Here is an 82,544-nt window from a genome sequence, read left to right as displayed (position 1 = left end):
CGTGGTCACTCAACCGCTCCGGACCCTCCGGGGTCACCCATCCACTACGCGCCATGCCGAAACATTAACACACCCGTGCTAAGTAAACTGCATTGAGTCTAGATGGTCACATTGAGCCCGGCGGTGTAGCCGGCCGAAGCCGATCCGGTCATGGTGGCCAGCTGGTAGATACCGCCGTCATTCCTGAAGACATTGTCCGACTGCAGGGTGGTCCGCTTCATGTTCGCGATGCTGGCCTCGTAGCCGGGAGTGGCGTAGACGTCGTCGCAGGCGGCCTTGGTCAGGGCGATCTGCGATACCGACAGCACCTGTCCGGCGGCGGTGGCGTTGCTCATGGACTCGAATACCTCGAAGTGGATGTGCGGCCAGCGGCCGGGATAGGCTCCGGGGAAAATGGACGTGAAGGTGACCTGGCCGCTGGCGTCCGCTTCCTGGACGCCGCGGAGGTAGTTTTCGTTTGCCAGTCCGGAATCGTACATGGAGTACCTGCCGTCCCGGTCGCAGTGCCAAGCGTAAACGGCCACGCCGGCCAGGGGCACACAGCCGTTGGCGTTGTCCAGCAGGGTCAGGGTGAACGTCAGCGGCACGCCTTCAGCCGAAGCAGACCCGGTTCCGAAGCTTGAGGTGATGTCCTGCCGCACCACCCCGGAGGCTGCCAGGACGTTGGGGCCATTGGAGCCGTCACCGGGGTAAGGACCTGCAGTTTCCTGCGGAATCTCCACGCCGCACTCCGCGATCGCCCGGGTAAGCGTGGGGCTGGCGGTGGGTGTCGCCGCCGTACTGGCGGCGCTTGCGGTGGCTGTGGCAGTGGCGGCCGACGTCGACGTCCCGGCTGTGGTGCCTGACCCGCCGGGCGTGCAAGCTGCCAAAGCGGCTGCCGCACCGCCGGCGCCGAGCAACATTCCGAGGGAACGGCGGCTGATCATGGTGGACAGATCAAAATTCAAGGCCGCGGTCGTGGTTGGGGTGGGGAAGGTGGTTGCTCATGGCTCCATCCAACGCGTCCCGCCTATCCCCTGCATAGGCCCTTCCTGTGCGGAACCTGTGCGTCAGCAGGCCGCGCCAGCGTCAGTAATCCGGATTGCTCGGGACCACCAGGCCGGTCTCGTAGGCGTACACCACTGCCTGGACCCGGTCGCGCAGGTGGAGCTTGGTCAGGATCCGGCGGACATGGGTCTTCACTGTTGCTTCGGACAGGAAATACCGGTGCGCGATTTCGGCGTTGGAGAGGCCCTCCGCCATGGCTTCGAGCATTTCGGTTTCGCGCGGGGTGAGGTCTTCGAGCAGGGGGTCCCTCGGTGCGGCGGAGGGGGCCGGCATGGCAGCGCCGCGGACATAGGTCTCCAGCAGCCGTTGCGTGACACGCGGGGCCACCACGGCATCCCCGCTGGCCACCACCCGGACGGCGCTGACCAGGTCCGACGGCGCCACGTCCTTGAGGAGGAAAGCGGACGCGCCTGCCTGGAGCCCGGCGAATGCGTATTCGTCCACATCGAACGTGGTGAGGATGATGATCCGGGCGCAGGATCCGGAGGCCGTGATGGCGCGGGTTGCCTCGATACCGTCCAGCACGGGCATCCGGACGTCCATCAGCACCACGTCGGGGTTGAGGTCCCGGACCAGCCGGACCGCCTCGGCACCGTCGGAGGCCTCGCCCACAATATGCAGGTCTTCCTCGCCCTCGAGGATGAGGCGGAACCCCATTCTCAGCAGCGGCTGGTCATCAACCAGCAGGACGGTTATCAGTTGGGTATCAGTCACGTGTGCCTTGAAGTTGAGATGGACGGGTGTGGGGTTCCGCGGGCTCGTCGGCCGGCCACCTCAGGACGGCACACACGCGCCAGCCGCGGCCGCGCCGCCCGGCCACCACGGTGCCCGCGTAGATGCGCGCCCGTTCGGCCATCCCCGCCAGCCCCTGGCCGGAACCGGGCCCGACGCCGGAGCCTGGGAGTCCTGAACCCGGCCCGCCGCCGTCGGAGGTGCCTGGGCCCGGGACTCCCGCGCCGTCGTCGAGCACTTCAATGGTGACCGTGGATCCGGCCCGGACGATGCCCACGTCCACGCGTCCCAGCGACCGGCCGTAGCGGAGTACATTGGTCAGCGACTCCTGAACTATCCGGTAAACCGTCAGCTGGAAGGCCGCGTCGTCGGGCAGCGCGGGGCCGGTGTGCGAGTAGTGCAGCGGCAGGCCCGCGGTGCGGAAGCCTTCCAGGAGCTTGGCCAGGCTGTCGCCGGAAGCGAGGGGCTGCCGTGGCGCCGTCCTGCCGGCGTCGTCCCGAAGGACGCCCAGGACACGCCGCATGTCGGCCAGCGCGGTCCGGCCGGTCCGCGACAGTTCACCAAGCACCTCGCCGGCGCGGTCGGGGCTTTTCCGGACCACGACGGCGGCGCCATCGGAGAGGCTGACCATCACCGTCAGTGAGTGCGCCACGACGTCGTGCATTTCGCGGGCGATCCGGTTGCGTTCGTTGACGGACGCCAGGCTGGCCGTCCGCGCCACCCACGCGGCGATCTCCTGCTCGTGCTCCCGCCGCTGCCGCACGGAGATGCCGATCCCGGTGGCGATGACGTTGGACAGGGCGATGGTGGCGCCGGTGGCGATGCTGGTCAGGAGGTGGAAGTCGCCGGGATTGCCGCCGGCATCATGGACGAAGGAATTCTCCATGGGACCAACGGCGGCCAGCAGGTACAGCAGGGCCAGCGGCGCCGTGGCGGCGGCCATGGCCACCAGCGCGAACCGGCGCGTGTGCACCACGGCCACGGCGTACAGCGAGAACCACAGGCCCGCCGAGACATTGGAGCCCCACGGGTGCAGCAGCGTGACGGCCACTTCCATCACCGCGACGAAGGCAGCCAACGCCACGGGGTGGGAGCGCCGGAAGAACAGGGCCCCGGCGACCACGAAGAGGAGCGCCGCCGCCAGCCAGGCGCCGGACATGATCGCGTCCACCACGGTCGGCGCCACCAGAAGCGCGTAGCTGAACACCACCACACCGTCCATCATCCGGGGACGCTGGTAAAGGTAGCGCCGGAGCCTGCCGCGGCGCTTGGCCGTGATCTCGGCAAGGGACGCGTCGGCCTGTCCGGCCGGCGCGTCCCTCACGAGTGCCGCTTCATTCATGCTCTGAGCCCAGTGTCCGCCTAGACGTCGCGTTTCTTGAGCACGATCATGGCCGGGACCAGGAACAGCAGAACGTAGCCCAGGAATATCAGGCCGCCCTGCCAGGGATCGATGACCCCGTCGGTGTGGCCAATGGACAGGAACCGTCCGCCGGCGTCGCTGGGGAGGTACTGGGGCACGTACTTCCAGAAGTCACCGGGGATGAAGGTCATAAAGCTCGCCGCAATGGACAGGACGAAGAACAGGCCCACCAGCACGGTGATGCCGCCCGCGGAGTTGCGCAGCAGTGCTCCGAGCGACAGGCCGATCAGGGCCACCCCGGCAACGTAGAGGCCGCCCGTGAAGACGCTGTACAGCACGCCCTCCGTGGACCAGTCCAGGTCCAAGCCCAGTCCCTGGAAGACCGGCATGGCGATCAGGAACGTGGCCACGGCGGCGATGGTGGTGATGACGTAGGAGATCACGGCGAGCAGGATCGCCTTGGCCACGAAGGCCGGTGTGCGGCGCGGGACGGCGTTCATGGTGGAACGGATCATTCCCGTGGCGTACTCGGAGGAAATGAACAGGACAGCCAGCGAGCCCAGCACCAGGATGCCGATCTGCAGGCCTGCATTGGGCAGGTTGTACAGGTCAAAGCCTGATCCTGGCGGGAAGGTCTCGGACATCATTTCCGGCGTCAGGGCCTGGCCCTGGTCCCTGGCCTGCCGGGCCATTTCGTCCAGGAAGGAGAACCGGATCAGGACGGCAAGGGCCCCGACGCCGATAATCGCCGCAAGGGTCAGGAGCAGCAGGATGCGGGTGGACATCAGGGAGAACAGCTTGATCCATTCGGACCGCAGCACACCGGCGAACGTCACGCCCTTGGTACCAGCGGTGGAACGGACCCGGGAAGTTTGGGTATCAGTCATGGTGGTCATCGTCCTTACTTTCCTGCCGTTGCCGGGGCGATTTCCGGGGCGAACTCGCCGGCGGGTCCACCGGTCAGGTGTGAGTGGTATTCCACTTCGTCCTTGGTGAGGTCGAAGTAGGCGTCTTCCAGAGACGATTGCTGCGGGGTGAGTTCGTAGACGAGCACCCGGTTGTCCAGTGCCACCTGGGCGATCTGGCGTGCGTCCAGGCCTGTCACTTCCAGGGTTTCGGTCTGGCCCTGGTCCACGGTCACGCCATCGCCGGACAGCAGGGCTGACAGCTGGGTGGCTGCGGACGTGCGGACCAGGGTCTTGACCTGACGGGTGCCCGCAATGATGTCCTGCACGGGGGCGTCCGCGATGATTTTGCCGCGGCCGATCACGATCAGGTGGTCTGCCGTCTGGGCCATTTCGCTCATGAGGTGTGAGGACAGGAAGACGGTCTTGCCCTGCCCGGCGAGGTAGCGGACCAGGTTACGGACCCACAACACACCTTCCGGATCGAGGCCGTTGACCGGCTCGTCCAGGATCAGCGTCTGCGGGTCGCCAAGGAGCGCGTTGGCAATGCCCAGGCGCTGCCCCATGCCCAGCGAGAAGCCGCCTGCCTTCTTCCGCGCCACTGCCTCCAGGCCGGTCATCTCGATGACTTCATGTACCCGGGACGTGGGAATGTTGTGCGTCGCCGCCATGGCCCGCAGGTGGTTGTAGGCGCTGCGGCTGGTGTGGACTGCCTTGGCGTCCAGCAGCGCACCCACCTGGTGCAGGGGGGCCTTGTGATCGGCGTAGTGCAGGCCGTTGACGGTGACCGTGCCCGACGTCGGCCGGTCCAGTCCCATGATCATGCGCATGGTGGTGGATTTGCCGGCACCGTTCGGGCCCAGGAAGCCCGTTACCTGCCCTGCTTTGACGGTGAAGCTGACGCCGTCAACCGCCGTTTTGCTGCCGTAGACCTTTGACAGGCCTGTTGCCTCAATCATGGAAAGGTTCCTTAGAACAGCAGCCTGGTGGCTGCGGGATGCGGGGAAGTTTTCGTGTGTACGCCCCACGGTACCGACGGCTCGGCGGGATTTAGCCTGTCTCAGGGATGATTCAGGGTCGAATCAGGGTAGTCCGCACGGATGATCAGGGGTCCCCTCAGGGGGCGCAGGCGCCTTAGGCGCGGGGCGAGTAGTAGGTCAAGGCACGCGGTTCCACCCGGATCCGGACGCTGCGCACGCCCGCCAGCGCCTCGCCGTCGACCGCCAGTGCCAGGGGGGAGCCCTCCGACTCAATCCGGACCTCGGTAGCCTCCCGCAGATGCGTGATCCGGGACGTCGCCACCGTGCCGGTCAGCACCGACCACAGGAGCCGGAGCCGGGCAAAGGATTCGTCGGCGGTGATCATGCGGACATCCAGGACACCATCGTCCAGCACGGGCCGCGACAGGGGCGCGTGGTCCCGGGGGTAGTAGCGCCCGCGTCCGATGTACGCGATCCAGAGTTTGTGCCGGACGCCGTCCACGGTCAGGGTGGTGGGTGTTCCCGCGGCGAAGGTCCGGAACATTGCCACCACGCCGGCCAGCGGTTTGCCGAGAGCCGGCTGGAGTTGCTCCCTCCGCCGGACCAGGTTGGGGTACAGACCGATGCTTGCCGTGTTCAGCATGACCAGGTCAGCTGTTTCCGGGTTGCCCGCCAGCCCGCGCTCCACGGTCACAACACCGACGTCGGCCCGCGCGGCTTCACCCGCGGCCGCGGCTGCCACAGCGTCCTTGAGGTTGGCAGTCCCCGTGTCCCGGGCGAAGTGGTTGAGTGTTCCGCCGGGGAGCACCAGCAGGGGAAGGGAAAGTTCGACGGCGGCCGCAGCCGCGGTGCCAACGGTTCCGTCGCCGCCCCACACGCCCAGGGCACGGGTGTCCGGGCGGGAGGCGGTGGCCTGGACGGCCTCCTCCAGGCTCTCTCCCAGCGCTACCGTTTTTATATGCGCCTTCGGGAATACTTCCTGGAGTGCGCCTGCCGTTTGTTCCGTGAAGGAGCCGCCGAGGGTATTCACCACGATGCTGAGACCTTCACCGCCCGGCAGCTCCGGGGCCTGGGTTGCGGTGCGCGATACTCCGGGAAATGGTGGGCGGACGGGCCACCACTTACGGGTCACCAGCGCCGCCCCTGCGCCGATCGCCGAACCGAAGAACACATCCGATGGCCAGTGGGCCCCCGTGTGGACGCGGGAGTAGGCCACCCCCAGTGCCGCCGGCGCAAGTGCCGCACCGACAACCGGCTTGACCAGCCCGGCGCCGAGCGCGAAGGCGATGGCGGAGGCCGAATGCCCCGATGGCATGGATGAGCTGGTGGGTTGCGGATGGACGAACCGGAAAACCGGCAGGTGTTCAGGGAGCGGGCGTGCCCGCGGCAACAGGGTCTTGAACACCACGTTGGTCACCGCCGATGCCACCGCTTGGGCGATCAGCCCGTGCAGGGCGGCCCGGCGGGGCTTGCCGGGGAAGGCGGCCATGATCGCCGCTGCCCCGATCCACAGTTTGCCGTGGGTGGCGGAGGCCGAAATGCGGCGGAAGAACTCATCGTGGTTTCCACCCGGGAACGACGACACGCCGCGGACCAGGTGCCGGTCCATGCGGCTGATCCAGCCCGGTCCATTGCGCCACACTCTGTACATCTCCCCACCCTATAACCGGTGGGGTTCCCCTACTTGGAGGACTGGGGCGCGGAGGACTGGGGCGCGGAGGACTGTGGCTTGGAGGGCAGGGGCCTCGCGGCGCCGGCGAGGAGCAGGGCCACCAGGATCGGGGCGAGGATCGCGAGGAGTGCCAGATGGATTCCCGTGAGGTCGCCCAGGTAGCCCAGCAACGGCGGGCCGGCGAGGAAGGAAACATACCCCAGGGTGGATACAACCGAAACCCTGGAGGCCGCATGCTTCGGGTCGTCGGCGGCCGCTGACATTCCCATGGGGAAGGCCAGCGCGGAGCCAACGCCCCACAGCGCAGCACCAACCCCGGCCAGCCAGATGTTCCCCGCGAGCACAAACAGGCACAGACCCGCCGTGGCCGCGGCCATGCTGGCCCGGAGCACTACGACGCGGCCGTAGGTGTCGATCACGCGGCCGCCGAAGAGCCGCATCGCCGTCATTGCCAGGACAAACAAGGCGAACATCAGGGCACCGGTGGATTCCGAACTGCCCAGGCCGTCAACAGTGGCCTTGGCGATCCAGTCGTTTCCGGCGCCTTCGGTGAGGGTTGCACCCAGGACCACAACGCCGATCAGCAGGGTGCGGCCGTCACGCCAGGCCGATGGCCCCTTCACAGCCGTCGGTTCACCCTCGACCGGAGCGGCCTGGGCCGCGTGGGGGAGGAAATAGCGGGGCGCCACGAGGGCTACCACCACTACTACACCGGCGATGACCAGCAGGTGCAACGGCAGGCCAATACCGAGTGTTGAGAGGCCCGCACCGATCAGTGCCCCCACAAAGGCCCCGCCGCTGAAGGCCGCATGGAACTGCGGCATGATGGTGCGCCGAAGCTTGTGCTCGACGTCGGCTCCTTCAATATTTTGGGAAACGTCCCACAACCCGACGCCAATGCCGAAGAAGAACAGCGAAACGGCAGTGCCCGGGATCGATTCCGCCGACAGGGAAAAAGCGATGCCCACCCCGGCCAGCGCTGACAGCAGACCGCCTGCGCGCACGGCATTGGCGGTGCCGATCTTCCCCACCACAAGTCCCGCCGTCGGAAGGGCGAGCAGGGAGCCGACGGCGATGCACAGCAGAAGCGTGCCCATCTGGCCGGAGGTCAGGTGCAGCGTCTCAGTGACGGCGGGGATCCTGGCGGCCCAGCTGGCAAAAACGAAGCCGTTGATTCCAAAGACCACAAAGGTGGCGGCTGCTGCTGCCCTGAGGGACGGTCCGGCCGTCGTGCTGGTGTTGATGCTCATGCTTTGACTACTTCCACCGAGAGCTTGTTGAGGTGTGCGAGTTCGTCCGCACTCAGGTCTTTGTCCGTAACTATCACGTTCACCGCGTCCAAGGGGGCAACCAGGGCCATCGCGGTGGCATTCCATTTGGCACCGGCGCAGGCAACAATCACCCGCGCCGCCGATTCGAGTCCGGCCCGCTTCACCGCGGCATCTTCCAAATCATGGGCCAGGAGACCGTCCCTGAGGTTCAGGGCGCAGGGGGTGACCACCGCCGTGTCGAAGCGCAGGGACCGGATGTTGGCTTCCGCGAGCGGGCCGCGGAAGGATAGCTCGCCGGGAATCAGGCTTCCGCCCGGGAGCAGCAGGGCAGGACGTTGGCCGGCGTGCGGGTCGTCGTCGGTCACCGTCGTCAGGGCGCGCATGGACATGGGCATCAGCGTCAGTTCGCGCCCGCGGAGGACGCGGGCAATTTCGGTGGCTGTGGTGCCGCTGTCCAGCCACACGTGTTCGCGATCTCCCAGCAGGCCTGCCACGGCGACGGCGATCCTGGCCTTCACGGCCTGGTCTTCGAGTTCGCGCTGGCCGTAGCCCGGGTTTTCGCCGCCGGCAATGAGGCTCCTGGCACCGCCGTGGACCCTGCGCAGCACACCATGCGATGCGAGCAGCTCAAGGTCCCGCCGGATGGTGGCGCCCGATGCGTCGCACGCCTGGGTCAGCTCTTCCACCGAGACCTCGGCCTGGTGGCGAAGCAGCTCCCCGATCAGGCGGTGCCGCTCTTCAGTCTTCATGCTCATATGATAGCAATTTTTGATCATATGCGCGGAGCACCACCCAACGCTCTCTCACTTACAGCATAAAAAAGGCAGACGCTCTCTCACTCGGTGAGAGAGCGTCTGCCTTAAACCTGCAGGAAGTGAGAGAGCGTCAGCGGGCGCGCTCAACCCGCTTTTCGTCCCACACGGGCTCGGCGGATTCGTAGACGCGGCCGTCGGAACCGAACACCAGGAACCGGTCGAAGGTGCGGGCGAACCAGCGGTCGTGGGTGACTGCCAGGACGGTTCCCTCGAAGTGGTCGATGGCCTTTTCCAGGGCCTCGGCCGAATGCAGGTCCAGGTTGTCGGTGGGCTCATCCAGCAGGAGGAGCGTGGCGCCGGAGAGCTGCAGCAGCAGGATCTGGAACCGTGCCTGCTGGCCGCCGGAGAGGGACTCGTACTTCTGCTCCGACTGCGACGCCAGGCCGTAGCCGTCCAATGCGCCGGCGGCTGCCTCGCGGCCCAGGCCGGACCGGTGCTCGTCGCCGCGGTGCAGGATCTCCAGCAGGGTCTTGCCTAGGAGGTCGGGCCGGACGTGGGTCTGGGCGAAGAAGCCGGGCCGGATACGGGCGCCGAGTTTCACGGTCCCCTCGTGCGGCACTTCAGCAATATCGACGTCGGACACGGGGAGGTGCTCCCGTTCCGGGTCCGTCCCGCCCGTGGCGAGCAGGCGCAGGAAGTGGCTCTTGCCGGAGCCGTTGGAGCCGAGCACACCCACGCGGTCACCGAACCACACCTCGGTGGAGAACGGCTTCATCAGCCCGGTCAGTTCCAGTTTCTCTGCCACAACGGCCCGCTTGGCGGTCCGGCCGCCCTTCAGGCGCATGCGCACGTTCTGCTCGATCGGCAATGCTTCCGGCGGGCCGGCCTCGAGGAACTTGGCCAGGCGCGTCTGGGCGGCCTGGTAGCGGTTGGCCATATCGGAGCGGAATGCCGCCTTGTTCTTGTACATGTTGACGAGTTCCTTGAGCTTCACGTGCTCCTCGTCCCAGCGCTTGCGGAGCTCTTCGAAGCGGGCGTTTCGGTCGGCGCGGGCGTCGACGTAGGAGCCGAAGCCGCCGCCGTGCACCCAGGCACCTGCGCCGTTGATGCCCGGTTCGAGGGTCACGATGCGTCCGGCGGCATTGTTGAGCAGCTCGCGGTCGTGGCTGATGAAGAAGACAGTCTTTTTGGACTCGTTGAGCTTGTCCTCAAGCCAGCGCTTGCCGGGCACATCGAGGTAGTTGTCCGGTTCGTCCAGGAGCAGGAGTTGGTCAGGTCCCGCGAACAGGGCCTCCAGCACCAGCCGCTTCTGCTCGCCGCCGGAAAGGCTCGACGCCGGGCGGTGCTGTGCGCGGTCAAAGGGCAGTCCCAGGGCGGCCATGCAGACCTCGTCCCAGACAGTCTCCACGTCATAACCGCCGGCATCTCCCCAGTCCACGATGGCCTGCGCGTACCGCATCTGGCTGGGCTCGTCGTCGTGCTCCACCATCGCGAGCTCGGCCTCGTCCACCTCCCTGGCCGCGGCGGCCAGGGCCGGCGGAGCGGCGGATACCAGCAGATCTCGGACGGTGGAATCGTCCCGGACCTGGCCCACGAACTGGCGCATGATGCCCATGTTTCCGGAGCGCCCGATCACACCTTCGTCCGGTACGAGGTCGCCGGAAATGATCCGGAAGAGGGTGGTCTTGCCCGTGCCGTTGGGGCCGATCAGGGCGGTTTTGGTACCGTCCGGGACCTTGAAAGTCACGCCGTTGAGCAGCTGGGTGCCGTCGGAGAGGAAGTAGTCAATACCGGAAATGTCTATGTGGGCCACGCCAACAATCTTCCCACGACCGCCCTACCCGGGTTTTTGTCCGGATAATATGCCTTCGAGGCATCTGGACAAAAAACTCGGGGGCGCTAGCCGGCGGCGGTCAGGAACTGCTTGAGCAGCGGCCCGGACGTGGTGGCTCCGAGTCCGCCGTCCTCGACAAACACGGCCACGGCCAGGTCACCGTGGACGGCCACAATCCAGGCGTGCGTCTTGGGCGGGTTCTCCTTGCCGAACTCCGCCGTGCCGGTCTTGGCGCCCACCGGCGCGCCGGGAACGGTCGTCAGAAAGCCCGCGTGGCCGGACGTGACTACCGCCCGCATCATGTCGGACAGCGCCGCGGCCTCGGCGGCAGTGATGGGCTGGCCGGACGCCTTGGCCGGCGCTTCCGGCGCAACGGTCGGCGACGGCGACGCGCCCTCCGCGGTCGTCCCGCCGGAGGTGTCTGCCGCGGCAGCGCCGGCGTCGGGGTTCAGGACCAGCTGCGGTGAGACGGGGGATCCCTTGCCCACGGAACCGGCCATGATGGCCGCTGCCAGCGGGGACAGGAGCACCTTGCCCTGGCCGATCATCGAGGCGGCATGTTCGGTGCCCGCAGCCTCGCCCGGAATGGACCCGAGGAACGCCGCGGCGCCCAGCGCGGGGGCCTCCACCGCCACGCCCATGGCGACGGCGGCAGCCTCGAGCTGGGCCTGAGTGACTGTGTCGCGCGCAGCGATGAACGCCGTGTTGCACGAGTGGGCAAAGGCATCGCGGAGTGCCACAGACCCCAGCGACGTTTCCGGGTAACCTTCCGCGTTCTTGAAGGTCCGGCCGTCCACGGTAAGGGTGGGTGTGCATTCCACCTTCGAATCGGGCGTCAGGCCGTTGCGGAGCATGGCAAGCGAATCGACGATCTTGAACGTTGACCCGGGCGCGTACTGGCCCAGCATGGCGGTGTTGTAGCCGTTGCTTCCCGGGCCTGAGGCCGCGGCGAGAACGGCCCCCGTAGAGGGGCGGAGCGCCACGATGGCCGACGCCGGGCCTACACCGGCAAGGGTGCTCTCGGCGAGTGACTGGAGGTTCGGATCAAGGGTGGTTTTCAGTGGCGTGCCCGGGCTCGGGGCCATCTCGAAGACCACCCTGCGGGGATCCGTTCCCGCGGCCTGGATCTGTTCGCGGGTCAGGTCGGCCCGCTGCGCACGGATCACCACGGCGTCGGTGCCGCGGAGCTGCGCGTCGTACTGCTGCTGGAGCCCGCCGATGCCGGTCACGTCGCCGGCGGTCAGGACGCCGTCGGACGCCTCGATCTGCTCGGCCGTGGCCTCGCCGACGGTGCCGAGGACTGCCCTTGCGAACGTGCGGCTGGGCGCCAGCGGCTGGGCTTCCGGGATGGCGCGGGCACCGGGAATGGCCGTGATCTGCGCGTCCGTGACGGTGCGGCCCTCATCACGGAGGGTGATGGCCCGGACGAACGCCTCGGCACCGGAGGCCGCAACCTGTTGGGCGTAGGCGGCCGGATCCACACCCACCAGTTCGGCCAGTTTGGTGGCTGACGCGGCCGCGTCCGCGGATCCCAGAAGCAGTCTGTCGATCCCCACGTTGACCACGGGACGGTACGTGACCAGCTTCGCGTCACCCGCGCCCAGGATGTCGGCGCGTTGCGGCGACTGGGTGCCCTTGCTCAGGATTTCGTTGTCGGCGAGTCCGGGGACCAGGGCTGCCGGGTTCCAGACGGCCAGCCATTTGTCCCCTGACTTCGTGAACTCTGCGGAAACCGTGTATTTCCACTCGCCGGTGCCGATTTTCCAGGTGTAGTTCAGCGGAACGGTTGCAGTGTCGCCGTCCAGGGTGAGCTCGCCGGCCGCCACAGTGGGTCTGTCCGGCTCCAGGGCCTTGAAAACGTCCTGGACCTGTTGCTTGGCCACCCCGGAGTCTTTGCCATCAAAGGCGACCGAGCCGACGTCGAGCGTGGAAAGAGCGGACGCAAACTGTTTAGCCGCGCTTTCGGCACCCCCTCTGCCGTCGTCGCAGGCAACCAGGGAGGCGCCGAGGATGAGTCCAGCTATGGCAAGCGATAGTTTCTTTGAGTTCCCCACGGCGCTATTATGCCCCGATTTGGAACGCGCTTGCTGTCACCCGTTCCGCGCGAACGGACAGCTGACGCCCAATGACTTGCGCGAAAGGTCACTTGAGGACCGCTGCCAGGGGCTTAAGTGTCCGTTCGCGCCGGCTTAGAGGCGGGGTTCAGAGGCCGAGCGAAGGGACCCCAAGACCAAACATGTCCTTCAGGGCATGTTTCGCGGCGAAGAACCCTGGCATGCCCGTTACGCCGGGGCCGGGCGGCGTAGAGGAGGAACAGAGATACACGCCGGGCACGGGCGTCCGCCATGGAACGCGGGAGACCACAGGGCGCTGGATAAGTCCGCGCACATCCATGATGCCGGCACTGAAGTCCCCGCCCACGTAGTTCCGGTTGTAGCTGGCCAGTTCCGCCGCAGTGGTCACCCTCGTCTGCATCACCACATCCCGGAACCCGGGCGCGAAGCGCTCCAGCTGCGCGGTGACGGCCTCGCCCATGTCGCGGGTTGATCCGGCAGGCACATGGCAGTAGGCCCACAGGATCTGCCGCCCGGCCGGCGCCCGGCCCGTGTCGAACCGTGATGGCTGGGCCACCAGGACGTAAGGGCGTTCCGGGTGTTTCCCGGCGGATACTTCGTTCTCGGCACGGGCCAGTTCAGTACGCGTGCCGCCGACGTGCACCGTTCCGGCGTCCCCCAGTTCCTTTGCTGCCCACGGAACGGGTCCGGACAGGATGAAGTCCACTTTGCAGGAACCATTCCCATAGCGGAACGCCTCCAGGGCTTGCCGGTACCTGGCCGGGAGGCTGTCGCCTGCAATATTCAGCAGACCCCGGGGGGCCACGTCCAGCAGAGTGGCCCGCGCGCCGCGGAGTTCGTGGAGACTCTCGATCGTCGCCCCCGTATGGATCACCCCGCCGTGGGCACGGATGTCGGCCTCCAGCGCGGCCGCAATGGAGGCCGATCCGCCCAGCGGAATCGGCCAGCCTTGGGCGTGAGCCAGTGCGGTGAGCATGAGCCCGGCGCCTGCAGAGGCCAGCGAGGGCAGCTGCGAGACCGCATGGGCGGCCACGCCGCTGAGCAGTGCAGGCGCAAGGTCCTCGTGGAACCGCGCGTTCCACAGCCGCGATCCCTGCTCCAGTGTCCGCAGCCCGAAGAGCGCCGCTGCCAGGGGATCCCGGGGGATCCTGAGCAGCTGGTGCTGCGTCAGATCCATCACGCCGTCAATGCGGTTAACGAGCGGGCCAAGAAGCCTGCGGTAGGCGTCACCGTCCCGGCCCAGGCCTTGGACCGTCCGTTCGAGGCTGTGGTATCCGAGGGCTGCCCGTCCGCCGTCGAGTGGCGATCCGAACGAAAGCTCCGGGACCACCAGGTCTATCCGGCGTGCCAGCTCGAAGTCGCGGAAGAAGGGTGATGCCAGCGCCATGGGGTGTACGGCCGAGCAGATGTCATGGAGGTGCCCCGGCTGCATCAGTTCGGCGGTGCGGGTACCGCCTCCGATGGTGTCCGCCGCCTCGTGGACTTCGACGGAGAGGCCGGCGCGGGCCATCACGGCGGCGGCAGCCAGCCCGTTGGGTCCGGACCCGACGACGGCGACGTCAGGCATGGTGTTTCGCCCGCCAGGGGAGCACCGCGTGTGAGGGATGGCGGGGGCTGAACCGCAACCAGTCCGGGAGCCCGTCGAACGGCCCTCCCTGTGGATCATCGAGGTGATGGCGGCGGACGGGATCGTAGTCCGGATCGTAGATGTCCCATACAACCCGGAACATCAAATATGCCGTTGCAAGCATATGTGCTGCCACGGCCAGGACGTAGTAGGGCATGTCAATATTGTGCTGGGTCGGGCCCTGGCTGGCCACCTGGCCCAGGTACATCCAGACGGCTGCCCAGTGCAGGCCTTCAACGCCCTGCCAAATGAGAAAATCCCGCCACCGCGGCCGGGCCAGCGCCAACAGCGGGATGAGCCACAGGACATGCTGCGGCGAATAGACCTTGCTGGTCAGGACAAAGGCACCCACGATGAGGAACGCCAGCTGGGCCAGCCGCGGCCGGCGTGCTGCTGTCAGCGCCACCGCGGCAATCATGGTGCAGGCCAGCAGGAACACGGCCAGCGCCAGCCAGTTGATGGTTGCAGGATCCAGCACCGGCCAGCGCAGCCGCCGGGCCACCAGGTTGTAGGCGAACCATAGGGACCCGTAGCCGGTTTCCCTCGTCTCGGTGAACCTGAAGAAGTACCCCCAGCCGGACGGGTTGGCCACCGCAACAGGCATGTTAATGGCCAGCCAGGCGGCTGCGCTGGCCCCGGCCGTGACCAGGAACCCGCGGATCCGCCCGGTCCGCAGGGCCAGCAGGAGGACGGCTCCGAGAACCAGGGCGGCATAGGGCTTGGTCGCTGCGGCGAGTCCGACCAGGGTGCCCGCCAGGACCAACCTTTCCCGCGAAAAACACAGCATGCCCAGCGCCAACAGCGCCACGGCCCACATGTCCCAGTTGATGGTTCCGGCCAGCACGATGCCGGGTGCCAGCGCCACCATGGCCGCATCCCAGGGGCGCCGCTGTGACATCCGGGCCGTAGCCAGCACGGTGACAATCCATACGGCTGCAACCAGAGTGGCATTAAGGTCGAAATACCCCAGGATCCTCGCGTCGCTGATGCCCTGGCCCGGGACCATCCAGGCAGTCACCCCGGCAACGAGTCCCATCAGGACGGGGTCTTCAAAGAGAGATCCCGGGCTCAGGACCGGGAACGTGCCGTCCCCCAGGCCGCGGTTGCGGAAGAATTCCGGGAAGTCGGAATAGCACGTGGAGTAGAACTGGCCGGGGCTCGACCAGCCGTTGGCCCGGCAGTAGCCCTTGATGGCGAGGCCGGCCAGCGCCGCCACTACGGTCATGATGATCAGGACACGTTCCACGGTAAAATCGCCGGGGGAGACGAGGCCGGGCGCCGACCGGGCACCCATCGGCCCTCCGATCAGTTCCGTGAAATTCTTCAGCAGCAGGTCGCTGCGGCTCGGAACAACCAGGCGGGCGCGCCGTGGGTGCACCGGTGGCTTCGTCTCCTGCATGTCTGAGAGCTTACCCGGCACGTGCGCTGCCGGACCCTGGACTTCAATCCCGTACTCGCCTCAGTTCATGCCTCCCATCTGCTGGTGCAACAGGACGAAAACGTCTTCGCGTTGCCGCTCCAGCATCTGCCCGTTGAATTCCCGGCGGTCATCCCGGACAGGCCGGTCATCCCGGACAGGCTTCCGCAGGAAGAATAGTGCGTTCTTGATTCGTTTGATCATGGTGGTCACCTCCTTTCGGCATGTAATTGGCCATGACAAATAAAGCCATTTAATGTCGGAGCAATAACGGCATAACTAGGCAGGGAAATGCCCGGTGGTTATGAATTGTTCGCGAATGCGAAGAAGGACCCTGTTGCAGCGGCGGTGCAGACCCCAACAAAGAAGCTTGAGTTCCGAACTATGGGGATGCTGCGGCGCCGCGCGGACCAGCCGTGACGCTGCGCCGACAGGAGACTTCCAGCAGGCGTCGCCTAGGGCGAGCCACTAGCGCGAGCCATCCGCGAAGGAAGTGGCCTGGATATACCTCATTGCACGTGACGCCGCCGCGGGGACGGGATCCGTTGCAGGAAGGTTAGGAGGCAGACACTCCATTAAGACGGCGCGCAAAAGCAGCAGAGGCCGGGTTCGCGGTGATGGTCATCTTCCATCCGCTAGTCAAAGTAATCATTTTTCCCAACCTCCTTTTCCGTTATGCCGCTGCCTCGGCTGACTGGCCTGGCAACGCGCGCCGCGACCCCGGCAAAGACGCTCTGGGGTCAGGAATAAAATTACCCTACGAATGCGGCAATGCGCCACTTAATTCGCAAAGTTTTTCAAGAAAGTTTATGAATGTGCCATTAGAGTCCCCAGCGGACAATGGCCGGGGTCCGCTTATCCCAGCCAAGCGTGCAGACTTTCGCGGTTCCCAGGATGAAATGGCGGCCCTCGGCAGGTGCCAGTTCCAGCCAGCGCGCGGTGAGGATCCGGGAGAAGTGCCCATGCGCCACGATCAGCACGTTGTCCAGCCCGGATTCCAGCACGCTGGCCACAATCTTGTCAGCGCGGGCTGCCACTTCGTCCAAGGTCTCGCCGTTGGGCACACCATGCGTCCAGATCAGGTAATCCGGGTTGTCCTTGCGGATCAGGTCCGAACTGATGCCCTCATAGTCGCCGTAGTTCCATTCCACCGCCAGCGGCTCATGCTGCGCGTCAGGGTAACCAGCCAGCTCGGCTGTCCGCCGGGCTCGGCGCAGCGGGGATGTCAGGACCAGGTCGAAGTCCACCTGGTCCAGCACCTTCCGGGCCTCCACGGCCTGCTGCTCGCCTTCCACGGTCAGGGGCAGGTCGGTGAGCCCGGTGTATTGCCCGCTCTTGGACCACTCGGTCTCGCCGTGGCGCAGGATCCAGAGCTGGGGGCGGGGCGCGGTCATCGGGTTAATCATTTGGACTCCTCGTTCGGGGAAAGTTCGACGGCGGCGGGAGGTTCTTCTGTTGCCGGAACCGGAGGTGCAGCCTCGGGCTGCTCCGCCCACCAGGCGAGCAGCCTCGTTTCGGCGTCGTCCGGTTGCAGCGGTCCGTGTTCCATCCGTTCCTCGAGCAGGTACTTGTAGGCACGGCCCACCACGGGTCCGGGTTTGAGGTTCAGGAGGGCCATGATTTTGGCGCCGTCCAGGTCGGGACGGACCGCGTCCAGGGACTCCTGCTCGCGCAGTACGGCGATCCGGTCTTCCAGGTCGTCGTAGGCGAAGGCGAGCCGTTCAGCCTTCCGCTGGTTGCGGGTGGTGACGTCCGAGCGGGTCAGCCGGTGCAGCCGTTCCAGGAGCGGGCCTGCGTCCGTGACGTAGCGGCGGACGGCCGAGTCGCTCCAGCCGGCATCGCCGTAGCCATAGAAACGCATGTGCAGCTCCACCAGCCGGGCCACGGCCTTGATGGTGTCGTTGTCGAACCGCAGGGTCTTCATCCGCTTGGCCGTGAGCTTGGACCCCACCATGTCGTGGTGGCGGAAGCTGACCGCGCCGCCCGGTTCGAAACGCCGCGTAGCCGGCTTGCCGACGTCGTGCATCAGTGCTGCGAACCGCAGCACAAAATCGGGGGCCGGCACGGCGCCGTCGGCATCCGTTTCCAGGGCGGCGGCCTGTTCCAAAACCTGAAGGGAGTGCTGGTAGACGTCCTTGTGGCGGTGGTGCTCGTCGGATTCCAGCCGGAGGGCGGACACCTCAGGCAGCACAAACTCGGCGAGGCCGGTGTCCACCAGCAGGTCCACACCGGCCCGGGGGTTCGCACCGCAGATGAGCTTGACCAACTCATCACGGACCCGTTCAGCCGAGATGATCTTGATCCGCTCGGCCATCTGGGTCATGGCCAGCCGCACGTCGTCATGCACGGAAATACCCAGCTGCGATGCGAACCGGGCAGCGCGCATCATGCGGAGGGGGTCATCGGAGAAGGAGGCCTCGGGTGAACCGGGCGTCGCCAGGACAGAGGCGCTGAGGTCCCGGACGCCGCCGAACGGATCAATAAGTTCAAGGGAGGGCAGCCGCAGCGCCATGGCGTTGATGGTGAAGTCGCGGCGCAGGAGATCGTCGGTGAGTGACATGCCGAATGCCACCACGGGTTTGCGCGACTCCGGATCGTAAGCCTCGGCGCGGTAAGTGGTGATCTCGATCTGGAAGCCGGCTTTCCGCATGCCGATCGTCCCGAACGCGCGGCCGATCTCCCAGAAGTTGTCAGCCCACTTCTTGATCAGGGCAACCGTCTGGTCCGGGGTGGCGTCCGTGGTGAAGTCCAGGTCGGGCGAGGTGCGTCCCAGGAAGAGATCCCGTACCGGACCGCCCACCAGGGACAGCTCGTGGCCGGCGTCGACAAAGCGCTGCCCGAGCTCCAGGACCACCGGGTCCACCTGGAAATCGACGGTGTTGGAATCAATCTTGTGATGTGCGTGCGCCATAGTTACTTAAGCTTGTCAGAAACCAGCGGCTTGGCAGGCCAAAATCTCCTCAAGATCGCGCCTATTCGCCTACAGCCCCTCAAAGTGCGTCATACGCAGTCCACTTTGATGTCATGTTCAGGTCATCATGATCGGACAAGAGTCGTTAGAGTGGACTCCATGGCCCATCCCGTACCGAGCGCTCCCGGCAGGAGGACAAACGCACCGTTGCCGTCGGCAATTGGTGCCCACGTCGCGCCTGTCTTGCACTCGGCCCCGGCCTCGCTGCCTACGGTGGAGGAAATTTCCGCCGGCGGCGTTGTGGTGGACACGTCCGACGGCGAACTAAGGGTTGCGATCATTGCCCGCCTTAACAGGGGCGGACGGCTGGAGTGGTGCCTGCCCAAGGGCCATCCGGAAGGCAAAGAAGACAACGAGCAGGCCGCCGTGCGGGAGATTGCCGAGGAAACTGGCATCGAGGGCGACATCCTGGCGCCGCTGGGCAGCATCGACTACTGGTTCACTGTCAGCGGGCACCGCGTGCACAAGACCGTGCACCACTATCTGCTGCGGGCCACCGGCGGCGAGCTCACTATCGAAAACGATCCGGACCACGAAGCCGTGGACGTCGCCTGGGTCCCCATCAAGGAACTCGCACGGAAGCTTTCGTTCCCCAATGAGCGCCGCATCGCGGATCTGGCCCGGGACGTCCTGCCCGAACACCTCTAAGGCTGCGTCCGCCGGAGCCGCATGTATGCCTGCTCCGGCATACAGCCTGTCCGTTGCGGTACAAACAGCGTCCGGGTGAGACGATGAACTCGATGTCAGCTACCAATCCCTCCTCCGATAAGGCCGGCCGCGCCGCCTCGAGCGAAACCGCGAGTGAAACCCGGTCCAGCGCCATCATGGCTGCAGGCACCCTGGTATCCCGGTTCCTGGGCTTCGGCAAGACCTGGATGCTGGGTGCCGCGCTGGGCCTCGGCTCCACGGTTAACGACACGTTCATCAACGCCAACAACCTGCCCAACCTGATCTTCCTGCTGGTGGCCGGTGGTGTGTTCAATGCCGTGCTGGTGCCGCAGATCATCAAGGCGAGCAAGGCCCCGGACAGGGGAGCGGACTACATCAGCCGGCTGCTTACGCTGGCCGTGCTCCTGCTGCTGGGCCTCACCGCGCTCGTCACGCTTGCTGCTCCGTGGGTCATTGAGCTGACCACACAGGGATATTCGCCGCAGCAGAAGGCCCTGGCAGTTGCGTTCGCCTTCTGGTGCCTGCCCCAGATCTTCTTCTACGGCCTCTACGCCCTGCTGACGCAGGTCCTTAACGCCAACGGCGCGTTCGGGCCGGCCATGTGGGCCCCCATCATGAACAACCTGGTGGCCATTGGTGGCCTGGGCATGTTCATCTGGATCTTCGGCGAGAACGCCATGAATCCGCACACGCTGGACAACTGGGGCCCCTCCCAGACTCTCCTTGTGGCCGGCTTCTCGACAATAGGCGTGGTGGCCCAGACGGCCATCCTGCTTATCCCGGTGATCCGCCTGAGGCTGGGTCTCCGGCCCCGGTTTGGCTGGCGCGGAGTGGGGCTGGGCCAGGCCGCGAAGCTGAGCGTGTGGACGCTCATGACGGCCGCCGTCGGGCAGTTGGCGTTCCTGTACGTCATGCGCATCGCCACCATTCCCGGTGCCGAGCGTCTCCGGCTGACGGAGGCGGGGGATCCGGCGGCAGATATGCTGCCCGGCAACGCCGTCCTGGAGGTGGCCAGCCAGCTGTACCTGCTGCCGCACTCCATCATTGCACTCTCGCTCGCCACTGTCCTGTTTAACCGGATGACCCGCGCTTCGCAGGATGGCAACCGCGCGGAACTCCGCGACGCCCTCTCGCACGGCCTCCGCACGATGGCGGTGGCCACCGTCTTTGGCGCGCTGGCACTCTTCGCGCTGGCGGGCCCGCTTGGCATGTTCTTTTCCGGTGGTCCGCGCCAGGACGGCGTCATGCTGGCCCAGACGCTCACCATCCTCGCTCTGAGCACCCCGTTCATGAGCGCCAACTTCATGATGTCGCGGGTCTTCTACGCCAATGAGGACGCCCGCACGCCGTTCCACATCCAGCTGCTGCTTGCCGTGGTCTACGTGGCCGGTGCCTTCGGGATCCAGTTCCTGCCGGTGGGCCAGATCATCTACGCGATCGCCCTCCTGTACATGGTGGGCAATATTCTCTCGGTCGTCATCAGCGCCTATTTCCTGCGCCGGCTCCTGGGCCACCTCGACGGCCCGCGGATCGCCAGCTCCTACATCCGGATGGGTTATGCGGCGCTCGGTTCTGCGATCGCGGGCGCCGGGGCCCTGTGGCTGATGGGCAGCTACAGCGCCGACGGCTTCGCCTGGAAGGACCGGCTCGCCGCGCTGGTGACCGTTATCGTCGTCGGGCCCATCATGCTGGTTGCCTATGTTTTCCTGCTGAAGGTCTTCCACGTCGCCGAACTCCGGGACCTCATGCGCCCCCTGTTGGGACGGCTGGGACGCGGCACCGGACCGTCCGGCGGCGGGGGAACGCCGTCGTCGGCTGCGGGTGCCGACGTTTCCGGAACGGAACGTCCGACGCCGGAACGCGCCACGGTCGCGGTGGACACCGGCCTGATTCCCCGGATTTCAGGCGAATTCGACGCCGCCTCCTTCCGCGCAGGACCCGTACCGGAACGCCAGGCAGCGCCTACGGCGCCAGCTGACAGCGCACAAGGGGAAACTGAAGCAGTGGCTAACGGGGGCACTCAAACCGCCGCGGGATACCTTCCCGCAGAGGACGTGCCCGGCTCAGCGCGGGGCGGGCTGCTGCGCGACGAGATTCCCCTTCCCGGCCGGCGCACGTTCCAGGGCCAGGCCGGACAGAACCCCCATTTCAGGCCACGCCGGCCTCGAAAAAAGTGATCTTCGCGCGGTTTTTGGTTGCCTGTCGACCACGGCGGCCATAGCCGATCGGCTAGGATCGACAGTGAACAGGGGTAGTTGCAGGCAAGCGCAGACCGGCTCGCCGGCCGGCTTTTGGCCGGTTTCTGACCGGCGGTGGCATCATCTACGCCGGCATTCCCGGACAGTCTAGGAGGAACACGTGTCCCACCCGATCGACGTTGGATCAGTACTCGGCGGCCGCTACAAGGTCACAGCCACGGTATTGACCTCACACGACCAGGATCTGGTGCTGGACGGGGTGGACCAGGTTCTCAACCGACCGGTCAGCATTCTGGTCGCCGGCCCGGACAACACCGAACAGGTGGCCCAGAGCGCCCGCGAGGTGGCTACCGGTGAGCGCCCGGGCAACGTCCAGGTCCTGGATCTTGGGGTCACTGAGGCCACCACGTACCTCATCACCAACCATACGTCCGCGGCAGACCTGTTGGACCTCGTGGTCGCCTCCGACGCGCCTTACGTCGAGCCGTTCTTCACGGATACCCTGGGCAGCGAAATTTTCGGCCAGGTGCGTTCACACGAACCGGAACCGTACGACGACGAAGAGAACGTCGACGCCGGATATATCAACTATTCGGACAATCACCCCAGCCAGGTTGACACATTCCGGTCTGCCGCACCGGTTGCTCCGCCGCTTGTACCCCCGGTTGTTCCGGCCCGTCCGCCGCTCCGCCCGGCGGTCCGTCCGGCGTCGGGGCCTGCCAAGGCCGGGGCCGTTGGAACAGGGGCCGCCGCTGCTGGCGCCACTGCCGCACATCAGCACGTCACTGCGCCGCAACCGGTGCAGGCTGCGGAGAACCGGCCAGTTTCCGGACCGGCCGAGCCCAAGGCAGGCGCCGGATCCGATTCGCCCAAGGTCTCCCTGTGGTCTGAGGACGACTATTCCAACGGCTCCCAGGACGCAGCCTACGACGAACCCGTGGTCTCCCGAGCGCCGGAACGCTCCGATCGCGCAGCGGGCGCCTTCCCGTCGCTTGCCCGGAAGGTGTCTCCGGCGGCCGCAGTACCGCCTTCCGGCGGGACGGATGACTATTACGATGACGACGAGCCCGAGCGTGAGCCCCGCTCGATGCGCTGGCTGGTGGGCGGGCTGCTCGCCGTGGTGTTGATTGCCGGGCTGGTCTTTGCGGTCACCAATCTGGGCAGTCTATTCAAAACGGGCCCTCAGGCCGCCCCATCCTCCACGTCGACGGGCTCCACCCAGCCAAACACCGGGTCGCCTTCACCCAACCCGAGCTCCGCAGCCCCGGCGGCACCGCCTGCCATTGACAACATAACCCGCCAGGGGGATTTTGACTTCGCAGGCACCTACGACGTGGATCTTGTGAAAGCGTTTGACGGCAACGCGGCCAGCTACTGGTCAGACATGGAATTTGCCACCGAGGGCTGGGGCGGCCTCGCAACCGATGGTGTGCCATTGTTCGTCAAGCTGAAGAATCCGGCGAAGGTTTCATCCATCACCCTGACTCAGCTCGGAGCCTCGGGCGGCAATCTCAGTGTCTTCACCAATGACCGTCCGTCACTGGACGGAGCCAAACTGGTGGGGACCAACAGCTTTACGTCAACAGATCTGACCATGCCACTGGCCGAGCCCGTGGAGGCACAGTACGTGATCGTGTCCATCAAGACGCTTCCCAAGCTGGCTGCCCCGAAGACCCGCTATGGCTTTGGCATCCGCCTGGCGGAGATCAAGATCCAGTAGGACCACACCTGCGTCGTTCCCGTTGAGCCGCGGCTGTTCTGCCCGGAGCATTGCTCCGCAGTAACAGACGCGGCTCAGCTGTTTTCAGACGGTAATCTGGTAGGGCGTCCCGTCCAGGCGACGGGGTTATGGCCGCTGATGGTTCCTCCGTTCGCGCGGCGCCCGGAATATTCACCACCTAGATTCAGTTGTGCCATGTGGCCGGCCGCAAAAGCCGGCGCATCGACTAAGGAAGAGGTTCACCGTTCAGTGAGCAACGCAGAAAACACCGCGTCCGAAGTACGTGATGTCATCATCGTCGGCTCGGGCCCGGCCGGGTACACGGCCGCTGTCTACACGGCGCGCGCCAACCTGAAGCCCTTGCTTCTGGCCGGATCAGTTACCGCCGGCGGCGAACTGATGAACACCACCGACGTCGAAAACTACCCTGGCTTCCCCGAAGGCATCATGGGGCCGGACCTCATGGAGAACTTCGAGAAGCAGGCAGCCCGGTTCGGAACGGAAATCCAGTTCGAGGACGTCACAGCACTGGACCTCGACGGCGACATCAAGACTGTCACCATCGGTACCGGCGAGACCTTCAGTGCGCGGGCGATCATCCTGTCCACCGGATCCGCATACCGTGAGCTGGGCCTCCCGAACGAAAAGCGCCTCTCCGGCCACGGCGTCAGCTGGTGTGCAACCTGCGATGGTTTCTTTTTCAAGGACCAGGACATTGCGGTCATCGGCGGAGGAGACTCGGCTATGGAAGAAGCCCTCTTCCTAACCAAGTTCGCCAAGTCCGTCACCGTTGTGCACCGCCGCGACACACTCAAAGCTTCCAAGATCATGGCAGACCGTGCCCTGGCCCACGACAAGATTTCGTTCATCTGGAACAGCTCCGTTGACGACGTCATCGGAACGGACAAAGTCACCGGGCTCAAGATCAAGAACCTGAAGGACGGCACCGTGTCCGACCTCGCCGTCACCGGCGTCTTCGTCGCCATCGGAAACGACCCCCGCACCGACCTGGTCAAGGACTCCCTGGAGATCACGGCGGCCGGTACCATCGCCGTCGAGGGCCGGAGTTCCAAGACCAGCATCCCTGGCGTCTTCGCCGCCGGCGATGTTGTTGATCCCACCTACCGTCAGGCCATCACGGCCTCCGGTTCCGGATGTGTTGCCGCGATCGACGTGGAACACTACCTCGCAGACCTTCACGCGTAATTCCGCGTACCGCCGTTCGAAGAGAGAGACAAGGTTATGAGCAACGCTAAAGACGTAACAGATGCAAGTTTTGCTGCGGACGTACTGTCCGCCGACAAGCCAGTAATTGTGGACTTCTGGGCTGAATGGTGCGGCCCCTGCCGCAAGCTGGGACCCATCCTCGACGAGATCTCGGTCGAATACAGCGAAAAGGTTAATGTCGTCAAGCTCAACGTCGACGACAACCCCGCCATCGCCGCCGAGTACGGAATCACGTCCATCCCCGCCGTTTACCTCTTCCAGGACGGACAGGTGAAGAGCACTGTTATCGGTGCGAGGCCGAAGCAGTTCTTCGAAAAGGAATTTGCGGACGTCCTGTCCTAATCAGGTAGGGGACTCCTGTCCCTTATGACCAGTGACACCGGCCTGTGGCCACTGCTTCCATGAAGCGGTGGCCACGGGCCTTTAAGACCGAGCCCGTCGAAGCACAACCACATTGCATCAACCTTCATTCGTTTCTTAACTTCAGTGATTGCTCAGAGTCGCTCCTGAGACCCAGTGCAGGGATGAGGGTCATACCCATGAGGCGAGCGGGCTGCAAATTCCGGTCAGACGTCCCCGCCGCCATCCTGGAGTTCGCCTTTCCTGATTCGGATTCTTGTTTCACGTGAAACATTGGCGATCGAGATGCAGAGCCTCGTACGTCTGGCCTCGCGCACGTGAGGGAAAGCGTACGACAATGCGGGACACTTCGCAGGACGTGCGGGTCTTCGGTAGCTTCGGCCGCCGGGCCGCGGCAGGAAGGCATAGGTTCGCCGACAGTAGGCAGAGTGTTTCCAGATTCCAGCTCGCTACGGGACTTCTAATGCCCGCCGACGCGAGCCCAAGTGCTCTGTTTCACGTGAAACATTGGCGATCGCGAAACATGGACTCATGTGAAACATCGACGATTCGCCAAGCCAAGCCGCGTACGGCGTGTCCACGCTCGCCGGACAGGCGCAATTTCTTCGGCGTCAGTCCATGCTGATCCCTACAACCGAGTGCACTTGCCGCACGACAATGCCGCAGCGATTCAGTTCGACATACTTGAATTCAGTTGAGTTCAGTTCGGCTCACGACGGTAAATCAATAAACCCAGGCTTCCACTTTCGTGACGATCATACTCTGCGCTGATGCGTACCCCGCGCTATGTTTCACGTGAAACACTGCCGAAGCCTGTGTGAGTCTGCTCCCTCCAGCTCCTACTGGCCTGCCCGACGGCACTTCGAGCCAGTCCTCAAGGATCGGGTTCACGCGATGTAGCACGTATTGCGTCCCGTCCATTCGCTGAGGAGAATAGCCGCGGCGCACTCAGACATTAGATCGAACTCTGAGCAGCGAATGCCAATTGGATTAGGTGGCCTAGGGGTCTTCACGCCCCGTTTCACCTCGCGGGGGACAATATGGAACCGGAACAACGGACTACCGTAGGCTCCCTGACCAGGCCGGCGTTCCAGTCTCGCTGGCCGTCCATGGTCTGAATCAAACGCCGATTCTCGCAGTTGACGCCTAGAAGATCGGGGTTCCAAGGGTTGGTCAGACTCAACGCCGGTGCTCGGGGGAGTCGGCGCTGAACGGAGGAAACCAAGGAACGCCGGGGACGCCAGGTGACTGCTGTAACGCAAGGATCCGAGCAATTGGAATAGATCCCGACATCAAATGGCACTGGCCCCTCACAAATGACTGCCAGCTCAGAAATGCGCACAAGCCTCATCGCCAAACCGCAGCACGTCGGTAACCTGCCGCGACGGTATCCAGTTCCGTGGCAGCCTGACCAGCTGCAACAGTCCAGTCTTGTCCACAGCATGTCGACGACACAGCAGCGGGCAACTCAAGATTCAGCGACCCCGGGTGCACACTCACGCAACGTTGGGAACGCGCCCGCACAGACAACTTGCCAGCGGACGAATCCGGGACCGTGGGCCTGGAGACTCACAAAGCCCATCCTCCGACACCTGCAGCCTCGGATGGTGATTCGGGAGCCGAACGGAGAGGGCACGCGTCGCGCATTCGGCCTGTGCTCGCCGCGCTGGTGGGTCCATTCGGGATCATCGTCCTATTGTGCGAGGTGTCCATTGATGCCGCTGGCTGAAGAGGCAGCACATGCGGAGATTGTCCAACCCCGATATTGCCCTCGGCCGCACCCAACGAGGGCCTCGATACACACCTGTTGCGGCCTCATCCCTTGACAACGCCGTGCTCGTCTCAACGGGCCATACCAGGAGACCTCCTGCGCGCCACGGGTGCGGGCCGGCAAAGACGGCATGAGGACACGGATGGTCTTCCACACCGGACTGTTTCACGTGAAACAGTCCGGCCCCGGCGACGGCATCGTGGATGGCAAGACCTCGAGCGTACTGTTTCACCTGAAACGAACTGAACGACAACGCAGTCCATGCCTTCCCGAGATGGGATGCTAGGGATACTTCGCATGTGCTGGGTGCCAACTTCTGAGGCCAACTGCCAGATGGCCGCAACCCCACATCAAGCTCGTTGCGCCACGATCGACAATTCGTACACACCCAGGCACATTATCCTCACCGCAGGCATTCTCTACACTGCCAGGCCCCCAATCTTGCCACGGGGCGCTATGCACGCTTGTGTGACGGCTGAGCCCCCGCCCAAGCCCTGCTGTCTACTGCGCCAGTGGGGGACCGTCAGCCTGACCCTGGACTGGAAGAAGGTGATCGCCGTATACCTGCCCGTGGCCCAAATAGGCGCTGTGGCTTCGCCGCCACGCACATCTCTGTTCGCAAGATCGCTACGGCTGCCGTCCAGTCAGCGAAGGACGATACCAGAGCAGCCTTGCTCGGTCATCAACGAAGGACGGTATCGGAGCCGCCTGCTCGGTCGTTAACATGTCAGTTCCGCACTGCAGCTCCCGACCGGAGCGAAACCCATCGGCATGTGCCGATAGGATGCGCGTCTAAGCAAGGTACCGGGCACCCAGCTGCGAAAGCATGTTGGGGCAGGTCATGAAAACAGCTGGCCTAAGCCGGCCTTCCTGGTCGAACGGCGGAGCCCTAGATGCCCGACCAACTCCATCTGCAAAGACCTCGAGCAGGTGATATATGTCAGCGGATGACGGAATCGTATCCATCCGAAGTGTGACTGTTCGGTTCGACTGGAGGGTTCCATCGCGTTTGTGTCCACCGAATTCGAAGTTATCCCCAAATGTTATCCACACCGATATCCACAGGCTTATCCACCGGCCTGCAAGTCGTGGATGCAGTACCCCTAGTGCCGTTCTTTAGATCAGCCGACACCCTCAAGCCGGCGTTGCTCCCAGGACAACTACCACGGACGAACCGCATGCTCAAATAGGACTGGAAATATCGCCGGAAATCCAACTATTGAAGTCGCTTTCCGTCCCGAAAGGGAGTCTGGATCGGCCTTGGTAATGTTTCACGTGAAACGGGACTGCAGACGCTATCCAATGCTCGTGCGGACCGCTCGTTGCAGGATCCGCTGGTGTGGGCCAAATCTCTTCGTGATGCCTGCCACCAAGCAATCTATCCACAAAGTTATCCACAGCGATATCCACCGCGATATCCACCGCGCAGTTCACACCTACGGGCCCAAGGCTGTCTTGGCTCCATCTGTTGTTGTGGCAAGTTTGCCGCACACGATGTGATGAAGAGCGGGCAGAGGAATCATAATCTTTCGGGCATTCACTTTTCCTTAAACCAGGCTGCTGTCCGCCCGGCTAAAGCTGATTCTTCTTCGGCCGGGCCATGATCTGACGTGGTTGCAATTGTGGTCGCTACCCGTCGGGTCCGAACCTTTCCGAACAGTCCTGTCTGTCCCAAACTGCTGCATGGAAAAGACGACTCGGCTTCCACCAATCCTTCGTCTCCCGGACACTCCGAGACTTGGCCTGTTCTGTGCACCCCGCGGTCACGTCCTAGAGGGGCGAAGCCAAGTCGCGGAGCTGGTCCAGAGACGCACTATGGCGAGCTACTCAGCGTCATGCTGTGACGTTTTGGAGTGTCGCAGCCCTGCCCAGGGTGGTGGTTCCGGATGAGGCAGCAGGCGACCCTATTGGCCAAGCCAGGGGATCGAGGCGCCCTGCAGATTCGATTCCGTCGACTTCGCATCTCCACAGACTATTTGACGAAAGGCCCCGTTGGGGGCCGAGGCCGTACCTGCCTGCCTGCCTGCCTGCCTCAGCCGATGCTACCTATGCGCCGGCGTGAGGCCAGCAGCCCGGCCCTAGCCCGAACATTCTGAGGTGCCTCAACCTCAGGCATCGACACTGGCTTGCCAGCTCAAAAGTCCTCGGATGCGCCAGGAAGCTATCTGTTCAGTCTAACTGCCCGGCGGGTGGAACTCAGGCGTCAGGGTTCGGGCCACACGGACGGGACATGCTGGACCCCGGCCATGGTTCTCCGCTGGATACTAACCCTCTGGACGGCTTCCCAAGGTCCCAGAGCTCTGGGCGGGCATGCGCTGGGTCAGCAGGATGTAGCCAGTCGCGGGTCGTCACTGTCGGCCGGGGGATTGGGGGCAGCATCATCCTCGAGGCGTGAAGAGGCCATCCTAGGCTATAAGCCGTCAACTCCAAGGTCTGTGAATTGTCTCTGTTCCCGCGGCGATCGAGATGTGAGGGCGCCTGGGCTGCATGTCTACAATCCGAGTCGCAGCCCGCTTGCCGGCGCCGTGAGGGCGTCGGGGTGTCGGGGTGTCTGGGCCATGGAGTGATACCAGGCACAGTGCGCTGGACTCGTCACGATGTTTCACGTGAAACCATTTGGAAGACGACTGGGCGCAGGCCGAGCCTGCTCAGTAGTCTCGGCTACCCTCACGAAGCTTAGTGCACTGCTCCTGTAGGAGTGTTTCTGCCCCGGCTTTGGCTGCGGGCGCAGCCCCTCGGATGCTGCAAAGCCGAATTCACTTCACCGCAGCCGCAGCCGTAGATCAGGTGGCGCGCTGGCGACATCACGCGCCGAGAGCTTTAGACCATACCAACTTCATGTTTGTTCTCGATGGCGCCACCGCCTAGATCCGGCACTTACCCTGTTGATGTTCCACGTGAAACATCACCCGGGAGGCGCCTTCCCATCTGAACCTGACGTTGCCGAACCCGGATGTTGCCGAAACCAGATTGAAGGTCAGAATACTATCTGGCAACAGGTCCGGGGGAGACGTCCACCCAGACGCATCCCCGTAGTCAACGAGCCAGCCGGAAGCTGAGGCCAGCACCTGCACGCGTACGTGCGCTGCACACCAGCTCCCTGGGACAGAACGGAGCAAGAGCAACGAACACGGTGTTCCCGGCGCTTGGCAGGATGAGCACCGCACTGACTGATTGGAATTGTGCGAATCGACGCATTCTTCACTGCTTCGGAGCAACGGAATCCATTGCGTGTTCAGCATCACGAGTCGCATCGGAGTGTCCAGCGATCCGTCGAATCCTCCACTCCTGCCTGATCGCCGTCCCGAGAGTTCGCGGCTCCGCCATCTCCATCGCCCTCAGTGCCCACCTCTTGTGCGTCAGCAAACCCGAAGCCACAGAAGTCCACCGCTGCCGTGGGAACACAAGCAGAGACGCCAGTCGTTGGAAGAGTCCAGTCTTTAGAGGAGTCCAAAGCAGCAGACAGTGCCAAACTCGCGTCCCACAACGGAACTATTTCATCGGGCCCAGAGTGGTACGCCATGCGAACCGCTGGCTCGATCCCGGGGCGCGTCACAACCACGATGGCCACGCCAGTATCAGCTCCGGAGTGCAAAGATGGCGTCGACACAGACGAAAGAAGGGCCTGTTTCACGTGAAACAGGCCCTTCTTTGAACAGAGAACGCTAGTTTTCAGATCCTGGCGCAAGAACTTCCATGATGCGGTTCAGGTCTTCAACACTGGCGAATTCAATGCTGACACGCCCCTTGCGGACACCCAGGGAAATCTTGACGTTGGTGTCCAAGCGGTCTGACAGCGAGGATGCCAGATAGTCCAGGCGCTCATGGCGGGCTCCCGGACGAGGGATGTTGTTCTTGGCAGGCTTCGCAGGATCCTGATATAGAGTGACGGCCTCTTCGGTTGCCCGAACAGACATGCCTTCAGCCACGATCTTCTGGGCGAGGCGTTCCATGGCTGCTGCATCCGGCAGGGCGAGCAGCGCGCGCGCGTGGCCAGCGGAAATAACACTGGCCGCCACACGACGCTGAACCAGGGGCGGAAGTTTGAGGAGACGCAGCGTGTTGGAAACCTGGGGACGTGAACGGCCAATGCGGTCCGCAAGCTGCTCGTGAGTGGTTCCGAAGTCTTCAAGCAACTGCTGGTAGGCCGCTGCCTCTTCAAGCGGGTTCAACTGGCTGCGATGCAGGTTCTCCAGCAATGCATCCCTGAGAAGGTCATCATCAGTGGTGTCCCGGACAATGGCAGGGATGGTCGCCATCCCGGCCGCCTGTACTGCCCTCCAGCGACGCTCACCCATCACCAGCTCGTACGGTTCTCCACCTTCTTCGGTTGAAGTACGAACCACAATTGGCTGGAGGACGCCAATTTCGCGCACGGAGTGGATGAGCTCCGCCATGTCATCGTCATCGAAGACTGAGCGGGGCTGTTTACGGTTCGGATGGATGTCGGTGACCGGAATCTCGGCAAAACGCACGCCCGGGACTTCCACGAGGTCAACACCGTTATCCGGCGTACTGCTCTGGGATTCAGGCGCCTTGGCGGGAGCTTCTGCGGCCGGCAGCTTCTCTGCTGCCTTGGCCGGCGGATTCGCGGGGGAGTCCGCGGCTGCTTTCTTCGTTACCGATGCGTCGTTGGCCTGAGCCGGCGCAACCGACTCGGAAGCAACCGACTCGGAAGATGAAGCATCTGAAGCTGCCCCACCATTCCCCGAAGCGTCGTCAGGGGACGCGACTTTCTTACGGCCTTCAGGGAAGAAGAGATCCACAGGCCGCGACACAGCGCCGCCGTTGCCCGACGCACTACCGGCGGAACTTGGAATGAGTGCGCCAAGACCGCGGCCTAGGCCACGTCGCTTTTCGCTCATGGATAAATCCCTCCGATGGAAGAGTCAGACCTTGCCGGACTCCGGTTGTTGCAGTTCTTGAAGATTCTAGCGTTCAGCGATTTCGGCTGCGGCTTCCAGGTAAGACAGGGCTCCACTGGAGGAAGGATCGTACGTCATGACGGTTTGCTGGTAGCTCGGAGCTTCTGAAATCCGCACGGAGCGGGGGACTACAGCACCAAGGACCTGCTCGGGGAAGTGCAGGCGAACTTCAGCTGCCACCTGGGCTGCAAGGTTGGTCCGTCCGTCATACATCGTGAGGAGAATAGTGGAGACCACCAGATCCGCATTCAGGTGCTTCTGGATCATCTCAATGTTCTTGAGGAGCTGACTGAGGCCCTCCAGTGCGTAGTACTCACACTGGATGGGGATAAGGACCTCACCGGCAGCACAGAAGGCATTAACCGTGAGCAACCCGAGGCTGGGCGGGCAGTCAATGAAGATATAATCGAGTCGTTCTTCGCCGTTCTTTGCCCGGGTCTTGGCATAGACATCGATCGCCCGGCGGAGCCGCTGTTCACGGGCCACAAGCGAAACAAGCTCAATCTCCGCGCCGGCCAAGTGAATGGTGGCAGGAGCACAGATAAGGTTGCTGATGTCCGGGCAGGGGGCCACGACGTCAGCAAGAGGGAAATCGTTGATGAGGACGTCGTAGATGCTGTCCACATCGGCATGGTGCTCGACGCCGAGGGCGGTGGAGGCGTTGCCCTGGGGATCGATGTCAATGACCAGGACGTTCAGGCCGGCTGCGGCCAGGGCAGCAGCGATGTTCACGGTGGTGGTGGTCTTGCCCACGCCGCCTTTTTGGTTGGACACCGTGAAGATACGGGTCTTCTCCGGCTTGGGAAGTTTCCGGCCAACCAGCCGTTCGCGGCGCCTGGTCTCGTGCGCGAGTTCCCGGGCGATAGGACTGGAATCGTCCATGGTGTCCATGACGTTGATCCTGCCACCCGTTGTTGTTTCACGTGAAACAGAGGCAAGAATTGCCATTTCCGCAACCGGATTAGGGTGACTTTCCCCTCGTCCGGGCGCGGAACCCATGCCCATGCCAGCAACTGATCGTGCTGACCCCAAAGACACAAACGGGGGTATCCGTTGTGTGGAGGCTTCGCTACTGGTCACTGGGACACACTCACTCTCGTTCGGCTTTTGCTGCCGTTGTCTAGCCTAACCGCTTCGCCCTGCAGACCAAGGCTACCGGGCCAGGACTAGGAGATCTTTCGGGACTTGTTAACGACGATCCGTACCACCGTGGTGGGTTCCTCCAGGAGGTTTTCACCGACAGTCACTACAGAGGTCTGGACGCCACCGAGTTTCCGGATGACCTTCGCTGCTTTTTCGATTTCCTCGCCTGCGCTGCGTCCCTTAATGGCCACAACTTCACCCTTGCCGGCGAGCAAGGGGATGGTCAGGCCGGCGAGGTTGCTCAGCGCGGAAACAGCCCGGGCAGTCACAACATCAGCGTCCACCATGCCAACTGCAAGCTCCGCGCGGGTCCGCATCACCGTGACGTTTGTCAGGCCGAGATCGTCCACCACTTCCTGGAGCCAGATCACCCGGCGTTCCAGCGGTTCGATCAGTGTCAGTTGAAGGTCCGGCCGCGCGATGGCGAGGCAGAGTCCGGGAAGACCGGCCCCGCTTCCGACGTCGGCAACATGGCTGCCGTGCGCGATCTCGCTTTCGATGACGGCACAGTTAAGGACGTGCCGGCCCCACAACCGTGGGATCTCGCGCGGCCCGATCAGCCCGCGTTCCGTTCCGGACGTGGCCAGGTGCTCTACGTAGCGTTTGGCCAGATCCAGGCGGTCACCGAAAATCTTCTCGGCCGCCAGCAGTTCTGCTGCCGTGATATCAACCATGATTAGCGGTTCAGCATTCTCTAGTCTGCGGATACAACGATGTGACGCCCGGCGCCTTCGCCCTCGGACTCGCTAACGAGGCCAAGGTCAGCGACGGCGTCGTGCACGATTTTGCGTTCGTAGGCACTCATCGGCTCCAGTGCCACGGCTTTGCCGGACTCCTTGACTGAAGCTACCGCCTCCTCGGCAATCTTCTGGAGGTGGCCGGCGCGCTGCTGACGGTAGCCGTTGATGTCCAGCACCAGGCGTGAGCGGTTCTCCGTTGCGGAGAGGACAGAAAGCCGGGTCAGTTCCTGAAGGGCTTCCAGGACTTCGCCGTCTTCGCCGACGAGGCTGTCGAGACCATCGGTTTCGTCCTCGGCAACGATGGAAATGTACGTGCGGCCGTTCCGGACTTCGATGTCAATGTCGCCGTCGATGTCAGCGATATCAAGGAGTTCCTCCAGGTAATCGGCAGCAACGTCGCCTTCCTCCTCGAGGCGGCTGGCAGCGGATCCCTTGGGGGAAGCATCGGCGTCAGTCGCTGATTCGTCCTGATCGTCGATGATCTCGTCGGAAAGGGCGCGTTCGGTGCTTTCGGCTGACATTACTTTTTCTTCCTGTTCTTACGCTGGGGCTGGACGCGCTGTGCCTTGTGCTCGATGACCGCAGCTGCGGCCGCTGCCTCCGCTTCGGCGTCGACCTTCTTCCCGCCCAGAATGGGCAGGGCCGGCAGGCCCTTGGCAGCCCTGCGCTCGGCGAGGGCCTTGGCGGCGGGGGATCCCGGAGTCGGCATGCGGCGGATGACAAAGAACTGCTGCGCCATGGTCCAAAGGTTGGTGGTGGTCCAGTAGATCAGGACGCCGATGGGGAAGTTGATGCCGCCCACACCGAAGACGACCGGCAGGATGTACAGCATCATCTTCTGCTGGCGCATGAACGGGCTGGCCATGGCCTCTTCAGACATGTTCTTGGCCATGATCTGCTTCTGCGTGATGAACTGCGAGGCCGTCATGGCCAGGATCATCAGAATCGAGAGGACATACACGGCAACCGCATTGCCCTCAGGGTTATGCAGCAGCGTTGCAGACAGCGGCGCCCCGAAGATGGTGGACTCATCGAACTGCACCACCTGGTCGTGGCTCATCGCCCCGATCCCAAGGCCCTTGTCACGGGCCGTGCTGATGCCGGACAGAACCTGGAAGAGCGCGAAGAAGAACGGCATCTGGATCAGCATGGGCAAGCAGGCAGAGAACGGGTTGGTTCCGTGCTTCTTGTACATGGCCATCTGTTCCTGCGCCATTGCCTGGCGGGAGAGCTGGTCAGTCTTGCCCTTGTACTTGTCCTGGAGTTTCTTCAGGTCCGGCTGGAGCAGCTGCATGCCACGCTGCGCCTTGATCTGCTTGACGAATACGGGGATCAGGGCGGCACGGATCACCAGCACCAGCCCGATGATGGACAGCGTCCACGTCCAGCCTGAAGCCTCAGGCAGCCCGATGCTGCTCAGGCCCTCGTGGAAGCCCACCATGATGATGGAAACCAGCCACTTGAACGGAAACATGATTGTTTCAAAGAAGTCCATACGATATCCCTATTCGTCAGGCCGCAAGGCGGCCTTCTCCATCAGTCTGAGCAGCCAGGTACTTGTCCGGGTTGTTCAGCACAACAATTGTGGGGGTCCGGTGATCGGGCCAGTGGCGGTGGCCGGCGGGGACATGGTCCACACCACCGGCATTCCACGGATGGCAGCGCACGAGGCGACGGGCCGCAAGCCAGCTGCCCTTCATTGCCCCATGGACAGTGATCGCCTCAAGGGCGTACGCCGAGCAGGAAGGAAAGAAACGGCAGACCTGGCCATACAAGGGAGAAATCACCTTGCGGTAGGCCATCAGCAGCAGAATAAGAATGTTTCTGGGCAGGTTCCAGAGGAAGGTACCCACGGCGGCAGCAACAGGATGAAGGTAGTGGACGACGGCGGCAGTTACCTTACGCACGCTGTGTCCCTTCCTGTGTTGTACCGGTTGAACCGTTTACAGCAGCCCGCGGAAGGCGGCTGCCCAACCGGCTCATTGTTGATTCCAGTGCGGCATTGTAGTCCGCCAGCAGTTGATCCCAGCTGGCGGCAGCGGACGCAGGCAGCGCCCGGACCACTATGGCGAACCCGGTACCGTACTCGCGCAGCGAGGCAGCACCGGCTTCTCTCAGTCTCCTCTTAACGAGGTTCCTGACCACAGCGTTCCCGACACCTTTGGAAACGATGAACCCGATCCGGCTGGGTTCGTCGGCAGCAATAGCTGCCGCATATAACACTACGTTCCGGCGTCCATTGCGGACACCGGAGCGTACAGTTGTTGAAAAATCGGTTGCAGTCCTCAAACGGTTACGGGTGGCCAGCACCTTAAACTCGCAAAGAAAAGTTAACCGACGAGTCAGTTATCTAGGCCGACAGTTCGGTGCGGCCCTTGCCACGACGGGCTGCCAGGATGGCACGGCCGGCACGGGTACGCATACGAAGGCGGAAGCCGTGCTTCTTGGCTCGACGGCGGTTATTCGGCTGAAAAGTCCGCTTGCTCACGTTAGTTACTCCAGTGGATCAAAGGTGCGCCCACCCGATCAATAAAAGGGGAAGAACTGGCCGACGCTAAGTTTTGTAAATGCACGCTTCCCCCGGCTGCTCAAACGCGGTGCGTCAGAGAGATTCAGAAGGGGCCAAAAAGCGTACACAAAGGACTTCACAACGTTAGGGCAAAACGCCTGCCAGAGTCAAACCGAGGTACCCCTGGTCGCTGTCCCCGGCTGTGGTTAACCTGGCCCCACAGCCTGTGGATGAAGTGGCTCACAAGGCCTGTTTTCGAACCACAACGGTGTAATTATCCACAAGCTACTTCCCAGCTATCTTCTGGCCTTTTGTTCCCCTAGAGTGGCTCAGTAGCCGATTATCCACGGACTGTGCATAACCCTGTGGATGAAGCTGAACCAGCATCCTGGTTCGGGACTTGGGGCTGCACGTAATGCAGGCACGCAAGTTTTGAGGAACTGATTGATGACAGTAGACGAAGCCAACCACGCCAATACTGTCGGAAGTTCCTGGCGTCGAGTTGTTAGCCTGCTCGAGCAGGACGACCGCGTTTCACCACGGCAGCGGGGCTTTGTCATCCTGGCGCAGGCCCAGGGCCTGATCGGATCCACCCTCCTGGTGGCCGTTCCCAACGAACTGACCCGTGAAGTCCTTCAGACGCAGGTCAAGGACGCCCTGGATGACGCCCTGCATAACGTTTTCTCCGAGGACATCCGCTGCGCGATCGACGTGGACACCGATCTGGTGCCGCTCCACACGGAGCCGGAACCCGTCGTCGAACCTTCCTACTCGCCGGACCAGCTGATCGAACAGAAGCCGCAGCCGATGCTGCCGAGCACTTCCCACGAGTTCGGCCGGCTGAACCCCAAGTACGTCTTCGATACTTTTGTGATCGGTTCGTCCAACCGATTTGCCCACGCAGCTGCCGTGGCGGTGGCCGAAGCGCCCGCCAAGGCCTACAACCCGCTGTTCATCTACGGCGATTCCGGACTGGGCAAGACCCACCTCCTGCACGCCATCGGCCACTATGCCCGCCGCCTGTACAGCGGAATCCGGGTCCGGTACGTGAACTCCGAAGAGTTCACCAACGACTTCATCAACTCCATCCGCGACGACGAAGGCGCCAGCTTCAAGACCACGTACCGCAACGTGGACGTGCTGCTGATCGATGACATCCAGTTCCTGGCCGGCAAGGACCGGACGCTGGAGGAGTTCTTCCACACGTTCAACTCCCTGCACAACAACAACAAACAGGTGGTCATCACCTCGGATCTGCCGCCCAAGCAGCTCGCAGGATTCGAGGACCGGATGAAGTCCCGCTTCGAGTGGGGCCTCCTCACCGACATCCAGCCGCCCGAGCTCGAGACCCGCATCGCCATCCTGCGGAAGAAGGCCCTCAGCGAAGGCCTCTCCGCCCCGGACGATGCCCTGGAATACATCGCTTCCAAGATCTCCAGCAATATCCGCGAACTCGAAGGCGCACTGATCCGGGTCACGGCGTTCGCCAGCCTGAACCGCCAGCCGGTCGATGTTGCATTGGCTGAGATGGTCCTGAAGGACCTCATCACGGACGACGGCGCCCAGGAAATCACGTCGAGCCAGATCCTGATCCAGACGGCGGAGTACTTCAAGCTCAGCATGGAGGAACTCTGCAGCAAGTCCCGGACCCGCACGCTGGTGACCGCCCGGCAGATCGCCATGTACCTCTGCCGCGAGCTCACGGACATGTCCCTGCCGAAGATCGGCCAGGAACTCGGCGGCCGCGACCACACCACGGTGATCCACGCAGACCGCAAAATCCGTGAGCTGATGGCTGAGCGTCGTGTGATCTACAACCAGGTCACCGAACTCACCAACAGGATCAAGCAGCAGCAGCGCAACTCCTAAGCCGTCGCCTCTATACCTTATTAACAGGTGCATGTGGATAACCCTGTGGATACTTAAGGGGACAACCGGGCTTAATGGGCTTAAAACCCTTAAGCCGCCTGTGGATCAGCGAAAACCCAAAAATTGTTATCCCCATCCACAGCCTGTTTAAAACCTGCGTCACCCACAATCCATGAACAGGGCTTAACCGCTGGATCCTGCGGCCGGATCGAGTTATCCACAGTATCCACAGCAGTTATTAACACTACTAATCCCAAGAAATTGATTTCCCTCAAATAACAATCTCGATCCGCACCCCGAACCGGCCCAGGCCCAAGGGCCTCCGGACCCCAGGCGTCCTGACCGGGGATGGGTTAATCAGCGGTCTTCCGGCTAAGCTGTCAGCAGCGCTCCCATCCTCGGGTTTCTTTGTGGTTCAGCAATCGAAGAACCATGCAGGTTCCGTTGTTGGGGCGCCACTACTTTTGGGCTCCTGTGGGAGTTTCCGGTTCAGACAAGGCAGCAGCAATGAAAGGCGGCACCCTTCCGTGAAGTTCAGAGTCGAACGGGACGTCCTGGCAGAAGCCGTTACCTGGACAGCCCGGTCGTTGTCTCCGCGGCCGCCGGTTCCAGTGCTGTCGGGCCTGCTCCTGAAGGCTGAAGCCGGCACGGTCAGCCTCTCGAGCTTTGACTACGAGACCTCCGCACGGCTGGAAATCCCTGCGGACATCACCGCCGAGGGAACCATCCTCGTTTCCGGCCGCCTCCTCGCAGACATTTGTCGAAGCCTTCCTTCCGCTCCCGTGGTCGTGGAGACCGATGGCAACAAAGTGACACTGACCTGCCGCCGCAGCAGCTTCCACCTGGCCACCATGCCCGAGGCCGAATACCCGCCGCTGCCTGCGTTGCCCGCCATCAGCGGCACCGTCCCGGGTGACGCATTCGCCCAGGCTGTGTCCCAGGTGATCATTGCGGCCAGCAAGGATGACACGCTCCCCATCCTGACCGGCGTCCGGATGGAGATCGAGGACGACCTCATCACGCTTCTGGCCACCGACCGCTACCGTCTGGCCATGCGCGAAGTGCCGTGGAAGCCCACCACGCCGGGAATTTCCACCAGTGCGCTGGTCAAGGCAAAAACCCTCAACGAAGTGGCTAAGACCCTTGGCAACAGCGGCGACATCAACCTCGCCCTTGCTGACGATGACAGCCGCCTGATCGGTTTCGAAAGCGGCGGCCGCACCACCACGTCGCTGCTCGTCGATGGCGATTACCCCAAGATCCGCTCGCTGTTCCCGGATTCCACTCCCATCCACGCAACTGTCCAGACGCAGGAACTTGTGGAAGCCGTCCGCCGTGTGTCGCTGGTGGCCGAACGCAACACCCCGGTTCGCCTCGCCTTCACCGAAGGACTGCTTCACCTGGACGCCGGCACCGGCGAAGATGCCCAGGCCTCCGAAGAGCTCGAAGCGCAGCTCTCCGGTGACGACATCACCGTCGCCTTCAACCCTCACTACCTGGTGGAAGGCCTGAGCGTCATCGAAACGAAGTACGTCAGGTTCTCCTTCACCACTGCGCCGAAGCCCGCCATGATCACGGCCCAAGCAGATGCCGACGGTGAGGACCAGGACGACTACCGCTACCTGGTCATGCCCGTCCGCCTCCCCAACTAGGTAGCAGAAAACGTCGTTATGGGCGCTCATAACGACACTTAGTGCGACCTAGTTGGGCTGACCCGTTCAGCAACAGCCAACCCCGCGCAGAAAAGAGACCCACGTGCATATTGGACTGATCGGCCTTGGCAAGATGGGTTTCAACATGCGCGAACGCCTGCGCAAGGGCGGCATTGAGGTCACCGGCTTTGACCGCAACCCCGAGGTCACCGATGTTGCCTCCGTGGATGAGCTCATTGCGGCGGTTCCGGCCCCGCGGCTGATCTGGGTTATGGTCCCGTCAGGCGACATCACCGATGCCGTCGTCACCGAACTCGGGGACAAACTCGACCCCGGCGACCTGGTCATCGACGGCGGCAACTCCCGCTTCACCGAGGACCAAAAACATGGTGCCGCGCTGGCTGAGAAGGGGATCCGTTTCGCCGACTGCGGTGTTTCCGGCGGAGTGTGGGGCCTCCAGAACGGGTACGGGCTCATGGCTGGCGGCGACGCTGCCGATATTGAGCGGGCACTGCCGGTTTTTGATGTACTCCGTCCCGAAGGCGAGCGGGTGGACAGCTTTGTCCACGTCGGCGGAATCGGTGCCGGACACTACGCCAAGATGGTCCACAACGGCATCGAATACGGCCTGATGCAGGCGTACGCCGAAGGCTACGAACTGCTGGCCGCCAAGGACATTGTTGACGACCTGCCCGGTACGTTCCGCGCCTGGCAAAAGGGCACCGTGGTCCGGTCCTGGCTGCTGGACCTGATGGTCAAGGCACTGGACGAAGACCCGGGACTGGAATCCATCGATGACTATGTCGAAGACTCGGGTGAGGGACGCTGGACCGTTGAGGAAGCTATCGCCAACGCTGTGCCGGCACCGGCCATTACGGCGGCTCTCTTCGCGCGATTCTCCTCCCGCGAGGAGAATTCGCCCGCCATGAAGATGGTTTCCGCGCTGCGCCACCAGTTCGGCGGGCATGCCACCCGTCCCGCCAAGTAACATCCACCCCGGGACCCGCAGGTTCCGAGAATTGTCGAACACCGCGTGTACCTAGAACACCTTTCGCTCACTGACTTCCGCAGCTACGCCCAGGTTGACCTTCCCCTCGAACCGGGGGTCACCGTACTCGTCGGGGCAAACGGCATCGGCAAAACCAACCTCATGGAGGCCATCGGGTACCTGGCCACCCTCAGCTCGCACAGGGTCAGCTCCGACGCCCCGCTGCTGCGGTTCGGCACGGACCGCGCGCTGGTCCGGGCCCGCCTGGTCCGCGGCGGCCAGACCACGGTCTTGGAACTTGAGATCAACGCCAGCCGCGCCAACAGGGGGCGGATCAACCGCAGCAATCCGGTCCGTGCCAGGGATCTCCTGGGGATCTGCCAGACAGTGCTTTTCGCCCCCGAGGACCTGGCGCTCGTCAAGGGAGATCCGTCCAACCGCCGCCGGTTCCTCGACGAGCTGCTGGTCAGCCTCATGCCCCGGCACTCGGCGACCCGCACGGACTATGACCGGGTCCTGAAGCAGCGCAACGCCCTACTCAAATCCGCCCGGGCCGGAAAATTCACTGCCGGGCACGAGGCCACCCTCGATGTCTGGGACCAGCATATGGCCCGGGCGGGCGCCGAGCTGCTGCACGCGCGGCTGGAACTGGTGGAACTGTTGAGCCCGCACCTGGCCAAGGCGTATGCCCAGCTCACGGATGGGTCCAAGGACGCCAACGCCGTCTACCGGTCCACCCTCCAAAACCTGATGGACGACGACGGCGGCGCGGCACCGGGTGCCGGCGGCGGGTTTTTGGCGGATGGGTCCGCCGCTGCCGAAGACCTCCGGGACCTCACCGTTGAGGATCTCACCGGCCGCTATGTCCAGGCCTTTGCAGCCTCCCGCCGCAAGGAACTTGAGCGCGGAATTTCCCTGATGGGGCCGCACCGGGATGAGCTCGAACTGATCCTCGGCGAAGCGCCCGCCAAGGGGTACGCCTCGCACGGTGAAACCTGGTCGATGTGCCTCTCCCTCCGGCTTGCTTCCTACTACGTCATGCTCGATGATGCGAGGACCGGCGGGTCTGCCCCGATCCTCATCCTCGACGACGTTTTCGCCGAGCTGGATGTGCAGCGGCGGCGTAAACTGGCGGCAATAGTCTCCGGCGCGGAGCAGGTCCTGGTGACCGCCGCCGTCGACGCCGATATCCCGGAGGAACTCTCCGGCCGGCGGGTGAAGGTCATCCCGGGAGGAATCGATGAATAAGGATGAAAAGGGCGGGCTGCAGCCTGGCCGGGATCCTGACAACATCGACGCGCCGCAGGCTGCGCTGAACCGCATGCGTGAGGCCGCGGCCTCACGCGGCGAAATCCGCCGGAAGGCACCCCCCAAGGCCGGCGCCGCCAAGACAAAGGGTGGAATCCGGGATACCCGGGGTTTCAGCCAGTTCCATTCCACCGGCCGTGATCCGCTGGGGCTCGGCAAAGTGGTGGGACGCCTCGTGGCCGAACGTGGCTGGAGCTCGCCGGTAGCGGTGGGTTCGGTCATGGCAGAGTGGGCCACGCTGGTTGGCCCGGAGATTTCAGCGCACTGCACCCCGGAGAGCTTCACCGATACCACCCTTCACGTGCGCTGCGACTCGACGGCCTGGTCCACGCAGCTGCGGCTGCTGAGCAACAGCCTGCTGGAGAAGTTCCGCACGGAACTGGGCGATGGCGTGGTCACCAGCATCCAGGTGCTCGGCCCGTCAGCACCCAGTTGGCGCAAGGGCGGACGTACCGTCAACGGCCGCGGGCCGCGCGATACCTACGGTTAGCCGCCGCCGTCGACTCTTGAATATTCGTCCGGCGGCGTGTAGGGCGGGCTAACGCCCTTGGGGCGTATAGGAACCCGGAGACGGGACCTCGAGGGCGCCCTAGGCGGGGTCAATGGCCTCGCATCGGCACATCAACGTCCCGCGACGCCCGCCGGAATGCGGGTTTGCAGCCCATTTCACGATAGAATCACAGCAGATAACTGGGCGCCGGTGAAACGTTGACTGAGTCCGTTTTCCGCACGCTCTCCGCAGGCGGACTTCGGTCCTGCACGTCGACGTATCCGTCAGCGCCATCAGCTTGTGCCTGTTGGCGGATGCTTTCCCCTGGAAGGCCGCCGCCGGCCATCATCGAAAAAGAGGAGTCGACAGCACCTGTGGCTAACGACAATACAGATACCCAGGCAGTGGAACGCGCAACGGAGGACGTCCCTACCCCCGATACGCCGGCGGAGGCCGTGACACCCCGGGAATACGGCGCAAGCGACATCACCGTACTTGAGGGCCTCGAAGCCGTCCGCAAACGCCCGGGCATGTATATCGGCTCCACCGGGCCGCGCGGCCTGCACCACCTGGTCTATGAAGTCGTGGACAACTCTGTTGACGAGGCGCTGGCCGGGTACTGCACGCACATCGAAATAGTCCTGCAGGCCGACGGCGGCGTCAAAGTTGTAGATGATGGCCGCGGCATCCCCGTGGACATGCATCCCACCGAGCACAAACCCACCGTGGAAGTGGTTATGACCATCCTGCACGCCGGCGGCAAGTTCGGCGGCGGCGGTTACGCAGTCTCGGGCGGCCTCCATGGCGTGGGTATCTCCGTGGTGAACGCGCTCTCCAGCAGGGTGGACACTGAAGTGCGGCGGCAGGGCAACGTCTGGCGGATGTCCTTCGCCGACGGCGGCAAGCCCCAGGGCGGGCTGGTCAAGGGCGAAGAGAGCGCCACCACCGGCACCACCCAGACCTTCTACCCGGACGCGGGAATCTTCGAATCCACGGAATTTGATTTCGAGACGCTCCGCGCCCGCTTCCAGCAGATGGCCTTCCTGAACAAGGGCCTGCGGATCACGCTCACGGACGAGCGCACCGCAGCGTCGAACGCGGACGCCAATGAGGACCTTAACCTTGACGTCGTGGTCACCGAAGGTGAAGTCACCGCTGAGCACCGCACCGTGGTGTACCAGTACGACGACGGACTGCTGGACTATGTGAAGCACCTGAACTCGGGCAAGAAGGTTGATGTTGTCCACGAGGACGTCATTTCCTTCGAAACCGAGGACACGGAACGGCACATCGCGCTGGAGATGGCGATGCAGTGGACCAACGCGTATTCCGAGAGCGTCCACACCTACGCCAACACCATCAACACCCACGAGGGCGGCACCCACGAAGAGGGTTTCCGCGCCGCGATGACCTCCCTCATCAACCGCTACGCGCGGGAGAAGAGCATCATCAAGGAAAAGGACGACAACCTCACCGGTGACGATATCCGTGAAGGCCTCACGGCGGTCATCTCCGTGAAGCTGGCCGAGCCGCAGTTCGAGGGCCAGACCAAGACCAAGCTCGGCAACTCCGAGGTCAAGGGCTTCGTCCAGCGCGTTGTCACCGACGGCCTGGGCGACTGGCTGGAACGCAACCCCGGCCCCGCCCGCGATGTCATCCGCAAGGCTATTTCCGCGGCCCAGGCCCGGATGGCCGCCCGGAAGGCCCGTGACAATGCGCGCCGCAAGAGCCCGCTGGAATCCTTCGGGATGCCCGGCAAGCTGTCCGACTGTTCTTCGAAGGATCCCGCCCGCTGCGAGGTGTACATCGTGGAGGGCGACTCCGCCGGCGGTTCCGCCAAGCGCGGCCGCAACCCTGAAACCCAGGCCATCCTGCCGCTGCGCGGCAAGATCCTGAACGTGGAGCGGGCCCGGCTGGACAAGGCCCTGGGCAACACCGAGGTCCAGTCCATGATCACCGCGTTCGGCACCGGCATCGGCGAGGACTTCGACCTCAGCAAGCTCCGGTACCACAAGATCGTGCTGATGGCCGATGCCGACGTTGACGGCCAGCACATCACCACGCTGCTCATGACGCTGCTGTTCCGCTACATGCGCCCGCTGATCGAAAACGGCTACGTGTACCTGGCGCAGCCCCCGCTGTACCGGATCAAGTGGTCCAACGCGCCGCACGACTACGTCTTCAGTGACAAGCAGCGCGATGCCAAGCTCCTGTCCGGGCAGGCCGCCGGCCGCCGTATTCCGAAGGACAACGGCATCCAGCGCTACAAGGGCCTGGGCGAGATGGACTACACCGAGCTGTGGGACACCACCATGGACCCGGACCACCGGACCCTCCTGCAGGTCACCATGGACGATGCCTTGGCAGCGGACCAGACCTTCTCCACACTGATGGGCGAAGACGTGGAGTCCCGCCGAAACTTCATCCAGCAGAACGCCAAGGACGTCAGGTTCCTGGATATCTAAACGGTTCACCGAGTAGATATTCCAAGCCCGACATATACCTGAAACGGAAAGTATAAACGATGAGTGACGAGACACCCGAGAACCCGGCGGAATCCGCCGATCTTCCGGAAGCCGTTCTTGAAGGCGACGTGCTGGTTGACCGTGTGGAGCAGGTGGACCTGCAAACGGAAATGCAGCGATCGTACCTGGACTACGCCATGGCCGTTATTGTGGGCCGTGCCCTTCCCGATGTGCGCGATGGCCTCAAGCCCGTGCACCGCCGTGTGCTGTACGCGATGTTCGACGGCGGTTACCGGCCGGAACGGTCGTTCAACAAGTGCGCCCGTGTGGTGGGCGAGGTCATGGGCCAGTACCACCCCCACGGCGACACCGCGATCTACGATGCGCTGGTCCGCCTGATCCAGGACTGGACCATGCGCTACCCGCTGGCCCTGGGCCAGGGAAACTTCGGTTCGCCGGGCAATGACGGTGCCGCCGCCCCGCGGTACACCGAAACGAAAATGTCCCAGCTGGCCATGGAGATGGTCCGCGACATCGACGAGGAAACCGTCGACTTCCAGGACAACTACGACGGCAAGAACCAGGAACCCACCATCCTGCCGGCGCGTTTCCCCAACCTGTTGGTCAACGGTTCCTCCGGCATTGCCGTGGGCATGGCCACCAACATTCCGCCGCACAACCTCCGCGAAGTAGCTGACGGCGTCCAGTGGTACCTGGCCAATCCGACGGCCAGCCGTGAGGAACTGCTCGAAGAGCTGCTGCTCCGTATCAAGGGACCCGATTTCCCCACCGGCGCGACCATTCTCGGCCACAAGGGCATTGAGGACGCGTACCGGACGGGCCGCGGCTCCGTGACCATGCGCGCCGTGGTCAACGTCGAGGAACTCCAGGGCCGCACGTGCCTGGTTGTCACCGAACTGCCCTACCAGGCCAACCCGGACAACCTGGCCATCAAGATCGCCGAACTGGTCAAGGACGGGAAGATCTCCGGCATCGCAGACCTCCGCGACGAGACCTCCGGCCGCACCGGCCAGCGGCTGGTCATTGTCCTCAAGCGCGACGCCGTGGCCAAGGTAGTGCTGAACAACCTCTACAAGCACACCGAGCTGCAGAGCAACTTCTCCGCCAACATGCTGGCCATCGTGGACGGGGTTCCGCGCACGCTGAGCCTGGACGCCTTCATCCGCCACTGGGTAACGCACCAGCTTGACGTCATTGCGCGCCGTACCCGCTACCGCCTGCGCAAGGCCGAAGAAGAGGCGCACATCCTGCGTGCCCTCCTGAAGGCACTGGACGCGCTGGATGAAGTCATTGCGCTCATCCGTGCGTCCAACACCACCGAAGCCGCGCGCGACGGACTGATGCAGCTGCTGGACATCGACGAACTGCAGGCCCGGGCCATCCTGGACATGCAGCTGCGCCGCCTGGCAGCCCTGGAACGCCAGAAGATCCAGGACCGCCATTCCGAACTTGAGGCCCTGATCGCCGAGTACAACTCGATCCTTGCCTCCGAGGAACGCCAGCGCGAAATTATCAGCACCGAGCTGGGCGAAATCGTGGCCAAGCACGGTGATGACCGCCGCACCAAGATCCTGATGGGCTTCGACGGCGACATGTCCATGGAGGACCTGATCCCCGAAGAGGAAATGGTTGTCACCATTACCCGCGGCGGTTACGTCAAGCGCACGCGCAGCGACAACTACCGGTCGCAGCAGCGCGGCGGCAAGGGCATCAAGGGCGCCCAGCTCCGCGGCGACGACGTAGTGGAGCACTTCTTCGTGACAACCACCCACCACTGGCTGCTTTTCTTCACCAACCTCGGCCGGGTCTACCGGGCGAAGGCGTACGAACTGGTGGAGGCCGGCCGTGATGCGAAGGGCCAGCACGTCGCCAACCTGATGGCCTTCCAGCCGGACGAGCACATCGCCCAGGTCCTGGACATCAGGGACTACGAGCAGGCCCCTTACCTGGTGCTGGCCACCAAGCGCGGCCTGGTCAAGAAGACCCGGCTGGAGGATTACGACACCAACCGCTCCGCCGGCGTTATCGCGATCAACCTGCGTGACGAGGACGAGCTGGTTTCGGCGCAGCTGGTCTCCGAAACGGATGACCTCATGCTGGTGTCCCGCATGGGCCAGTCCATCCGCTTCACCGCCACCGACGATGCCCTGCGTCCCATGGGCCGGGCCACGTCCGGTGTCACGGGCATGAAGTTCCGCGAGGACGATGAACTGCTGGCGGCTGACGTCGTCACGGACGGTTCGTTTGTCTTTGTCGTCACCGAGGGCGGGTACGCCAAACGCACCGCGGTGGAGGAATACCGCCTGCAGGGCCGCGGCGGCCTGGGCATCAAGGTGGGCAAGTACCAGGAGGAACGGGGCCACCTCGTGGGCGCCCTGATTGTCCAGGAAGAGGATGAGGTCCTGGTGGTCATGGAAGGCGGCAAGGTTGTCCGTTCATCAGTGGCCGGCGTACCTGCCAAGGGCCGCGACACCATGGGCGTTATCTTTGCGAAGCCGGACAAGAATGACCGCATCATTGAAGTGGCCAGGAATAGCGAACGCGGCCTCGAGGGCGAAGAATCCGCGGACGATGACGTAACGTTGGCTGAAGAGGCCGGGTCCCCCGAGGGATCCGCAGGGTCAGTATCAACGGCAGAAACATCACCGGCTGTTGAGTCAGAGGACGCCTCCGGCGACGCTGAGCCGAACGAAGACTACACCGGAGGTAACGAGTGAGTAATCCCGACTCATATCCCAAACCGAGCAGCAATGTCCCCGGCGGAACGCCGCCGCCCGCGGCAGCACCCCGGATAAACGCCCCCGCCCGTCCGCAGCAGCGCCCACCGGCCCCTACCGGTGCGCCGGGGCAGCGTCCGGCCGTTCCCGGCCAGCGCCCTGCGGAGGATCGCGTTCCGGCAGGCCAGGCAGGCCAGCGTGCCGGGCAGGGCAGGCCTCCGGCAGGCCAGACCAGCCAGCGCCCAGTGCAGGGCCGGTCGCCGCAGGGCCAGCCCGGCCTGGTCAAGCCTGCACCCAAGGCCAAGGTCAGGCGTGCACGGCTGCTTGTCAGCAAGGTGGATCCCTGGTCAGTCCTGAAGATGGCGTTCCTCCTGTCCGTGGCGCTGGGAATCGTCACCGTCGTGGCCGCCATCGTCCTCTGGACGGTCCTGGACCTCACCGGAATCTTTGACCAGGTGGACAGCCTCCTGGGCACCCTGGCAGGCTCCGAAGGCGGCGGGTTCGAACTGAAGAAGGTCGCATCCCTGGGCCAGGTGGCTTCCTTTGCCACAATCATCGCCGTGGTGAACGTTGTCCTGCTGACGGCGCTGTCCATGCTGTCAGCGGTGCTTTACAACATCTCCGCAACGCTTGTTGGCGGCATCGGCGTTACCCTCACGGACGACTGAAAACCCATGATTTCACCGGAATTTCTCCGGCGAAATGCCTCGATTTGAGATCGGGCCGGGATGTGCTGTAAAGTCATGTCTCGGCCCGATGAGGCATCGGGGCGTATAGCTCAGGCGGTTAGAGCGCTTCGCTGATAACGAAGAGGTCCCAGGTTCAAGTCCTGGTACGCCCACGGAACCTGTGCAGGTTCGAAGGAAGGTTTGGTTTGCTTCACGGCAGGCGGGACCGGAACGGGGAGCATGTGAAGAAGTTGCTGGTACTTGCAGCTGCGATCGCAGGCGTCCTGCTCTACAGGAAAGCACAGGAATCCGAGGCCCGGAAAACAGTCTGGAGCCAGTCGACCGACAAGGTCGAATAGGCCGGATTCCCGGACCGGGAGCTTGCAAAAGGCTCCATGGTTCTAGGGTATGATTGACGGGTTGCTTCTTATGGGGGCATGGCGCAATTGGTAGCGCACCTGCTTTGCAAGCAGGGGGTTCGGGGTTCGAGTCCCCGTGCCTCCACCATAAGGAAGTCCCGGACAGCCGAAACGCTGTCCGGGACTTTTTCGTTAATGCAGAACAGTAGGGTTGAACGGTGAACCTCCTTCTTGCGGCCCTTGGGGTCCTGGGCGTAGCTTCGTCCGGGCCGTTGATCGCCGCGACCCTCGGGGCCACCACCGTCAGCGCCCTCGCCATCGCCTTCTGGCGCAATGCCATCGGGGCCGCAGTGATGGCCACCCCCACCCTGGTCAGCGAACCCCGGCAGTTCGGCCGGATCACCGGTCCTGAGTTCCGCTGGGCGCTGCTGGCCGCCGTCGCCCTGGCCCTGCACTTTGCCTGCTTCGTCACCTCCCTCCAGCTCACCTCCGTGGCGGCCGCCACCGCCCTGGTCTGCCTGCAGTCGGCGTGGATCGCGGTCTTCCAGCTGTTCCGCGGTACCAGGCACCGCTGGCAGGTGCTGGCAGGGCTCGGGATCGCCTTTGGTGGCGTTGTCACCATCACCGGGTTCGACATGGGGTCCTCGCCTGACGCGCTCCTGGGTGACCTCCTGGCCGTCGCTGGCGGAGCCCTGGCCGGCCTCTACACGCTCGCCGGCGGCAGGGCCCGGCAGACCATGACCACGGGAACCTACACCACGCTCTGCTATGGGATGTGCGCGGCCATTGTGGCGGTCCTGGCGCTCTTCAGCGGCCAGCCACTGGTGGGGTTCGACGCCGTTGGCTGGGTGGGGATCCTGGCGATCACCGTGTGTGCCCAACTGGTGGGCCACACAGCCTTCAATCACCTGCTGGCCACCATGAGCCCGCTGCTGGTATCGATGATCATCCTGCTGGAGATCCCCGGCGCAGCCGTGCTGGCCGCGGTCTTCCTGCACGAGACCCTGCCCGCAGGCACCTACGGCGGGCTGGGGCTCATCCTCGTGGGCCTCGCCGTCGTGGTTCTGGGACAGCGGTCAGGCTTCAGGAAACGGCGTGAAGGTTCCGCCGCGCGTGGGGATGAACCGCCGTCGGACCGTCTGGCTGAACTCGGAACGGACTGAGGCCCGGCCGGAAGGCGGGCTTATTGGCCGCCGCGGCGGACGGGCTGGGCGGTGTTGACCGTGTGGATGGCCCGCAGGAGTTTCGCCGGGAAGTAGACCGAGAAGAACACCACCATGGGTGCCTTGAGGGCCATTTTCTTGACGTTGTGCGCTTTGTACGTGCGGTCGAAGCGGGTCACGTAATACCGGTAGTCCCGCGGTGAATCCTCGAGCCGGCGGGCGGACATCCCGGACACCATCTGGGGCCAGTACTGGACTTTGAGTTCGTGGTCGGCGAGGTGCAGGGAGAGGTCGATGTCCTCGTGCATCTCGTCCTTCTCGTCACGGCAGGTTTCGTCCCGGATGGTTTCCCATGCCGTGGCGCGCAGGGCCATGTTGGAGCCGAACAGGAAGTGGTACTGGTGCTTGGCGAGCTTGAGCATCAGCTGGCGCATCTTGTCGTCTGCCTTGAGCCCGAACCGCCTCATCGGCATGTCGTAGTAGACCACCGGTCCGGTGGCTGCTTGGACTGACGGGTCAAAAAAGGCCTTCTGGACCTGTTCCACCCAGTCCGGCTCGACAACCGAATCGGCGTCAATGCGTCCCAGGATGTCGCCGGTGGCGTGGTTGAGGCCAAAATTTCGGGTGGGAATCAGGCCCTGGTCCCGGTCCTGGCTGAGCAGGATGATGGGACTTTCCGGATACTCCAGCTGCATCTGCGCCACGATGGCGGCGGTGCGGTCAGTGGAGAGGTTGTCCACCACGATGATCTCGTGGGCCGGCACCGACTGGTACACCGCAGCGATGAGACACTGCCGGATGACACTTTCCTCGTTGTAGGCCGGGATGACAATGGACACGCGCGGCAGCTGAGCTGCGTCGTTCAAGGCATCCCCAGAGGATTTATCGGCTGACATCAGTTCAAATTTAGCACCGATCGGGATTTGTCCTGCCAGCGACTGGGTCCGGCCCGGACAAACACTGGGAAAACACTGAAGGGGCCCCGCACCAGGCGGAGCCCCTTCAATGGACGGTGCGGCGGCGCCGGAAGTGCTAGTTGCTGCTCTTGTCCGCGGAACCGTTCATGTTGGCCGCAATGTTCTTGATGGCGGTCTTGGCATCGGTGGACGCCTTGGACGCCGCGTCTGCCGATTCGTCGGCGACGTGCTTGGCCTTCTCGGCCGCGTCCTCCGTGGTGTCCTTGGCGTCCGCGGCAACATCCTCTGCCTGGCCGGCCACGGCGTCAGCGGCCGAAGCCGTGGCGGCTGCAGCCTTGTTGGCTGCGTCCTCGGCCGTGTCCTTGGCATCGTTCACTGTGGTGGCAGGAACCGGCGCCGGAGTGACAGGAGAAGGGGTCTTCCACGGATCTTCCACGGGCTTGGAGGCCTTCCAGGCCGCGACGCCGGCGGCGACGGCTGCGGCGATGATGCCGAACACCAGCCAGCCGCGCTTCTTGGGCTTCTGCGGCTGGGCGATCTGGACGCCTACAGCCTTACCGGCTTCGTGCGCGGCGGCCTTCAGCTGGGTGCCGGCCGTCTGCGCCTGTTCCTGGAGGGAATGCACTACGCCGGAATCGGCAAGCCGCTGGGCAACCGCGTCCACGTGGGACGGCGCGCTTTCCAAGGTGCGGTGCACGGCGTCGGACGCGTGGCCGATCTGGTCCGAAAGGCGCGGCAGGTATTCCACCACCACGCGGTCCCGTGCGTTCTGGATAACGGGAGTGGCCTTGTCCAGGGCTTCGTACAGGCGCGGAGTGGCGACCTCAACGGCGTCGTGGATTTTCGGGGCGAGCTGGGCAAGCCCCTCCTGGATGCGCGGTGTCACTGTTGCGACGCCGTCGGCAAGGTTGTGGGCCGCGGTCTTGAGCCCTTCCTGGATTTTGGGAGACGCGGTGTCCAGGCCATGCTGCAGGCGGGGAACTGCCCAATCCACTGCTGCTTCCACGCGGGGGGATGCCCAGTCCTTGGCGTTCTCAACTGCGCTGTTGACTGACTGTTCAAGGTCACGGGCAATACGATCCGATTTCTTCACAACTACCTCCCGATTAATGTGACGGTTCTGTTGTTAGCCTACGTGCCTTGACCTGCACGGGCTATTCTTCCAGCGGATTTCCGGCTGATTTCACCCAGCGCGGAACTGCCGGTCCAGCCCCTTCCGCGTTGACCTGCCGTGAAAGAATGGGCGGTATGACTGCAATCGCAACTGCAAAAGCAACCATCCACACGAGCCTCGGCGACATCGTCGTTAATCTCTTCGGCAACCATGCGCCGAAGACGGTCAAGAACTTCGTTGGCCTGGCCACCGGGGAGCAGGCCTGGACCCACCCCGAGACCGGTGAGGACAAGACTGGCACGCCGCTGTATGACGGCACCATCTTCCACCGCATCATCAAGGACTTCATGGTCCAGGCCGGCGATCCGCTGGGCCGCGGCGTGGGCGGACCTGGCTACAAGTTTGACGACGAAATCCACCCCGAACTCAGCTTCAACGCCCCCTACAAGCTGGCCATGGCCAACGCCGGCATCCAGGCGGGCAAGGGCACCAACGGTTCGCAGTTCTTCATCACCACCATCCCCACCGACTGGCTGCAGGGCAAGCACAGCATCTTCGGCGAGGTTGCTGACGAGGACTCCAAGAAGGTCGTCGACGCCATCGAGGGCGTCCGCACCGGAATGGGCGACCGCCCGGTTGAGGACGTCACCATCAACAGCATCGACATCGAGCAGCTCTAACCCATCACATGAGCTACGGAATTCCGGCGGCTGAGCCGTCCGCGCAGGTTCCGGTGTGCCCCAGGCACCCGGACCGGCCCTCCTATGTGCGCTGCCAGCGCTGTGGCCGCCCAGCGTGCCCGGACTGCCAGCGGGCGGCCGCCGTCGGATTCCAGTGTGTTGACTGCGTCAACGAAACAAAGCGCACGACGCCGGCGGTCAAGACTGTCTACGGCGGCGCCGTGGCAACCGGCAAACCAATAGTGACGTTTGGAATTATCGCCCTGTGCGCGGTGATGTACGTTCTGCAATGGGTGGTCCCCGGCGAGTGGATCTACCAGAACCTGGCGTTCGCCAATGTTTTTGCCACTCCCGAATTCGGTGAGTTCGAACCGTGGCGGATGCTGACGGCGGCGTTCCTGCACTCCCAGGGATTCATCCTCCACATTGTGCTGAACATGTACATGCTGTGGATTTTCGGCCAGGCACTCGAACCGCTTCTGGGCCGGGTCCGCTTCCTGGCGTTGTATCTCATCTCTGCCATCGGAGGGTCTGTCGGCTATCTCTTGCTGACCCCCGGCTACGTGCCTGGCGTGCCTCTTGCCGGAGTGGTGGGAGCCTCAGGGGCGATCTTTGGACTCTTCGGGGCGATGCTGCTGGTACAGCGGCACCGCGGCGGGGATACGCGGCAACTGTGGGTCCTGATCGCCATCAACGGCGTGATCGGATTTGTGGTCCCCCAGATCGCCTGGCAGGCGCACCTGGGCGGGCTCGTCACAGGCGCCCTTTGCGCTGCCGTGATTGCATACACGCCCCGGGGCCCACGGCAGGGCCTGCTGCACGCGGCCGGACTGGTCGCCGTCGTTCTCCTGCTGGCCCTGGCGAGCTGGCTCCGCGTCACGGCCGGTTGACCGTCCGGGTCCTTGGGCCCAGCTCCAACAGACCGCTTAGACCCCGGTGTCCCAACGGACACCGGGGTCTTTTCTGTGCCTCGTGAGGCCTCGCACCGCGCTGCCGTTCACTTGCTGGGTGCGTCCCGGCGTGCGAGCAGCCCGTGGTCCGCGTCAGGACCATGACGACGGCGCAGAAGTTATCCACAGGGGTTATCCACACTGTTGGTAACTTACACGGGTGTAGTTCAGGATTTCGATGTGCCCCTGCTCCCGAGTGTCCGCCCTTTTGCCGGATTTGATCATCCGGTTGTCCACAATTGTGGACAACACCCGGGGATGCGCCTGTGGTTAAGTGGAAAAACGCGCCATTTGAGCCCGACCTGTGGATATCCTGGCAATTTCCCGCGCCGGGGGCCCATAGGAGGGGATCCGGCCTGCCCGTATCAACAGGGTTATTCACAGTGTTAACAACTTACAGACATGTAGTTAACCTTCGGTGTTTCCCCGACTGGGGCACCTGAGGGGTCCGCGCGGGCCGTCCTGTGCATTGTTATCCACAACTGTGGATAACTTGTGGGTAGTCCAGTGTTAGTAAGTGGATAACACGCGTGTGTGCGAGGGTGTTCCTACGCAGCATCGGACCCAACAAGCTTCCAGCCAGGAGGACCGCCTTGAGCGCCACCGCAACAACCCAGCACATCTACCTCGACAAGCAGCACCCCGCGGTATGGCGCGCTCTCAACGGTCTGGGGCTGAAAGTGCGCGAAGCCGCCGACGCGGCCGGGATTGAGCGCAAGACCATAGAGCTGCTCAACGTGCGGATCTCCCAGATCAACGGCTGCGCCTTTTGTCTCGACATGCATGTGCGGGACGCCGTGGAGGCCGGGGAGAGCCACCAGCGGCTAGCTGTCCTGCCGGCCTGGCGCGAGACGGCCCTGTTCATGGACAAGGAGCGGGCGGCCCTGGCCCTGGCCGAATGCATCACCGAACTGCCGGACCACCGGGCCCGCGAGCTTGAGGAAGGATATGCCCGTCAGCACCTCAGTGCGGATGAATTTTCTGCGGTCAGCTGGCTGGTGATCACGCTGAACGCCTTTAACCGGGTGTCCATCACCAGCCACCATCCGGTCCGCCGGGACCGCTGAGCAGGCCACTCCGTTCCGGGCAGTGTGAATTATCCACAGCCAATCCACATTGTTAATAACTGTCCGTCCGAGCGCTTTGGATCCGGTCCCGTGCGCCATGGCCTGCACAGGCGGCAGTCGCTTCCGGCGCCGGGAAAGTTATGCACATTGTGGATAACTTTCCCAACAGCTGTGGACAACAGGCGCCGGCGGAGCGTCCGGTCAGCTCCCCGCGGAGCGGCAGGTCAGCCGGTCCAGACGCCTGAGGATCCGCGCCGGTGGCTGTCCAGAAGATGGGTGTCCACCATGCCGATGGCTTCCATCAGCGCGAACATGGTGGTGGGGCCAACGAACGAGAATCCGTGCGTCCGCAGCGCCTTGGACAGCGCCAACGATTCCGGTGACTGCGTGGGGATCTCCGCGTGCGTGACCGGCTGGGGAGTGGCCCGGGGCTGGAACTGCCACACGAAGTCAACCAGGCCTTCCCGCTCGCGCAGCGCGATGGTGGCCCGGGCGTTGGTGATGGCGGCACGGATCTTGAGCCGGTTGCGGACGATGCCGGGATCCTGGAGCAGGCGCTGAACGTCCGCTTCCGTAAAAGCGGCAACAGCGTCCGGCTGGAAGTCGAGGAAAGCCTGACGGAAGGCAGGGCGCTTCCGGAGGATCGTTGCCCACGAGAGACCTGCCTGGAAGCCCTCAAGGCAGATGCGCTCGTACAGGCCTTGTTCGTCCCGGACGGGCAGGCCCCATTCGGAGTCGTAGTACTCGCGCAACAGCGGATCCATGGCGGCCCACGGCGGACGGGCGAGGCCGTCGTCGCCCAGGACAGTTCCGTCCACACCCTCGTTTAGGGGCTGGGCGGCGGCCGCGGGAGTCATGGGGGTCCTGCGGTCAGGTTCAGGAACGCCAGCGCGTGGTCATCAGGAAGCCGATGATGGCAATGCCGAAGCCGGCCACGATGTTCCACGACTCCCAGGCCTGGACAGGGAACCGGCCCTCGCTGATGTAGAACGTGATGATCCAGAAGAGCCCGATGATCATCAGGCCGAACATCACCGGCTTGAACCAGACAGCGTTGGGCTTATACGTCTGCGCCCCGGAAGCGGGCTGCGCGGCGTTGGAAGTCTTCTTGCGTGGCTTTGACTCGGGCACGTGCTCTCCTTGGCGGACTGGAGCAAGCTCGGCGTCGCGGGCTTGATATCCTGCAAGAAGGAAGTTGCCAGCGGTCTGCGCGATCTTGGTCAAATCTGGATTCTTACTAGCAGTCAATTCTAGCCGTAGTTCAGGGCACTCAAACGCCCATCGCGGCCACCCCGGAGGAGAACGCGTGGTATTGCAGGAGAGGGCGAGGCGCGCCGCTAGGAGGCCCGCCCGTGCGGCGCCCGCCCGCGCTTCCATTCTGCGGGGGACCGTGCAGGTGCTCGGCGAACTGCTCATCACGGCCGGCATTATCCTCCTGCTTTTTGTGGGCTGGCAGCTGTGGTGGACCAACATCGAATCCGACGCCAAGCAGAGCGCGGTTATCAAGGAATTCGCCCAGGGGCTGGGCGGTGCGGTGCCGGCAGGCTCCGAACCGGACCCAGCGGCAGCGCCCGTGGATTACGGCACCCCGCCCGTTTCCGCGGCGCCAGGCCATGCCGGCACCATCGGCATCATGTACATCCCGCGGTTTGGCCCGAACTACACCCGGCCCATCGTGCAGGGAACCACCGGGGATGTCCTGGATACGCTGGGGCTTGGCCATTACGCCAACACGGCCATGCCCGGCGCGGTCGGCAACTTCGCTGTGGCCGGTCACCGGCAGACGCACGGTGCCGTCCTGGACAATATCCACACCCTTGTCCCGGGGGACAAAATCTACGTCCAGACCAAGGACGGCTACTACATCTACGTCTTCCGCAACAACCAGATTGTGATGCCTTCCCGGACCGATGTCCTGGAACCGGTCCCCACCCGCCCCGGCGTCACTCCCACCGAAAGCTTCCTCACCATGACCAGTTGCAATCCGCGCTTCGGCGCCGAGGAACGCATTATCGCCTATGCGCTGCTGGACAGCTGGCGGCCTGCCTCGGCGGGCCCGCCGGCCGAGATCGCCGCCCAGGTGGCCGCAGCAGTGGGAGGAAACTGAGTATGTACGGTTGGATTTTCCGCCACCTGCCGGGTGCCCTCTGGCTGCGGATCCTCACGTCGCTGGTGCTCATCGCCGGCGCACTGATCCTGATGGTTCAGTTCCTGTTCCCCTGGATGTCCGGGTTCACCGCATTCACCGACTCAACGATTGGTTCTGCAAGCCAGCCATGACCACAACCAAAATCCTGGTCGTAGACAACTACGACAGCTTCGTTTACACCCTGGTGGGCTACCTCCAGGAGCTCGGCGCCGAGACCACCGTCGTCCGCAACGACGACGTGACCCTCGCTGAAGCCATCGAGATGGCACAAACGCGCGACGGCGTCCTCATCTCACCCGGTCCGGGAAACCCCGCCGAGGCGGGGGTGTGCATTGAATTGATCAAGTGGTGCGGCGCGAATAACAAGCCGATGTTCGGTGTGTGCCTGGGCCATCAGGCCCTGGCCGAAGCCTACGGCGGCACGGTGACCCACGCGCCGGAGCTGATGCACGGCAAGACGTCGCTGGTGGAGCACAACGGCACCAGCGTCTTCGCCGGACTCCCCTCCCCCGTGACAGCGACGCGCTACCACTCGCTGGCAGCGGTAAGGGATACCATCCCCGACGTCCTGGAGATCACCGCCGAGACCGCGACCGGCGTCGTGATGGGCCTGCAGCACCGCACTGCACCGCTGTGCGGGGTGCAGTTCCACCCGGAGTCGGTCCTGACCGAAGGCGGCTACCAGATGCTGGGCAACTGGCTCGAATCACTGGGAATGGCGGGAGCCGCGGCGCGGGCCTCCACGCTGAGCCCGCTCATCCAGCACTGACCGGAACACACGAACAACGCGGGGTCACTTCGCGCCCATGTTCCCCTTCGGGATGGGCGCGAAGTGACCCCGCGTTGCTATAAGGAGCGGGTGGAGGTTTAGCCCTTTTTAGTGGGTGTCGGCGTGGCCGTAGGCGATGGCGATGGCGGCGGGGCCGGTTCCTTGGCCACCACAATATTGATCGTCTTGCCCTGATCGACGGCGGCATTCACGGGGTCACTTTGATCCGTGACCCGGCCCGCCTCCACCTGGGAGTTCTCCACTTCCTGGACGTTTGGGACCAGGCCCAGTTCCTTCAGCGCCGTTTCCGCCTCGGCACGCGTGCGGCCGCGCAGTTCAGGCATGGACACCTTGCCGGTGGAAATCACGATCTCCACCGTGGTGCCCACCCCCACCATCTGGCCCGGTGCCGGGCTGGTGGTAATCACCCTGCCGCCGGGAACGGTGGCGCTGTTGGCTGTGGTGGTGGAAGGGGCTCCCACGAGTCCTGCCTGGCGCAGGATGTCCCGCGCCGCGGCTTCTGTCTGGCCCGGAAGGTTCTCCGGAATCTTGACGGCGCTTGGGCCTTCAGAGATGTTCAGGATCACCTCCGCATTGGGATCAACCGAGGTTCCGGCCACCGGGTCAGTGCCGATGGCCGTCCCGCTGGGTATGGTCTCGTGTTTGTTCCGCTTGATCTTCGGGCGCAGGTTGGCACCATAAAGTTCTTGCAGGGCCGCCGACTCCGTCAGGGCCGCCACCGCCGGGACCGCCACCTGGGGCGGCGGGGGCGCAGGCCGGTTTACGGTGCTGTACAGCCAGAAACCGCCGCCGCCAAGAACCAGCAGGGTTAAGATCACCAGCGTGGCAATCCACGTACGACGACGGGACTTCTGACGGGCGGTCCGCTCACGTTCCGGCGCGAAGCCCAAGGGCAGTTCATCGACATCCGACTGTCCCAGGGTGGCGGCCGCCATGACCGGTACGCCGTCAGTCCGGGTGTCGTCCGCGTTGCGCGGCCGGCCGGTGGGGTCATCGTCCAGGAAGCCGGCTCCGGTGAGCCCGAACGCCTCTGTCACGGGCGGGCGTTCCGGCGTTGGGACGTGGTCGTTGGGATCGGTGGGGGCTTCGGTTGCGGCCAGCGCGGGCACGGACACGCCCGCCCGGGCGGCGCGCAGCGCACGCCGGAAGGCGGCCGCGTCCTGGAAACGGTCCGCCCGGTTCTTCTGCAGAGCCTTGGCCAGGACACTGTCCAGGGCGGCCGAGACCTCCGGGTTCACGCTGCTCGCGGGCTCCGGGATTTCCCTGACGTGCTGGTACGCCACGGACACGGGGCTGTCACCAACAAAGGGCGGGCGAGCCGTGAGCATTTCGTACAGCAGGCACGCTGCGGAGTAGAGGTCGCTGCGCGCATCCACTGTTTCGCCCCGAGCTTGCTCGGGCGAGAGGTACTGGGCAGTGCCCACCACGGCCTGGGTCTGCGTCATGGTGGCGGATGAATCGGCGATGGCCCGGGCAATCCCGAAGTCCATGACCTTCACGGAATTGGAGCCGTCGCAGTACATCACATTGGCAGGTTTGATGTCCCGGTGGACGATGCCCGCCTTGTGGCTGTATTCAAGGGCAGAGAGCACACCCAGGCAGAAATCGATGGCCTGGTCAATGCTGACTTCCTTGGCCCGGATCAGGTCGCGGATGGTCCGGCCCTCGACAAACTCCATCACAATGTAGGGCACGCGGACACTGTCCTCCGAGCCGTCCGGAACCGTATGTTCGCCGGTGTCGTAAATGGCGACGATGGACGGGTGGTTCAGCGCTGCAACGGACTGCGCTTCCCGTTTGAAGCGCGCCTGGAACTGCGGATCACGGGCCATATCCGGGCGAAGAAGTTTGATGGCAACGGTCCGGCCAAGCCGGGTATCCACGCCGCGGTGGACATCCGCCATCCCTCCACGGCCGATGATTCCGCCGAGTTCGTAGCGGCCGCTCAGGACACGCTGGTTATCCACCGGGAGGCTGTCCTCCCGGTGGAGTGGGGTGCGGGCCGAATCACTCACTGTCAATCCTGGCGGCTAAGGTGCGCAGGTTGCGGGCAGTCCCGGCAGTTGGCCGGGGTTGCACTTGGGCAGGGGGGACGGGTCAGCAGAGGCGGCCGGCGACGACGGCGGAGTGGTTGGCATGGTGGCCGGGACAGGGACGGCGTAGGTCACGGTCACTTCAGCTCCCTTGGGCACGGTGCCCGTGGGGTTGACCTGCAGCACCGTTCCGGCAGCGGAGGTACTCTGCTGCGGGATGACCCGCACAGAAAGGCCCATGGTTTCGAGCGTCCCCTGGACCTGACGGTAGTCCTTCCCAAGGTAGGCCGCCGAAATGATGTCCACCGTGGTGGGGGTGGGCGTTGGAGTGGGCGTGTCGGTGGTCCGGCTGGGGGTAGGCGTAGCGGACGCCGAGGTCTTTGTCGGGCTGGCGCTGGTGGACGGCGGGTTGCTTGACGGCGAGTTTGTGACGGTGTTGGCCGGGTTAAAAATCCCCTGCTGCGTCAGGAAGAACCCCACCAGCGCGAACAGGACCAGCACGATCAGGGCGACCAGCGGCCACGTCCAGGGGCTGCGGCCGCGACGGTCGGGCTCGTCGGCCGGCTCGTCGTCGTACTTCTCTTCCTCCTGCACCCAGCTGCGCTCCGCAGCCAGGGCGTCCGCACGCGAAAGCGTGCTCCCGGCTCCTGTGGCTGCGTCCGCAGCCGCGGCGCCGACTGCAGCGCCGCCGGCAGCGGCACCAAGCACGGGCAGGGCGGACGTCGACGTCGTGTTGCTGTCCTTCTGGGCGATGACGCCGGTGGGTGCCGTGGCAATGTCCACCGGCGCGGTAATGGGGCCCGTGGTTGCCTCAAAGAGCAGCATGCCGGGAACCGCTGCGTGCGCGGCGTCAATATCGCCGTTGCGGATGGCCTCGGCGGCTTCGGACAGCTTGATGGCGTTGGCCGGGCGGTTCTTGGGGTCCTTGGCCAGCATGGACATCAGCAGCGCGCGGACCGGTTTGGGGAGAGTCTCCGGAAGCGGCGGCGGGGCGTCGTTGACTTGGGCCAGGGCAATGGCGATCTGGGATTCGCCGGAGAAGGGCCGGTGCCCGGTGAGGCACTCGTAGCCGATCACGCCGAGTGAGTAGATGTCCGAGGCGCCGGTAGCGGTCTGTCCGGTGGCCTGCTCGGGGGCGAGGTACTGGGCGGTGCCCATTACCTGGCCTGTCTGTGTCAGCGGGACCTGGTCGGCCAGGCGGGCGATGCCGAAGTCGGTGACCTTGACCCGGCCGTCGGGTGTGATCAGCAGGTTGCCCGGCTTGATGTCGCGGTGGACCAGCCCCTGGGCGTGGGCGACGGAAAGTGCGCGGGCGGTCTGCGCCATCATGGACAGCGTCCGGTCCGGGGACAGTACCTGCTCGTGCTCGATGATGCTGCTCAGCGGTTGGCCCGGAACGAGCTCCATGACCAGGTAGGCGGAGCCATCCTCCTCGCCGTAGTCAAAGACATTGGCGATGCCCACGTGGTTCAACAGGGCGGTGTGGCGTGCCTCGGCGCGGAACCTCTGGAGGAAACCGGGGTCACCGGTGTATTCCTCCTTGAGTACCTTGATGGCGACAATCCGGCCCAGGACCTGGTCCTTGGCCTTCCAGACCTCTCCCATCCCGCCGATCGCAATCCGCGTGGTCAGCTGGAATCTGCCGCCGAGGGTGATTCCCGTTGTAGGCCTCACTTATTCAACACCGCCTCAAAAATCTTCTTCGCGTTCGGACTGGTTAGCTGTGCGCCGGTGGTGATGTCTACGCCTTCCATGACGATGGTGACACTCACCTCCGGGTTGTTCGCCGGGGCAAACCCGGTGAACCATGAGTTGTTCAGGCCGTTGCCCAGTTCAGCGGTTCCGGTCTTGCCGGCCACTTGGACACCGGGGACGGCCGCCCCGCGGGCTATGCCCTGGCTCACCGCACTGGTCATCCATTCGGTGATCTGCCGGGCAATTTCCGGGGTAGTGGACGTCCGGAGCGCTTCAGGCTGGGGCTCGTCAATGACCCTGAGGTCCGGGGACCGCACGGTCTTGACCAGGCTGGGGCTCATCTGGACGCCGTTGTTGGCGATGGCCGAGGTCATCAAGGCGATCTGCAGCGGAGTGGCGCGCACGTCCTTCTGGCCGATGGCGGACTGGGCCAGGCCTGGCCCGTCCAGCTCATCGGGGAATCCGCTGCCCCTGGCGTGGGCGAGCTTCAGCTGGTCGCCCAGATCCTCGCCGAAGCCGAACTTTGCCGCCTGCTCGGCGATGGCGTCGCGTCCAAGGTCGAGGGCAATGCTGGCGAACGGCGTGTTGCAGGACTGCTGCAGGGCGAAGGCAAAGCTGGCCGTGCCCTGGGTGTAGCAGTTGCCCCCGGCGTAGTTCGGCAGTTTGTACTGGATCCCCGGGAAGGGCATCTCAGCCGGATTGGGGAGCACGCTGTCCTTGTTGTACTTCCCGGAGGCGAGGGCCGCCGCGGTATCCACCAGCTTGAAGACTGATCCCGGAGCGAGCAGCTCGCCCGTGGGTCCGCTGACATTCTGGTTCAGGTTGATGCCGGGAACCTTGACCAGCTCATTGATGTTGGTGGATTCGGCCTTGGCGTCCTGGGTGGCGATCAGGTTGGGGTCATATGACGGCTTGGACACCATGGCCAGGATGGCGCCGGTCTTGGGATTGGTGACCACAATGGAACCCCGCTGGCCGTCCGGGATGAGGTCGTAGGCGAGCTTCTGGATGGCGGGATCGATGGTGAGTTCCGCCGAGGCGCCCTTCGGCTGATTGCCCAGGAAGAGCTGGCCGATCCGGTCGAAGAACTGCTGGTCTGAGCTGCCCGCCAACTGGGCGTTCATCGCAACTTCCAGGCCGGTGGCACCGTAGTTCTTCGAGAAGTAGCCCGTGATGCCTGCATAGAGTGCCGGCTGTGCGTAGGTCCGCTGGAACTGGCAGACCTCGGACGTGCCTTCCACCGATTCGGCCACGGGGTCCCCGCCCACGATGATGGCGCCGCGGTCGTTGCAGTAGTTCTGCAGAATGGCGCGCTGGTTCAGGGGGTTGTCCTTGAGGTCATCGGCACCCACTACCTGGACGAAGCTGATGGCGCCGAAGATCAGGGCAAACATGGCGATCGCTGCCACCCAGGAATTACGGATTGCTTGGTTCACGCTTGTTTCACCGCCTCGGTGGGAGTATCAATTCCTGCAGGTTCCGCGGCGCCGCCGGGAGGAAGTGGTGTTGTATCCACCGGTCCCCGCGCTGTATGGGAGATCAGCAGGAGCAGGCCAACGATGATCCAGTTGGCCAGCAGCGACGAACCGCCGGCGGCGAGGAACGGCGTGGTCAAGCCGGTCAGCGGGATCAGTCGTGTGACTCCGCCGATCACCACGAAGCACTGAAGGGCAATGGCGAAGGAAAGTCCGCAGGCCAGCAGTTTCCCAAAGGCATCTCGGGTGCCCAGCGCTGCCCGGAAACCTCGTGTGAACAGCATGACGTACATCAGCACCACGGCGAACAGTCCGATCAGGCCCAGCTCCTCGCCGATGGACGCGATGATCATGTCGCTGTTGGCGAAGGGGACCAGGTCCGGCCGGCCCTGGCCCAGGCCGGTACCCACCAGGCCGCCGTTGGCCATGCCGAAGAGTCCCTCGATGACTTGCCGGCTGCCGGTCTCGTACACTTCCGGGCTGAAGGCGTTCAGCCAGCCATAGATGCGGACTTCGACATGGGAAAACACCTGGGCTGCCACGAAGCCGCCGCCCAGGATGAGGCCCACGCCAATAACCACCCAGCTGATACGGCTGGTGGCCACGTAGATCATCACGATGAACAGGCCGAAGAACAGCACGGAAGACCCGAGGTCGCGCTGGAAGATCAACACGCCGATGCTCACCAGCCAGGCGGTGATCATGGGCCCCATGTCCTTGAACCGGGGGAACTGCAGCGGGCCGATCTTGCGGCCGGCCAGCAGAATGAGGTCGCGGTTGGAGGAAAGATACCCGGCGAAGAATATAGCCAGGGTGATCTTGGCGATCTCACCCGGCTGGAACGTCATGGGACCCACCCGGATCCAGACCCGGGCGCCCAGGATTTCGCCGGCCGAGATGCCGGGCACCAGCGGAAGAATCAGCAGGAGCGCGCTCACAGCCAGCGAGATGTAGGTGAAACGGCGGAGCACCCGGTGGTCCTTGAGGAACCAGATCACGCCAACGGCCACTGCCATGGCGATCAGGGTCCAACGCAACTGGTTGTTGCCGGTGTCCTCCCCGGGGGCGTCAAGGCGGTGGATCATGGCAAGACCCAGACCATTGAGTGCAACCACCAAAGGAAGTATTACCGGATCGGCATATTTTGCCCGGATCCGCAGGACTACGTGGAAGACCAGGGCGGCCACCGCGAGGAGGCTGGACTGGAACCAGAAATCGGAGTCGAACGCCTTCGCCTGGTCAACGCCCACCAGCATGTTGGCGCCGATGCCCACAGACAGGGCGAGGACCAGCAGCAACAGTTCCACGTTGCGCCGGGGCTTGGGGATGGTGCTGAGCTGGCTCACTGGCCCCCCTCACAGACGGTAGTGGGGGTGGGCGAGGCGGCAGGGGCCGGCGCTGCCGCAGGAGCGGATGGGTTCGGCAACGGGGCAGGTGCGGTGGGTGTTGCAGCCTGCGCAGTTGTTGGGGCCGGAGTGGGCGAGGGGGTCAAGCACTCGTCCGGCGGAGCAATGGTGCCGGTGCCTTCAAGATTCTTCACAATCCGCTGGGCGTCGTAGAGGTCACGCGCGGGAACTGTCTGCCGGACGCGCTGCTGGGAGAACTGGGGCAAGGAATCCATCCGGATCTCTGTTACGGCTTCGAGGGTTGAAAGCTGGAGGGGACCAAGCCGCTGCGACACACCGTTGTAGATGGCCACACGGGAATCGTATTCCCCGATGTAGTAGCGGGTCTGGGTCCAGGCGTAGCCGAGCCAGAGGCCCACGGTCAGCACCACCAGCACGGACGCGGCGATGGACATGGTGACCCAGCGGCGGGGTTTGGGCCGCCCCAGGACGTCATCCGCCTCCGCAACGGGCGCGTCGGCCTTGTGTGTCAGGACGGTGGCGGCCCGGCGTGCCACGGTGCGGCCGGCGATGGTGGGAATGGAGCCGGACTCGGCAGCAGTGGCCGCAGCACCGACAAGTTCGTGCGGGCGCGATGCGAGTTCCTGCCGCAGGACTTCGGCCGAAAGGTGCTCGCCGAGATGGGGGTCGGTGGAAGGCGGGGGTTCCGCGGCAACTGGCTTTTCGGGGGGTTTGTCGGCGGCGGGCATTTTGTCGTCGGCCGCCTCGGGGTCCGGTGAAGCGCTGGCCGCGCCGCCGTCCGCGACGGGGGCTTCGGTGAGCAGCTGTGAAGGGATGATGTCGACGGCGGCGGTACTGACGTCGTCGGACGTTTCCTCGGTGATTTCCACCATGACCACGGTGACGTTGTCCGGTGAGCCGGCTTCCAGCGTCAGGTTAACCAGGGTTTCGACGCACTCACGCAGGTCTTTTGTCTCGCGGACGGTCCGCTCCACCACATGTCCGGCCACATAGTTGAGCCCGTCCGAGCACAGGAGCCAGCGTTCCCCGGGCTTGACGTCCAGGGTGTCCAGATCCAGCTCGGGGCTGGCGTCGACGTCGCCCAGGACGCGCATGAGGACGTTTTTGTGCGGGTGGGTTTCGGCCTCTTCGGGCCGGAGCCGGCCCTCATCGATCAGCCGCTGGACGAACGTGTGGTCCACGCTGACCTGTTCAAACTCGCCATCACGCAGGCGGTACGCCCGGGAGTCGCCGATATGCGCGAAGTGCAGCTTGCCCTCGGCGAGCAGCAGGGATGTGACGGTGGTGCCCATGCCGGCGAGCTTGGGGTTGATGTGCACCAGCTCGGATAGCAGGGAGTTGGCCGTCTGGATCTCGTCGGCGAGGACCGTGCCGGCGTCGCCGTCGTAGTCGCCGTGGTCCAGGTGCAGCATGTCCAGCACGGTGGCGGCGGAGGCAACATCTCCGCCTGCGTGGCCACCCATGCCGTCCGCGACCACTGCCAAATGGCGGCCGACGTACGCCGAGTCATCATTCTTGGCCCGGATGCGTCCCACATCCGAGCGCGCGGCATAGCGCATGATGAGGGGCCGCTGGACGGGTGTGGCCCCGCCGGCGGGAATGTCAGCGGCCATGGCTACGGCCTCAATTCGATGACCGTCTTGCCGATCCTCACGGGTACACCAAGCTCAACGGGCAGAGCCCGGGTAAGTTGCTGGTCGGCCAGGTAGGTGCCGTTGGTGGAGCCAAGGTCCTCGATGAACCAGCGGCTGCCTTGCGGGAACAACCGCGCGTGGCGGCCGGAGGCGTAGTCGTCCTCAAGTACCAGTGTGGCTTCCTGGGCGCGGCCCAACAGGATGGGGCTGGCGGCCAGCGGGATGGTGGTTCCCTTGAGCGGGCCTTCGGTGACCACCAGTTGGTGGGCCTGCTGCTTGAGCGGCTGCGGCGGAGCCTCGGCCAGTTCCGGGTTTTTGCGGACCTGACGGGCGGTGGGGGTGCCGGCGGCGGCTTTGCGGCCCACCATCAGGTCCCGGCGCATGGCCGAAACGATGCTGAAGATGAGGACCCAGAGCAGGATCAGGAACCCAAACCGCAGGGCAGTGATGGTCAGGTCGCTCATGGGCGGCCCCCAGGGTTGGCGGGAAGCAGGCGGAAGATGATCTTTGTCCGTCCCATTGTGATGGTGGAGCCGTCGGTCAGTTCGGTGCTGCCTGCCAGTTTATGGCCGTTGACATAGCTGCCGTTAGTGGAGCCGAGGTCCACAGCGCTGGTGACGCCGCTGGCGGTGCGGATCTCGAGGTGGCGGCGCGAGACGCCGGTGTCGTCAATCAGGATGTCGGCCTCGGAGGACCGGCCCAGGACGATGGAGGGGGCATTGAGGGAGTAGCGCTGGCCGTCGATGTCCAGGACGGGCTGCAGCCGTACGGGCGGGCGGCTGGGGGCTGCCGGCAGGTTGGGCCTGGCCGAGGAGACTCCGGGGCCGGCTTTGGACTTCTCAGTGGAGGAGACGATTTCGAAGTCCCCAGCGCGCAGCTCCTCGGAACGGCGGAAAGAGATCCGCACCGAGCCCTGCAGGGTGTAGCCCTGGCTGCGGACGTGGTTGATGACGACGTCGCAGAGTTCTTCGGCCAGCGGCGTGCCCCAGTCCTGTGCCCTCCTGAAGTCGTCGTCACTGAGTTGGACGTCGAAGACATTGGGGGCCAGTGTGCGGCCGGCGGCGATGGTGAGGGCTTTGTTGTCCACCTCGCGGCGGAGCCGGCTGGCGATTTCCACAGGTTCAACCTGGGCGCGCGAACCGGTGGAGAAGACACCGCGGACGGCTTTTTCGATGCCGCGCTCGACCTTGTCCAGCAATCCCATGGTCCTTCTCCTTTCCCCCCGACTGCGGGGCAGTTTTCGTTCCAGAACTCAGCCAACAATGCAGTTCAGGACCCAGCGGCCTGCCTGGCAATGGCAGGCACTACTACATCAGATACTACTGGGCAGGCCTGTGAATGACCTTAATCCACGACGGCCGGGCCCCCGGAAAAGTTCGCTAGGGGTTCCCTGCCGGCCCCCTCCCGGCGGGGAATTTGACCCCTCCCGAGGCTCAATTGGTGTTTTGCCGCCGATGTCCGTTATGCTTGATCTCGCTGCTTTTACAAGGTTGCGGATCCGGGAAACCGGCCGTAATTCATGGAAAAGAAGTTGCGCGCGAGTGGCGGAACGGCAGACGCGCTGGCTTCAGGTGCCAGTGTCCGAAAGGGCGTGGGGGTTCAAATCCCCCCTCGCGCACGCAATCAAGGAAACCCCGGTCTTCGGACCGGGGTTCCTTTCTTTAACGCTTGGGCGGTCCTTAACGCTGGGCCGGCCGAATCCGGCATGCCGCGGGCGTAACTGTGGGTATAGCATGCGAGTGACACCCGCTGGATCATGCGGCCGGAGGACTGCTCATGCTGACATTGGACGCAATTGATCTGGAAATGCTGCAACTCGCCCTCGATTCCCCGTCCGACTGGGATTCCAGGTACTGGTTCGACCCCCGCACGGGAGAGACCAACCTCTGGCTAAGGGACTCGCTTGACGAAGCCGAAGAGTCCGAGGAAGATCTCGAAGCAGCTGGCGCCATCGTGGTGGAACCGATTAGACCGTATGAGGCCTACCGCGACATGGAATTGTTCATTGCGGATGTGCGGGATGAACGCGCCAAGGACCTGCTCTGGCGCGCAATAGACGGCAAGGGAGCATTCCGGCGTTTCAGGAACACGCTCACAGAGTTCCCCGAGCTTCAGACCCTATGGTTCTCATTCCATGACCGAGCCATGCGGCGGCGCGCCATAGAGTGGCTGGCGGAATCTGGTGTGGTGGAACAGGATGAGGCTGAGAACGCCCTGCGCCTACTTCCGTAACGCCCCGAAGCCCGCAATGAGGGCCTCAAGCCCCAGGCTGAACGCCACGTCCGCAGGTTTCTCGTGCCCCTGCGCGGCCAGGCTCCGGACTGCTCCCGTGAAGCTCGGCGTCGACTCCGCCATGCTGCCGGATTCGAAAATGTCGGCGGGGGCCGTGACGTCGTAGGCGGATCCGAAGATGAAGGATTCCAGGGCCACGATGGCGGACACGATCCGCTCCTCCGGGAATCCGGCCGCCCGGAATCCGGCGCTGACGGTCTCATACATGGCGAGGGTCTGCGGGGCGTCAGTCACGGGAAGTACTGCGATGACGGGAATCAGGGGAGTGTGCTCCGCGAAGACGTCCCGGTAACTCCAGGCCCATTTCCGCACCGCGGACTCCCAGGGTTCCGCCGCGAACGCGGTCACGTCCACCAGGGCAGTCAGGTGGTCTTCCACGAGGAGGAGCACGTCCCGCTTCGATTCCACATGGTTATAAAGGGCCGACGGCGCCACGTGAAGTGAGCGGGCCAGTGCGGCCATGGTGAGACCGTCGTAGCCGTTCTTGCCGATCAGCCGCAGGGCTGCTGCCGTGATGCCCGCCTGGTCCAGGACAGCCGCGGCGGGCCGCCCCACGCGGCGCCGTGCCGCACCGGTTTGCGGCACGGGTTCGCGTTCCGTGGCAGTTCGTGAAGCGGCTGGTGATGCCGGCATTGCTGGCCTTTCTGCGGGCAGATGTCTCCAGCATTATTCCACCCGGTTCTTCCTCGCGGACGGCAAAACGGCTATAGTTCTAATAAATGAATGGCATTCATTTAGTGGTTCGTGTCACTCGACCGGCCACAGAGAGGACATCATGCTGAATCTTGACCGTGACGTTGTGATCGTTGGCGCCGGACCCTCCGGGCTCACCGCTGCCCGCGAGCTGAAGAAGGCCGGGCTCAGCGTGGCAGTGCTGGAGGCACGGGACCGCGTGGGCGGCCGAACCTGGACCGACACCGTTGACGGGGCCATGCTGGAAATCGGTGGCCAGTGGGTCTCCCCGGATCAGACCGTACTGCTGGAGCTCCTGGACGAGCTCGGCCTGAAGACATACTCCCGCTACCGGGAGGGCGAGTCCGTCTACGTCGGCGCCGACGGAAAGAAAACCCGCTACACAGGTGATTCCTTCCCGGTGAGCGCAGCCACCGGGGCGGAAATGGACAAGCTGATCGGCATTCTGGACGGCCTCGCCGCGGAAATCGGCGCCACCGAGCCGTGGGCCCATCCCAAGGCCCGTGAACTGGACACCGTCTCCTTCCACCACTGGCTGCGCGCCAATTCGGCCGACGAGGAAGCCTGCAACAACATTGGCCTGTTCATCGCCGGGGGCATGCTCACCAAGCCCGCACACGCCTTCTCGGCACTGCAGGCGGTCCTGATGGCAGCCTCCGCCGGGTCCTTCAGCCACCTCACGGACGAGGACTTCATCCTGGACAAGCGGGTCATCGGCGGGATGCAGCAGGTGTCCCTGCTGCAGGCAGCGGAACTGGGTGCCGACGTCGTACTTAACAGTCCGGTGCGCACCGTCCACTGGGACGATGACGGTGAAGGCGGGCACCGCGTCAGTGTTGTTTCGGAGCGTGCCACCGTGAATGCGCGGTTTGTGATTATGGCTGTGCCGCCGAACCTCTACTCGCGCGTCTCGTTTGATCCACCCCTTCCGCGGCGGCAGCACCAGATGCACCAGCACCAGTCGCTGGGCCTGGTGATCAAGGTCCACGCCGTCTACAGCACGCCGTTCTGGCGTGAAGACGGACTCTCCGGCACTGGCTTCGGCGCCGGGTCGCTGGTCCAGGAGGTCTACGACAATACGAACCACGGTGATTCGCGCGGAACGCTGGTGGGCTTCATCTCGGACGAAAAGGCCGACGCCGTCTTCGAGTTGAGTGCCGCCGAACGGAAGCGCGTGGTGCTGGAGTCCATTGCCGGCTTCCTGGGGGATAAGGCCCTGGCACCAGGGGTCTACTACGAATCCGACTGGGGCTCCGAGGAATGGACCCGGGGCGCGTACGCAGCCAGCTACGATCTGGGCGGCCTGCACCGTTACGGCAAGGACCAGCACACCCCCGTTGGCCCGATCTACTGGTGCTCCTCAGACCTCGCCGCCGAGGGCTACCAGCACGTTGACGGAGCCGTCCGCATGGGCCAGCGCACGGCGGCGCGCATCGCGGCTGCGGCGGGTATTGCAGCCAATGCGGGCGCCTCCGGTGCGGAACATATGGCCGCGGCCGCCGTCGACTGAGCGCACCAGCACCAGCACCAGCAACAGCTCCAACCTATTCAGCGTCGAATGAACTACGAGAGGCAAGGCCATGAGTCCCAAAGAAGTGACAGCAGAGACAGCCAGCGGCGTGGACAATGGCCTTGCTGAAAAAGGCCTGAGCGGCAAGGGCCTGAAGGCCGGAGCGGTGGGGCTGGTGGGCGCCGTCGTTATCGGTGTTTCCTGCATCGCGCCGGCGTACACGCTGACTGCGGCGCTGGGGCCAACGGTATCGGAGGTGGGGGTGCAGCTGCCGGCGGTTTTCCTGGTGGGCTTTATCCCCATGATTCTGGTCGCGTTCGGCTACCGCGAGCTGAACAATGCCATGCCCGACGCCGGCACTTCGTTCACGTGGGCATCGCGCGCCTTTGGTCCGTGGATCGGCTGGATGGGTGGCTGGGGTCTGATTGCGGCCACCATCATTGTGCTGTCCAACCTGGCGGCCGTCGCCGTCGACTTCTTCTATCTCATGCTGGCCCAGCTGTTCGGGAACCCGGAACTGGGCGAGCTGAGCAAGAACCTGCCGCTGAACATCGCCACCACCCTGGTGTTCATCGCCCTGGCTTGCTGGATTTCCTATCGGGGCATGGAAGCCACCAAGGGCGTGCAGTATGTACTGGTGGCGTTCCAGCTGCTGGTGCTGGGCTGGTTTGCCGTTGCCGCCTTCAGCCACGTGGCCAACGGCTCGGCGTTTGATGCGACCGCCATTTCGCCGGACTGGTTTAACCCGTTCGCGGTCGGATCCTTCTCAGCCTTTGCTGCCGGGGTTTCCCTCTCCATCTTCATCTATTGGGGCTGGGACGTCACGCTGACCATGAACGAGGAAACCAAAAATCCGCAGAAGACTCCGGGGCGGGCGGCAACCGTCACCGTGGTGGTGATCGTCGCGATCTACATGACCGTTGCGCTGGCCACCCTGTCCTTTGCGGGCGTGGGCGAAACCGGCCTGGGCGCCGGGAATCCGGACAACCAGTCGAGCATCTTTGCCGTCCTCTCCGGGCCGGTGATGGGACCGTTCGCCATCCTGATGTCCCTCGCCATCCTGAGCAGTTCGGCCGCCTCGCTGCAGTCCACGTTTGTGTCGCCGGCGCGGACCATGCTGTCGATGGGTCACTACAAGGCACTCCCGGGCCGCTTCGGCAAGGTCAGCCCGCGCTTCAAGTCCCCGAGCTACGCCACGATCGCCGCGGGCGTTGCCGCCGCAGCCTTCTACGTCATCACCCGGACCACCTCGGAAAACGCGCTCTGGGACACCATCACGGCGCTGGGCATGATGATCTGCTTCTACTACGGCATCACAGCCCTGGCATGCGTCTGGTTCTTCCGGGCCCAGGCGTTCAGCAATGGCCGCGCCTTCTTTTTCAAGTTCCTGGCGCCGCTGCTGGGCGGAGTCATCCTGCTGGTGATGTTCTTCAAGACCGCCGCCGATTCCATGGACCCCGGGTACGGCTCCGGATCATCGGTGGGCGGGCTGGGGATGGTGTTCATCCTGGGCATGGGCGTGATCCTGCTGGGCGTGGTGATCATGCTGGTGATGTCCAGGCTGCGGCCCGAGTTCTTCAACGGGCAGGTGCTGGCCCGCGGCCGCGAGGAGCGCTGAGTGCGGGCGGTGCTAAGCGGGCGGGCGTACCGAAGCCTTGAACCGCCGTCGGGAATTTGCGAGGTGGCTGCGCATGGCGGCCGAGGCGGCGGTCTCATCGCCGTCGGCGATGGCGGCAGCGATGGACCGGTGCTCGTGCACCACCTGGTCAAAGTGGTCCCGTGCGTAATGTTCGACGCCGGTGAGCAGCCGGGTGCGCGGCATCGCGATCATCGTCTGGCCCAGGGCGGCCAGGCAATCTGAGTAGAAAGGGTTGCCGGAGGCGGCCGCGATGGCGCGGTGGAACTCGAAGTCGGCCTTCATGGCGTGGCCGGGGTGGTCGGCGCTGGCGGCGAACTGTTCCAGGGCAGCACTGACGGCCCTTAGCCGGCGGTCTGAGTGGTTGCGGGCGGCTAGGGCCGCAGCTTCGGTCTCGACGCCCAGCCGGAATTCCAGCAGGTGGAGGCGGTCTTCGATGCTGGCGACGGGTCGGCTGCCTGGGACTGGCTGGGGGCCCTCGTCGGGCGGGGTCAGCGCGAAGCTTCCCCGCCCGCGTTCGGTTTCCACCAGCCCTTCGGCCTGGAGGCGCGTCAGTGCCGAGCGCACCACAGTGCGGCTGACGCCGAAGTCGACCATCAGCGCGTTTTCGCTGGGAAGCTTGTCGCCGGGCTGGATGACGCCGTCCACGATGCGGGTGCGAAGGTCGGCGGCGAGGTCCGCGGTCAGGTTCCGGCTCATGCGTTCAAGGTTACGCGCCGAACTCCACGGACTCGGTGGTCCAGGCGCGGGCCTGGTCACTGAGGGTCACGCCCAGGCCGGGACGGTCCGGGACCAGCATGCGGCCGTTTTTGGTTTCGAGGCGCTCGTTGAACAGCGGGTCAAGCCAGTCGAAGTGCTCCACCCACGGTTCCCGCGGGTACGCCGCGGCGAGGTGCAGGTGGATCTCCATGGCAAAGTGCGGCGCCAGGCCAAGCCCGCGTTCGTCCGCGAGGGCGGCGAGGCGCAGGAACTGCGTGATGCCGCCGACGCGGGGTGCGTCCGGCTGGATGATGTCGCAGCCGTTGGCGGTGATGAGGCCCTTGTGCTCGGCCACGGACGCCAGCATCTCGCCGGTGGCGATGGGGGTGTCCAGGACGTTGGCCAGGTGCGCGTGGCCCTCAAAGTCGTAGGCATCCAGCGGCTCTTCGATCCAGATGAGGTTGTACTGCTCCAGCTGGCGGCCCATGCGCAGGGCGGTGGCCCGGTCCCACTGCTGGTTGGCGTCCACCATCAGGGGAACATCCCAGCCGATGTGTTCGCGGATGCCGGCCACGCGGCGCAGGTCTTCGGCGGAATCGGGCAGGCCGACCTTGATCTTTATGCCGCCGATGCCTTCGTCCAGGAGTACGGTGGCGCGGTCCTTGACCTCTTCCAGGGAGGCGTTGAGGAAGCCGCCGGAGGTGTTGTACGTCTGGACGGAGTCCCGGTAAGCGCCCAGGAATTTGGCCAGCGAGAGGCCGGCGCGCTTGGCCTTGAGGTCGTAGAGCGCGATGTCGATCGCGGCCAGGGCCTGGGTGGCCACACCCGAGCGGCCCACGGAGGCGCCGGCCCAGAGCAGCTTGGTGTAGATCTTGCCGATGTCGTTGGGGTCCTCGCCGAGGAGTCCCTGCGCGACCTCCTTGGCGTGGGCGTACTGGGCGGGGCCGCCGGCGCGCTTGGAGTAGCTGAATCCGATGCCGCTGTGGCCCAGTTCCGTGGTGATCTCCGCGAAAAGGAACACCACTTCGGTCATGGGCTTCTGGCGGCCGGTGAACACCTTGGCGTCGCTGATGGGGACGGCGAGCGGCAGCCGCGCAGTGGAAAGCTTGACGTGCCGGATGACATCGACGGTACTCATGGTTGCTCCTCAAAGCAGGCTGTCCGGGCTGCATTGCCCTCTACTTAGAGCACAAGTATCAAACTTGTATCACAAGCATGTCGGCCACCTGCACTGTCACGGTGTGCGGCGCGCGCCTTCGGCAGTCCGGTCAGGATGCAGAATGGAAAACGGGCCCGTCTGTGGTTGTTGGCGGCGGTCCGCGAGCCATGCGTCCAGTTCCGTGGCGGGAACGGGCTTTGACATGAAGAAGCCTTGTGCCACGTCGCAGCCATAGTCGCCGAGGGCGCGGTATGCGTCTGCGTTTTCCACGCCTTCGGCGGTCATGCCGAGTCCGAGGCTGTGGGCCAAGTCAATGGTTGAAACTACCAGAGCCATGGCGCGGGAGTCTTCGGTCATGGACAGGATAAACGACTTGTCGAGTTTGAGTTCGTCGATGGGGAGTTCCCGCAGGTAGGACAGGGAGCTGTAGCCTTTGCCGAAGTCGTCGACGGCGATCCGGACGCCCATGTCGCGCAGCGTGGCCAACACCCTGCAGGCGCGGTCGCGGTCAGCCACCAACAGGTCTTCCGTGATCTCCACTACGAGGACGGAGGGTGATAATCCGCGTGCGGAGGCCATCGCGTCAATCTGGGCCGGCAAGCCCGAGTCGATGATCGAAGGTGCGGAGAGGTTCACTGCCACGGTCAGCGGCTGGCCCTCTGCCGCCCAGGCTGCCGCTTGGTCCATGGCCTTGCCCAGGACGACGCCCGTCAGGCCCGGCATGAGTCCGGCTTCCAAGAACCGTTGAAGAAAATCATCGGGCTCCAGAAGCCCCAAGTCCGGATGCTGCCAGCGGACGAGGGCCTCCACGCCGCGGACGTCCCCCGTGTCGAGATCGATCTTTGGCTGGAAGTGCAGGAGCAGCTGGTCCTCACTCAAAGCGTCCTTCAGCGTCTGCAGGGGGTGGGCCTGCGTTAGGCCGGAGGTGACCTCGCCGCCGTCGTAAACGAAGTGGCCGCTATGCATCGACTTGGCCTTGTACATCGCCATGTCAGCCCGACGCAGCAACATCGTCAAATCCTGCCCTTGGTCCGGGTGACACGAAATGCCAATGCTGGCATTGACGTGCACCGTGACACCGCCCAGATCATACGGTTCGGCCAGCGCCGCCCTCAACTTCACGGCCACAGCCCGTGCCTCGTCAACACCGCAGTTATCGACATGAATGACGAATTCGTCGCCTCCCATTCGCGCCAGCAGGTCAGCAGACCGAAGCTGCCCGGACAGACGCCCGGCGACCTGGGTGAGGAGTGTGTCGCCCACGTCGTGGCCGAGGCTGTCGTTTATCTCCTTGAACTTGTCGAGGTCCAGCAGAAGCACCGCACTACGGCGTCGCCCGCTTGAGGCAAGACGGCTCGGCACCTCCGTGTAGAGGGCCCGCCGGTTCGGAAGCCCGGTCAGCTCATCAGTTCGAGCCTGATGCCGCATGTCGGCCAGCCGGATCCGCTGCCGGAAAACCAGCGGCAGCGCCGCCAGCGCCAGAGTCAAGCTGGCCAAGACAACAGCGACCAGGACCACGCGCACCTGCGTTCCCAAAATCAAAACAAACAGACTCGCTACAGTCGCCAGGGCAGGAACAGACTGGGACGGAACCGCCAAGGTCTCCCTGCCCAACGGCTCATTGCGGCCCTGCATAACAACCCAGGCGCCGATCACGGCGAGGCCCAGCGCCCATGAAGCGTCTAGGGGGGTTCCGACGACATAGACACTGTTTAACTCCAGCAGTGCATAGACGATGTCGGCGCCGGTAAAGGTGAGCAGTCCCAGGACCAACAGGGCCCATCCCCGTCCGATGCTGCGTCCTGTGGTGGCTGCGATCCCAATCACCGCAGCCACCAGAAGGAGATCCAACAGGGGATAGGCGGCGCCGAGAGCCATGGCCAGGGAACGCGGGCCGTCGAGGACCGCGCTGAGGATGGGATCCAGAACCACCGCGAGAACGGCTGAAGCCCCCAGGGCCCCGACGACGGCGTCGAGGACGACGGGCCATGTCATGTCTGGCAGGCGACGCCGTATGACCACGGCCAGGGTGGCCAGCATGAACACATAGAAGCCCGTGTAGCCCACGTCGGCAGGGGAGGGCAAGGGCACATCCGCGCCGCCAGCAGACATTAGGACGTAATAAGTATCCCCCGCAGCCGTGCAGGATATTGCCCCTGCTGCGAGGATCATCTCCAGTCGCCTACGATTCGTGCGGTGAACCACCAGCCATCCGACCGCTGCGGGAACCCAGACCGTGAGCAGGGCAAGGAATCCGTCCACGAACGGGCTGAAGTCCTCACCCGGGCGAAGAGCAAGACCGACTGAATACACCCCGGCCACTGTCACGAGCCCGAGGCTCCACCACCGGGAACGACGCACGTCGATCCCGGTGACACCCGACCGACCAACGGGCTGTTCGGTAGTCATGTGATCTCCATCTAATTTGTCGCTTGTCGTCGCTATTCGAGGACAGGATTCGATCGCCGGAAATGAAGTCAATCGAGGGTTTGGGTCCACTATGCGGTAACAACGACGGAGGTCAACGCAACGACGCGCTGAACCATTCAGGGCCACTCGTCGGTCCCGCTTTTGGACGTCCGGTGGGAGCTGGAAGATCTGCCCCGTGGCTATCCCACCAGCCAGGCGACGGCCAGGAGCGCCCCCACGCTCAGCACGGTGGTGCACAGGATGACGTCGCGGGCCACCGTCATGCCGCGGCCATAGGGGGAGGCAAATAGGAACACGTTCTGGGCCGTGGGAAGTGACGCCATGATCACGCTGGCGAGGAGATGCTGTCCTTCCAGCCCGAAGACGAAGCGGCCAAGAACCCACACAATGAGCGGCATCCCTGCGACCTTGAGGAAGGTTGCCACGAGGGTTTCGGTCCGGCCGTCGTCCTTCTGCAGGGGGGGGGCACGGCCGGCGAGGGACAGGCCGAAGGCCAGTAGGACCATGGGCACGGCCCCGCCGGCCAGCATGTCGATCGGCCTCTGCAGCAGGTCCGGCGCGGTCCAGCCTGTCAGGGCGACCGCCACACCCAGCGCGGAGGCGATGATCATGGGATTGCCGAACGGCTGCAGCAGCATTCTCTTCCACGAGATTTTGGACCCGGAGACCAGCCCCAGGACGGTCAGGTAGAACGGCGCCATCACCAGGAGCTGGACCACGAGCACGGGCGCCACGTGCTGCGCCGTCCCCACGGCGTACAGGGGCATCGGTTCCCAGGGCGGCACGGATGTCACTGCCGGCAACCACCGTGAACAGCAGCGCCGGGTTGGTGACGTGGTAGGCGGTGCGGGTCAGCGCACCCTGGACCTCCGGCCCCAGGATCCGCAGCCGGGCGGCGAAATAGCCCACGGCAATGACGACGGAGACGATCAGGATTCCGAAAACAACGCCGCCCACAGTGCGCCCTTCTATTTAGCTGTTGGAAGTTCCGCACGGCCCGGCCTTGCGCTCAAAGCCGGAAACTCCGACGCCTAAATACCGTAGGCTACGGCGCGGCTTTCAGCGCGGCGAGGACGGCCGGCAGCAGCACGTCATTGCGGCCCCAGACCGGATCCAGGATTTCCACATACCAGGAGTCGGCGAGCAGGAGGGCCAGCGTTTCGTTGGTCTCCTCCGCCCAGTCCTGGATCTGCTCTTCCTGCACCGGAGTCTCGCTGGAGCCGAGGACGGTAACTACCTCGTCGCCGTCGAGCGTTACCGGGATTGCGGCGCTGCTGGCCTCGCCCGGGGCATGCGCAACAGTCACCAGCTCGGTCCGGGTGGAGAGGGCCAGGAGGTCCACGGCCGCCTCTGCACTGCAGAAGCCGGTGACGTACTGCCGCTGGGCGGAGTTGTCGGTCCGCAGGCCGGGCTGGGACTCCTTGGTGAACAGCCCGTTCCTGTTGAGGGCGGCAAGCTCGGTGGCGATCGGTTCTGTTTCGTCGTCGTAGCCGACCGTAAAGGTGGCGGCCTGGTATTCGCTATGGCCCTCCAGCCACCGCGCAGTCAGTTCCCCCGCAGCTTCCAGGGTGATGGCCTGCCGCCATGCCCCCTTATCCTCCAGGCGCCTGCCGAACTGGTCACGGATTTCCGCTTCTGTGGGTTCCATCCTCGGATGCTACGGCGCCCCGCCGCCGGACTCCAGTGGCGGCGACACAGCAGTTAACGTCCGCCGGCGGTGATTCCGGCAGGGATCCCGGCAGCACGTTCCGCCGCGGCGAGGGCAACGCCAAAGCGGACGACGGCGGGAGCGTACCCTTGGTGCGGCACCGCCCGCAGCTGCTCTGCCTCCTTCATGGCGCGGATCAGCGCAGACGTCTCGGGCAGCCGGACGTCCGTCATGGCGGGGTAGTCGATGCAGCTTGCAGGGTCCAGTTCGTAGCGGCTCCACCGGGCCAGGAGTGCGTCATGTTCAGCCTGCGCCGCAGTGTGAACGGGCCGGTCGAGTCGCAGCTGCCGGCGGCGTTCCTGCAACGCCAGGATCTGGGGGCTGCCCCGGTAGGCGGCCACGCCCGCCCCTGCGCCCAGCGCGGCGAGGACCACACCAAACCAGGGTGACGCGAGTGTGGGAATAAGGATCGCCGGAAGTGCCACGGCAGAGCCCATAAACACGTCCCAGAACACGGGGTCCGGGGCGCGGAGGGCAGGGTCCGGCGTCGAATGCCGGCGGACAGCCAGGACGGTGGCAGCCACCGCGCACACCAGCACTGCACCCCAGAAACTCAGCTGCAGCGCTCCAAACAGGACGGATTCTGCAAATGCCGGCACTGCGGCACCTCCCCGCGTCAGGCCCGGCCCAGGATTCCGGGTTGCTCCTTCCATTGCATCCCCTCCGGGCACCGGGGTCAATGGCTGGACCGGCTGCACGGGCGCGGTTTCCGGACTGGAGGTTTCCGCACCTGCTGCGGGCCGGTAGCTTGGGACCATGAGACTGAAAATGTGCAGCATCCATGTCCAGGATCCGGCCGCCGCCCACACGTTCTACACCGGGACCCTCGGGTTCGAGACACTCATGGTGATGCCTGAGCACAACCTCTTCATCATCAAGGATCCGGGCTCTGACGCCGCTTCGGTGGGTCTGCTGCTGGAGCCCAGCGACAATCCGATCGGTGCGAACTACATGAACGCACTGCACGACGCCGGGCTCGCGGCCATCACCTTCGGGGTTCCGGATGTGCAGGCCGAGTACGACCGGCTGGTGGCTGCCGGCGTGAAATTCCAGGGCGAGCCGTCAGAGGATCCGTCCGGGATCAGTGCAGTCTTCGACGACGGTTGCGGCAACTTCGTGCAGCTGCACCAGGACTGACGTTCCCGCGGGACTGACTTTCCCGGGCTGGCCCCCTCGCCAGGAACAGCTTCCCGCCAGGAACAACAGAGGCTTGTCCGTGGATCCGAATCGTCAAGGTTCGGATCCACGGACAAGCCTCTGAAAAGCGCAGGGCAACTCGGCCAGCGCAGGGCAACTCGGAAAGCGGAGGCTACACAGCCTGTTCGCGGGCCTTCTTGGCGTCCTTCTTGGCAGCCTCGTCCTTAACCCGCTGGGCTTCGGTGCGGACGGCGGCGTGGGTGGAGCGCTCGGTGACCAGCCATGCCGGGGGAGCCTGCAGCAGCGCGGTGATTTCCGCCGTCGTCAGCGCTTCCTCAACACCGCCGCGGGCCAGGCCGCTGATGGAGACGTTCAGCTTCTGGGCCACCACCGGGCGGGGATGCGGGCCGTTGCGGCGGAGTTCCGCGAGCCACTCCGGCGGGTTGGCCTGGAGTTCGGCGAAATCGGCGCGGCTGATGGTTGAATCCTGGAACTCCTGCGGTGTTGCCGGCAGGTAGATGCCAAGCTTCTTGGCAACGGTGGCCGGCTTCATGGACTGGGAGTTTGCAGAGGTCATGGTTCAAGGGTATCTGGCTGCTTGCCCGTAGGGCACCACCTCAGGACCAGTCCCGCACCATCTCTGTACCAGTCCCACCTCATCTCAACAACAGGTCCGGCATCGCAAGGCGGCGCGGGCGGTACTGTGAAGACGTGCCCGCAAACAATGAATCCCCGCAGAACGCCAGCCCCAACGAATCGCCGGAGCAGGAGGCGCCCCGCGTGCTCCGCTTCGCCTATGTGGCCGGCGTGACCCCGGGCAAGTGGATCCGACGCTGGGAAGAGCGCGTGCTGGACATCCCGTTGGAGTCGTTTATGTCCGACGACGGCGCCCAGCTTTCGGTATTAAGTGACGGTTCCGCGGACCTCAGCTTTGTCCGGCTTCCGGTGGAGCGCGAGGGCCTCAACGTGATCCCCCTGTATGAGGAGCAGCCCGTGGTGGTGGCGCCCAAGGGGCACGAGATTTCAGTGTTTGAGGAAGTGGCCCTGGCCGACCTCGCGGCAGAGACTTTCGTGGACGTCGCCGGCATGGGTGGTCCGGAAGCAGCCATGCAGGTGGTGGCGTCCGGTGCGGGCCTGGTGATCCTGCCGATGTCCGTGGCCAGGCACTTCAACGTCAAGGACACCGTGGCCCGCAGGCTGACGGGTGCCCCGGTCACGGAGATCGCCCTGGCCTGGCCCAGCGACTCCACGGACGACATTATTGAGGAGTTCATCGGGATTGTCCGCGGCCGCACCGCGGCGAGCTCCCGGCAGCCCTCGGCCCAGCAGGAGAAGCCCAAGAAGGAGCCGAAGCCGGACAGGCGCGGCCCCGCGGTCAAGAAACCGAAGGTGGCCCAGCGTTACGCGCCGAATCCGGACAAGGGCCGCGGCAAAGGCTCACGCAAAAAGGGCAAGCGCTAGCAATTCGGCCGGCGGTGCCGGCCAAATTGCCGAAGCTGCTGGCAAGGCCGGCGCTGCCGCCAAAAGTCGGAACTAAGCCGAGCAGGCTTCCGTCAGTGCGGCGACTGACTCAGCCGGCACCTGGTCTCCGGCCTCGGCGATCTGGTCCAACGGCGTCGTAATTTCCGCGGGCACACCGGCAGCGTCCGCGGCGGACACCAGCCCGCCCAGCAATGCCTTGTCCTGTACGCTGACCAGCCCGTCCTCCACCACGGTGCAGACCTGCTTCTTGACCTCGTCCGAGGCTGCGGTTGCCACTTGGGAGGCGGCATCGTTCGCGGCGTTTTCAGCGACTTCCTGGACCGACCCGCAGGCGGAGAGCAGGAGCATCAGGGGGACGGCGGACAGGGCGGCAAGGCGGCGTTTCATCACTTCAGCCTAACCGACCGCTGGGGTCGTGGTCCGCCGGCCGGCCCTGTGAAGGGACCACCCTGCTGTAACTTGATGTCACGCGGACGTGCCGCAAACGGAGGAAAGGCAACTCGCATGGGGAACAACAACGACCGGCGGCTGCCCCGGCTCGAAGACGTGGCAGCGCGGGCCAATGTTTCCCACCAGACAGTCTCGCGGGTGATCAACAACCATCCGAATGTCAGCGCGGCGACGCGGGGGCGCGTCGAGGCGGCGATTGCCGAGCTGGGCTACCGGCGCAACACGGCCGCGAGGAGCCTGGTGACCCGGCGCACCCAGACCATCGGCGTCCTCGCCTCCGAACTGGGACAGTATGGGCCGGCAAATACGCTGCTGGGCGTCCAGCAGGCCGCCCGGGAGGCGGGCTATTTCGTGAGCATCGCCGCGATCAAGGGGGCCGGGGCTGAGGCAATTTCCGATGCGGTGGGCCACCTGACGGACCAGGGTGCGGATGGATTGATTGTCATCGTGCCGCACGACGGGACGCTTGAGGTGCTGGAAGGCCTGAACCTGAATGTCCCGGTGATCGTAGTGGGTGAAGCCGGCCATGGGCAATTGTGCGGGGTGATGTTGGACCAGAAACTCGGAGCACGCCTGGCGGTGGCCCACCTGATTAGTCTTGGCCATCAGCGTATCGGCCATGTCTCGGGACCGCTGGACTGGATCGATGGCCAAGCCCGTGTTGACGGGTGGCGAGAGGAACTGGCGGAAGCCGGGCTCGGCGACGACCTCCTGGTCGAGGGCGACTGGAGCGCGGGCAGCGGGTACCGGATCGGGCAGCAGCTGGCAGAGCAGCGCAACGCCACGGCAGTGTTCGTCAGCAACGACCAGATGGCCCTGGGGCTCTTGCGGGCGTTCGGCGAGAAGGGCGTCCGCGTACCCGAGGATGTGTCCGTGATCGGCTTCGACGACCAGCCAGAATCCGCCTACTTTATGCCCCCGCTGACCACTGTCCGACAGGACTTCGAAGAACTCGGCAAACGCTGCATGGACCTGATGCGCGCCCAGGTCGAGGACGGCGCCGCCGGTGGCACCCTGGTGGTTGGCCCCGAGCTCGTGGTGCGCGCCAGCACCGCCGCCCGGCCGCGGATTACCTGAGGACCGGAGCCCCACTTGCGTAACGCGTCTGCATAATTTCCTTGACAGGTTCCTTGTTAGCGCTAACAATTGGAGGACTTCGCAATGCTGCGGAACGTATTGGAGGATTTGATGGACGTCTCAGTGGACGGAACCGAAAACTTTGTCATAGGCGTGGACTACGGCACCCTCTCCGGGCGGGCCGTGGTGGTCCGGGTCCGTGACGGCAAGGAACTCGGCAGCGGAGTTTTTGACTATCCGCATGCCGTGGTGACGGATGTCCTCCCGGCGGATGTCGCGGATGTAGCGGGCGCTGCGGGCGACGGCGCCGCCCGGCTTCCCGGGGAATGGGCGCTTCAGGTGCCCAATGACTACCGCGACGTCCTCCGCTACGCCGTCCCCGCCGCGATCGTCGACGCCGGGATCGACCCGGGCGCCGTCGTCGGCATAGCCACTGACTTCACGGCCTGCACCATGGTGCCGGTCAAGGCCGACGGCACCCCGCTCAATGAACTGCCCGGCTTTGCCAACCGCCCGCACGCCTACGTGAAGCTGTGGCGGCACCACGCCGCGCAGCCGCAGGCGGACCGGATCAACGTCCTGGCCGCCGAGCGCGGCGAAGCCTGGCTGCCGCGCTACGGAGGGCTCATTTCCTCCGAGTGGGAATTCGCCAAGGGCCTACAGCTGCTGGAGGAGGACCCCGAAGCCTACGCTGCGATGGACCACTGGGTGGAGGCCGCCGATTGGATCGTCTGGCAGCTTTGTGGCAGCTACGTGCGCAACGCCTGCACCGCCGGCTACAAAGGCATA

70 protein-coding genes, 3 tRNA genes and 2 pseudogenes are annotated in these 82,544 nt (G+C 64.4%); 32 read left to right on the top strand and 43 right to left on the bottom strand.

The features are described from left to right. Window positions 1–98: 98 nt before the first annotated feature. From ACVWY0_RS16495 to ACVWY0_RS16425, 15 genes and pseudogenes are all read right to left on the bottom strand, one after another. Window positions 99–987 (bottom strand): annotated as a pseudogene (locus ACVWY0_RS16495) (intradiol ring-cleavage dioxygenase). Between the two features lie 81 nt (window positions 988–1,068). Then, on the bottom strand, window positions 1,069–1,761 hold the full coding sequence (locus ACVWY0_RS16490; protein ID WP_485837630.1) for a response regulator: 693 nt from the start codon (window positions 1,759–1,761) through the stop codon (window positions 1,069–1,071). Then, window positions 1,754–3,121, bottom strand: a complete 1,368-nt coding sequence (locus tag ACVWY0_RS16485; RefSeq protein WP_485837629.1) for a sensor histidine kinase — start codon at window positions 3,119–3,121, stop codon at window positions 1,754–1,756. The genes ACVWY0_RS16490 and ACVWY0_RS16485 overlap by 8 nt, the downstream gene beginning before the upstream one ends. Before the next feature lie 20 nt (window positions 3,122–3,141). Next, the gene (locus ACVWY0_RS16480) at window positions 3,142–4,029 is read right to left on the bottom strand and encodes an ABC transporter permease (protein ID WP_485837628.1); all 888 of its coding nucleotides are present in this window, start codon (window positions 4,027–4,029) and stop codon (window positions 3,142–3,144) included. A gap of 14 nt (window positions 4,030–4,043) precedes the next feature. Next, window positions 4,044–5,006 (bottom strand): ABC transporter ATP-binding protein, encoded by a 963-nt coding sequence (locus ACVWY0_RS16475; RefSeq protein ID WP_485837627.1) that lies wholly within the window; start codon window positions 5,004–5,006, stop codon window positions 4,044–4,046. A 175-nt stretch (window positions 5,007–5,181) separates the two neighbouring features. Next, window positions 5,182–6,678, bottom strand: a complete 1,497-nt coding sequence (locus ACVWY0_RS16470) for a phosphatase PAP2 family protein (protein ID WP_485837626.1) — start codon at window positions 6,676–6,678, stop codon at window positions 5,182–5,184. A 29-nt stretch (window positions 6,679–6,707) separates the two neighbouring features. Further along, entirely contained in the window at window positions 6,708–7,949 is a 1,242-nt protein-coding gene (locus tag ACVWY0_RS16465; RefSeq protein ID WP_485837625.1) for an MFS transporter, read from the bottom strand. Continuing rightward, entirely contained in the window at window positions 7,946–8,719 is a 774-nt protein-coding gene (locus ACVWY0_RS16460; RefSeq protein ID WP_485837624.1) for a DeoR/GlpR family DNA-binding transcription regulator, read from the bottom strand. The genes ACVWY0_RS16465 and ACVWY0_RS16460 overlap by 4 nt, the downstream gene beginning before the upstream one ends. A 136-nt stretch (window positions 8,720–8,855) precedes the next feature. Continuing rightward, complete coding sequence (locus ACVWY0_RS16455) at window positions 8,856–10,538, bottom strand: ABC-F family ATP-binding cassette domain-containing protein (protein ID WP_248763443.1); 1,683 nt, start codon at window positions 10,536–10,538, stop codon at window positions 8,856–8,858. An 86-nt stretch (window positions 10,539–10,624) separates the two neighbouring features. Next, a complete protein-coding gene (locus ACVWY0_RS16450) occupies window positions 10,625–12,613 on the bottom strand; it encodes a penicillin-binding transpeptidase domain-containing protein (RefSeq protein ID WP_485837623.1) in 1,989 nt (662 codons plus the stop codon). Window positions 12,614–12,761: 148 nt separating this feature from the next. Further along, window positions 12,762–14,201 carry a phytoene desaturase family protein gene (locus ACVWY0_RS16445; RefSeq protein WP_485837622.1) on the bottom strand — a complete coding sequence of 480 codons (1,440 nt, stop codon included), beginning with the start codon at window positions 14,199–14,201 and terminating at the stop codon, window positions 12,762–12,764. Beyond that, on the bottom strand, window positions 14,194–15,660 hold the full coding sequence (locus ACVWY0_RS16440) for a glycosyltransferase family 87 protein (protein ID WP_485837621.1): 1,467 nt from the start codon (window positions 15,658–15,660) through the stop codon (window positions 14,194–14,196). The genes ACVWY0_RS16445 and ACVWY0_RS16440 overlap by 8 nt, the downstream gene beginning before the upstream one ends. A 60-nt stretch (window positions 15,661–15,720) precedes the next feature. Next, on the bottom strand, window positions 15,721–15,882 hold the full coding sequence (locus tag ACVWY0_RS16435; RefSeq protein WP_485837620.1) for a hypothetical protein: 162 nt from the start codon (window positions 15,880–15,882) through the stop codon (window positions 15,721–15,723). Between the two features lie 617 nt (window positions 15,883–16,499). Next, window positions 16,500–17,084, bottom strand: coding sequence for a histidine phosphatase family protein (locus ACVWY0_RS16430; RefSeq protein WP_185262037.1), 585 nt, complete (start codon window positions 17,082–17,084; stop codon window positions 16,500–16,502). Then, window positions 17,081–18,589: a CCA tRNA nucleotidyltransferase gene (locus ACVWY0_RS16425; RefSeq protein ID WP_485837619.1), complete on the bottom strand. Its 1,509-nt coding sequence runs from the start codon at window positions 18,587–18,589 to the stop codon at window positions 17,081–17,083. Before ACVWY0_RS16425 ends, ACVWY0_RS16430 begins: the two co-directional genes overlap by 4 nt. A gap of 207 nt (window positions 18,590–18,796) precedes the next feature. On the opposite strand from ACVWY0_RS16425, the gene ACVWY0_RS16420 reads away from it, so the two are divergent. The 5 genes from ACVWY0_RS16420 (at window position 18,797) to trxA (ending at window position 24,805) form a co-directional block, all read left to right on the top strand. Continuing rightward, the gene (locus tag ACVWY0_RS16420) at window positions 18,797–19,297 is read left to right on the top strand and encodes an NUDIX hydrolase (RefSeq protein ID WP_058930646.1); all 501 of its coding nucleotides are present in this window, start codon (window positions 18,797–18,799) and stop codon (window positions 19,295–19,297) included. Window positions 19,298–19,389: 92 nt separating this feature from the next. Then, on the top strand, window positions 19,390–21,495 hold the full coding sequence (gene murJ / locus ACVWY0_RS16415; protein ID WP_485837618.1) for a murein biosynthesis integral membrane protein MurJ: 2,106 nt from the start codon (window positions 19,390–19,392) through the stop codon (window positions 21,493–21,495). A 181-nt stretch (window positions 21,496–21,676) separates the two neighbouring features. Next, a complete protein-coding gene (locus tag ACVWY0_RS16410; protein ID WP_485837617.1) occupies window positions 21,677–23,236 on the top strand; it encodes an ABC transporter substrate-binding protein in 1,560 nt (519 codons plus the stop codon). A gap of 249 nt (window positions 23,237–23,485) precedes the next feature. Continuing rightward, a complete protein-coding gene (trxB, locus tag ACVWY0_RS16405; protein WP_485837616.1) occupies window positions 23,486–24,442 on the top strand; it encodes a thioredoxin-disulfide reductase in 957 nt (318 codons plus the stop codon). 36 nt (window positions 24,443–24,478) lie between these two features. Then, window positions 24,479–24,805, top strand: coding sequence for a thioredoxin (gene trxA / locus ACVWY0_RS16400; protein WP_058930642.1), 327 nt, complete (start codon window positions 24,479–24,481; stop codon window positions 24,803–24,805). A gap of 5,454 nt (window positions 24,806–30,259) precedes the next feature. Here the strand turns inward: trxA and ACVWY0_RS16395 are convergent. The 8 genes from ACVWY0_RS16395 to rpmH form a co-directional block, all read right to left on the bottom strand. After that, window positions 30,260–31,459: a ParB/RepB/Spo0J family partition protein gene (locus ACVWY0_RS16395; protein WP_485837615.1), complete on the bottom strand. Its 1,200-nt coding sequence runs from the start codon at window positions 31,457–31,459 to the stop codon at window positions 30,260–30,262. A 66-nt stretch (window positions 31,460–31,525) separates the two neighbouring features. Then, window positions 31,526–32,599, bottom strand: a complete 1,074-nt coding sequence (locus ACVWY0_RS16390) for a ParA family protein (protein WP_485837614.1) — start codon at window positions 32,597–32,599, stop codon at window positions 31,526–31,528. An 86-nt stretch (window positions 32,600–32,685) separates the two neighbouring features. Next, complete coding sequence (gene rsmG, locus ACVWY0_RS16385; protein ID WP_485837613.1) at window positions 32,686–33,336, bottom strand: 16S rRNA (guanine(527)-N(7))-methyltransferase RsmG; 651 nt, start codon at window positions 33,334–33,336, stop codon at window positions 32,686–32,688. 20 nt (window positions 33,337–33,356) lie between these two features. Then, window positions 33,357–33,923: a Jag family protein gene (locus tag ACVWY0_RS16380; protein WP_485837612.1), complete on the bottom strand. Its 567-nt coding sequence runs from the start codon at window positions 33,921–33,923 to the stop codon at window positions 33,357–33,359. Continuing rightward, complete coding sequence (gene yidC, locus ACVWY0_RS16375) at window positions 33,923–34,897, bottom strand: membrane protein insertase YidC (RefSeq protein ID WP_485837611.1); 975 nt, start codon at window positions 34,895–34,897, stop codon at window positions 33,923–33,925. The genes ACVWY0_RS16380 and yidC overlap by 1 nt, the downstream gene beginning before the upstream one ends. 16 nt (window positions 34,898–34,913) lie before the next feature. Next, on the bottom strand, window positions 34,914–35,309 hold the full coding sequence (gene yidD, locus ACVWY0_RS16370) for a membrane protein insertion efficiency factor YidD (protein WP_485837610.1): 396 nt from the start codon (window positions 35,307–35,309) through the stop codon (window positions 34,914–34,916). After that, window positions 35,302–35,712, bottom strand: coding sequence for a ribonuclease P protein component (gene rnpA / locus ACVWY0_RS16365; RefSeq protein WP_056342732.1), 411 nt, complete (start codon window positions 35,710–35,712; stop codon window positions 35,302–35,304). Before rnpA ends, yidD begins: the two co-directional genes overlap by 8 nt. Window positions 35,713–35,752: 40 nt before the next feature. Continuing rightward, complete coding sequence (rpmH, locus tag ACVWY0_RS16360; RefSeq protein ID WP_003800212.1) at window positions 35,753–35,890, bottom strand: 50S ribosomal protein L34; 138 nt, start codon at window positions 35,888–35,890, stop codon at window positions 35,753–35,755. A gap of 468 nt (window positions 35,891–36,358) precedes the next feature. Between rpmH and dnaA the strand changes: the two genes are divergently transcribed. The 12 genes from dnaA (at window position 36,359) to ACVWY0_RS16300 (ending at window position 49,611) form a co-directional block, all read left to right on the top strand. Beyond that, window positions 36,359–37,780, top strand: a complete 1,422-nt coding sequence (dnaA, locus tag ACVWY0_RS16355) for a chromosomal replication initiator protein DnaA (RefSeq protein ID WP_485837609.1) — start codon at window positions 36,359–36,361, stop codon at window positions 37,778–37,780. 527 nt (window positions 37,781–38,307) lie between these two features. Then, the gene (gene dnaN, locus ACVWY0_RS16350) at window positions 38,308–39,432 is read left to right on the top strand and encodes a DNA polymerase III subunit beta (protein WP_485837608.1); all 1,125 of its coding nucleotides are present in this window, start codon (window positions 38,308–38,310) and stop codon (window positions 39,430–39,432) included. A 103-nt stretch (window positions 39,433–39,535) separates the two neighbouring features. Continuing rightward, window positions 39,536–40,420 carry a phosphogluconate dehydrogenase (NAD(+)-dependent, decarboxylating) gene (gnd, locus tag ACVWY0_RS16345; RefSeq protein WP_485837607.1) on the top strand — a complete coding sequence of 295 codons (885 nt, stop codon included), beginning with the start codon at window positions 39,536–39,538 and terminating at the stop codon, window positions 40,418–40,420. A 45-nt stretch (window positions 40,421–40,465) separates the two neighbouring features. Further along, complete coding sequence (gene recF / locus ACVWY0_RS16340) at window positions 40,466–41,668, top strand: DNA replication/repair protein RecF (protein ID WP_485837606.1); 1,203 nt, start codon at window positions 40,466–40,468, stop codon at window positions 41,666–41,668. Continuing rightward, window positions 41,661–42,218 carry a DciA family protein gene (locus tag ACVWY0_RS16335; RefSeq protein WP_485837605.1) on the top strand — a complete coding sequence of 186 codons (558 nt, stop codon included), beginning with the start codon at window positions 41,661–41,663 and terminating at the stop codon, window positions 42,216–42,218. The genes recF and ACVWY0_RS16335 overlap by 8 nt, the downstream gene beginning before the upstream one ends. Before the next feature lie 374 nt (window positions 42,219–42,592). Next, on the top strand, window positions 42,593–44,683 hold the full coding sequence (gyrB, locus tag ACVWY0_RS16330) for a DNA topoisomerase (ATP-hydrolyzing) subunit B (protein WP_252600903.1): 2,091 nt from the start codon (window positions 42,593–42,595) through the stop codon (window positions 44,681–44,683). Between the two features lie 59 nt (window positions 44,684–44,742). Next, window positions 44,743–47,421 (top strand): DNA gyrase subunit A, encoded by a 2,679-nt coding sequence (gyrA, locus tag ACVWY0_RS16325; RefSeq protein WP_485837604.1) that lies wholly within the window; start codon window positions 44,743–44,745, stop codon window positions 47,419–47,421. Next, window positions 47,418–48,089, top strand: coding sequence for a DUF3566 domain-containing protein (locus ACVWY0_RS16320; protein WP_485837603.1), 672 nt, complete (start codon window positions 47,418–47,420; stop codon window positions 48,087–48,089). Before gyrA ends, ACVWY0_RS16320 begins: the two co-directional genes overlap by 4 nt. A 99-nt stretch (window positions 48,090–48,188) precedes the next feature. Then, window positions 48,189–48,262: transfer RNA gene (locus tag ACVWY0_RS16315), tRNA-Ile, on the top strand. A gap of 69 nt (window positions 48,263–48,331) precedes the next feature. Continuing rightward, entirely contained in the window at window positions 48,332–48,448 is a 117-nt protein-coding gene (locus ACVWY0_RS16310) for a DLW-39 family protein (protein ID WP_210412373.1), read from the top strand. A gap of 72 nt (window positions 48,449–48,520) precedes the next feature. Continuing rightward, window positions 48,521–48,596: transfer RNA gene (locus ACVWY0_RS16305), tRNA-Ala, on the top strand. A 70-nt stretch (window positions 48,597–48,666) separates the two neighbouring features. Then, complete coding sequence (locus tag ACVWY0_RS16300; protein ID WP_485837602.1) at window positions 48,667–49,611, top strand: DMT family transporter; 945 nt, start codon at window positions 48,667–48,669, stop codon at window positions 49,609–49,611. Window positions 49,612–49,631: 20 nt separating this feature from the next. Here ACVWY0_RS16300 and ACVWY0_RS16295 read toward each other — a convergent pair whose 3' ends face one another. Together ACVWY0_RS16295 and ACVWY0_RS16290 are read right to left on the bottom strand one after the other, a co-directional pair. Continuing rightward, window positions 49,632–50,507 (bottom strand): glycosyltransferase family 2 protein, encoded by an 876-nt coding sequence (locus ACVWY0_RS16295; protein WP_463859178.1) that lies wholly within the window; start codon window positions 50,505–50,507, stop codon window positions 49,632–49,634. A 136-nt stretch (window positions 50,508–50,643) separates the two neighbouring features. Next, window positions 50,644–51,621, bottom strand: coding sequence for a hypothetical protein (locus tag ACVWY0_RS16290; protein WP_485837601.1), 978 nt, complete (start codon window positions 51,619–51,621; stop codon window positions 50,644–50,646). Window positions 51,622–51,776: 155 nt separating this feature from the next. On the opposite strand from ACVWY0_RS16290, the gene ACVWY0_RS16285 reads away from it, so the two are divergent. From ACVWY0_RS16285 to ACVWY0_RS16275, 3 genes are all read left to right on the top strand, one after another. After that, window positions 51,777–52,322, top strand: a complete 546-nt coding sequence (locus ACVWY0_RS16285; RefSeq protein ID WP_160675985.1) for a peptidylprolyl isomerase — start codon at window positions 51,777–51,779, stop codon at window positions 52,320–52,322. Window positions 52,323–52,330: 8 nt separating this feature from the next. Continuing rightward, window positions 52,331–53,212, top strand: a complete 882-nt coding sequence (locus tag ACVWY0_RS16280) for a rhomboid family intramembrane serine protease (RefSeq protein ID WP_485837600.1) — start codon at window positions 52,331–52,333, stop codon at window positions 53,210–53,212. 653 nt (window positions 53,213–53,865) lie between these two features. Continuing rightward, window positions 53,866–54,339 (top strand): carboxymuconolactone decarboxylase family protein, encoded by a 474-nt coding sequence (locus tag ACVWY0_RS16275; RefSeq protein ID WP_485837599.1) that lies wholly within the window; start codon window positions 53,866–53,868, stop codon window positions 54,337–54,339. A gap of 224 nt (window positions 54,340–54,563) precedes the next feature. Here ACVWY0_RS16275 and ACVWY0_RS16270 read toward each other — a convergent pair whose 3' ends face one another. Both ACVWY0_RS16270 and ACVWY0_RS16265 read right to left on the bottom strand, forming a co-directional pair. Further along, window positions 54,564–55,196: a DNA-3-methyladenine glycosylase I gene (locus ACVWY0_RS16270; RefSeq protein WP_485837598.1), complete on the bottom strand. Its 633-nt coding sequence runs from the start codon at window positions 55,194–55,196 to the stop codon at window positions 54,564–54,566. 19 nt (window positions 55,197–55,215) lie between these two features. Beyond that, window positions 55,216–55,470 (bottom strand): cell division protein CrgA, encoded by a 255-nt coding sequence (locus ACVWY0_RS16265; RefSeq protein WP_463919701.1) that lies wholly within the window; start codon window positions 55,468–55,470, stop codon window positions 55,216–55,218. A gap of 175 nt (window positions 55,471–55,645) precedes the next feature. Between ACVWY0_RS16265 and ACVWY0_RS16260 the strand changes: the two genes are divergently transcribed. The 3 genes from ACVWY0_RS16260 to ACVWY0_RS16250 are packed head-to-tail and all read left to right on the top strand — an operon-like array spanning window position 55,646 to window position 57,257. Continuing rightward, window positions 55,646–56,446 carry a class E sortase gene (locus tag ACVWY0_RS16260; protein WP_485837597.1) on the top strand — a complete coding sequence of 267 codons (801 nt, stop codon included), beginning with the start codon at window positions 55,646–55,648 and terminating at the stop codon, window positions 56,444–56,446. Between the two features lie 2 nt (window positions 56,447–56,448). After that, entirely contained in the window at window positions 56,449–56,619 is a 171-nt protein-coding gene (locus tag ACVWY0_RS16255) for a hypothetical protein (RefSeq protein WP_485837596.1), read from the top strand. After that, the gene (locus ACVWY0_RS16250) at window positions 56,616–57,257 is read left to right on the top strand and encodes an aminodeoxychorismate/anthranilate synthase component II (RefSeq protein ID WP_252600925.1); all 642 of its coding nucleotides are present in this window, start codon (window positions 56,616–56,618) and stop codon (window positions 57,255–57,257) included. Before ACVWY0_RS16255 ends, ACVWY0_RS16250 begins: the two co-directional genes overlap by 4 nt. A gap of 98 nt (window positions 57,258–57,355) precedes the next feature. On the opposite strand, the gene pknB is transcribed toward ACVWY0_RS16250, so the two are convergent. The 7 genes from pknB to ACVWY0_RS16215 are packed head-to-tail and all read right to left on the bottom strand — an operon-like array spanning window position 57,356 to window position 66,686. Continuing rightward, window positions 57,356–59,293 carry a Stk1 family PASTA domain-containing Ser/Thr kinase gene (gene pknB, locus ACVWY0_RS16245; RefSeq protein ID WP_485837595.1) on the bottom strand — a complete coding sequence of 646 codons (1,938 nt, stop codon included), beginning with the start codon at window positions 59,291–59,293 and terminating at the stop codon, window positions 57,356–57,358. 15 nt (window positions 59,294–59,308) lie between these two features. Further along, on the bottom strand, window positions 59,309–60,985 hold the full coding sequence (locus tag ACVWY0_RS16240; protein ID WP_485837594.1) for a protein kinase domain-containing protein: 1,677 nt from the start codon (window positions 60,983–60,985) through the stop codon (window positions 59,309–59,311). Further along, on the bottom strand, window positions 60,982–62,442 hold the full coding sequence (locus ACVWY0_RS16235) for a peptidoglycan D,D-transpeptidase FtsI family protein (protein ID WP_485837593.1): 1,461 nt from the start codon (window positions 62,440–62,442) through the stop codon (window positions 60,982–60,984). Before ACVWY0_RS16235 ends, ACVWY0_RS16240 begins: the two co-directional genes overlap by 4 nt. Next, on the bottom strand, window positions 62,439–63,827 hold the full coding sequence (locus ACVWY0_RS16230) for an FtsW/RodA/SpoVE family cell cycle protein (RefSeq protein ID WP_485837592.1): 1,389 nt from the start codon (window positions 63,825–63,827) through the stop codon (window positions 62,439–62,441). The genes ACVWY0_RS16235 and ACVWY0_RS16230 overlap by 4 nt, the downstream gene beginning before the upstream one ends. Continuing rightward, entirely contained in the window at window positions 63,824–65,461 is a 1,638-nt protein-coding gene (locus ACVWY0_RS16225) for a PP2C family protein-serine/threonine phosphatase (protein ID WP_485837591.1), read from the bottom strand. Before ACVWY0_RS16225 ends, ACVWY0_RS16230 begins: the two co-directional genes overlap by 4 nt. 2 nt (window positions 65,462–65,463) lie before the next feature. Then, the gene (locus tag ACVWY0_RS16220) at window positions 65,464–65,946 is read right to left on the bottom strand and encodes an FHA domain-containing protein FhaB/FipA (RefSeq protein ID WP_056342800.1); all 483 of its coding nucleotides are present in this window, start codon (window positions 65,944–65,946) and stop codon (window positions 65,464–65,466) included. Then, window positions 65,943–66,686, bottom strand: a complete 744-nt coding sequence (locus tag ACVWY0_RS16215) for an FHA domain-containing protein (protein ID WP_485837590.1) — start codon at window positions 66,684–66,686, stop codon at window positions 65,943–65,945. Before ACVWY0_RS16215 ends, ACVWY0_RS16220 begins: the two co-directional genes overlap by 4 nt. A 331-nt stretch (window positions 66,687–67,017) precedes the next feature. On the opposite strand from ACVWY0_RS16215, the gene ACVWY0_RS16210 reads away from it, so the two are divergent. Both ACVWY0_RS16210 and ACVWY0_RS16205 read left to right on the top strand, forming a co-directional pair. Next, window positions 67,018–67,100, top strand: a tRNA-Leu gene (locus tag ACVWY0_RS16210). Window positions 67,101–67,258: 158 nt separating this feature from the next. After that, window positions 67,259–67,714, top strand: a complete 456-nt coding sequence (locus ACVWY0_RS16205; RefSeq protein WP_485837589.1) for a UPF0158 family protein — start codon at window positions 67,259–67,261, stop codon at window positions 67,712–67,714. Here ACVWY0_RS16205 and ACVWY0_RS16200 read toward each other — a convergent pair. After that, entirely contained in the window at window positions 67,703–68,407 is a 705-nt protein-coding gene (locus tag ACVWY0_RS16200) for a TetR/AcrR family transcriptional regulator (protein WP_485837588.1), read from the bottom strand. The genes ACVWY0_RS16205 and ACVWY0_RS16200 overlap by 12 nt on opposite strands. 142 nt (window positions 68,408–68,549) lie before the next feature. Between ACVWY0_RS16200 and ACVWY0_RS16195 the strand changes: the two genes are divergently transcribed. Both ACVWY0_RS16195 and ACVWY0_RS16190 read left to right on the top strand, forming a co-directional pair. After that, window positions 68,550–69,977 (top strand): flavin monoamine oxidase family protein, encoded by a 1,428-nt coding sequence (locus ACVWY0_RS16195; protein WP_485837587.1) that lies wholly within the window; start codon window positions 68,550–68,552, stop codon window positions 69,975–69,977. Window positions 69,978–70,047: 70 nt separating this feature from the next. Then, window positions 70,048–71,595 carry an APC family permease gene (locus tag ACVWY0_RS16190; protein ID WP_485837586.1) on the top strand — a complete coding sequence of 516 codons (1,548 nt, stop codon included), beginning with the start codon at window positions 70,048–70,050 and terminating at the stop codon, window positions 71,593–71,595. Window positions 71,596–71,607: 12 nt separating this feature from the next. On the opposite strand, the gene ACVWY0_RS16185 is transcribed toward ACVWY0_RS16190, so the two are convergent. The 4 genes from ACVWY0_RS16185 to ACVWY0_RS16170 form a co-directional block, all read right to left on the bottom strand. Further along, entirely contained in the window at window positions 71,608–72,312 is a 705-nt protein-coding gene (locus ACVWY0_RS16185) for a FadR/GntR family transcriptional regulator (RefSeq protein WP_485837585.1), read from the bottom strand. Window positions 72,313–72,322: 10 nt separating this feature from the next. Continuing rightward, window positions 72,323–73,450 (bottom strand): L-talarate/galactarate dehydratase, encoded by a 1,128-nt coding sequence (locus tag ACVWY0_RS16180; protein WP_485837584.1) that lies wholly within the window; start codon window positions 73,448–73,450, stop codon window positions 72,323–72,325. Between the two features lie 96 nt (window positions 73,451–73,546). Then, window positions 73,547–75,880, bottom strand: coding sequence for a putative bifunctional diguanylate cyclase/phosphodiesterase (locus ACVWY0_RS16175; protein WP_485837583.1), 2,334 nt, complete (start codon window positions 75,878–75,880; stop codon window positions 73,547–73,549). Window positions 75,881–76,080: 200 nt separating this feature from the next. After that, the gene (locus tag ACVWY0_RS16170) at window positions 76,081–76,695 is read right to left on the bottom strand and encodes an AEC family transporter (protein ID WP_485837582.1); all 615 of its coding nucleotides are present in this window, start codon (window positions 76,693–76,695) and stop codon (window positions 76,081–76,083) included. 40 nt (window positions 76,696–76,735) lie between these two features. Here ACVWY0_RS16170 and ACVWY0_RS16165 point away from each other — a divergent pair, with 40 nt between their 5' ends. Further along, window positions 76,736–76,936 carry a hypothetical protein gene (locus ACVWY0_RS16165; protein ID WP_485837581.1) on the top strand — a complete coding sequence of 67 codons (201 nt, stop codon included), beginning with the start codon at window positions 76,736–76,738 and terminating at the stop codon, window positions 76,934–76,936. A 10-nt stretch (window positions 76,937–76,946) separates the two neighbouring features. Here the strand turns inward: ACVWY0_RS16165 and ACVWY0_RS16160 are convergent, their stop codons facing one another. Further along, complete coding sequence (locus tag ACVWY0_RS16160) at window positions 76,947–77,549, bottom strand: DUF6919 domain-containing protein (protein WP_485837580.1); 603 nt, start codon at window positions 77,547–77,549, stop codon at window positions 76,947–76,949. A gap of 53 nt (window positions 77,550–77,602) precedes the next feature. Next, window positions 77,603–78,208 (bottom strand): hypothetical protein, encoded by a 606-nt coding sequence (locus ACVWY0_RS16155; RefSeq protein WP_485837579.1) that lies wholly within the window; start codon window positions 78,206–78,208, stop codon window positions 77,603–77,605. Window positions 78,209–78,365: 157 nt separating this feature from the next. On the opposite strand from ACVWY0_RS16155, the gene ACVWY0_RS16150 reads away from it, so the two are divergent. Next, window positions 78,366–78,746, top strand: coding sequence for a VOC family protein (locus tag ACVWY0_RS16150; RefSeq protein WP_485837578.1), 381 nt, complete (start codon window positions 78,366–78,368; stop codon window positions 78,744–78,746). Between the two features lie 172 nt (window positions 78,747–78,918). On the opposite strand, the gene ACVWY0_RS16145 is transcribed toward ACVWY0_RS16150, so the two are convergent. Next, window positions 78,919–79,323 (bottom strand): DUF5997 family protein, encoded by a 405-nt coding sequence (locus ACVWY0_RS16145; RefSeq protein WP_485837577.1) that lies wholly within the window; start codon window positions 79,321–79,323, stop codon window positions 78,919–78,921. A 134-nt stretch (window positions 79,324–79,457) separates the two neighbouring features. On the opposite strand from ACVWY0_RS16145, the gene ACVWY0_RS16140 reads away from it, so the two are divergent. After that, window positions 79,458–80,207, top strand: a complete 750-nt coding sequence (locus tag ACVWY0_RS16140) for a LysR substrate-binding domain-containing protein (RefSeq protein ID WP_485837576.1) — start codon at window positions 79,458–79,460, stop codon at window positions 80,205–80,207. 72 nt (window positions 80,208–80,279) lie between these two features. Here the strand turns inward: ACVWY0_RS16140 and ACVWY0_RS16135 are convergent, their stop codons facing one another. Beyond that, the gene (locus ACVWY0_RS16135) at window positions 80,280–80,615 is read right to left on the bottom strand and encodes a hypothetical protein (RefSeq protein WP_485837575.1); all 336 of its coding nucleotides are present in this window, start codon (window positions 80,613–80,615) and stop codon (window positions 80,280–80,282) included. Window positions 80,616–80,732: 117 nt separating this feature from the next. Here ACVWY0_RS16135 and ACVWY0_RS16130 point away from each other — a divergent pair, with 117 nt between their 5' ends. Next, window positions 80,733–81,755, top strand: a complete 1,023-nt coding sequence (locus tag ACVWY0_RS16130; RefSeq protein ID WP_485837574.1) for a LacI family DNA-binding transcriptional regulator — start codon at window positions 80,733–80,735, stop codon at window positions 81,753–81,755. Window positions 81,756–81,866: 111 nt separating this feature from the next. Continuing rightward, a pseudogene (locus ACVWY0_RS16125) lies at window positions 81,867–82,544 on the top strand (ribulokinase); the annotation flags it as partial.

This window comes from Arthrobacter sp. UYNi723 (genome assembly GCF_054057635.1).
This window is presented reverse-complemented; position numbering and strand designations above follow the sequence as displayed.

Bases quoted from the DNA above. Each gene is read 5' to 3' on its own strand.
- ACVWY0_RS16485 (WP_485837629.1), bottom strand. From the start codon at position 3,121: ATGAATGAAGCGGCACTCGTGAGGGACGCGCCGGCCGGACAGGCCGAC.
- ACVWY0_RS16480 (WP_485837628.1), bottom strand. From the start codon at position 4,029: ATGACTGATACCCAAACTTCCCGGGTCCGTTCCACCGCTGGTACCAAG.
- ACVWY0_RS16475 (WP_485837627.1), bottom strand. From the start codon at position 5,006: ATGATTGAGGCAACAGGCCTGTCAAAGGTCTACGGCAGCAAAACGGCG.
- ACVWY0_RS16470 (WP_485837626.1), bottom strand. From the start codon at position 6,678: ATGTACAGAGTGTGGCGCAATGGACCGGGCTGGATCAGCCGCATGGAC.
- ACVWY0_RS16465 (WP_485837625.1), bottom strand. From the start codon at position 7,949: ATGAGCATCAACACCAGCACGACGGCCGGACCGTCCCTCAGGGCAGCA.
- ACVWY0_RS16460 (WP_485837624.1), bottom strand. From the start codon at position 8,719: ATGAAGACTGAAGAGCGGCACCGCCTGATCGGGGAGCTGCTTCGCCAC.
- ACVWY0_RS16445 (WP_485837622.1), bottom strand. From the start codon at position 14,201: ATGCCTGACGTCGCCGTCGTCGGGTCCGGACCCAACGGGCTGGCTGCC.
- ACVWY0_RS16440 (WP_485837621.1), bottom strand. From the start codon at position 15,660: ATGCAGGAGACGAAGCCACCGGTGCACCCACGGCGCGCCCGCCTGGTT.
- ACVWY0_RS16435 (WP_485837620.1), bottom strand. From the start codon at position 15,882: ATGATCAAACGAATCAAGAACGCACTATTCTTCCTGCGGAAGCCTGTC.
- ACVWY0_RS16430 (WP_185262037.1), bottom strand. From the start codon at position 17,084: ATGATTAACCCGATGACCGCGCCCCGCCCCCAGCTCTGGATCCTGCGC.
- ACVWY0_RS16425 (WP_485837619.1), bottom strand. From the start codon at position 18,589: ATGGCGCACGCACATCACAAGATTGATTCCAACACCGTCGATTTCCAG.
- murJ (WP_485837618.1), top strand. From the start codon at position 19,390: ATGTCAGCTACCAATCCCTCCTCCGATAAGGCCGGCCGCGCCGCCTCG.
- trxA (WP_058930642.1), top strand. From the start codon at position 24,479: ATGAGCAACGCTAAAGACGTAACAGATGCAAGTTTTGCTGCGGACGTA.
- ACVWY0_RS16395 (WP_485837615.1), bottom strand. From the start codon at position 31,459: ATGAGCGAAAAGCGACGTGGCCTAGGCCGCGGTCTTGGCGCACTCATT.
- rsmG (WP_485837613.1), bottom strand. From the start codon at position 33,336: ATGGTTGATATCACGGCAGCAGAACTGCTGGCGGCCGAGAAGATTTTC.
- ACVWY0_RS16380 (WP_485837612.1), bottom strand. From the start codon at position 33,923: ATGTCAGCCGAAAGCACCGAACGCGCCCTTTCCGACGAGATCATCGAC.
- yidC (WP_485837611.1), bottom strand. From the start codon at position 34,897: ATGGACTTCTTTGAAACAATCATGTTTCCGTTCAAGTGGCTGGTTTCC.
- dnaA (WP_485837609.1), top strand. From the start codon at position 36,359: ATGACAGTAGACGAAGCCAACCACGCCAATACTGTCGGAAGTTCCTGG.
- ACVWY0_RS16335 (WP_485837605.1), top strand. From the start codon at position 41,661: ATGAATAAGGATGAAAAGGGCGGGCTGCAGCCTGGCCGGGATCCTGAC.
- gyrA (WP_485837604.1), top strand. From the start codon at position 44,743: ATGAGTGACGAGACACCCGAGAACCCGGCGGAATCCGCCGATCTTCCG.
- ACVWY0_RS16295 (WP_463859178.1), bottom strand. From the start codon at position 50,507: ATGTCAGCCGATAAATCCTCTGGGGATGCCTTGAACGACGCAGCTCAG.
- ACVWY0_RS16285 (WP_160675985.1), top strand. From the start codon at position 51,777: ATGACTGCAATCGCAACTGCAAAAGCAACCATCCACACGAGCCTCGGC.
- ACVWY0_RS16280 (WP_485837600.1), top strand. From the start codon at position 52,331: ATGAGCTACGGAATTCCGGCGGCTGAGCCGTCCGCGCAGGTTCCGGTG.
- ACVWY0_RS16270 (WP_485837598.1), bottom strand. From the start codon at position 55,196: ATGACTCCCGCGGCCGCCGCCCAGCCCCTAAACGAGGGTGTGGACGGA.
- ACVWY0_RS16255 (WP_485837596.1), top strand. From the start codon at position 56,449: ATGTACGGTTGGATTTTCCGCCACCTGCCGGGTGCCCTCTGGCTGCGG.
- ACVWY0_RS16250 (WP_252600925.1), top strand. From the start codon at position 56,616: ATGACCACAACCAAAATCCTGGTCGTAGACAACTACGACAGCTTCGTT.
- ACVWY0_RS16225 (WP_485837591.1), bottom strand. From the start codon at position 65,461: ATGGCCGCTGACATTCCCGCCGGCGGGGCCACACCCGTCCAGCGGCCC.
- ACVWY0_RS16220 (WP_056342800.1), bottom strand. From the start codon at position 65,946: ATGAGCGACCTGACCATCACTGCCCTGCGGTTTGGGTTCCTGATCCTG.
- ACVWY0_RS16215 (WP_485837590.1), bottom strand. From the start codon at position 66,686: ATGGGATTGCTGGACAAGGTCGAGCGCGGCATCGAAAAAGCCGTCCGC.
- ACVWY0_RS16205 (WP_485837589.1), top strand. From the start codon at position 67,259: ATGCTGACATTGGACGCAATTGATCTGGAAATGCTGCAACTCGCCCTC.
- ACVWY0_RS16200 (WP_485837588.1), bottom strand. From the start codon at position 68,407: ATGCCGGCATCACCAGCCGCTTCACGAACTGCCACGGAACGCGAACCC.
- ACVWY0_RS16195 (WP_485837587.1), top strand. From the start codon at position 68,550: ATGCTGAATCTTGACCGTGACGTTGTGATCGTTGGCGCCGGACCCTCC.
- ACVWY0_RS16190 (WP_485837586.1), top strand. From the start codon at position 70,048: ATGAGTCCCAAAGAAGTGACAGCAGAGACAGCCAGCGGCGTGGACAAT.
- ACVWY0_RS16185 (WP_485837585.1), bottom strand. From the start codon at position 72,312: ATGAGCCGGAACCTGACCGCGGACCTCGCCGCCGACCTTCGCACCCGC.
- ACVWY0_RS16180 (WP_485837584.1), bottom strand. From the start codon at position 73,450: ATGAGTACCGTCGATGTCATCCGGCACGTCAAGCTTTCCACTGCGCGG.
- ACVWY0_RS16175 (WP_485837583.1), bottom strand. From the start codon at position 75,880: ATGACTACCGAACAGCCCGTTGGTCGGTCGGGTGTCACCGGGATCGAC.
- ACVWY0_RS16160 (WP_485837580.1), bottom strand. From the start codon at position 77,549: ATGGAACCCACAGAAGCGGAAATCCGTGACCAGTTCGGCAGGCGCCTG.
- ACVWY0_RS16150 (WP_485837578.1), top strand. From the start codon at position 78,366: ATGAGACTGAAAATGTGCAGCATCCATGTCCAGGATCCGGCCGCCGCC.
- ACVWY0_RS16145 (WP_485837577.1), bottom strand. From the start codon at position 79,323: ATGACCTCTGCAAACTCCCAGTCCATGAAGCCGGCCACCGTTGCCAAG.
- ACVWY0_RS16135 (WP_485837575.1), bottom strand. From the start codon at position 80,615: ATGAAACGCCGCCTTGCCGCCCTGTCCGCCGTCCCCCTGATGCTCCTG.
- ACVWY0_RS16130 (WP_485837574.1), top strand. From the start codon at position 80,733: ATGGGGAACAACAACGACCGGCGGCTGCCCCGGCTCGAAGACGTGGCA.